This window comes from Streptomyces gelaticus, from assembly GCF_014649535.1.
GTDB lineage: Bacteria > Actinomycetota > Actinomycetes > Streptomycetales > Streptomycetaceae > Streptomyces > Streptomyces gelaticus.
The window spans coordinates 172,592-284,918 of the sequence record NZ_BMTF01000007.1 but is presented as its reverse complement, the minus strand read 5'-3'; the positions used below and the strand labels follow the sequence as shown (position 1 = coordinate 284,918).

General features: G+C 71.7%; 104 protein-coding genes and 4 pseudogenes (2 of these 108 cut by a window edge). 57 read left to right on the top strand and 51 right to left on the bottom strand.

Going from position 1 to position 112,327, the window contains the following annotated elements:
• On the bottom strand, positions 1-2,304 hold the 5' portion of the coding sequence (locus IE107_RS13600; protein ID WP_189543997.1) for a GTPase-associated protein 1-related protein. It extends 138 nt beyond the left edge of the window; 2,304 of the gene's 2,442 nt are visible here — the first part of the coding sequence; its start codon is at positions 2,302-2,304; its stop codon lies beyond the left edge, outside the window.
• Positions 2,305-2,679: 375 nt separating this feature from the next.
• On the opposite strand from IE107_RS13600, the gene IE107_RS13595 reads away from it, so the two are divergent.
• The 5 genes from IE107_RS13595 (at position 2,680) to IE107_RS13575 (ending at position 8,198) form a co-directional block, all read left to right on the top strand.
• Positions 2,680-3,564, top strand: coding sequence for a peptidase S1 (locus tag IE107_RS13595; protein ID WP_189543996.1), 885 nt, complete (start codon positions 2,680-2,682; stop codon positions 3,562-3,564).
• Positions 3,565-3,714: 150 nt separating this feature from the next.
• Entirely contained in the window at positions 3,715-4,338 is a 624-nt protein-coding gene (locus tag IE107_RS13590) for a GNAT family N-acetyltransferase (protein ID WP_189543995.1), read from the top strand.
• Positions 4,339-4,865: 527 nt separating this feature from the next.
• Positions 4,866-5,894, top strand: coding sequence for an L-threonine 3-dehydrogenase (gene tdh, locus IE107_RS13585; protein ID WP_189543994.1), 1,029 nt, complete (start codon positions 4,866-4,868; stop codon positions 5,892-5,894).
• Positions 5,895-5,986: 92 nt separating this feature from the next.
• A complete protein-coding gene (locus IE107_RS13580) occupies positions 5,987-7,180 on the top strand; it encodes a glycine C-acetyltransferase (protein WP_189543993.1) in 1,194 nt (397 codons plus the stop codon).
• A gap of 85 nt (positions 7,181-7,265) precedes the next feature.
• Entirely contained in the window at positions 7,266-8,198 is a 933-nt protein-coding gene (locus IE107_RS13575; RefSeq protein ID WP_189543992.1) for a LysR family transcriptional regulator, read from the top strand.
• Between the two features lie 43 nt (positions 8,199-8,241).
• On the opposite strand, the gene IE107_RS13570 is transcribed toward IE107_RS13575, so the two are convergent.
• Positions 8,242-10,902, bottom strand: coding sequence for an ABC transporter permease (locus tag IE107_RS13570; protein WP_229866896.1), 2,661 nt, complete (start codon positions 10,900-10,902; stop codon positions 8,242-8,244).
• On the bottom strand, positions 10,899-11,615 hold the full coding sequence (locus IE107_RS13565) for an ABC transporter ATP-binding protein (RefSeq protein ID WP_189543991.1): 717 nt from the start codon (positions 11,613-11,615) through the stop codon (positions 10,899-10,901). The genes IE107_RS13570 and IE107_RS13565 overlap by 4 nt, the downstream gene beginning before the upstream one ends.
• A 167-nt stretch (positions 11,616-11,782) precedes the next feature.
• On the opposite strand from IE107_RS13565, the gene IE107_RS13560 reads away from it, so the two are divergent.
• The 3 genes from IE107_RS13560 to IE107_RS13550 all read left to right on the top strand — a co-directional run bounded on the left by IE107_RS13560 (position 11,783) and on the right by IE107_RS13550 (position 15,050).
• Complete coding sequence (locus IE107_RS13560) at positions 11,783-13,090, top strand: sensor histidine kinase (RefSeq protein WP_189543990.1); 1,308 nt, start codon at positions 11,783-11,785, stop codon at positions 13,088-13,090.
• Complete coding sequence (locus tag IE107_RS13555; protein ID WP_189543989.1) at positions 13,078-13,737, top strand: LuxR C-terminal-related transcriptional regulator; 660 nt, start codon at positions 13,078-13,080, stop codon at positions 13,735-13,737. The genes IE107_RS13560 and IE107_RS13555 overlap by 13 nt, the downstream gene beginning before the upstream one ends.
• A 185-nt stretch (positions 13,738-13,922) precedes the next feature.
• Complete coding sequence (locus tag IE107_RS13550) at positions 13,923-15,050, top strand: M24 family metallopeptidase (protein ID WP_189543988.1); 1,128 nt, start codon at positions 13,923-13,925, stop codon at positions 15,048-15,050.
• Between the two features lie 56 nt (positions 15,051-15,106).
• On the opposite strand, the gene treZ is transcribed toward IE107_RS13550, so the two are convergent.
• From treZ to IE107_RS13535, 3 genes are all read right to left on the bottom strand, one after another.
• Positions 15,107-16,894, bottom strand: a complete 1,788-nt coding sequence (gene treZ / locus IE107_RS13545) for a malto-oligosyltrehalose trehalohydrolase (RefSeq protein WP_189543987.1) — start codon at positions 16,892-16,894, stop codon at positions 15,107-15,109.
• Positions 16,895-17,317: 423 nt separating this feature from the next.
• A complete protein-coding gene (locus IE107_RS13540; protein ID WP_189543986.1) occupies positions 17,318-18,229 on the bottom strand; it encodes a GNAT family N-acetyltransferase in 912 nt (303 codons plus the stop codon).
• A gap of 178 nt (positions 18,230-18,407) precedes the next feature.
• Positions 18,408-19,361, bottom strand: coding sequence for a GNAT family N-acetyltransferase (locus tag IE107_RS13535; RefSeq protein ID WP_189543985.1), 954 nt, complete (start codon positions 19,359-19,361; stop codon positions 18,408-18,410).
• Positions 19,362-19,546: 185 nt separating this feature from the next.
• Between IE107_RS13535 and IE107_RS13530 the strand changes: the two genes are divergently transcribed.
• Together IE107_RS13530 and IE107_RS13525 are read left to right on the top strand one after the other, a co-directional pair.
• A complete protein-coding gene (locus tag IE107_RS13530) occupies positions 19,547-20,113 on the top strand; it encodes a DUF1707 and FHA domain-containing protein (protein WP_189543984.1) in 567 nt (188 codons plus the stop codon).
• 137 nt (positions 20,114-20,250) lie between these two features.
• Entirely contained in the window at positions 20,251-21,306 is a 1,056-nt protein-coding gene (locus tag IE107_RS13525; RefSeq protein WP_189543983.1) for a cytochrome P450, read from the top strand.
• On the opposite strand, the gene treY is transcribed toward IE107_RS13525, so the two are convergent.
• Positions 21,266-23,662 carry a malto-oligosyltrehalose synthase gene (gene treY, locus IE107_RS13520; RefSeq protein ID WP_189543982.1) on the bottom strand — a complete coding sequence of 799 codons (2,397 nt, stop codon included), beginning with the start codon at positions 23,660-23,662 and terminating at the stop codon, positions 21,266-21,268. The two genes, IE107_RS13525 and treY, sit on opposite strands and share 41 nt — an antisense overlap.
• A 90-nt stretch (positions 23,663-23,752) precedes the next feature.
• Positions 23,753-25,918: a glycogen debranching protein GlgX gene (glgX, locus tag IE107_RS13515; protein ID WP_189543981.1), complete on the bottom strand. Its 2,166-nt coding sequence runs from the start codon at positions 25,916-25,918 to the stop codon at positions 23,753-23,755.
• Between the two features lie 396 nt (positions 25,919-26,314).
• Between glgX and IE107_RS13510 the strand changes: the two genes are divergently transcribed.
• Together IE107_RS13510 and IE107_RS13505 are read left to right on the top strand one after the other, a co-directional pair.
• On the top strand, positions 26,315-27,547 hold the full coding sequence (locus IE107_RS13510) for a DUF5919 domain-containing protein (RefSeq protein WP_189543980.1): 1,233 nt from the start codon (positions 26,315-26,317) through the stop codon (positions 27,545-27,547).
• A 78-nt stretch (positions 27,548-27,625) separates the two neighbouring features.
• Complete coding sequence (locus tag IE107_RS13505; protein ID WP_189543979.1) at positions 27,626-28,357, top strand: 3'-5' exonuclease; 732 nt, start codon at positions 27,626-27,628, stop codon at positions 28,355-28,357.
• 36 nt (positions 28,358-28,393) lie between these two features.
• Here the strand turns inward: IE107_RS13505 and IE107_RS13500 are convergent, their stop codons facing one another.
• Positions 28,394-29,260, bottom strand: a complete 867-nt coding sequence (locus tag IE107_RS13500; RefSeq protein ID WP_189543978.1) for a phosphotransferase enzyme family protein — start codon at positions 29,258-29,260, stop codon at positions 28,394-28,396.
• A gap of 104 nt (positions 29,261-29,364) precedes the next feature.
• Here IE107_RS13500 and IE107_RS13495 point away from each other — a divergent pair, with 104 nt between their 5' ends.
• The 6 genes from IE107_RS13495 (at position 29,365) to IE107_RS13470 (ending at position 35,251) form a co-directional block, all read left to right on the top strand.
• Positions 29,365-30,336 carry a carbohydrate ABC transporter permease gene (locus IE107_RS13495; protein WP_189543977.1) on the top strand — a complete coding sequence of 324 codons (972 nt, stop codon included), beginning with the start codon at positions 29,365-29,367 and terminating at the stop codon, positions 30,334-30,336.
• Positions 30,333-31,172: a carbohydrate ABC transporter permease gene (locus tag IE107_RS13490; protein ID WP_189543976.1), complete on the top strand. Its 840-nt coding sequence runs from the start codon at positions 30,333-30,335 to the stop codon at positions 31,170-31,172. The genes IE107_RS13495 and IE107_RS13490 overlap by 4 nt, the downstream gene beginning before the upstream one ends.
• The gene (locus IE107_RS13485; protein ID WP_229866895.1) at positions 31,172-32,665 is read left to right on the top strand and encodes an ABC transporter substrate-binding protein; all 1,494 of its coding nucleotides are present in this window, start codon (positions 31,172-31,174) and stop codon (positions 32,663-32,665) included. The genes IE107_RS13490 and IE107_RS13485 overlap by 1 nt, the downstream gene beginning before the upstream one ends.
• Positions 32,666-32,965: 300 nt before the next feature.
• Entirely contained in the window at positions 32,966-34,168 is a 1,203-nt protein-coding gene (locus IE107_RS13480) for a S8 family peptidase (protein ID WP_189543975.1), read from the top strand.
• A gap of 88 nt (positions 34,169-34,256) precedes the next feature.
• Positions 34,257-34,862, top strand: a complete 606-nt coding sequence (locus IE107_RS13475; RefSeq protein WP_229866894.1) for a DUF1697 domain-containing protein — start codon at positions 34,257-34,259, stop codon at positions 34,860-34,862.
• Entirely contained in the window at positions 34,859-35,251 is a 393-nt protein-coding gene (locus IE107_RS13470) for a nuclear transport factor 2 family protein (protein ID WP_189543974.1), read from the top strand. The genes IE107_RS13475 and IE107_RS13470 overlap by 4 nt, the downstream gene beginning before the upstream one ends.
• 7 nt (positions 35,252-35,258) lie before the next feature.
• Here IE107_RS13470 and IE107_RS13465 read toward each other — a convergent pair whose 3' ends face one another.
• The 3 genes from IE107_RS13465 to IE107_RS13455 all read right to left on the bottom strand — a co-directional run bounded on the left by IE107_RS13465 (position 35,259) and on the right by IE107_RS13455 (position 37,540).
• On the bottom strand, positions 35,259-36,104 hold the full coding sequence (locus IE107_RS13465) for an ABC transporter ATP-binding protein (protein ID WP_189544068.1): 846 nt from the start codon (positions 36,102-36,104) through the stop codon (positions 35,259-35,261).
• Positions 36,105-36,133: 29 nt separating this feature from the next.
• Positions 36,134-37,003 carry an aldo/keto reductase gene (locus tag IE107_RS13460; RefSeq protein ID WP_189543973.1) on the bottom strand — a complete coding sequence of 290 codons (870 nt, stop codon included), beginning with the start codon at positions 37,001-37,003 and terminating at the stop codon, positions 36,134-36,136.
• A 309-nt stretch (positions 37,004-37,312) separates the two neighbouring features.
• Entirely contained in the window at positions 37,313-37,540 is a 228-nt protein-coding gene (locus IE107_RS13455) for a hypothetical protein (RefSeq protein WP_229866893.1), read from the bottom strand.
• Between the two features lie 65 nt (positions 37,541-37,605).
• On the opposite strand from IE107_RS13455, the gene IE107_RS13450 reads away from it, so the two are divergent.
• Positions 37,606-37,917 carry a hypothetical protein gene (locus tag IE107_RS13450; protein ID WP_189543972.1) on the top strand — a complete coding sequence of 104 codons (312 nt, stop codon included), beginning with the start codon at positions 37,606-37,608 and terminating at the stop codon, positions 37,915-37,917.
• A gap of 57 nt (positions 37,918-37,974) precedes the next feature.
• On the opposite strand, the gene IE107_RS13445 is transcribed toward IE107_RS13450, so the two are convergent.
• The gene (locus IE107_RS13445; RefSeq protein WP_189543971.1) at positions 37,975-39,153 is read right to left on the bottom strand and encodes a sensor histidine kinase; all 1,179 of its coding nucleotides are present in this window, start codon (positions 39,151-39,153) and stop codon (positions 37,975-37,977) included.
• A 65-nt stretch (positions 39,154-39,218) separates the two neighbouring features.
• Positions 39,219-39,875 carry a response regulator transcription factor gene (locus tag IE107_RS13440; RefSeq protein WP_189543970.1) on the bottom strand — a complete coding sequence of 219 codons (657 nt, stop codon included), beginning with the start codon at positions 39,873-39,875 and terminating at the stop codon, positions 39,219-39,221.
• 194 nt (positions 39,876-40,069) lie between these two features.
• On the opposite strand from IE107_RS13440, the gene IE107_RS13435 reads away from it, so the two are divergent.
• The 7 genes from IE107_RS13435 (at position 40,070) to IE107_RS13405 (ending at position 46,672) form a co-directional block, all read left to right on the top strand.
• Entirely contained in the window at positions 40,070-40,603 is a 534-nt protein-coding gene (locus IE107_RS13435; RefSeq protein WP_189543969.1) for a hypothetical protein, read from the top strand.
• A gap of 2 nt (positions 40,604-40,605) precedes the next feature.
• Positions 40,606-41,736 (top strand): peptidoglycan-binding domain-containing protein, encoded by a 1,131-nt coding sequence (locus tag IE107_RS13430; protein ID WP_189543968.1) that lies wholly within the window; start codon positions 40,606-40,608, stop codon positions 41,734-41,736.
• Positions 41,736-42,461 carry an ABC transporter ATP-binding protein gene (locus IE107_RS13425; protein WP_189543967.1) on the top strand — a complete coding sequence of 242 codons (726 nt, stop codon included), beginning with the start codon at positions 41,736-41,738 and terminating at the stop codon, positions 42,459-42,461. Before IE107_RS13430 ends, IE107_RS13425 begins: the two co-directional genes overlap by 1 nt.
• A complete protein-coding gene (locus IE107_RS13420; protein WP_189543966.1) occupies positions 42,458-43,651 on the top strand; it encodes an ABC transporter permease in 1,194 nt (397 codons plus the stop codon). The genes IE107_RS13425 and IE107_RS13420 overlap by 4 nt, the downstream gene beginning before the upstream one ends.
• Positions 43,652-44,220: 569 nt before the next feature.
• Positions 44,221-45,225 carry a ketopantoate reductase family protein gene (locus IE107_RS13415; protein WP_189543965.1) on the top strand — a complete coding sequence of 335 codons (1,005 nt, stop codon included), beginning with the start codon at positions 44,221-44,223 and terminating at the stop codon, positions 45,223-45,225.
• Positions 45,226-45,323: 98 nt separating this feature from the next.
• Positions 45,324-45,908 carry a TIGR03086 family metal-binding protein gene (locus IE107_RS13410; RefSeq protein WP_189543964.1) on the top strand — a complete coding sequence of 195 codons (585 nt, stop codon included), beginning with the start codon at positions 45,324-45,326 and terminating at the stop codon, positions 45,906-45,908.
• 131 nt (positions 45,909-46,039) lie between these two features.
• A complete protein-coding gene (locus IE107_RS13405; protein ID WP_189543963.1) occupies positions 46,040-46,672 on the top strand; it encodes a DsbA family protein in 633 nt (210 codons plus the stop codon).
• Between the two features lie 12 nt (positions 46,673-46,684).
• On the opposite strand, the gene IE107_RS13400 is transcribed toward IE107_RS13405, so the two are convergent.
• The 14 genes from IE107_RS13400 to IE107_RS13340 form a co-directional block, all read right to left on the bottom strand.
• Positions 46,685-47,449: a sirohydrochlorin chelatase gene (locus tag IE107_RS13400; RefSeq protein ID WP_189543962.1), complete on the bottom strand. Its 765-nt coding sequence runs from the start codon at positions 47,447-47,449 to the stop codon at positions 46,685-46,687.
• A gap of 8 nt (positions 47,450-47,457) precedes the next feature.
• On the bottom strand, positions 47,458-48,348 hold the full coding sequence (locus IE107_RS13395; RefSeq protein WP_189543961.1) for an ABC transporter permease: 891 nt from the start codon (positions 48,346-48,348) through the stop codon (positions 47,458-47,460).
• Positions 48,335-49,126: an ABC transporter ATP-binding protein gene (locus tag IE107_RS13390; RefSeq protein ID WP_189543960.1), complete on the bottom strand. Its 792-nt coding sequence runs from the start codon at positions 49,124-49,126 to the stop codon at positions 48,335-48,337. The genes IE107_RS13395 and IE107_RS13390 overlap by 14 nt, the downstream gene beginning before the upstream one ends.
• Positions 49,127-49,165: 39 nt before the next feature.
• Positions 49,166-50,284 carry an aliphatic sulfonate ABC transporter substrate-binding protein gene (locus IE107_RS13385; protein ID WP_189543959.1) on the bottom strand — a complete coding sequence of 373 codons (1,119 nt, stop codon included), beginning with the start codon at positions 50,282-50,284 and terminating at the stop codon, positions 49,166-49,168.
• Positions 50,285-50,529: 245 nt separating this feature from the next.
• Entirely contained in the window at positions 50,530-51,861 is a 1,332-nt protein-coding gene (locus IE107_RS13380) for a sulfate adenylyltransferase subunit 1 (RefSeq protein ID WP_189543958.1), read from the bottom strand.
• Positions 51,862-52,797 carry a sulfate adenylyltransferase subunit CysD gene (gene cysD / locus IE107_RS13375; RefSeq protein ID WP_189543957.1) on the bottom strand — a complete coding sequence of 312 codons (936 nt, stop codon included), beginning with the start codon at positions 52,795-52,797 and terminating at the stop codon, positions 51,862-51,864.
• Entirely contained in the window at positions 52,794-53,339 is a 546-nt protein-coding gene (gene cysC / locus IE107_RS13370) for an adenylyl-sulfate kinase (RefSeq protein ID WP_229866891.1), read from the bottom strand. The genes cysD and cysC overlap by 4 nt, the downstream gene beginning before the upstream one ends.
• A 23-nt stretch (positions 53,340-53,362) precedes the next feature.
• Positions 53,363-54,064, bottom strand: a complete 702-nt coding sequence (locus tag IE107_RS13365) for a phosphoadenylyl-sulfate reductase (protein ID WP_189543955.1) — start codon at positions 54,062-54,064, stop codon at positions 53,363-53,365.
• On the bottom strand, positions 54,061-54,240 hold the full coding sequence (locus IE107_RS13360) for a hypothetical protein (protein WP_189543954.1): 180 nt from the start codon (positions 54,238-54,240) through the stop codon (positions 54,061-54,063). The genes IE107_RS13365 and IE107_RS13360 overlap by 4 nt, the downstream gene beginning before the upstream one ends.
• Complete coding sequence (locus IE107_RS13355; protein WP_189543953.1) at positions 54,237-55,934, bottom strand: nitrite/sulfite reductase; 1,698 nt, start codon at positions 55,932-55,934, stop codon at positions 54,237-54,239. The genes IE107_RS13360 and IE107_RS13355 overlap by 4 nt, the downstream gene beginning before the upstream one ends.
• Positions 55,935-56,048: 114 nt before the next feature.
• Entirely contained in the window at positions 56,049-56,132 is an 84-nt protein-coding gene (locus tag IE107_RS36105) for a putative leader peptide (protein WP_373302444.1), read from the bottom strand.
• A 206-nt stretch (positions 56,133-56,338) separates the two neighbouring features.
• Complete coding sequence (locus IE107_RS13350) at positions 56,339-56,935, bottom strand: GNAT family N-acetyltransferase (protein ID WP_189543952.1); 597 nt, start codon at positions 56,933-56,935, stop codon at positions 56,339-56,341.
• Between the two features lie 79 nt (positions 56,936-57,014).
• The gene (locus tag IE107_RS13345) at positions 57,015-58,307 is read right to left on the bottom strand and encodes a helix-turn-helix domain-containing protein (RefSeq protein WP_229866890.1); all 1,293 of its coding nucleotides are present in this window, start codon (positions 58,305-58,307) and stop codon (positions 57,015-57,017) included.
• Positions 58,308-58,589: 282 nt separating this feature from the next.
• Positions 58,590-60,227, bottom strand: a complete 1,638-nt coding sequence (locus tag IE107_RS13340; protein ID WP_189543950.1) for an acyl-CoA dehydrogenase family protein — start codon at positions 60,225-60,227, stop codon at positions 58,590-58,592.
• A gap of 17 nt (positions 60,228-60,244) precedes the next feature.
• On the opposite strand from IE107_RS13340, the gene IE107_RS13335 reads away from it, so the two are divergent.
• Entirely contained in the window at positions 60,245-61,408 is a 1,164-nt protein-coding gene (locus IE107_RS13335) for a YihY/virulence factor BrkB family protein (RefSeq protein WP_189543949.1), read from the top strand.
• Between the two features lie 7 nt (positions 61,409-61,415).
• On the opposite strand, the gene IE107_RS13330 is transcribed toward IE107_RS13335, so the two are convergent.
• Complete coding sequence (locus tag IE107_RS13330; RefSeq protein ID WP_189544067.1) at positions 61,416-61,805, bottom strand: CU044_2847 family protein; 390 nt, start codon at positions 61,803-61,805, stop codon at positions 61,416-61,418.
• Between the two features lie 52 nt (positions 61,806-61,857).
• Here IE107_RS13330 and IE107_RS13325 point away from each other — a divergent pair.
• Positions 61,858-62,630, top strand: a pseudogene (locus IE107_RS13325) (DUF6597 domain-containing transcriptional factor).
• Here the strand turns inward: IE107_RS13325 and IE107_RS13320 are convergent.
• The 3 genes and pseudogenes from IE107_RS13320 to IE107_RS13310 all read right to left on the bottom strand — a co-directional run.
• On the bottom strand, positions 62,570-62,962 hold the full coding sequence (locus tag IE107_RS13320) for a VOC family protein (RefSeq protein ID WP_189543947.1): 393 nt from the start codon (positions 62,960-62,962) through the stop codon (positions 62,570-62,572). The pseudogene IE107_RS13325 and the gene IE107_RS13320 overlap by 61 nt on opposite strands.
• Before the next feature lie 109 nt (positions 62,963-63,071).
• Positions 63,072-64,631 (bottom strand): 3-hydroxyacyl-CoA dehydrogenase, encoded by a 1,560-nt coding sequence (locus IE107_RS13315; RefSeq protein ID WP_189543946.1) that lies wholly within the window; start codon positions 64,629-64,631, stop codon positions 63,072-63,074.
• Positions 64,632-64,699: 68 nt separating this feature from the next.
• Positions 64,700-65,069, bottom strand: a pseudogene (locus IE107_RS13310) (3-oxoadipate--succinyl-CoA transferase subunit B); the annotation flags it as partial.
• Between the two features lie 169 nt (positions 65,070-65,238).
• Here IE107_RS13310 and IE107_RS13305 point away from each other — a divergent pair.
• Both IE107_RS13305 and IE107_RS13300 read left to right on the top strand, forming a co-directional pair.
• Positions 65,239-65,448, top strand: a complete 210-nt coding sequence (locus IE107_RS13305; RefSeq protein ID WP_189544078.1) for a hypothetical protein — start codon at positions 65,239-65,241, stop codon at positions 65,446-65,448.
• A gap of 76 nt (positions 65,449-65,524) precedes the next feature.
• Complete coding sequence (locus IE107_RS13300; protein ID WP_189543945.1) at positions 65,525-66,754, top strand: acetyl-CoA C-acetyltransferase; 1,230 nt, start codon at positions 65,525-65,527, stop codon at positions 66,752-66,754.
• A gap of 17 nt (positions 66,755-66,771) precedes the next feature.
• Here IE107_RS13300 and IE107_RS36285 read toward each other — a convergent pair.
• Both IE107_RS36285 and IE107_RS13290 read right to left on the bottom strand, forming a co-directional pair.
• A pseudogene (locus IE107_RS36285) lies at positions 66,772-67,172 on the bottom strand (ROK family protein); the annotation flags it as partial.
• The gene (locus IE107_RS13290) at positions 67,169-68,128 is read right to left on the bottom strand and encodes a dihydrodipicolinate synthase family protein (RefSeq protein ID WP_189543944.1); all 960 of its coding nucleotides are present in this window, start codon (positions 68,126-68,128) and stop codon (positions 67,169-67,171) included. The pseudogene IE107_RS36285 and the gene IE107_RS13290, both read right to left, overlap by 4 nt.
• A gap of 164 nt (positions 68,129-68,292) precedes the next feature.
• Here IE107_RS13290 and IE107_RS13285 point away from each other — a divergent pair, with 164 nt between their 5' ends.
• On the top strand, positions 68,293-68,571 hold the full coding sequence (locus tag IE107_RS13285) for a GntR family transcriptional regulator (protein ID WP_229866889.1): 279 nt from the start codon (positions 68,293-68,295) through the stop codon (positions 68,569-68,571).
• Positions 68,572-68,610: 39 nt separating this feature from the next.
• Here IE107_RS13285 and IE107_RS13280 read toward each other — a convergent pair whose 3' ends face one another.
• On the bottom strand, positions 68,611-69,201 hold the full coding sequence (locus IE107_RS13280; RefSeq protein ID WP_189543943.1) for a TetR/AcrR family transcriptional regulator: 591 nt from the start codon (positions 69,199-69,201) through the stop codon (positions 68,611-68,613).
• A 115-nt stretch (positions 69,202-69,316) separates the two neighbouring features.
• Here IE107_RS13280 and IE107_RS13275 point away from each other — a divergent pair, with 115 nt between their 5' ends.
• On the top strand, positions 69,317-70,441 hold the full coding sequence (locus IE107_RS13275) for an ABC transporter permease (protein WP_189543942.1): 1,125 nt from the start codon (positions 69,317-69,319) through the stop codon (positions 70,439-70,441).
• Positions 70,438-71,130, top strand: coding sequence for an ABC transporter ATP-binding protein (locus tag IE107_RS13270; protein ID WP_189543941.1), 693 nt, complete (start codon positions 70,438-70,440; stop codon positions 71,128-71,130). The genes IE107_RS13275 and IE107_RS13270 overlap by 4 nt, the downstream gene beginning before the upstream one ends.
• Positions 71,131-71,152: 22 nt before the next feature.
• Here the strand turns inward: IE107_RS13270 and IE107_RS13265 are convergent, their stop codons facing one another.
• The 3 genes from IE107_RS13265 to IE107_RS35910 all read right to left on the bottom strand — a co-directional run bounded on the left by IE107_RS13265 (position 71,153) and on the right by IE107_RS35910 (position 74,122).
• Complete coding sequence (locus tag IE107_RS13265) at positions 71,153-71,884, bottom strand: Rossmann-fold NAD(P)-binding domain-containing protein (RefSeq protein WP_229866888.1); 732 nt, start codon at positions 71,882-71,884, stop codon at positions 71,153-71,155.
• Between the two features lie 272 nt (positions 71,885-72,156).
• On the bottom strand, positions 72,157-72,924 hold the full coding sequence (locus IE107_RS13260) for a FadR/GntR family transcriptional regulator (RefSeq protein ID WP_189543940.1): 768 nt from the start codon (positions 72,922-72,924) through the stop codon (positions 72,157-72,159).
• Positions 72,925-73,189: 265 nt separating this feature from the next.
• Positions 73,190-74,122 (bottom strand): chaplin, encoded by a 933-nt coding sequence (locus IE107_RS35910; RefSeq protein WP_444545016.1) that lies wholly within the window; start codon positions 74,120-74,122, stop codon positions 73,190-73,192.
• A 495-nt stretch (positions 74,123-74,617) separates the two neighbouring features.
• Between IE107_RS35910 and IE107_RS13250 the strand changes: the two genes are divergently transcribed.
• The 6 genes from IE107_RS13250 (at position 74,618) to IE107_RS13225 (ending at position 77,678) form a co-directional block, all read left to right on the top strand.
• Positions 74,618-75,019, top strand: a complete 402-nt coding sequence (locus tag IE107_RS13250; RefSeq protein WP_189543939.1) for a rodlin — start codon at positions 74,618-74,620, stop codon at positions 75,017-75,019.
• Positions 75,020-75,327: 308 nt separating this feature from the next.
• On the top strand, positions 75,328-75,561 hold the full coding sequence (locus IE107_RS13245; RefSeq protein WP_189543938.1) for a chaplin: 234 nt from the start codon (positions 75,328-75,330) through the stop codon (positions 75,559-75,561).
• Positions 75,562-75,809: 248 nt separating this feature from the next.
• Positions 75,810-76,100: a hypothetical protein gene (locus IE107_RS13240; RefSeq protein WP_189543937.1), complete on the top strand. Its 291-nt coding sequence runs from the start codon at positions 75,810-75,812 to the stop codon at positions 76,098-76,100.
• 184 nt (positions 76,101-76,284) lie between these two features.
• Entirely contained in the window at positions 76,285-76,695 is a 411-nt protein-coding gene (locus IE107_RS13235; RefSeq protein ID WP_189543936.1) for a rodlin, read from the top strand.
• Between the two features lie 258 nt (positions 76,696-76,953).
• Entirely contained in the window at positions 76,954-77,148 is a 195-nt protein-coding gene (locus tag IE107_RS13230) for a hypothetical protein (RefSeq protein WP_189543935.1), read from the top strand.
• Between the two features lie 119 nt (positions 77,149-77,267).
• Positions 77,268-77,678: a rodlin gene (locus tag IE107_RS13225; protein WP_189543934.1), complete on the top strand. Its 411-nt coding sequence runs from the start codon at positions 77,268-77,270 to the stop codon at positions 77,676-77,678.
• A gap of 135 nt (positions 77,679-77,813) precedes the next feature.
• On the opposite strand, the gene IE107_RS13220 is transcribed toward IE107_RS13225, so the two are convergent.
• Entirely contained in the window at positions 77,814-78,314 is a 501-nt protein-coding gene (locus IE107_RS13220) for a DUF5949 family protein (RefSeq protein WP_189543933.1), read from the bottom strand.
• Positions 78,315-78,688: 374 nt separating this feature from the next.
• Between IE107_RS13220 and rsgA the strand changes: the two genes are divergently transcribed.
• Positions 78,689-79,861 (top strand): ribosome small subunit-dependent GTPase A, encoded by a 1,173-nt coding sequence (rsgA, locus tag IE107_RS13215; protein WP_189543932.1) that lies wholly within the window; start codon positions 78,689-78,691, stop codon positions 79,859-79,861.
• 101 nt (positions 79,862-79,962) lie between these two features.
• Entirely contained in the window at positions 79,963-81,315 is a 1,353-nt protein-coding gene (locus IE107_RS13210; protein ID WP_308434225.1) for a DNA-3-methyladenine glycosylase 2 family protein, read from the top strand.
• A gap of 6 nt (positions 81,316-81,321) precedes the next feature.
• Here IE107_RS13210 and IE107_RS13205 read toward each other — a convergent pair whose 3' ends face one another.
• Genes IE107_RS13205 through IE107_RS13195 form a run of 4 tightly spaced genes read right to left on the bottom strand, consistent with a single transcriptional unit; the run spans position 81,322 to position 83,410 of the window.
• Positions 81,322-81,690: a glycoside hydrolase family 95-like protein gene (locus IE107_RS13205; protein ID WP_373302438.1), complete on the bottom strand. Its 369-nt coding sequence runs from the start codon at positions 81,688-81,690 to the stop codon at positions 81,322-81,324.
• On the bottom strand, positions 81,636-81,848 hold the full coding sequence (locus tag IE107_RS36095) for a hypothetical protein (protein ID WP_373302437.1): 213 nt from the start codon (positions 81,846-81,848) through the stop codon (positions 81,636-81,638). The genes IE107_RS13205 and IE107_RS36095 overlap by 55 nt, the downstream gene beginning before the upstream one ends.
• A gap of 33 nt (positions 81,849-81,881) precedes the next feature.
• A complete protein-coding gene (locus IE107_RS13200; RefSeq protein ID WP_189543930.1) occupies positions 81,882-82,364 on the bottom strand; it encodes a DUF456 domain-containing protein in 483 nt (160 codons plus the stop codon).
• A 56-nt stretch (positions 82,365-82,420) separates the two neighbouring features.
• Positions 82,421-83,410 (bottom strand): TrmB family transcriptional regulator, encoded by a 990-nt coding sequence (locus IE107_RS13195; RefSeq protein ID WP_189543929.1) that lies wholly within the window; start codon positions 83,408-83,410, stop codon positions 82,421-82,423.
• Between the two features lie 209 nt (positions 83,411-83,619).
• On the opposite strand from IE107_RS13195, the gene IE107_RS13190 reads away from it, so the two are divergent.
• The 3 genes from IE107_RS13190 (at position 83,620) to IE107_RS13180 (ending at position 90,675) form a co-directional block, all read left to right on the top strand.
• Complete coding sequence (locus tag IE107_RS13190; RefSeq protein ID WP_189543928.1) at positions 83,620-87,387, top strand: S8 family peptidase; 3,768 nt, start codon at positions 83,620-83,622, stop codon at positions 87,385-87,387.
• A 127-nt stretch (positions 87,388-87,514) separates the two neighbouring features.
• Positions 87,515-88,867 (top strand): protein phosphatase 2C domain-containing protein, encoded by a 1,353-nt coding sequence (locus IE107_RS13185; RefSeq protein ID WP_189543927.1) that lies wholly within the window; start codon positions 87,515-87,517, stop codon positions 88,865-88,867.
• A 65-nt stretch (positions 88,868-88,932) separates the two neighbouring features.
• Positions 88,933-90,675, top strand: coding sequence for a pyruvate dehydrogenase (locus tag IE107_RS13180; protein WP_189543926.1), 1,743 nt, complete (start codon positions 88,933-88,935; stop codon positions 90,673-90,675).
• A gap of 39 nt (positions 90,676-90,714) precedes the next feature.
• Here the strand turns inward: IE107_RS13180 and IE107_RS34865 are convergent.
• A pseudogene (locus IE107_RS34865) lies at positions 90,715-90,957 on the bottom strand (hypothetical protein); the annotation flags it as partial.
• Between the two features lie 184 nt (positions 90,958-91,141).
• On the opposite strand from IE107_RS34865, the gene IE107_RS13175 reads away from it, so the two are divergent.
• The 7 genes from IE107_RS13175 (at position 91,142) to IE107_RS13145 (ending at position 98,099) form a co-directional block, all read left to right on the top strand.
• Positions 91,142-92,308, top strand: a complete 1,167-nt coding sequence (locus IE107_RS13175; protein WP_189543925.1) for an NAD(P)/FAD-dependent oxidoreductase — start codon at positions 91,142-91,144, stop codon at positions 92,306-92,308.
• Positions 92,309-92,348: 40 nt separating this feature from the next.
• Positions 92,349-92,675, top strand: coding sequence for a (2Fe-2S)-binding protein (locus tag IE107_RS13170; RefSeq protein ID WP_229866887.1), 327 nt, complete (start codon positions 92,349-92,351; stop codon positions 92,673-92,675).
• The gene (locus IE107_RS13165) at positions 92,656-94,122 is read left to right on the top strand and encodes an FAD/NAD(P)-dependent oxidoreductase (RefSeq protein WP_189543923.1); all 1,467 of its coding nucleotides are present in this window, start codon (positions 92,656-92,658) and stop codon (positions 94,120-94,122) included. Before IE107_RS13170 ends, IE107_RS13165 begins: the two co-directional genes overlap by 20 nt.
• A 155-nt stretch (positions 94,123-94,277) precedes the next feature.
• Entirely contained in the window at positions 94,278-95,186 is a 909-nt protein-coding gene (locus IE107_RS13160; protein ID WP_189543922.1) for a dihydrodipicolinate synthase family protein, read from the top strand.
• 147 nt (positions 95,187-95,333) lie between these two features.
• The gene (locus tag IE107_RS13155) at positions 95,334-96,335 is read left to right on the top strand and encodes a proline racemase family protein (protein ID WP_189543921.1); all 1,002 of its coding nucleotides are present in this window, start codon (positions 95,334-95,336) and stop codon (positions 96,333-96,335) included.
• Positions 96,332-97,282, top strand: coding sequence for an ornithine cyclodeaminase family protein (locus tag IE107_RS13150; protein ID WP_229866885.1), 951 nt, complete (start codon positions 96,332-96,334; stop codon positions 97,280-97,282). Before IE107_RS13155 ends, IE107_RS13150 begins: the two co-directional genes overlap by 4 nt.
• A gap of 88 nt (positions 97,283-97,370) precedes the next feature.
• A complete protein-coding gene (locus IE107_RS13145) occupies positions 97,371-98,099 on the top strand; it encodes a GntR family transcriptional regulator (RefSeq protein WP_189543920.1) in 729 nt (242 codons plus the stop codon).
• Positions 98,100-98,172: 73 nt separating this feature from the next.
• Here IE107_RS13145 and IE107_RS13140 read toward each other — a convergent pair whose 3' ends face one another.
• Positions 98,173-99,645, bottom strand: a complete 1,473-nt coding sequence (locus IE107_RS13140) for an aminopeptidase P family protein (protein ID WP_229866883.1) — start codon at positions 99,643-99,645, stop codon at positions 98,173-98,175.
• 335 nt (positions 99,646-99,980) lie between these two features.
• Between IE107_RS13140 and IE107_RS13135 the strand changes: the two genes are divergently transcribed.
• Positions 99,981-102,365, top strand: coding sequence for a M9 family metallopeptidase (locus tag IE107_RS13135; protein ID WP_373302436.1), 2,385 nt, complete (start codon positions 99,981-99,983; stop codon positions 102,363-102,365).
• 96 nt (positions 102,366-102,461) lie between these two features.
• Here IE107_RS13135 and IE107_RS13130 read toward each other — a convergent pair whose 3' ends face one another.
• Together IE107_RS13130 and IE107_RS13125 are read right to left on the bottom strand one after the other, a co-directional pair.
• Complete coding sequence (locus IE107_RS13130; protein WP_189543918.1) at positions 102,462-102,851, bottom strand: barstar family protein; 390 nt, start codon at positions 102,849-102,851, stop codon at positions 102,462-102,464.
• A 135-nt stretch (positions 102,852-102,986) separates the two neighbouring features.
• On the bottom strand, positions 102,987-103,412 hold the full coding sequence (locus IE107_RS13125) for a ribonuclease domain-containing protein (protein ID WP_189543917.1): 426 nt from the start codon (positions 103,410-103,412) through the stop codon (positions 102,987-102,989).
• A gap of 375 nt (positions 103,413-103,787) precedes the next feature.
• Between IE107_RS13125 and IE107_RS13120 the strand changes: the two genes are divergently transcribed.
• The gene (locus IE107_RS13120) at positions 103,788-104,150 is read left to right on the top strand and encodes an ATP-binding protein (protein ID WP_308434224.1); all 363 of its coding nucleotides are present in this window, start codon (positions 103,788-103,790) and stop codon (positions 104,148-104,150) included.
• A gap of 48 nt (positions 104,151-104,198) precedes the next feature.
• Here the strand turns inward: IE107_RS13120 and IE107_RS13115 are convergent, their stop codons facing one another.
• On the bottom strand, positions 104,199-105,272 hold the full coding sequence (locus IE107_RS13115; RefSeq protein ID WP_189543915.1) for a DUF2637 domain-containing protein: 1,074 nt from the start codon (positions 105,270-105,272) through the stop codon (positions 104,199-104,201).
• Positions 105,273-105,463: 191 nt separating this feature from the next.
• Positions 105,464-106,312, bottom strand: coding sequence for a (2Fe-2S)-binding protein (locus IE107_RS13110; RefSeq protein ID WP_189543914.1), 849 nt, complete (start codon positions 106,310-106,312; stop codon positions 105,464-105,466).
• A gap of 146 nt (positions 106,313-106,458) precedes the next feature.
• Here IE107_RS13110 and IE107_RS13105 point away from each other — a divergent pair, with 146 nt between their 5' ends.
• Positions 106,459-107,208 carry a GntR family transcriptional regulator gene (locus tag IE107_RS13105; RefSeq protein WP_189543913.1) on the top strand — a complete coding sequence of 250 codons (750 nt, stop codon included), beginning with the start codon at positions 106,459-106,461 and terminating at the stop codon, positions 107,206-107,208.
• Between the two features lie 19 nt (positions 107,209-107,227).
• On the opposite strand, the gene IE107_RS13100 is transcribed toward IE107_RS13105, so the two are convergent.
• Positions 107,228-108,013, bottom strand: coding sequence for a hypothetical protein (locus IE107_RS13100; protein WP_189543912.1), 786 nt, complete (start codon positions 108,011-108,013; stop codon positions 107,228-107,230).
• Positions 108,014-108,175: 162 nt separating this feature from the next.
• Entirely contained in the window at positions 108,176-109,906 is a 1,731-nt protein-coding gene (locus tag IE107_RS13095) for a PucR family transcriptional regulator (RefSeq protein WP_189543911.1), read from the bottom strand.
• A gap of 273 nt (positions 109,907-110,179) precedes the next feature.
• Between IE107_RS13095 and IE107_RS13090 the strand changes: the two genes are divergently transcribed.
• The 3 genes in view from IE107_RS13090 to pucD are tightly spaced (at most 2 nt apart) and all read left to right on the top strand, a layout consistent with a single transcriptional unit that may run on beyond the window.
• Positions 110,180-111,070, top strand: a complete 891-nt coding sequence (locus tag IE107_RS13090) for an FAD binding domain-containing protein (protein ID WP_189543910.1) — start codon at positions 110,180-110,182, stop codon at positions 111,068-111,070.
• Between the two features lie 2 nt (positions 111,071-111,072).
• Positions 111,073-111,666, top strand: coding sequence for a (2Fe-2S)-binding protein (locus IE107_RS13085; RefSeq protein WP_189543909.1), 594 nt, complete (start codon positions 111,073-111,075; stop codon positions 111,664-111,666).
• Between the two features lie 2 nt (positions 111,667-111,668).
• Positions 111,669-112,327, top strand: the start of a protein-coding gene (gene pucD, locus IE107_RS13080; RefSeq protein ID WP_189543908.1) for a xanthine dehydrogenase subunit D. 1,726 nt of this gene lie beyond the right edge of the window; only the first 659 of its 2,385 coding nucleotides appear in the window; its start codon is at positions 111,669-111,671; the stop codon falls past the right edge of the window.

Genomic DNA, 112,327 nt, shown 5'->3' with positions numbered 1-112,327 from the left:
ACCGGCGGACAGGCCGCGCACCACCGGACGCAGCACCTCCTCCAGCAGCGCCGCCCGGGTCTCGCCCCAGGCGCGGCCCGCGTGCGGGTGGGAGCTCCAGACGGTGAAGCAGTCGGCGACATAGGACGGGTCGGAGCGCAGCCGGGCGAGCACCGCGTCCTGCCGGGCGGCGGCGCCGTAGGCCGCGATGAGGTCCGGGTCGTCGCTGTGGACGAACGCGTACAGCTCCGCCTCCGGCCGGTCCGGGTCGAGCAGCCGCCCGGCCAGGGCGCCGAACGCCTGCTCGCGCACGCCCGGTTCCACCGGCTCGGCCCCGGCCCGCAGCTTCCGGGCCTGTTCCGCCCAGCCGGGCTCCGCCGCCCCCGAGCGGACGTCCCGCGCGAACTCCAGGAGGAGCAGCGCGCCGCGCGCCCGCGCGTCGATCTCCTGCGGGAAGCCGCGCAACAGATCATGGGCGAGCTCGGGGGCCTCCGTGTCGTCGGCGGGGGCACCGAGCGCCGCCGCCACGAGCCAGGCCCACGTGCCGGCCGTGCGGTGCGCGTCGGAGGTGCTCCCGGCCAGCAGCAGCCGCGCCTCGCCCGCGGTGGGAGCGGAGTCACCCCAGACGAGACCCACCGCCGTGCGCAGCACCAACGGTTCGGTGAAAGGTGACATTCCACTGGCGCGCAGCACCGTGTTCAGCACCTTCACCCGGTCCTCGCCGCCGCCCGCCCTGGCATCCGGCGCCGCCGCGCACATCCGCAGATGCGGCAGGGCCTGCGCCCCGGTGAACGGCAGCGCGACCTCGGCCAGCAGCCGCTCCGCCGCCGACGGGTCCTGCGGGGCGATCCGGTCGAGCTCACCGAGCAGCGCCGTACGGACATCGAACTGCTCGTCCAGCAGACCGAGCAGCACCGCGCCGCAGTCGGCAGCCCCTTCGTCCAGCAGGGACCGGGCCATCCGGCCCACGACGTCGGGGAGCAGTTCCGCACAGTCCACATCGAGCAGCCGCGCGATCCGCAGCAACTGCACGGCACGCCCCACACTCCGCCCGTCAGCGGCGCCCGTGTGAGGCGTACCGATGGCGAGCTCGGCACGGAGGTCGTCGCCCAGAGCCGTGACGAGTGCGGCGGCGGAACGCTCTCCGGCCGGTCCGGTGAAGACCGAGCGCGCGGGCGGTTCGAGTGCGACATCGCCGCCGTGTACCGCCTCCGTCACCAGCAGGGCGCCCAGCGAGGCGGTCGCGGCACCGGCGGACCGCCCGTCGAGTGCGGTCAGCAGCCTGGCCACGCAGGACAGTTCGGCGCTGGTGCGGTCGAGATCGGGGGCGGTCAGGGCGTCGGTCAGCTGCTGCGTCCGTACCTCGTCCAGCGCGTACGGCCGCTCGGCGGCCCAGTTCGCGGCCGCGGCACGCCCGTCGGGACCGAGGGGCACGCCCGCGCAGAGTGCCGTCACGGCGAGCGGCCCCGCGGCGAAGGGCTCACCGGGCAGCTCCGCCGCCGCGCGGAACAGCTCCGGGGCCCGGTTGCGCCAGATCCGGGCGCAGGTCTCGGCCCAGGCATCGCCCACCGTCGCCCCGGGACGCGCCCCGGTGCAGTCGCGCACCAGGAGTCCGCCGTCCGGGCCGGTCGGTCCGGGGGCGTCCTCGGGCAGCACTCCGACGATCCGGTGCGGGGACTCGGAAGGGCGGCGGGTGTAGGTGGTGAAGGTCAGCCGCTGGGCGGTCTCCGGCGGCAGCACGGCCCCGGCCAGGGCGATCCACCGGGCCACATCGGCACACTGCCGCTCCACCAGAACGAGCCGCGAAGCCGTCGGCTCGTCGCACACCCGGCGCAGATCGGCGAAGACCGCCGCCAGCCAGGGGCTCCGGGAGACCGCGAAGTCGTTGAGCGCCTCGGGGCCGAAGGCGGCGGAGGCGGGCAGGGCGGCCAGGGGGCCGGGGGCGGAGCCGTCCGGCGCGGTGGCCGCCCAGCTCGGCGACCGCCAGGCCGTGATCGGCAGGGCGTCGCCCGGCAGCCGGGTACCGGCCGGAAGGTGCACCGCGTGCGCGTGGAAACCGCCGGCGCCGGGGCCGCCCAGCGCCACCGTGCGGCTCAGCAGATGGCTGCCGTCGGACAGGGCGCTGAAGCTGAACGCCTCGGGAAACGACCGGAGTTCATCGGTGGTGGGGTGGTACGGGGCTCCGGCGGGCGGTTCGTACCCGAGGAGTTGCCCGGCCTCCGCCAGCACCGGCGTGGGTATGCCGGCGCCGACCGCCGTGAACCGTGCGCCACCCCCGTCGTCCCCCGCGGTGGCAGAGGTGTAGTGCAACTGCGCGAGGCTCATGCGTCGGCCCTCTTCGTCCTTGCCGCGAACGTCCCCGTACCGTCAGCACGCTCGCTCCGCGGACCGCCCGTCGAGGGCAGGCCGTCCGGGGCGCAGCGACGACCCCGGCGGGGAGCGGTCCGCAATCGCGGGAGCGACGCTATCAAGGCACACCGCCCCGCACGCACCCCTGCCGGAAGGTCGTCCGGCCTTCGTTCCGGCCATGCCGGGATCGCGGGGACGGCGCGCGGCGGGCCCCGTTCGATGCGCCTTCCTCACCCCAATGGCCCACGCACCCTCCGGCCCTCCGGTCGTTGAGCGTCATCGGATCGCTCAATCCCCCGAGGGCACAGTGCTTTGGGTCCAAGGGTCCCTCTGTGTACAGGAGTTACTCCGTTGAATCTCAAAACTCTCCCCGCGGCAGCCGCCGTTCTGGCAGGGGCCGCTCTGGCCGGTTCGAGCGCGGCCGGCGCGGTGCCCGGCACGGTCTCCGGCGACGGTGGCAACCGCATCGGCACCCTGCGCGTCGACGGCGACGCCTATGTGAAGGAGGGCGGTCTCAGCGCCTCGTGGGTCAAGGAGTCCGGGGACGTCAAGCAGATCGCCCTGTCCGGCAACCGCATCGGTGTCGTCACGGGTGACGGTGTCGCGTGGGTGAAGGAGGGCGGCCTCAGCGCCACGTGGGTGAAGGAGGCCACGGACGTCAAGCAGATCGCCCTGTCCGGAAAGCGCATCGGCGTCCTGAAGGACAACGGTGACGCCTATGTGAAGGAGGGCGGTCTCAGCGCCACGTGGGTCAAGGAGTCCAACAAGGTCAAGGAGATCGAACTCTCGGGCAACCGCATCGGTGTCGTCACGGGTGACGGTGTCGCGTGGGTGAAGGAAGGCGGCCTCAGCGCCTCCTGGATCCGGGAGTCCGACAACGCCATCGGCATCGACCTGGCCGGAAACCGTATCGGCGTCCTCGTCGGCAACGGTGTCGCATGGGTGAAGGAGGGCGACCTCAGCGCCTCCTGGGTCCGCGAGGCCGACGACGTCATCCAGCTCGAACTCTCCGGCAACCGCATCGGTGTCCTCAAGGACGACGGCAAGGCGTATGTGAAGGAGGGCGGCCTCAGCGCGACCTGGGTCCACGAGTACGACCAGGCCATCCAGATCGCTCTCTCCGGCAACCGCATCGGCGTGCTCAAGGGCGACGGCGACGCACACGTCAAGGAGGGCGGCCTGAGCGCGACGTGGGTCCGGGAGGCCGACAACGTCACGGAGCTGGCGCTCTCCTGAACCGCCGTCCGGCGTACACCTCGTGAGGTCCGCCGCGCCGCACACCGGTGCCGACTTCGGTGTGCGGCGCGGTGCCGCTCGGGTGCGTGCGCACCGCCGGGCCGGAAAAAACGCTGGTCAAATCGTGTGGCGCTTCAGTAGAAAGGCGTCATGAGTGCTCTCTCCGCCCCTGCCGCGCGCCCCGTCCCCGCCGACCGCAAGACCTTCATCCGTACCGAGTTCGACCTGGGGGACGCGGTGCTGCGCCCCTGGAGCCTGGCCGACGCCGGTTCGCAGACCCTGCTGGACGCGCTGGTGGCCGCCGCGGCCGATCCGGCGATCGCCCTCTGGAACCCCCTGGCGACGACCGACCGGGACGCCGCCCGCGCCTGGGTGGAGGCGCGTGACGGCGGGTGGGAACGCGGTGCGGTCGCCGCCTTCGCCGTACGGGACGCCGCCGACGACACGGTGCTCGGTGGCGTCTCCCTGCGCTGGGTCGACCGCGAGGACGGGCTGGCGATGGTCGGCTACTGGCTGCTGCCCGCGGCCCGTGGGCGGGGCCTCGTGACCAGGGCGGTCGCGGCGATCACGGACTGGGGCTTCGACACCGCCGACGCCCGTCGCATCGAGATCGCCCACGCCGTCGGCAACCCTGCGTCCTGTGGGGTGGCCGACCGCTGCGGCTACCTCCCCGAGGGCGTCCTGCGTGACTCCCACCGCTTCGGCGACGGCGAGTACCACGACGAGCACCTGCACGCCCGCCTCGCCAACGACCCGAAGCCCGAAGGGCTCTGACGGAACAACAAATCCTGCCGGAACCGGCCGCCCCCTTCCGGCCGGTCCTGCGGACCGAGGACGACGCCGGGGACCGCACCCGTGCCCTGCGCACCACCGACCGGCCGGCCGCCGACGCGAAGGTGCCGGTCGTCGTCGGCCCCACCGAGGACGTCGCCGCCGCATCCGTCGTCGACCGCTACGAGAGGACCGGCCTCGCCCAGGTCCTCGTCGCGGCCCGGTCCACCAGCGCCGCTTCCTGGGGCCCTACGCGAAGGTGTGAGCCGGACGACACGGTGTGGGCCCCACGGGGGAACCGTACGACGGCATGAAGCGGAGCTGAGGGCGTGCTTAAGAAAACCTCGATGGACCTGTGGCGCGGGGTGCGGCAGATTTCTCCGTGACGGCAGAGGATGGTGCGCGGCGGCCGGTCGACGCGCGCTGCCACGTGTCCCGTCCCTCTCGATCCTCCCCGGGCCGCAGGCTTTCCACAGGCATGCCCCCGGCCCGGGGTACTCAACGCCGCACCAGCACAGGGAGCCACCGCCGTGAAGGCACTCGTCAAGCAGAAGGCCGAGCCGGGACTCTGGCTGATGGACGTGCCGGAGCCGGAGATCGGCCCCACGGACGTACTGATCAAGGTCCTCCGTACCGGCATCTGCGGCACCGATCTGCACATCCGCAACTACGACGGCTGGGCTCAGCAGGCCGTACGCACCCCTCTCGTCCTCGGGCACGAGTTCGTCGGCGAGGTCGCGGAGACCGGCGCCGACGTCGTGGACATCAACGTCGGCGACCTGGTCAGCGGCGAGGGCCACCTGGTGTGCGGCAAGTGCCGCAACTGCCTGGCCGGCCGCCGCCACCTGTGCCGCTCCACGCTCGGGCTCGGCGTCGGCCGGGACGGGGCGTTCGCCGAGTACGTCGCCCTGCCCGCGTCCAACGTCTGGGTGCACCGGGTCCCCGTCGACCTCGACGTCGCCGCGATCTTCGACCCGTTCGGCAACGCCGTGCACACCGCGCTGTCGTTCCCGCTGGTCGGTGAGGACGTACTGATCACCGGCGCCGGCCCCATCGGCATCATGGCCGCGGCCGTCGCCAAGCACGCGGGCGCCCGCAACGTCGTCATCACCGATGTCAGCGAGGCCCGCCTCGAACTGGCCCGGAAGGTCGGCGTCAGCCTCGCCCTGAACGTCGGCGAGGAGACCATCAGCGAGGGCCAGAAGCGCCTCGGACTGCGTGAGGGCTTCGATGTCGGCCTGGAGATGTCCGGCCGGCCCGAGGCGATGCGTGACATGATCGCGAACATGACGCACGGCGGCCGGATCGCCATGCTCGGACTGCCGTCCGAGGAGTTCGCCGTCGACTGGGCCCGCATCGTCACCTCGATGATCACCGTCAAGGGCATCTACGGCCGTGAGATGTACGAGACCTGGTACGCCATGTCCGTGCTGCTGGAGGGCGGCCTCGACCTCGCCCCCGTGATCACCGGCCGGTACGGCTACCGCGACTTCGAAGCGGCCTTCGACGACGCGGCGAGCGGCCGCGGCGGCAAGGTCATCCTCGACTGGACCTCCTGACCCGACGCCTCCGCGGACGACGCCTCCGCAGAACGCGTCCGCAGCCGACGCCCGACGACGACGCCACCGTAGACAGCTGGGAGACCCCCCTCATGTTCGACTCCGTACGCGACGACATGCGCACCACCCTCGAAGAGATCGAGGCCGCCGGACTGCACAAGCCCGAGCGCGTGATCGGCACCCCGCAGTCCGCGTCGGTCGCCGTCACCGCGGGCGGCCGCCCCGGTGAGGTGCTCAACTTCTGCGCCAACAACTACCTGGGCCTCGCCGACCACCCCGAGGTGATCGCCGCCGCCCACGAGGCGCTGGACCGCTGGGGCTACGGCATGGCCTCGGTCCGCTTCATCTGCGGCACCCAGGAGGTCCACAAGGAACTGGAGCAGCGGCTCTCCACGTTCCTCGGCCAGGAGGACACGATCCTCTACTCCTCCTGCTTCGACGCCAACGGCGGCGTCTTCGAGACCGTCCTCGGACCCGAGGACGCGGTCATCTCCGACGCCCTCAACCACGCCTCCATCATCGACGGCATCCGCCTCTCCAAGGCCAAGCGGTTCCGCTACGCCAACCGCGACATGGACGACCTGGAGAAGCAGCTCAAGGAGGCGTCCGGCGCCCGGCGCAGGCTCGTCGTCACCGACGGCGTCTTCTCCATGGACGGCTACGTCGCGCCGCTGCGCGAGATCTGCGACCTGGCCGAGCGCTACGACGCCATGGTCATGGTCGACGACTCGCACGCCGTCGGCTTCGTCGGCCCCGGCGGCCGCGGCACGCCGGAGCTGCACGAGGTGATGGACCGGGTCGACATCATCACCGGCACCCTCGGCAAGGCGCTCGGCGGCGCGTCCGGCGGCTATGTCGCGGCCCGCGCCGAGATCGTCGCGCTGCTGCGCCAGCGCTCCCGCCCGTACCTCTTCTCCAACTCCCTCGCCCCGGTCATCGCGGCCGCCTCGCTCAAGGTCCTCGACCTGCTGGAGGCCGCCGGCGACCTGCGCGAGCAGCTCGACGCCAACACCGCGCTCTTCCGTACCAGGATGACCGAGGAGGGCTTCGACATCCTGCCCGGCGACCACGCCATCGCCCCCGTCATGATCGGGGACGCGGCGAAGGCGGGCCGGATGGCGGAGCTCCTCCTGGAGCGCGGTGTGTACGTGATCGGCTTCTCCTACCCGGTCGTCCCCCAGGGCGCGGCCCGGATCCGCGTCCAGCTCTCCGCCGCGCACTCCACGGCGGACGTGAACCGCGCCGTGGACGCGTTCGTGGACGCGCGGGCCGCACTGGGGGAGTAGCGCCCGGCCGCCCCTGCCGAAGGGCTCACCCGGGAGCCCCGCCCGCAAGGCGGGGTTCCCTCCGTGACCTGGGACAATGGGGCACATGATCGATTCACGGCGGCTGCGCATCCTCCGTGCGGTGGCCGACCACCGCACGGTGACCGCCGCAGCCGCCGCGCTGTATCTCACCCCCTCCGCGGTCTCCCAGCAGCTCGCCGCGCTGGAGCAGGAGACCGGGCACCGGCTCGTCGAACGGGGCGCGCGCGGCGCCCGGCTCACCCCCGCCGGGGAGATCCTGCTGACCCACACCAACGCGGTGCTGGCACAGCTGGAACGGGCCGAGGCCGAGCTCGCCGCCTACGGCGCGGGGGACGCGGGTACGGTCACCGTCGCCGCGTTCGCCACCGGCATCGGCCTGGTCCTCGCCCCCGCGATCGCCGAACTGACGCGTACCGCGCCCGGCATCCTGGTCCGGGTCCAGGACGCCGAGGGCGATGCGAGCGTGCCGATGGTGCTCGACCGGCAGGTCGATGTGGCGGTCGCCGTCGAGTACCGGGGCGCCCCGGGCGAGGACGATCTGCGGCTGACCCGGGTGCCGCTGTACTCCGAGCCGTTCGACGCGGTGCTGCCGGTCGGGCACCGGCTGGCCGGCCGGGCACAGGTGGCCATCGCGGACCTGGAGAAGGACGCGTGGATCGGTCCGTACCCCGGCAACCCCTGTCATGACGTGGTGGTCCTGTCCTGCGAGTTCGCGGGCTTCCAGCCGAGGCTGGAGCACTCCTCGGACGACTTCCGCGCGGTGGTCGCGCTGGCCGGGGCGGGCGCCGGGGTGGCGCTGGTGCCGCGGTCGGCGCTGCGCGGGATGGAGCTGGCGGGGGTGGTGGTGCGGCCGGTGGAGGGCAGTGCGCCGTACCGCCGTGTCTTCGCCGCGGTACGGCAGGGGGCGGAGGGGCATCCGCTGATCGCCCCGGTGCTCGACGCGCTGGCCGCGGCGGCGGCCCGGGAGGGGGCGCTGCCCCTGCCCGCGTCACCGTGACACGCCGCCCCGTGGCCGCCGGACGGGGCCGGGGCGAGCGTGCTCACGTCCGGCGCCCGAGGACGGACCGGCCGCCGGACGACCCGGGCCACAGCGACCCCGCACCCGCCGCGACCGTCACGGCCAGGGCGAGCACCCCGTACCGCACCGGCGGCAGATACGGCACCGAACCGGTCGCCGACAGCGCGAACGCCACCAGCGGGACCGCCGCGACCAGCGTGCCGATCCCCAGCCCGGCCACCGCCACCAGCCCCGTCTCCAGCACCAGCATCCGCCGCAGCTGGCGGCGGCCGGCCCCGACCATCCGCAGCAGCCGGAACTCGGCGCGGCGGCCCACCGTGATCAGGGACAGCGTGCTGACCACGGAGAGCAGCGCGAAGCCACCGATCACGCCGACGCCGATGACGACCATCGCGTTGTCCTGGTCCGAGGACGTCGGTGCGATCCGTACGTCGTCGGCCGTCGCGGGCCGGACCCGCACGCCCTCGTACGGGGCGAGCGCACGCCGTACCGAAGCGGCGGCGGTGGCGGCGGCCGTGCCGTCCGACGAGCGGATCAGGATCCGCTGGTCGCGAAGGGCCGGGACGTGCCCCGCCAGCGCCTCGTGCGGCAGCATGAACTCACCGAGCCCCAGCGCGCGTTCGTAGACCGCCACCACCCGGAGCCGTACCTCGGTGCCGTCGCCGAGACGGAGCGCGACCCTGTCGCCGGGGCCGACACCGAGATCGTCGGCCCGGTCCTTGCCGACCGCCACCGTGCGCCGACCGGTGAGGCCGGCCAGATCGCCCGCGGTGACCCGTGGATCGAGCGTGCCGGCCAGCTGGTTTGCCGTCACACCCAGCACCGGGAACCGGTCGAGCTTCGGATCGCCCATCTCCCGGTGGGCGAGGACGACGCCGGAGCGCAGCACACCGGTCGCCGCCGCCACCCCCGGTGCCTCGCGCACGGCCCGAGCCGCACCGGCCGGCAGTCCGGCGGCCGGACCCGTCACCACCAGGTCGGCCCGCAGCGCGGCGGCGGCCTGCCGGCCGGCCGCCCGCTCCAGCGTCGACGCCGCCGCCAGCTGTACGCAGACGAACGCGACGACCAGCACGATCGGTGTGATCGCCGCACCGAGGCGCCGGTTGTGCGCGGCGGCGGACCTGGCGGCCAGGAAGCCGGAGACCCCACCGGCACGCCGCACCGGAGTGCCGAGGACCCGCATCGCCACCCGGGCGATCCACGGACCGAGCAGTGCCACGGCGATGATCAGGGAGGTCGCCGCACCCGAAGCGGCCACCGCGGCGGCCTGCCCGCCCTGCGCCGTCGCCGCACCGGCCGCGCTCACGCCCGCCAGGGCCAGCACCGCCCCGCAGACCGTGCGCACCCGGCCCGGTTCGCCCGGCTCCGGCGCACCGGCTGCGCCCAGAGCGGCGGCGGGCCGCAGCCCGGTGATGGACCTGGCGGCGAGGACCGACACCGGACGGGCGGCGAGCGTGACGAGGGCCGCGGCCGCGGCCGCCGCGGCGAACGGCAGCCACACCGGTACCGGCAGCGGCAGCGGGTCCGTCGTCAGGAGCGACCGCATCAGCAGCCCCAGCGGTACGGCCCCGACCCCGCCCAGCACCGCCGCGGCACCGGCCACCCGGCTCACCTCACGGCCGACGGCCGACCTGAGCTGCCGGGGCGTCGCCCCGACGGCACGCAGCAGCGCCAGTTCACCGGAGCGCTGGTGGACCGCCTGGGAGAGAGTGGTGGCGATCACCAGGAGCGCCACCATGAAGACCGTGCCCGTGATGGAGGCGAGCAGCGGCAGCAGCTCGCCCCGGGCGCCGAGCGCGTCCGGGTACTCGGCCTGCCCGCGCTCCGGGCCGGTGAGCACCCGGATCGCACGGTCGCCACGGGCGCGGTCGGGCATCGCGTCCTCCAGCGACGCCCTCAGCGCACCGACGGAGACGCCCGGCTCGGCGAAGACGCCCACCGCGTCGACCGTGCCGGGGTGCCCGGCCAGGGCGGTGAGGTGCTCCTCGGTGAGGAAGACGGCGGGGGAACCGCTCCGGTGCCCGGTGCCGGCGACCCCGCTGACGGTGTACGGCCGGGGAGTCCCGTCGGCCTGCAAGGTCACATGGTCGCCGGTCCTGCTCCCGGTGGCCGCCGCCAGCGCGCCGTCGATGACCACCTCGGCGGCGGTCCTCGGAGCGCGCCCCTCCGTCAGCCGGTACGGGGTGAGCGCGGCAGCCGCCCAGGAACGGCCGGAGCCCGAAGCCGTGCCGGCCTCACCGCCCACGGTCACCGGCACCGAATCGTCCGCGACGGCCTTCGCGACGCCGTGCGCGGCGGCCGCCCTCGCCACCACGGAGCGGTCGAGCCGCACCCGTTCCGGCAGATACGCCGTCGCGGTCTGCGGCTCGCTGCCCCACGGCTTCGCCGTGTACGTCACCCGCTGATCGGCCGCCACCACCGCACCGGCCTGCGCGTACCGCTCCACCGGCGGCTGCGCCAGCAGCAGCGAGCCCACGACGAGGGCGAAGGCGCCGATCAGCGCGGCTGCTGCCGTCATCGCCACGAACACCGCGCCCCAGGCCCGGCGATGGGCCTTCAGCGACCGCCGGGCGAGGAACGCCGACGCCCGCCGGACGCCGCTCCGCACATCCGGCCCGCTCCGCACATCCGGCCGGGACCGGGCCACCCCGTCGTCGCTCCTGCTTCTGCTCCCCTTGCTCATCGCAGTCGGCCGCCGTCCATCGTCAGTACGGTGTCCGCCCAGCTCGCCGCCACCGGATCATGGGTGACCATGACGACCGTACGGCCGTCGACCCGCACCGCGTCCCGCAGCAGACCGAGCACCAGCGCCGCCGACTCCGGGTCCAGGGAGGCGGTCGGCTCGTCCGCGAAGATCACCTCGGGTTCGGTCACCAGCGCCCTTGCCACCGCGACCCGTTGCTGCTGACCGCCGGAGAGTGTCGCCGGGCCCCGCGCGCCGCGGCCCGCCAGGCCGACCCGGGCCAGCAGGTCCCGCCCCCGGGCCAGCACCCGCTCGTCCGCCGGATCGGCGCCCGCCAGTACCAGCGGCAGCACCACGTTCTCCTCGATGCTCAGCGAAGGCACCAGATTGAGGGCGTGCGACTGGAAGACGAAGCCGATCCGGTCCCGCCGCAGCCGGGTCAGCGCGGCCTCCGAGAGCGCACCGAGATCGGTGTCCCCGATCCGTACCGTGCCCGACGACGGACGGTCCAGACCCGCCGCGCACTGGAGGAATGTGCTCTTCCCCGAGCCCGAAGGACCCACCACCGCGGTGAAGCTCCCGGCCGGGACCACGCAACTGACCGCGTCGAGAGCGGTCGTCTCCCGGCCCCGCCGGCCGTGGCGCCGGCTCACCGACTCCAGCCTCAGCGCGGACGACCGCACCGCTGTGATCGTGTCCACTGTTGCCTCCACCTTGCCCTCCCTGCCTTGCCCGGCCCTTCTGACCTGGGTAAACGCTATGAACCCGAGACTGTCCGCACGAGGGTGCGCGGTCCCGGAACGGGGTGCAGCCGGCTCCACCCCGCCTTGGGGGAGGGCCCCACTCCGACGGCGGGCGGACCCCCGTAACGTGATGCGTCATGAGCACCACTCCCGCCCCGCTGACGACCGCCGTCCGGCGCTCGTGGGACGCCTCGCGCTATCTGGCCGTCGGTATCGGGGTCGCCCTGGTCGCCTATGTGGGTACTTTCCTGGTGGTGGTGGCCCTGCTGTTCGCCGCCGTGATCATCGGGTTGCCCGCGCTGCCGGAGGCCGCCAAGGTGCTGCGCCGGTTCGCGGAGTTCGAGCGACGCAGGACGGCGGCGCGGCTCGGCGTCCCGTTCACGCCGACGCGGTACCCGTCGCTGGAGAGCGAAGAACTCTCCGAGCGGGTCCGGCGGGTGCTCGCCGACCCGACGGTCTGGCGCGACGCGCTCTGGCTGCCCCTCCAGGCGCTCATGGGCAATGTCATCGGCTACCTCGCGATGGTGCTGTGGCCGGTCGGGCTCCTGGTGGACGGGGTCGCACTCCCGGTCGTGCATCTGCTGGACCGGCGCGCCGCCGACGAGTACGGGACCTCGTTGCCCGAGCGGCAGGGGTGGGTGCTGCGCTGGCACGGCGTACTCGCAGACCTGTCGGCCGGCTGGACACGCCTGCTGCTCACCTCTTCGCCGTCGGCCGCGCTCGCCGAACGGATCGCCCAGCTGACCGAGAGCCGGGCCGGTGCGGTCGAGGCGCACGGTGCGGAACTGCGTCGCATCGAACGCGATCTGCACGACGGCGCCCAGGCCAGGATCGTCGCCCTGTCGTTGCGCATCGGTCTCGCCAGACAGCTCCTGGACAGCGACCCGGCCGCCGCGCGCATCCGCCTGGACGAGGCACAGGACGGCGCGGAGGCGGCCCTCGCCGAACTGCGGCACGTGGTGCGCGGCATCCATCCGCCGGTGCTGACGGACCGTGGACTGGCGGGCGCGGTAAGGGCGCTGGCAGCCGATGCGGGTGTCCCCGTCACCGCGGAGCTGGACGGCGTCGAGGACGGCCGGCGGCTTCCGGCCGCGATCGAGACCGCCGCCTACTACGTCATCGCCGAGGCGCTCACCAACATCAGCAAACACAGCGGTGCGACAGCCGCGACCGTGACCGTCGACCGTACCCCCGGCACCCTGCGGGTGACCATCAGCGACAATGGGCGCGGCGGCGCGGGCGAACGGCACGGCATCTCGGAGAAGCCCTCCACCGGCGGCGACCGCCCGAGCACCCGGCCCACGCGGGCCACGGACCGGAGTGGGTCCGGCAGCGGGCTGGTCGGCATCAGGCGGCGGATCGCTGCCCTGGACGGAACCACCCGCATCAGCAGCCCCATCGGGGGGCCGACGGACATCGAAGTGGAGCTGCCGTGCGGATCGTGATCGCCGAGGACAACGCGCTGTTGCGGGAGGGCCTGATCCTGCTGCTCAGCAGCTCGGGACACGAGGTGGTGGCCGACGCGGCGACCGGTCCCGAGGTGCTGCCCGCCCTGCTGGAACACCGCCCGGACGCCGCCGTGCTCGATGTGCGGCTCCCGCCCACCTTCCGCGACGAGGGGCTGCGTGCCGCGCTCGCCGCCCGTGCGGAGCTGCCCGAGCTGCCGATCCTGGTGCTCTCGCAGTACGTGGAGGAGACATACGCCGCCGAGCTGCTCGCCCAGGGGGCGCAGGGCATCGGCTATCTCCTGAAGGACCGGATCGGCCGGGTCGACCAGTTCCTCCAGGCGCTGGACCGGGTGGCGGCCGGCGGCACGGCGCTCGACCCCGAGGTCGTGACCCAGCTGTTGACCCGCAAGTCGTCGGCCGGGCCGCTGCGGAGCCTCACCCCGCGCGAGCGCGAAGTGCTGGAACTGATGGCCCAGGGCAAGGCGAACGGCACCATCGCCGCCGAGCTCGTCGTGACGGAACGGGCCGTGAGCAAACACATCGGCTCGATCTTCGCCAAGCTCGGCCTGGAGCCCGACGACGGCACCGTGCACCGGCGGGTGCTGGCGGTGCTGGCCTATCTGGAGGGAAAGGGGACGCGCTGAAGGACCCCGGGCGGCTGGTCGCGGGTGGCCCGGTCCGACGAGGCCGACGCGTGTCCGGTCGAGCGGGGCGGGGCCGGGGTCGACCTCGTCGTACGGCCGGATCCGCTGACCTGGGCCCCGCTGGCGTCGACCGGCCCGGACGGGCAGGATGCTGTGTGCCGTGTCGCGTCGCCAGGAGGTCCCGCATGTCCAGCCAGAGCCGGCCCCTACCCTTCACCGCCGACGACTACCGGGCCCGTATGAAGCGCGCGGCCGACACCGCCGCCGAGGCCGGGCTCGCGGGCGTCCTGGTCGCGCCCGGACCCGATCTCGTGTACCTCACCGGCTACCAGCCCGTGAACACCGAGCGCCTCACCGTCCTCGTCCTCACCGCCGGTCAGGACCCGGTCCTCGTCGTCCCGACGCTGGAGGCCCCCGACGCCGAGAAGGCCGTCGGCGCCCCGGCACTCACCCTGCGGGACTGGACCGACGGCAAGGACCCCTACGCCGTCACCGCACCGCTGCTCGAAGACGCGGGCCGCTTCGGGATCAGCGACAACGCCTGGGCGATGCATCTGCTCGGGCTCCAGCGCACACTGCCCGGCACCTCGTACGTCTCCCTCACCGAGGCGCTGCCGATGCTGCGCGCGGTGAAGGACGCCCATGAGCTGGAGCGGCTCGCGGCCGCCGGAGCCGCCGCCGACGCCACGTACGAGGAGATCCTCAAGGTGCGCTTCTCCGGCCGCAAGGAGACCGATATCGCCGCCGAACTGGCCGATCTGCTGAGGCGGTTCGGGCATTCCCAGGTCGACTTCACGGTCGTCGGCTCCGGCCCCAACGGCGCCAATCCGCACCACGAGGCCGGTGACCGCACCATCGGGCGGGGCGACATGGTCGTACTCGACTTCGGCGGCCTCAAGCACGGCTACGGCTCGGACACCTCCCGTACGGTCCACGTCGGCGAACCCACCGCCGAGGAGCAGCGGGTCCACGACATCGTGCGGCAGGCGCAGGAGGCGGGCTGCGACGCGGTCCGGCCGGGCGTCGCCTGCCAGGAGATCGACCGTGCGGCCCGCGCCGTCATCACCGAGTTCGGCTACGGCGAACGCTTCATCCACCGCACCGGCCACGGCATCGGCGTCACCACCCACGAACCGCCCTACATGATCGAGGGCGAGGAGCAGCCGCTGGTGCCCGGGATGTGCTTCTCCGTGGAGCCGGGGATCTATCTGCCCGGCCGGTTCGGCGTGCGGATCGAGGACATCGTGACCGTGACCGAGGACGGCGGCCGGCGCCTCAACAGCACCGCGCGCGAGCTGGCGATCGTCGAGTAGCCGGACACGCGGCGGGCGCGGGGCGGGCGCGAGGTGCCTCCCGCCCGCCCGGCTCCTCAGCCGTCGGCCAGCACCACGCAGGACTCCGGCGGCAGGCGCAGCAGCCCGTCGCCGCCCGGGACATCCACCGGCTCCCACGCCGCCACCACCCGGTCCCCGCCGCCCCGGCCCCGGCCGCCGCCCAGCGCGATCGTGGCCGGCTTCTCGCCGAGATTGACCGCGATACGCAGATCACCCCTGCGGTAGGCCAGCCAGCGCGCCTGCTCGTCGTGGGCGGTGCGCACCGACGCCAGGTCCGGGTCGCGCAGGTCGGGCAGTGCGCGGCGCAGTGCGATCAGTTCGCGGTACCAGGCGAGCAGGCGGGCGTGCGGCTGCCGGGAGGGCTCGCTCCAGTCCAGACAGGAGCGGTTCCGGGTGGCCGGGTCCTGCGGGTCGGGAATGTCGTCCGCCACCCAGCCGTGCGCCGCGAACTCCCGCCGCCGGCCGCTGCGCACCGCCTCGGCGAGCTCCGGATCGGTGTGGTCGGTGAAGAACTGCCAGGGGGTGCGCGCGCCCCACTCCTCGCCCATGAACAGCATCGGTGTGAAGGGCCCTGTCAGGACGAGGGCCGCGGCACAGGCCAGCAGGCCGGGGGAGAGCGTGGCGGAGAGCCGGTCGCCCTGGGCCCGGTTGCCGATCTGGTCGTGGGTCTGGGCGTAGCCGACGAACCGGTGGGCGGGCGTGCGGGCGATGTCGACGGGGCGGCCGTGGGTACGGCCCCGGAAGCCGGAGTACGTGCCGTTGTGGAAGAACGCGCTCGTCACGGTCTTGGCGAGGGCGGCCAGCGGCGCCTCGGCGAAGTCCGCGTAGTAGCCCTGGGACTCCCCGGTGAGCGCGGTGTGCAGGGCGTGGTGGAAGTCGTCGTTCCACTGGGCGTGCAGACCGATGCCGCCCGATTCGCGGGGGGCCGTGGTCCGCGGGTCGCAGAGGTCGGACTCGGCGATCAGCGGGAGCGGACGGCCCAGTTCCGCCGCGAGCGCGTCGGCCGCCGTGGACAGCTCCTCCAGGAAGGTCAGCGCCCGCCCGTCGGCCAGGGCGTGGACCGCGTCGAGCCGCAGCCCGTCGAGCCGGTAGTCCCGCAGCCAGGCGAGCGCGCTGCCCAGCAGGAACGCCCGCACCTCGTCCGAACCGGGGGCGTCGAGATTGACCGCCGCGCCCCACGGCGTGTGGTGGGCCTCGGTGAAGTACGGGCCGAAGGCCGGGAGGTGGTTCCCGGACGGGCCGAGGTGGTTGTGGACCACGTCCAGGAGGACCGCGAGCCCGAGTCCGTGCGCCGTGTCGATGAAGCGTTTGAGCCCGTCCGGCCCGCCGTACGGTTCGTGCACGGCCCAGAGCGACACCCCCTCGTACCCCCACCCGTGGGTACCGGGGAACGGGCAGACCGGCATCAGCGACACATGGGTGACCCCGAGTTCGACGAGATGGCCCAGCCGGGCGGCCGCGGCGTCGAAGGTGCCCTCACCGGTGAACGTGCCGATGTGGAGCTCGTACAGGACGGCGCCCGGAAGCGCCCGGCCGGCCCAGTCGCTGCGCCATTCGAACAACGAGTGGTCGACGACGGCGCTCTCGCCGTCCGGCCCGTCCGGCTGGCGGCGCGAACGCGGATCGGGAAGCACCCGCGGGCCGGCACCGTCTCCTTCGCCGCCGCCCCCGTCCAGGACGAAGCCGTAGCGGTCCCCGTCCGACGCCTCCGCCTCGGCCGTCCACCAGCCGTCCCGCCCGGGATCACGCCCCATCGCCCGCAGCTCACCCGACAGCCGCAGCCCGACCGAGTCCGCATCCGGTGCCCATACCTCGAACAGCATGCAACGCTCCTCGTCTCCTCGCCCCGCGCCCCCATCGTCGGCAGCAGCCGCGGACAGCGGCCCATGACACTGGATCGAGCCCGTTACTGGCGATTAAGGTCTGGTTCTGATCATTGCCCCGTCAGGTTCTGCTCAATACGCACTCCCTCTTACGGCCGTGGAGGCCGAGACGACCGTGCCGTCGTTCCCGCCCGGTTTCCTCCGGGGCGCCTGCGCGTCCGCCTTCCGGACCGAAGGGGCCGCCGACACCGGCAACGTCGAATGGATCGAGGGTGCCGGCAAGCGCTTCGGTCCGGTCCGCATCGACGACGGGACACCGCGCCGGAGGCCCAGGCGCTCGACAGGGGCCGCGCGGCGAGGACGCGACGGTCCCCGCCGAGCAGCAACTCCGCCTGGAACGGCCGACGGAGCTCACCCCCGGACTCACACCAGGTGGATGCGTTCCTGGCTGATGCGATGACCGGCCCGCGCGAACGCGGCCGCCATCGGCACGTTGCCCCGGTCGGTGGCGCCCGCGATGAACCGGGCGCCCTCGGCCGCGAGGAAGTGCGTGCACTCGGCGAGCAGGTCGTACCCGTAGCCGTGACCCCGCTGCTCCGGCACGACACCGATGAAGCCGATGCACGGGCCGCCCGGATTGTGGGCGGGCACCTGGATGCCGGCCAGTTCGCCGTCGGGGGTGTACGCCAGCTGCCACCAGGCGCGCGGCGAGGGGCACCAGCGGAAGAAGTCGAGATCCTCCCGCGCCGCCTGCTCCAGACCGCCGGGGCCCTCGATGGCCCGCCGGGCATGCGCGTCCAGCGTGACGGAGTGGACCCGGCGCAGCACGTCGAGGATCACCTCGTCGTCCGGTTCCGGCCGGAACTCCAGCCGCCCCGGCCGCTCGGGCAGGCCGAACTCCGGTGTCCACTCGTAGCGGTACCGCTCGACCAGCGGCTTCATCCCGGCCGAACGGGCGGCGGAGATCCGGCCCTGCGCGGCGGCCCGGACATCGGGCCGCTCCCGCCAGCCGGCCGGCAGGATCAGTTCGTACTCGGCGTACAGCGGTGCGCGGCGCAGCAGTTCGGCGCCCGCCGCCTCCTCGCCGTCCGCGAAGTCGAACCAGTTGAGCAGCATCGGCTCGCTGTCGTGGGGCCCGGCCCACCAGGCGGCACGGGCCACCACGACACCGTCGCGCAGGGCGATCCAGGTCCACTCGGGGCGGTAGTCGCCGCCGTTGTGCACGGTGGCGTAACGGTGCCCGAACGCGGCGCGGCCGACGAGGTCACGCCCTTGCAGGGTGTGGAAAAGGTGTGCGTCGCTCTCGGTGAGCGCGCGAATGACCAGACCGGTCATGGAACTGTCCTCCGGAAGAAGTGGTGCGCTCCCGGTCAGACCGAAACCGAAACCGCCCGGCGAACGGGACGGGAGCGCGGGAATGAAGTGGTATGTGTACGCACTGTTCTCGCCTCCTTCCTCGGTTCTCGGGCGGAGCAGTCACCGTAACCGGTGGGCCGGTGGGCCGTCCACCGATTCAGTCCCAGACCATGTCGAAAGAGCGCTCGAAGTTCACGTACCCGAGGCGTGCGAAGGAGTTGGCCATCGGTACGTTGCCGAGGTCGGTGGCTGCCCGGATGCGTTCCACGCCGTCCTGAGAGGCCAGCACCCTGGTGCCCTCGGCGAGGATGTCGTCGATGTAGCCGTGGCCGCGTGCGCCGGGCAGTACACCGATGTACGCGATGATCGGGTTGTAGTCGTTGCGTGCCGGGATCACGAATCCGGCCGGCTCACCGTCCGGGAGCTCGGCGATCCGCCACCACTCGCGCGGGGTGCGGTACTTCGCAAGCTCCTCGTCGTAGTGCTTCTCGGCGGCCTCGCGGGCGGTGAGCCCGGACGCCAGGTCGGCCTGCCCGTGGGCGTCGAGGGTGCCCTCCATCACCGGTGTCATCAGCGCGAGGAGATCCTCGCGGCTGCCCACCGGACGGAACCGGAGCCGGCCGCTGTCGGCGGGGACCGCCGTGCCGGCGCGCCACTCCAGACGGAGCCGCTCGACCAGCATCCGCGCACCGGAGCGCTCCATGACCCGGATCCGGGCCTCGACGACCTCGCGGACAGCCGGGTCCTCGCGCCAGTCGGCCGGCACGAATCGGCCGTACTCGGGCCGCGCCGCACCGGCCGGCACGACCGCGGCCGTCGCGGTCTCCAGCAGCTTCAGTCCGGCCTCACCGCGCTCGGGCTCGGGCAGCGTGTCGTCCAGGTCGAAGAAGTCGAGGAGCAGCGGTGCCTCCCCGCCCAGGCTCCACCACGCGATCCGGGCCACCAGGCGTTCGCCGCGCATCGCCACCCACATCCACTCGGGGCGGCGGCGTCCGCTCTCCAGGTCGTCGGCGAGTTCGTGATCGAGGGTGTACGACAGCCGGCGGAAGAGCCCGAGCTCCTGGGGACCGATGAGCGGACGGATGGTCAGTTCCTGTGGTGCGCGGGTCACACAAGCTCCTCTGAGCGCGCGAGAATGCCTTCCGGCGGTGCCGGGCGGCCTGCGGCGGGAGACAGTAGCAATGTCCCCACGGCCGTGCGCGGGGATATCCGCGGCCACGCGGGCCGTGCGGGACGCCGGGCGGAACACGGGCCCGTTCTGGACACTCCGGGGCGGTCGGACCGACAATTGGCCGTGTGACGTCCTCCTTCGAGTCCCACACGTACTCCGTGCGGCTGTCCGACGCCCAGCGCGACCGTGTGCTCGGCGTACTCAGAGACGGTGCGGCACAGGGCAGGCTGTCCCACGACACCTTCATGCGGCGCATGGAGCTGGCCCTCACCGCCCGTCGCTCCGAGGAGCTGGACGCACTCACCGCCGACCTGGAGGGCGAGGGCCGCTGGTCGCGGCGAATACTCCGGGTCGTGGGCGGAGTGTCCGGATTCCCCGGCCGGGTGCGCCGGGTCTGGCAGACCGAGCGGCTCCCCAAGCTCCTGCTCCCCACCCCCAGCCCGTACCCCCTGCTGATCGGCCGCGACCCCGGGAACGGGCTGCGGCTCAACCACGAGACCGTCTCCCGGATGCACGCGGAGCTCACCGTGCGGGGCGGCTGCTGGCTGCTGCGCGACCTCGGCTCGACCAACGGCACCTGCGTCAACGGCCAGCGGGTCACCGGCACGGTCCCGGTCCGCGACGGGGACCAGGTGAGCTTCGGACGGATGAGCTTCCGGCTCTCCGCACCCGTCCTCGGGCCCCCCGAATGAGAGCCCCTCGCCCGGGAGCCGGCCGGTCGTTCCGCCGCCACCCGGACGGCCGTACGCCGGATGCGTGATGCCGCCGCCGGTGGTCCGCTGGGGGAAGCCGCGCCGCACACCGGCGCCCTGACGCCCCGGGGGTACCGATGCAGGCCGACGCGCCGGAAGGCATATCCGCACCGCGACGCGGACGCCGGACCGGCAGGACGACGTGCGGCTCCCGCCGGAGCACCGGCCCCAGCCTGCTCGCACCCGGCGCGGCGCACGATCCGTACCGGTTCTACCGGGTCCTGCGCGAGGAGTACCCGCTCAGCTACGACGTGCCCCTGGGCGCCTGGCTGGTCAGCCGGTACGCGGACGTGGCCACGGCACTCACCGACCCCCGGTTCGCCGGACTCCCGCACGACACCGCACCCCGTGGCGGCCCCGCCCCGCTCGGCCTCTGCCACGGCAGCCCCCTCTGCGCCCCCCGTCGGCCGCACGCAGCCGCAGCCGGATCAGTGCCACGTCACATCCCGGACCCCGGCCCGGTACCACCTCACATGGCAGCGCGGATCGAGAGAACCGCGTACGTCCTCGCACGCCGGATCGCGGGACGCCAACAGGCGGACCTCGTCGAGGAGTTCTGTCGCTGGCTGCCAGTCGGCGCCACCCCCGGGGCGAGCCCCCGGCCGCACCGGCTGCCCGGTAGCGGGACAGGCACCGCCGCCACACCCTGCACCCGGCACACCGGCCTGCGCGAGAGGGCGCTCGCCTCCTTCCTCGCCAATGTGCTGGACGCCCCCGACCTCCTCGCCGCGCTGAGTATCGAACCGGCCCTGGCCGACCGGGCCTGGACCGAGTCGCTGCGCCGCGACCCGCCGGTCCAGGTGGTGCTGCGCCGCACCGTCACCGAGGTCGCCCTCAGCGGCGGCACACTGCCCGCCGGGGCGGACGTCGCCTGCCTGATCGGCTCGGCCGGCCGCGACCCGCAACGGTTCGCCGCACCCGACGTCTTCGACCCCTTCCGCCGCGACCAGGGCCGGTCCCTCACCGGTCCCGCGTCGTGCCCGGCCGTCCTGCTCGGCCGGCTGGAGGCCCGTCAGGGGCTGCTCGCGCTGCTCGACGCGATGCCCCGGCTCCGCTGGGCGGACGGATTCCGCCCGGCCGGTTCCGGGCTGCTCACCCGCGGTCCGCGGGCCCTGCTCGTCCGGCCCGGCTGAGCAACGCCACCGGCCGTCCGGCGAAGAGCTCGGCGAGCGCGACCGAGCCCCCGGCGAACTCGCGCCCGGGTGTCAGCAGATCGGTCCACGGCCCGTCGTCCGGAAGCGTCAGTTCCGTGTCGTGCCAGCCGCCCGACTCCGCCAGCCGCAACGACAGCCTGGTCACGGCGGTGACCACCTCGCCCGAGCGGCAGAACGCCAGGCAGTGCGCGGCCGCCGGACCACAGGCGCTCAGCGGGGCGTACGTACCGGACTCGCCGAACACCTCCGGCCGCTCGCGCCGCAGCCGCAGGGCGGCCGCCGTCAGCTCGCGCTTCTCGCCGAGGGCCCCGTCCCCGGGCGGCTCGCGGAACGGCCGCCGGTTGTCCGGGTCGACCAGCGCCACGTACTCCCGTTCCGTGCCCTGGTACAGGTCCGGCACACCCGGCATCGTCAGATGCACCAGCGCCGCCCCCAGCACATTGGCCCGCACATACGGGTCGAGCGTGTTCGCGAACCGCTCCAGGGTCTCGCGCACCGGACCGGAGCCGGCGGCCGGCCCGGCCGCGACAAAGTCCGTCACCGCCCGCTCGTACGCCGGGTCGGCCTCGGTCCAGCTGGTGAAGAGCCCCGCCTCGCGGACCGCCTTCAGCAGCGCCGGCTCCAGCCGCGCCGCCATCTCGCCGTGCGGCAGCTTCGCGCAGCCCACGGCCGTCTGCCAGGCCTGCCAGGCGAGCTGCGCGTCGGGCGCGGTGGCCGGGGTGGTCCGCTCCAGCTCCGTCAGCAGCCCGGACCACGATTCCGGGCACTCCGTCAGCACCGCGATTCTGGCCCGCACATCGGCGCTGCGCTTGGTGTCATGGGTGGTCAGCACCGTGCCGGTGGCCGGCCGGTCGCGGGCCAGCCGGGCACAGAACGCGTGGAACTCCTCCGGCGCCACCGCGGGCTGCCCGGGGTCACCACCCACCTCGTTGGCCGAGACCAACGGCACGTACCGGTAGAACGCCATGTCCTCGACCGACTTGGCGCGCAACGCGGAGGCGGTCTGGGCGAACCGGGCACAGAACGCGGCCTGTTCCGGCCCCTCGCCCAGCCGTCCCAGCGCCAGCTCCCGGACCACGTCGACGGCCGAGGCCTCCTCCGCGACGGCGAACATCGCCTTCGCGTCCCGCACGACCGCATCCGGCAGCGTCTGCTCGGCCGTAGCCGTGCAAGGCCCGCCGGCCGTCGCGTACGGGCGGTAGACCGGTACCCGCACGAGCAGTTCGTGCACCGCCGCGTGCAGCGTCCACGGGGCGTGGTCGCGCAGTGCGGGGTCGTCCGCGCAGATCCGTACGGCGAGCCGGGTCAGCAGTTCGGTCTCGGCGGCCAGTTCGTGCGTCACCACCCGGTACGCTGCGCGGCGCACGGTCGCCGTCCAGTTGCCGCCGCGGTCGCCGGCGGGGCCCGCGTACTCCCGGTAGCGGCCGACCAGCTCCGCTGCGCCCATCGGGTCGACGAACAGGCCGTCGACGCGGTGCAGCACGTCGTAGCCGGTCGTCCCCGCGACGGCCCAGTCCGCGGGCAGTGGTTCGCCGCCGGTGAGGATCTTTTCCACCACCGTCCACCGGCCGCCGGTCGCCGCAGAGAGCCGCTCCAGGTAGGCCGCGGGGTCGGCCAGCCCGTCGGGGTGGTCGATGCGCAACCCGTCGACGACACCGTCCCGGATCAGTTCAAGGATCTTTCCGTGGGTGGCGGCGAAGACCTCGGGGTCCTCCACCCGCACCCCGATGAGCTCCGAGATGGTGAAGAAGCGCCGGTAGTTCAGCTCGGTACGGGCCAGCCGCCACCAGCCGAGCCGGTAGTGCTGGGCGTCCAGCAGCTCGGGCAGCGGCAGGCCGGCGGTGCCGGTCCGCAGCGGGAACTCCTGCTCGCCGTAGCGCAGCACATCGCCGTCCGCCCGGAGCCTGCCGATCTCGTCGCCGATCCGCCCGCCGAGCACCGGCAGCAGCACCTTGCCGCCGCCCGCCGCCCAGTCGATGTCGAACCATCGGGCGTACGGGGAGCCGGGGCCCTCGCGCAGCACCTCCCGCAGCGCGTGGTTGTGGCGGGGGACGGCGGCCATGTGGTTCGGCACGATGTCCACGATCAGCCCGAGACCGTGCCCGCGCGCCGTGCGGGCCAGTTCCCGCAGCCCCTCCTCACCGCCGAGCTCGGCGCGGACCCGGCCGTGGTCGACGACGTCGTAGCCGTGCCGGGAGCCGGGCACGGCTTCGAGGACCGGGGACAGGTGAAGATGGGAGACGCCGAGCGAGGCGAGATACGGCACGGCATGTCCGGCGGCCGAGAACGGGAAGTCGGGCTGGAGCTGGAGCCGGTAGGTGGCGGTGGGCGTCATGCGGACGTTCGTACCCGGCCTGGTGGCTTCTGTGTCACGGAACGCCGCAAAGGGCTCGACCGGCGGTGTCCCCGGCCGCTCGGACACGCCCTACGCGGGCCGCTGCAGCACCGCCATGCTGCGTCCGACCAGCGTCACCCGATCGCCCGCCGCCACCTTCGGGCCCGAGCCGGGCATGACCCCGACCGGGCGGGCCGTGTCGACCACCACCAGCCACTGCCGGCCGTGGTTCACCGGGACGCAGAAGTCCAGCGTCTCGGCGCTCGCGTTGAACATCAGCAGGAACGAGTCGTCGGAGATCCGCTCGCCGCGCGGCCCCGGTTCCGAGATCGCGTGTCCGTTGAGGAAGACCGTCAGCGCCTTGGCGTGCGCGGCCTGCCAGTCCCGCTGTGTCATCTCGCGGCCCTCCGGGGTGAACCACGCGATGTCCGAGAGCTCGTCGTGGGTGCCCTCGACCGGACGGCCGTGGAAGAACCGGCGGCGCCGGAAGACCGGATGGTCGCGGCGGAGCCACACCATCGCGCGGGTGAACTCCAGCAGACTGCTGCCGGGGCCGCTCGCCCCGTCCCGGCCGGCCTCGTCCGCGTCGTCCGCCGCGGCCCCGGCCGGGTCCGGCCAGTGCACCCACGACAACTCGTTGTCCTGGCAGTACGCGTTGTTGTTGCCCCGTTGCGTACGCGCGAACTCGTCGCCGTGGCTCAGCATCGGCACGCCCTGCGACAGCATCAGCGTGGCGACGAAGTTCCGCATCTGCCGCATCCGCAGATCGAGGACCTCCGGCCGGTCGGTGTCCCCCTCCACGCCGCAGTTCCACGACCGGTTGTGGCTCTCGCCGTCCCGGTTGCCCTCGCCGTTGGCCTCGTTGTGCTTGTCATTGTACGAGACCAGGTCGTGCAGCGTGAAGCCGTCGTGACAGGTGGTGAAGTTGATCGAGGCGAGCGGCCGCCTGCCGTCGTCCTGGTACAGGTCCGACGACCCGGTCAGCCGTCCCGCGAACTCGGCGAGGGTCCGGGGCTCGCCCCGCCACAGGTCCCGCACGGTGTCCCGGTACTTGCCGTTCCACTCGGTCCACAGCGGCGGGAAGTTCCCCACCTGATAGCCGCCCTCTCCCACGTCCCACGGCTCGGCGATCAGCTTCACCTGGCTGACCACCGGGTCCTGCTGCACCAGGTCGAAGAACGACGACAGCCGGTCCACCTCGTGGAACTGCCGGGCCAGGGTGGCCGCCAGATCGAAGCGGAAGCCGTCCACATGCATCTCCGTGACCCAGTACCGCAGCGAGTCCATGATCAGCTGGAGCACGTGCGGCGACCGCATCAGCAGGGAGTTCCCGGTCCCCGTGGTGTCCGTGTAGTACCGCTGGTCGTCCGCCAGTCGGTAGTACGAGGCGTTGTCCAGGCCCCGGAAGGAGAGCGTCGGACCGAGGTGGCTGCCCTCCGCCGTGTGGTTGTAGACCACGTCGAGGATCACCTCGATGCCGGCCTGGTGCAGCGCCCGCACGACCTGCTTGAACTCCAGTACCTGCTCGCCGCGGTCGCCCCAGGAGGCGTAGGCGTTGTGCGGGGCGAAGAAACCGATGGTGTTGTAGCCCCAGTAGTTGGCCAGCCCCGCGTCGGCCAGCCGGTGGTCCTGGACGAACTGGTGAACCGGCATCAGTTCGATCGCCGTGACGCCCAGTTCCGTCAGATGGGCGATCACCTCCGGATGGGCCAGCCCCGCGTAGGTTCCGCGCAGCTCCTTCGGCAGCCCCGGGTGGAGCATCGTCAGACCCTTCACATGGGCCTCGTAGATCACCGTGCGGTGGTAGTCCGTACGGGGCCGCCGGTCGTCGCCCCAGTCGAAGTACGGGTTGACCACGACCGAGGTCATGGTGTGCGGCGCCGAGTCGAGGTCGTTGCGCGCGTCGGGCCGGCCGAACGGGTAGCCGTACACCGCCTCGCCCCACCGGATCTGCCCGGCGACGGCACGGGCGTACGGGTCGAGCAGCAGTTTGGCCGAATTGCAGCGGGCGCCGCGCTCCGGTTCGTACGGCCCGTGCACCCTGAATCCGTACCGCTGACCGGGCATCACACCGGGCAGATAGGCATGGCGGACAAAGGCGTCGGTCTCCCTGAGCTCCACCGCCGTCTCGGAACCGTCGTCGTGCAGCAGGCACAACTCGATGCGTCTGGCGGCCTCCGAGAAGACCGCGAAGTTGGTCCCGGCGCCGTCGTACGTGGCACCGAGGGGATACGCCTGTCCCGGCCAGACCTGCATAGGTTCGACTCTTCCACTTCTGATCCCGGTGCCTGGAGCTTGCGGACACGCCCCGGGCCCTGTCCGGCCCCGATCCTCCGGACAGGCCCTTGCGCCAGATCTTCCCCGAAACAGGTGCGCCTACCTAGGACGTCACGCGGTCCGGTCAACATCGGGCCTCTCCGTGTCGCCCGGAACCGGGGTCCGGACCCCCGGCCCCGGCTCCCGCCCGGTACCGGGTTCCGGAAGGGGGTCTCAATCACTATGAATCCCCTCACTACGGCAGATCTCGCCGCTGGGAACATCCCTGCGTCATGGGGGAGTTGACGAAGCAGCATCTGCATCCGGCTGCATCGCCTCCCGCTCCCGGAGTACCCTTCCTTGATCGTTGGTGGGGGAGTGGAAGGCGGTGCGCGGGTGAGCTCGGGAGGCTTCGAGCTGCCCCCAGGTGACCCAGGTCACGAGGGGGAATCCACCGATGTCCCGCCAGGGGCGGTTTCACTTGCGCAGCCCATGGAGATCGGCGCGGAACTGGACTGGGGGGCGGACGTCTGGAGCGAGGTGCGTACGCGCGCGCAGCGGGCCGGGCGGGCCTACATCTGGCTGAATCTCGTGGAGCAGCGGCTGCGTGCCGTGGTCGCCGCGGTGCTCCGGCCCGTCTACGAGCCGGTGCACGGCGAGGACTGGGTGGTCGCCGCCGCCGGCCCCGCCGGGCAGGAGTGGGTGCAGCGCGCCGTCGCGGTGCGCGAGGTCTCGCGCCGCAAGGGCTATCTGCTGGACCCGGCCGACGACAACGTCCTCAGCTTCCTCACGCTGCCTCAGCTGCGTGAGCTGATGGTCCAGCACTGGCCGTGCTTCGAGGCGTACTTCGACGACCGGCGCGAGGTGGAGCTGGCGCTCGACGAGCTGGAGGTCGCCCGCAACGTGGTCTCCCGCAACCGCGCCCTGAACGAGGCGGTCCTCGCCCAGGCCGAGCGCGCCTCCGCCCGGCTCCTGGAGATCCTGGGCAGCGGCGCGGCGGTCCCCTCGGCCGACCGGCTCCCGGTCGACGCCGTCGAGGAGCTGGTCGGCGACCGGTACGCGGACGTGGTCTCCGTCCACTCCGACCGGGTGCGGCTCCAGCGGCAGCTGCCGGCCGAGGATCTCTTCGGCGGCTCGCGCCGGCTCGACGCGATCGGCATAGGACTCAATCTGCTGGTGCAGAACTTCTCCGGCCGCAGGCTCGTCCGGCTCGCCGAGTCGGGCTGCCGGGTGCGGCTGCTCTTCATCAACCCGGCGAGCAGCGCGGTCAAGCGCCGGGAGCGGGAGCTGGGCCTGAAGAAGGGCGAGCTGAGCCGGTCGGTGGAGATGAACATCCTCCATATGCGCCGGGTCCGCTCCAAGCTCCGCGACCCGGGCGCCTTCGAGATCCATGTGTTCGACGAGACCCCGCGCTTCACGGCCTATCTGGTGGACGGCGACGGGACGGACGCGGTGGGGGTCGTCCAGACCTATCTGCGGCGCGCACGCGGGATGGAGGCGCCCGTGCTGGTGCTGCGTGGCGGCGGGCGTGCCGTGGTCCGGGCGGGGCAGGACAACGAGCACGGGCTGTTCGAGACGTACCGCGAGGAATTCGAGTCCGTGTGGGCGGACTCCCGGCCCGTCTCCTGAGGGGCCGCGACCGCGTTGTCAGTGGTGCGTGCGAGGGTGGTCGTCACCTGGGGGAGAGCACCACGAAGGAGGTACGGGATGAGCTGGCACCGGGAGGCGCTGGTCGGCTTCGACCTGGAGACGACCGGTACGGATCCGCTGGAGGCCCGGATCGTGACGGCCGCGGTCGTCGGCGTCGACGGCAGGGACGGGGAGCCGGTGCGGCAGCGCACCTGGCTGGCGGATCCGGGCATCCGGATTCCCGAGCAGGCCTCGGCGATCCACGGCATCAGCAGCGAGCGGGCGGCGGCGGAGGGCCGGCCGGTGCGTGAGGTGGCCGACGAGATCGCCGGGACGCTCACGGAGTACTGGCGGCGGGGCGTGCCGGTCGTCGCGTACAACGCGGCCTTCGATCTGACGCTGCTCACGGCGGAGTTGCAGCGGCACGGGCTGCCGTCGCTGAGCGACCGGCTCGACGGGGCGGGGATCGGGCCGGTCATCGACCCGTACACCATCGACCGGGCCGTGGACCGCTACCGCAAGGGCAAGCGCAACCTGGAGGCGGTCTGCGTCGAGTACGGCGTGGTGCACGGCGGAGCCCATGACGCGGGGGCGGACGCGCTGGCCGCGGTCCGGGTGGCGTACGCCATAGCCGAGCGGCACGGCTCGGTCGCCGGGCTGAACGCCGCCGAGCTGCACGAGCGCCAGGTGGAGTGGTACGCGCAATGGGCGGCGGACTTCCAGCAGTTCCTGCGCCGCAAGGGCACCGCCGACGCGGTGGTCGACGGCCACTGGCCGCTGCGGGAGCCGGCCCCGGTGGCCGCCGGCTGACGGTCCGGCCCCGCGGCCGGGTTCAGGGGGCAGCGCTCAGAACGGATACCACCGCACGGCCGTGTCGCCGTCACGCAGCGAGGCCACCCGGCGGCGGAATTCGGTGAGGGCCTTCGGGTTGACCGGGGCGTGCTGGGACACCCAGGCACAGCTGGCCGTCTCCCGGGCCCCGCGAAGCACCGCGCAGCCCTCCCACTCGCGGACGTCCCAGCCGTACGCGGCGGTGAAGGCGTCGTACGCCTCGGGCGCCAGACCGTAGCGGTCCCGGGACAGTGCGAGCACCACCAGGTCGTGCTCGCGCAGATCCGAGGAGAAGGTCTCCAGATCGACCAGCACCGGCCCGTCCGGACTGACATGGACGTTGCGGGGCAGCGCGTCGCCGTGGATCGGCCCCGGCGGCAGATGCGGGACCAGTGCGGCGGCCGCCGTCGTGAAACCGTCGCGGCGCTCGCGAAGATAGTCGGCGTCGGCCGGGTCGATCGCGTCGCCCGCGAGCCGCAGCCAGCGTTCGACGCCGCCCAGCAGCTCACGGCGCGGCAGACCGAGGCCGTCCGGGGCGGGGAGCGCGTGCACCAGGGTGAGCAGCTGCGCCAGGTCCCGCGGCTCGGCGGGGCGCACGGCGTCGGGCAGCCGGTGCCAGAGGGTCACCGGGTGGCCCTCCACCAGGCGCGCCGTGCTCTCGGCGGCCCGCACGGCGGGTACGCCCGAGTCGGCCAGCCACCGGGCGACGGCCACCTCGCGTTCGGCCCGGTCCCGTAGTTCCGGGTGCCGCACGGCGTCCCGGCCGACCTTGACCACCAGGTCGCCGACGGCGAACACCGCGTTCTCACCCAGCGCGAGCAGCTCCGCACCGCCGGACAGTCCGGCAGCGGTCAGCACCTCACGCGCGCGCATCTCGTTCATGGCTCCGATTTTCGCATCCGTGCAGGTTGCCTTGACGAACCGACGGCCCGTCAGCACGATGACGGAGGCCACCTGAGCGGCCAGAACGGTATGAAACCGATCGAATGACGCAAGGGGGCAGATTCGTGACATTGGCGAGTGCAACCGTACGTACCGAGAGACACGGCCCGCCCGGCTCCCCGCAGGACAAGCGGCCCAGGCCGTCCGGCCGGAGCGCCGGAGCCTGGTTCCTGGTGCTGCCCGCGCTGATCCCGATCCTCATCCTGAGCGTCGGCCCCCTGCTCTACGGCATCGCGCTGGCCTTCACCGACGCCCAGTCCGGCCGCACCCGCTCCACCCAGTGGGTGGGCGGGCTGAACTTCCAGGACCTGCTCCACGACACCCTTTTCTGGGACTCGTTCCGGATCGGCCTGGTGTGGGCGTTCGGCGTCACCGTGCCCCAGTTCGTACTGGCCCTCGGCCTCGCCCTGCTGCTCAACCAGAATCTGCGGATGCGCTGGCTGGCGCGGGCGCTGGCGATCATTCCGTGGGCGATGCCCGAGGTGGTCGTGGGCCTCATGTGGCGGCTCGTCTACCACCCGGACGCGGGCTTCCTCAACGAGACCATCCGCGATCTCGGCCTCGGCGACGGCCGGGACTGGCTCACCGGACTCGCCACCGCCCTGCCCGCCGTGATCGTCGTGGGCGTCTGGGCGGGCATGCCCCAGACCACTGTCGCCCTGCTCGCCGGAGTGCAGAACACCCCGCAGGAGCTCCACGAGGCGGCCGCGCTGGACGGGGCCGGTGCCTGGCGCCGCTTCCGTACCGTCACCTGGCCCGTGCTCAGACCGGTCGCGCTCGCCATCACCGCGCTCAACTTCATCTGGAACTTCAACTCCTTCGCGCTGGTCTACGTACTGACCAACGGCGGGCCCGGCGGGCGCACCCGGCTGCCGATGCTCTTCGCGTACGAGGAGGCCTTCCACTACGGACAGTTCGGATACGCCGCTGCGATGGGCTGTGTGATGGTCGCGGTGATCTCCGTGATCCTCGCGGTGTATCTCGCCGGCCGGCTCGGGGGAGGCGAGGACCGATGAGCATGCGCACCAGCGCAGCCGCACGCGCCGGACAGTACGCCGCGCTGCTCGGCTATCTCGTCTTCCTGGCGTTCCCGTTCCTCTGGCTGGTCTCCACCGCCTTCAAACCGGCGCGTGAACTCGGCTCCCTGCACCCCACCTGGATCCCCGACCAGCCGACGCTCGACAACTTCCGCAAGGCCTTCGACGAGCAGCCGCTGCTCCAGGCCGCCGCCAATTCGCTGGTCGCCGCGGTCTGCGCCGCCCTCATCGCGGTCGTCGTCGCCACGCCCCTGGCGTACGTGATGGCCCGCCGCCGCTCCAGGCTCTCGACGGCGGCCACCGGTTGGGTGGTGATCAGCCAGGCGTTCCCGCTCGTCCTGCTGATCATCCCGCTCTTCCTGATCCTGAAGAACCTCCGTCTGATCAACACCCTGTGGGGGCTGATCATGGTGTACGTCGTCTGGGCGCTGCCCTTCGCGCTCTGGATGCTGGCCGGATACGTGCGGGCCGTGCCCGTCGAGCTGGAGGAGGCCGCCTCGGTCGACGGGGCGGGCCGGGTACGGACCCTCGTCTCCGTCACGGCTCCACTGCTGGCCCCCGGCATCGTCGCCACCGCGCTCTTCGCCTTCATCACCGCGTGGAACGAGCTCTTCTTCGCGCTCGTCCTGCTCAAGACCCCGGAGAAGCAGACCTTGCCGGTCGTACTGACCCACTTCATCGGTGCGGAGGGCGCGGCCGATCTCGGGCCGCTCGCCGCCGCCGCGTTCCTCGCCACCCTCCCCTCGCTGGTGATCTTCGCGGTCATCCAGCGGCGGATCACGGGCGGCATGCTGGCCGGGGCGGTGAAGAGCTGATGCGGGCATCCCTGCGGACGGCGGCCGCCGCCACGGCCACCGTGCTGGCCCTGCTGCTCACCGGCTGCGCCGGGACGGACGACGACCGGGGCGAAAGCGGGCGGATCGAGCTCAGCTTCCAGTCGCTGGCCTGGCAGAAGGAGTCCGTCGAGGCCAACAGACAGCTGGTGAAGGAGTGGAACGAGGCCCATCCGGACATCCATGTCAGCTACGTCCAGGGCAGCTGGGACACCGTCCACGACCAGCTGCTGACCTCCTTCGAGGGCGACGAGGCCCCGGACATCATCCACGACGCATCCGACGACCTGGCCGACTTCGCCCACAGCGGCTACCTCGCGGACCTGCGCGGGCTCCTCCCGGGCCGGCTGACCGCCGACATCCCGCAGCAGAGCTGGTCCACCACCACCTTCGGCGACGGCGTCTACGGTGTGCCGTTCCTCCAGGAACCCCGCGTCCTGATCGCCAGCACCAAGATCCTCACCGAGTCCGGGGTTCGCGTCCCGACCCCCGACGAGCCTTGGAGCTGGGCCGAGTTCCGGCAGATCACCGAGGAGCTGACGGGCAAGGGGCGGTACGGCGTCGCCTGGCCGCTCAAGGAGCCGGTCTCCGTCACCCTCAACCTCGGACTCTCCGGCGGCGGGCAGCTCTTCCACCGTGGCGCCGACGGCAGGGTGACCATCCGCGCGGGGGAGGGCGACCAGGTCGTCCCCGGCACCATCCGCGACCAGGTCAACACCGACCACAGCGCTGCGCGCACCGCACTCGGCATGGGTGGCTCCGACACCCTGCCCGGGTTCTTCGGCGGCAAGTACGCAATGGTGCCGCTGGGCTTCTCGTACCGCCAGCAGGTCGTCGAGCAGGCACCCGAGGGCTTCGAGTGGACGGTCCTGCCGGCCCCCGCGGGCAGTGCGGGCCTCGCCCAGGGCGTGAGCCCGCAGACGCTGTCCGTCTCGGAGGCCAGCCCGCACAAGAGGGAGGCCGCGCAGTTCATCGACTTCCTGCTCCGGCCGGCGAACATGGTGCGCCTGGCCAAGGGCGACTGGATGCTTCCGACCGGCACCGCGGCCCTCGCCGACCCGTCCCTTCACACCGCCGAGAACGGCTGGGCGACCGGTGTCGCCGTCGCGAAGGCGCTGCGGCCGGCGCCCGCCCAGTCGGTGCGCGGCTACCCGGAGTGGAAGGACAAGGTCGCCACGCCCGCCCTCCAGGAGTACTACAGCGGGGCCATCGGGGCACAGGAGCTGAGGAAGCGTCTGGTCGACGACGGGAACCGGGTCCTGGCCCGCTATCAGCGCCGAGGCGCTCTCGCGGACGGTGCGGCGGCGGACGGCTCTTCAACGCTTCCGCCGCCGTGCCGGACAGGTTGGTTCGGAGAGCCGATCGGTGTCCACCGGACCGCCGCGAAGATGCCGCTCGCCGGGCCGATGCGGGTCTGCGAGGTCCGCGTCGTCCGAAGCCGACCTCAACGTGGTCACCACGTGAGAGCTCTGTGAACACGGGAATGGAATCAAGCCGTCGCCCCCGTACGTACAGTCGGGCGCGGTTCGTCTTCCCGCGTGCGAAGTATGCCGGTCGTGCCGCAAGCCCGGTGCGCGCGGCGGATGTTGCGGCGACCGTGCCCGACTTGGGTGCGGCTGGCCGGTTTCTTATTACGTAACTTTGTTGAGTAAGTCACAGCCGCATGAAGGTCTTGATCTGGGCGCGTCAATCGGCGAGGGTTTCGAGCCAGCCCCCGGAGATCTTCCGGCCGGGGGTCAATCCCCCCACAAAGAATGACGAGGAGACCCCTCTTCATGGCAATTCACAAGCGCGCACGCCGGATCAAGCTGACCGCGGCGATAACCGCCGTGGCCGCGGCCGCCGGAGTCACCCTGCTCAACACCTCCCTCGCCGGCGCGGCCCCCGCCCCCGCGATGGGCCTCGTCTACGGCGCGGACGCGGCGAACGCCGTCTCCGGCAGCTACATCGTGATGCTGGACCAGAAGGCCGACAAGGCGAAGCTCGCCAAGGAGTACGGCGGCAAGCTGCAGCGGAACTACAGCTCCGCCATCAACGGCTTCTCCGCCAGCGGCCTTTCGCTCACCGAGGCCAAGCGCCTGGCGGCCGACCCGGCCGTCTCCAAGGTCGTCCAGAACAAGAAGTTCCACATCGACGAGACCCAGGACAACCCGCCGTCCTGGGGGCTGGACCGGATCGACCAGACCGAGACGGCCGGCGACAACGCGTACACCTACCCGGACAGCGCGGGCGAGGGTGTCACCGCGTACGTCATCGACACCGGTGTCCGTACCACGCACAACGAGTTCGAGGGCCGGGCCAGCTCGGGTTACGACGCCGTGGACAACGACGACAGCGCCGACGACGGCAACGGCCACGGCACCCATGTGGCGGGCACCATCGCGGGTGCGACCTACGGCGTCGCCAAGAAGGCCAAGATCGTCGCCGTCCGGGTGCTCGACGACTCCGGCTCGGGCACCACCGAGCAGGTCGTCGCCGGCATCGACTGGGTCACCGAGAACCACGAGGGCCCCTCCGTCGCCAACATGAGCCTCGGCGGCGGCGCGGACGAGGCGCTCGACGCCGCGGTCCAAAAGGCCATCGCCTCCGGTGTCACCTTCGCGGTGGCCGCCGGCAACGAGTCCACCGACGCGAGCGACAGCTCCCCGGCCCGCGTCCCGGAGGCCATCACGGTCGCCTCGTCCACGGTGGACGACGAGCAGTCGTCGTTCTCCAACTACGGCTCGATCGTGGACATCTACGCCCCGGGATCGGACATCACCTCGTCCTGGAACGACAGCGACGACGGCTCCGACACCATCTCCGGCACGTCCATGGCGACCCCCCACGTCGTCGGTGCCGCCGCCGTCTACCTCGCCGGTCACCCGGACGCCACCCCCGAGGAGGTCGCCACGGCGCTGACCGACGGGGCCACCCCCGACGCGATCTCCAACGCGACCGAGGGCACGCCGAACAAGCTGCTGAAGGTCGTCGAGTAACCGTTCCTCAGCCGTGACCGGCCGCCGCGCCCTCCCCCACGGGGCGCGGCGGCCGCATCGTGCGAAGGGATCGTTTTATGGTGTGCCCATGACGATGTACGCGGCGCTGTTGCGCGGGATCAATGTGAGCGGCCACAAGAAGGTCCCGATGGCCGAACTCCGTACGCTGCTCGACGAACTGGGGCACGGAGACGTGCGCACCCACCTGCAGAGCGGCAACGCCGTCTTCAGCAGCGCGTCGGACGACGAGAACGCACTCGCCGCCGAACTGGAGCAGGCCATCGAGAAGCGCTTCGGCTTCCCCGTCCCCTGTCTGGTCCGGGACGGTGCCTACCTGGCGGCAGTTGCGGCGGCCTGCCCGTTCCCGGCCGCCGGACTCGAAGGAAAACAGCTCCACATCACCTACTACGACCAGCCGGTCGACGCCGGCCGCTTCGCCCGGATCGACCCGGCGGCCTTCCTCCCCGAGGCATTCGGCCTCGGTGACCGCGCGCTCTACCTCTACGCCCCCGACGGACTGGGCCGCTCGAAGCTCGCCGAGGCGCTGTCCCGCTCCTCCGTCACCAAGGGCCTCGTCGCCACTTCGCGCAACTGGAACACTGTGGTCAAGCTGGTGGAGATGACGTCATCCACGCAGATCACGGCACCCACGGGGACCACGGCACCCACGCACGACGACGGAGCCTGCACATGACCGAACCGTCGCCCGGCGTGGCCGCCGCGGTCGAGGGCGAGCTGCGCCTCCTGGATCCGGCCGTGCGTGCCTCCGCCGAACTCCTCACCCAGTTGCTGCACCCCGACTACCGCGAGATCGACTACACCGGCCGGGTCTGGGACCGCGACACCATGATCGCCTCGCTCACCGCGGCGGACGCCCCGCGCCCCGGCCCGCTCACCGCGTCCCGGATGAGCGGCGTCCAGCTCGCCGACGACCTCGTCCACCTCACCTACGACACCGAGACGAAGGGGCGCCTCGCCCACCGCAGTTCGGTGTGGCGGCTGACCGACGCGGGCTGGGTGCTCTACTTCAACCAGGCCACACCGTTCGGTGCCACCGACACCGCTCCGGGCGCCGACGGCTGAGCACCGGTCAGCGACGGGCGACGCGCTGCGCCCGAGCCGCCCACCGGCCGTCCGTACGGGAGATCCGCACCGGATGCCCGAAGCAGTCGCTCACCCGGTCCGTGGTCAGTACCTCGTCCGCCGGGCCCGTGGCCACGCACCGGCCGCCCCGCAGCAGCAGCGCGTGCGTGGTGGAGGCGGGCAGCTCCTCCAGGTGATGGGTGACCAGGACGGTTGCCAGCTCGGGGTGTTCCTCCCGCAGCACGTCCAGACTGTCGAGCAGCTGCTCGCGCGCGGCGAGGTCGAGTCCGGTGGCCGGCTCGTCGAGCAGCAGCAGCCGCGGCTGCGGCATCAGGGCGCGGGCGATGAGCGTACGGCCCCGCTCACCCTGCGACAGCGCCGGCCAGCGCGAGCCCGACTTGCCGCCCATGCCGAGCACTTTCAGCAGCCGTTCCGCCCGGTCGAGCTGCTCCTCGCTCACCGACCGGCGCGGCACCGGTTCGACCGAGTTGGTCAGACCGGTCAGCACCACCTCGTGCACCGACAGCGGGGAACGCAGCGGATGACGCGGATCGACATGCCCGAGCAGTGACCGCAGCTCCCGCAGATCGACCCGGCCGAGGGTGCGTCCCAGCACCTCCACCGAACCCCGGGTGGGGTGGTTGACCGCGCCGAGCAGCCCCAGCAGCGTGCTCTTCCCGGCGCCGTTGGCACCGAGCAGCGCCCAGTGCTCGCCGCTGCGTACGGTCAGCGAGACCGAGTCGAGCAGCACATTGCCGTCCCGTACGAGCGAGACGGCGTCGGCCCGGATCACCGGGGCGGCGGCACCCGGCTCGGGAGCGGCGGCCGGGGCGGGGAGGACGGCGGGGGTGATACGGGGGGTGGTCACGGGCGAGTGCTCCTTCACGCGGGTGCGAGCGCCTCCAGGCGGCTCAGGTCCTCGGCGGACAACGGGATCTCCCGGGCCCCCAGGTTCTCCGCCAGATGGGCGGGCGAGCCGGTGCCCGGGGTCGGGCACAGCACGGGGGACCGGTGCAGCAGCCAAGCGAGGGCGATCTGCCCGCGGGTGGCACCGTGCCGGTCGGCGATGCCGGTGAGCGCCGCGGCGGCGTCGCCGGTCAGAGCGCCGTTCGCCAGCGGGAACCAGGGCAGAAAGGCCAGGCCGTGGGCCTCGCACACCTTCAGCACCGCGTCCGACGAACGGTCGAGGAGATTGAAGCGGTTCTGCACCGAGGCGATCCCGGTCAGGGAGAGCGCCTGCTCCAGCTGGTCGGCGGTGAGGGTGTCCAGACCGATGTACCGGATCTTACCTTCCTGCCTCAGCGCATCCAGAGCGCCCAGCTGGTCGGCCATCGGCACCCGGGGGTCCAGCCGGTGCAGCTGGTAGAGGTCGATCCGGTCCGTCCGCAGCCGCCGCAGACTGGCCTCGCACATCGCCCGCAGCTGCTCCGGCCGGCCCGCGATGTGCCAGGCGCTGTCACTGGTGCGCACCACGCCGCCCTTGGTCGCGATCACCAGTTCCTCGCGGTACGGGTGGAGCGCCTCGGCGACCAGCTCCTCGGCCAGCCCCGGACCGTAGTTGTCGGCCGTGTCCACGAGCGTGACGCCCTGCTCGACGGCGGCCCGCAGCACCGCCACGGCGTCCTGCCGTTCACCGCGCGGACCCCAGTAGCCGGGGCCGGTCAGCTGGGCGGTGCCGTAGCCGAGCCGGCGTACGGGCAGTTCGCCGCCGAGCAGGAACACGTCATCGGGAACGGGCGAGAGGGAAGACATGACGAGAACACTAAGTGGTCGGCTCCGGAAGTCCTTCGGGGGTTGACCAGGTTGGCGGCGGGGCGGAGGGTTCTTCTTGTCGGTCGGCGGGCGTGTGTCGGTCGAGCCGGGCCAGCAGATCGTCCAGGCCGGTGGTGGTGAACTTCCACTGGAACGGCTGTGCTTGCGGGCGGTGCAGGCGGGCAAGGCAGCCAACCGATCAGCAGAAGTGGACGGTCGGGCGAGCGCGCGGGAGCCACTCCCTGTGGGTTACGCAGGCGAGGCGACCGCGCTCGGTGGCTTCGGCCTTGCCCGCCTGTGTTCAGCTGATTATTGAGACTCTGAACGTGCCGTGCCTTCGCCTGCCTGCTGGAGTTCAGCGACGATTTCGATGCCGAGCGCGTAGGCCAGCGCGCCCGAGGTGAGCAGTGCGCTCTCGCCGACCCCGACGAGGTCGGCGAGAGCGGCTCCGGCGTGGAGTGCGCCGCAGGCGTGCAGTCGGGCGGGATCTGCCCGGCCGAGAGCCAGCAGTTGCCCGAAGTGGACGAGTTGCTGCACCCGCGCCCGAGCGTCAGGGCGGACAGCGACGCCATCCGCCCGAGGCCGCGCAGCGGATCACGCTGTTGCGCAAGTTTCAGCAGGCCGGCCTGACTTTGACCGAGATCGGCGAGTTCCAGCGGGACCGGCCGCGCAGGCAGGCGGTGATCCGGAGCAAGCTCGGGGAGATCGAGCAACACGTGATCGATCTCGACCATGCCCACCAGCTCATGGCACACGCCCTACTGTGCAGCAAAGCAGACATTCTCCTGCGCGACGTTCCAGCAGCAGATGGCCACCCGGCGTCCGTCCCCATGAGCGGCCGACGGGGCCATGCTGTGACTGCTGGTGGCGAGCAATACTCGATACCGCCGAATACTCTCGAAGCGGAACACTGAGAGTGACTTTTCTGGTCAGCGACTCGGGATACAGCGCGCGCCTTGTACCGGCGGAGATCAGATGTTCCGAAACGTTGGATTCTCAGAGGCCGGACTCTGCGGGACCTGTTCCATTTGTGTGGTGGGCAGTTCGACTCGGACAGTGAGGCCGCCGTCGGGGCGTGGGGTGGCGGTGAGCTCGCCGTGGTGGGTCAGGGTGATCGCCCGGACCACGGCCAGTCCCAGCCCGGTCCCGTCGCTGCGGTGTTCCCGACCGCGCTGGAACGGTTCGAAGAGGGCGGGGATTTCGTCCGGGTCCAATACCGGGCCGGTGTTGCCGACTTCGATGAAGGCAAGGCCGCCGACGGTGCCGGTGATCACCGTCGCCGTGCCGTCGCGGTGGTTGTGCCGCACAGCGTTGGCCAGCAGGTTCAGTGCGATCTGCCGGAGCAGTGAGGGGTCGCCCGTGACCGGGGCGGGCCCCGGGTCGGCGGTGATCCGGATGCCTGCCGTCCGGACCTCGTCGGCCAGGTCCGCCAAGGCGTCCCTGGCGGCATCCTCGAGGTCGACCGGTTGCGGCGTCAGCTGTGCGCTCTCGCCACGTGCCAGTGTCAGCAGTGCCGCGATCAGGTGTTCACTGCGGGCGTTGGCGTCCAGCGCCTGCTGGAAGGCGGGTCTCAGGTCGGCCGGGACCCGGCCTTGCGCGAGTGGGATCTCCAGGGCGGTGCGCTGGAGGGTGAGCGGGGTGCGCAGTTCGTGCGAGGCGTGGGAGGTGAAGCGGCGCTGAGCGGTGAAGCTGCGGTCCAGGCGGTCGAGCATGGTGTCGAAGGTGTCGCCGAGTTCGCGGACCTCGTCGTGCGGGCCGGTCAGGCCGAGCCGTTCGTCCAGGGTGCTGCCGGTACTGATCCGCCGGGCCGCAGCAGTGACCTGGCTGAGGCGGTGCAGTGAGCAGCTGCTGCCCCACCAGGCGAGCAGCCCGGCGAGTGCGGTGAAGACGGCGAGCAACAGCAGGGAGCGCAGCATCAGATCGCTGAGGACGGTGTGCTGAAAGTCTTCGAAGCGCTGAGCGGGACTGGTGAGTGCGGCGGGGATCGAGGGGCCTTGCGGGGTGGCGGTGGGGCTCGGCTCCGTCTGGGCGGGAGCGAGCACACTCGCGGGATCGATGCGGTGGCGATTGTCCTTCAGGAGTTGGCGGGCGCTCAGCCAGTTCAGCAGGAGCAGTCCGCTGCCCAGGACAGCGAAGACCGTCGTGGTCATCAGGGTCAATCGGCTGCGCAGAGGCAGCGCGTGCAGCGAGAGACGGCGACCGGTCCGGGCTCGGCTCACAGCCGGTACCCGTAGCCGGGGTCGTTGGTGATCAGTGGCGGGTCGCCGAGCTTGCGGCGCAGCGAGTGGACGGTGACCCGGACGGCGGTGGTGGCCGGGTCCAGCGCCGCGTCCCACAGGCTGTCCCGCAGCCGCTCGGTGGGGACGGGGGCGCCGTCCGCGGCCAGCAGCAGTTCCAGCACTCCGAGCTCCTTGGGTGTCAGCTTCAGTGGCCGGCCGTCGCGTTCGGCGACCCTGCGCACGGTGTCCAGGTTGACGCCGTGCCTGCTCAGCACGGTGGCGCTGCTGCCGGCAGGGGAGCGGCGGCCCAGCGCGCGCAGCCGGGCGATCAGTTCCAGGTACGAAAAGGGTTTGGCCAGGTAGTCGTCGGCGCCCTGGCCGAGGCCGTCGACCAGGTCGGCGAGGGCACCGGCGGCGGTGAGCATCAGGATTCTGGCCGGGTAGCCGGCTGTGTTCAGGGCCCGGCAGACGGCATCCCCGCTCAGCTTGGGCAGGTGCCGGTCCAGGACCAGGACGTCATACTCGGCGGCGGCCGTCATTTCGAGCGCGCGGGCGCCGTCGTGGGCGACCTCGCAGACCATGCCCTCGGCGCGCAGGCCCTCGGCGAGCATCGCGGCCAGGTCCACCTCGTCCTCGACGATCAGCACTCGCATTCTGTTCCACTCCACTCCACTCGCCGCGCTCTGCGCTGCGCTGTCCTGCCCCGTGCCGGCCTGTCCTGGCCCTCTTGGGCAACGATGCCTCGGCGGGCGTTAGCCGGTGGTTAGGCACGCACTCACCGGTGCGTAACTCGCCGGTCCGTAGAAATGCCGAGGTCGATGTCGAAATCCAGCAGGGAGACCACGAAATGCGTACCAAGGCTGTACGAACCGTACTGGCGGCGACCGCCGTGACCGCGGCGCTCATGATGACCGGCTGCTCCTCCGGCGACGCGGCGCCCAGCGTGGCCGGAGGCGACGGCACGGGAAAGAGCAAGCCGCAGGACGACGACGCGGTCCGGCGGGCCTGGGTGGACTGCATGCACAAGCAGGGGCAGACCAGCGTCGAGCAGGACAAGGACGGCAACATCACCTTCCCGGCCATCGGAACCGGTGTCGAAAGTCCCGGCTCGGCCAATGGCTTCGACGCGTCGAGCAAGGTCTGCGACGCCAAGGTCCCCGGCATCCACCAGGTCCAGCCGAAGGGCAACGAGAAGGTCGTCGAACAGGCGCGCGCCTTTGTCGCGTGTGCGCGGAAGAACGGCTACGCGGACATCCCTGACCCCGACCCCAAGACCGGCATCCTCAAATTCCCGGCGAAATCGCTCAACACCGCCAAATGGGACGCCATCCAGCCAGCCTGCGGCAAGCTCCCGATGCCCGGCTACTCGATCGGTCAGTGATCATGAACCGCACTGTTGAGACCACCGCCCCCGCCTCGCCCGCCCCCGCGCGGAAAAAGCGCCGTAAGGTCGTCGTCGCGCTCGTCCTGGTCGCCGCGCTCGGCGGCTCGGGTGCGCTCGCCGCGATACGTCCCTGGGAGCACCACGGCACCGCCTCCCCGCAGCCGTCCGTCAGCCACGGAACCGTCGCGGTGCAGAAGGGCTCGCTGTCCACCGGCATCCAGGTTGGCGGCGCTCTCAGCTACGACACCCCGACTCCCGTCATCGCCTCCGGCCACGGAACCATCACTGCCCTGCCCGCCGTCGGTGCCGTCGTCAAGGCGGGAGCGAAGTTCTATGAAGTCGACGGACGGCCCGTGGTGCTGCTCACCGGGGACCGGCCGATGTGGCGCGACCTCGGCCCCGAGATCAGTGACGGACCCGACGTCGAACAGCTCAAACGCAACCTGATCAAGCTCGGCTACGCCGACGGACTCGGCCTGGCGGCTGATCAGAAGTTCACCCCTGCCGCCGTCACCGCCGTCAAGCGCTGGCAGAAGGCCCTCGGTGAGAAGCAGACGGGGACGGTCACGCTCGGCAGTGTCGTCATGCTGCCGCAGGCGGCCGTGCGGGTGCAGCAGCTCGGCGCACGGCTCGGCTCGGCCCTCGGGTCCATCGCGGTCATGACTGTGTCCGGCACCGACCTGGTTGCCACCGCGCAGCCCGCCGACAACCAGCTCTCCCAGTTCAAGCCCAACGGCCGGGTGACGGTGAAGCTGGCCGACGGCAGCACCATCAACGGACGTATTCGCTCACTGCTCCGCGGCGGTTCCGGCGACGGCGGGGACAACGGCTCGGACGGCTCCGGTGGCGCGGACAAGACCACCGTCACCATCGCGCTGGACCACCAGCGGCAGGCCAAGCAGGCCGGGCCCTCCTCCGTGACCGTCACTGTCGTCGGCGAGACTGTCAGCGATGCGCTCATCGTCCCCGTCACCGCGCTGCTCGCGCTGGACGGCGGCGGCTACGGAGTCCAGGTCGTCAGCGGCACCACCACCCGGCTTGTCAGGATCCAGCTGGGACTGGTCGCCGACGCCAAGGCGCAGATCACCGGGGACGTCCAAGCCGGCGCCCAGGTGGTGATCCCGAAGTGATGCCCCATCAGCCACCACGCAGGGCACCCGTGCTGGAACTCTCCGGCATCACCAAGGAGTACCCGGGATCACCGCCGCTGCGCATCCTGCACGGCATCGACCTCACCGTCGAAGCCGAAGAACTCCTCGCCGTCGTCGGCCCCTCCGGCTCCGGCAAGTCCACCCTCCTCGCGCTGCTCGGCTCCCTCGACCGGCCCACTGCAGGGAAGCTGCACTTCGAAGGACGCGACCTGTCCGCGCTCTCCGACCCCGAGCTGGCCGCCCTGCGCGCCCACCGGATCGGCTTTGTCTTCCAGCAGTTCTTCCTGCTGTCCGGGCTCACCACGGTCGAGAACGTCGCCACCGGCCTCCTCTACAGCGGCGTCCCCGCCTCACTCCGGCGCGCCAGAGCCGCCGAAGCCCTGCGCGAGGTGGGCCTCGGGCACCGACTCCGCCACCACCCCGACCAGCTCTCCGGTGGCGAGAAGCAGCGCGTCGCCATCGCCCGCGCCCTCGTCGGCCGCCCCGCACTACTGCTCGCCGACGAACCCACCGGGGCCCTGGACAGCGTCTCCGGCGCCGCTGTCGTCGAACTGCTGCGCACCCTGAACGCCAACGGCACCACGGTCGTCGTCATCACCCACGACCGCGAGCTGGCCGCCTCCTTCCCCCGGCGAATCGCCCTCCACGACGGCCGCATCGACTTCGACGAACGCGGCCCGCACCCCGCAGGAGCTGTCCGATGACGCCACCCCTGCGACGCACCCGGCTGCGCCCGACAGACACGCTGCGCCTCGGCATGATCGGACCACGCACCCGCAAGATGCGCTCCGCCCTGTCCGCGCTCGGCATCTCCCTGGGCATCGCCGCCGTCATCGCCGTGACCGGGATCTCCGCCTCCAACCAGGCACACCTGCTGGAGCGCCTGGACCGGCTCGGCTCCAACCTGATCACCGTCGCCCCCGGCAACGGCGCCGACCAGAAGCCGGTGCCGCTGCCGCCCACGGCCGAGAAGATGCTCGCCAACATCGCCCCCGTGCAACAGGTCACCGCGACCGGGGCCACCCAAGCCCAGGTCTACCGCAACGACCTGGTCCCAGCGCAGCAGACCAACAGCCTCACCGTACTGGCCGCCCGGCTCAACCTGCTCGACGTCCTGCACGCCACCCTGCAGAGCGGGCACTGGCTGGACAGGGCTAGCGAGAACCTCCCGGTGACCGTGCTCGGCAACCAGGCCGCACTCCGGCTCGGCGTGACCGCGCCGGGCGAGCGGGTCTGGCTGGGCGGACAGTGGTTCGTCGTCACCGGAATCCTGGCCCCGAACGAGCTCGCACCCGAGCTCGGCACCGCCGCCCTGGTCGGCTGGCCCGAGGCCACCGCCCACCTGGGCGCGGACGGCACCGCCGCCATCGTCTACCTCAGGGCCCACCCCGAATGCGTCCCTGACGTACAGACCGTTGCCGGAGCCACCGCCGACCCCGCCAACCCGAGCACGGTCGCCGTCAGCCGCCCTTCCGACCTGTACACGGCACGGGCCGAGACCAAGAACTCCCTCACCGGACTGGTCCTCGCCCTCGCTGCGGTCGCCCTGCTCGTGGGCGGCGTCGGCATCGCCAACACCATGGTCGTGGGAGTGATGGAACGCCGCGGTGAGGTCGGACTGCGCCGCGCGCTGGGCGCCCGAGGTGGCCAGATCGCCGTTCAGTTCCTCATCGAGGCGGTACTGATGGGCCTCATTGGAGGAGTCGGCGGGCTGTTCGTGGGCGGCCTCGCGGTCTACGGCTACACCCTCGTACAGGGCTGGCCCGCCTCCATCCCGCTCTACACGGTCATCGCCGGCCCCCTGGTGTCGGTACTGGTGGCGGCCGTCGCCGGAATCTACCCGGCACTGCGCGCAGCCGGGGTGTCCCCGACAGACGCCCTGCGCTCGGCCTGACACCCGGAGCCTCCGAGGTTGCAGACTGGCCCCGACACGCGGTCATGGTGTCCGCCGATGCCCATGCGCCGCTTCTCCGGACCCATGTAGACCCGTACGGGCGATTCAAGCTCGACATGAGTTCGCACCCGGAGATCCCATGCCTCGCCGCTCCCAGGCCACGCACCGTGCCCGGGAGCGGCGACGGTCGACGGCCCTCATCTCTCCGCAGTCGACGCACTGGTGCCGCGGACGGCCGCCATGGTTCAGCCGCTGATAGCAGGCACTGCAAACCGGGCGCCCGTCCTCTTCCCGGACGGTGATCCTCCGGGTGATGCCGCAGAGGGAGCACGGTTCCGCGCGAGCCCGGCTGCGGCCGCGTCCGACCGCTTCCCCGCACCCGAAACGGTGATCCAGGACCCACACATGACCTGACCTCACGTCAACCCCCGAGGGATTTCCGGAGCCGACCACCGAGGGCTGTCCCGTAGCCGCAATCGGTGCGGTGGCCACGGACCCTATGCTGAGACCCCGACGCCCCTTCGCGGGGACGGAATTCTGACCTGCGGGGCCGTGGAACGGGAGTCGGGATGCGTTACGTCGTCATCGGGGCCGGTGCCGTCGGCGGTGCCGTCGGGGGACGTCTGGCCGAGGCCGGTCACGAGGTCGTGCTCGTGGCGCGCGGTGCGCAGTACGAGGCACTGCGCACCGGCGGACTGCGGCTCGTCACGCCCGAGGGCGCCCGCACCCACCGGCTCCCCGTCGTCGACCGGCCCGAGGCTCTCGACCTGACTGCGGACGACGTACTCGTACTCGCCGTCAAGACGCAGGACAGCACGGCCGCCCTCGACGCGTGGAGCGTCCGGCCGGTCGCGGGCGGCGCCACGGCCGGTGAACGGCTGCCGCTGATCTGCGCGCAGAACGGGGTGGAGAGCGAACGGCTCGCCCTGCGCCGCTTCCGCCGGGTGTACGGCGTGTGCGTCTGGCTGCCCGCCACCTTCGTCCGGCCCGGCGAGGTCTCCGCCGCCGGTACACCGCTGACCGGCATCCTGCACCTGGGCCGCTATCCGGCCGGGACCGATGAGACGGCCCGGCTGATCGCCGCCGACCTGGAGAGCGCGAAGCTGCTCGCCCCCGTCGTGCCGGACGTGATGCGCTGGAAATACGGCAAGCTGCTCGCCAACCTCGCCAACGCGATCGAGGCCGTCACCGGCCCGGTCACCGGACAGGCCGCCCTCGACCTGTTCGAGCGGGCGTCCGCCGAGGGGACGGCCGTGCTCGCCGCCGCCGGGATCGACCCGGCCGGTCGTGAGGAACAGGCCGCGGCACGCGCCGGAAGGATCCGCTTCGAACCGTTCGACGGCTCCCCGCGCGGCGGCGGTTCGTCCTGGCAGAGCCTCAGCCGGGGCACCGGCACGATCGAGGCCGACTTCCTCAACGGCGAGATCGTGCTGCTCGGCCGCCTCCACGGGATTCCCACGCCGGTCAACGAGGTGCTCCGCCGCACCGCGAACGCCTTCGCGCGCGAGCGCCGGGAGGCCGGCTCGATGTCCGTGGCCGAACTCGTCGCGCTCGTCGACGCCGAGGCGCCCTGAGCCGGCCGCACCGGGCGGCTTCGCGTCCCGCGCACCGCGTTCTCCCGGCGTCGCATTTTTTCAATACCGGCCGTCGGGAAGAGCTCAGACTGGGACGCATGAAGAACGAGCACGCGCACCTGACCGAAGTCGCCGCCGAGGCGGCCCGCATCGCCCGCTCCATCCGCGCCGAGCAGCTCGACGCACCGAACTCGCCCTGCAGTGACTGGGATGTGCGCGGGCTCGTCAACCACTGGGTGCTGTACACCTCCCACGGCCTGGAGCACCGCGCCCTGCGCAAGGACCTCCCGGACGAGCTCACCACCCGCGACTTCACGGCCGACGCCGACTGGGCGCAGCAGTACGCCGCGCAGCTGGACCGCGCGGTCGCCGCCTGGTCGGACCCGGCGGTCTGGGAGGGCGAGGTCGACCTGGGGGGTTCGAACACCCCGGCCGCCGACATCGCCGCGATGCTCATCGCGGAGACGGCCCTGCACGGCTGGGACGTGGCCCGTGCGGTCGGCGAGGAGTACCGGCTCTCCGACGGGGCGGCCACCTACGTCCTCGGTGTCGTCGACAGCATGGCCGCGCTCTACCGGCAGTACGAGGGCTTCGCCGACGAGGTGGCGCTGCCCGCGTCGGCGTCGGTCTTCGAGCAGGCACTGGCCCGCAGTGGACGCGATCCGCAATGGACCGGGGCCTGAGCCGTCGGACAGAACCCGGACGGTTCGCATCCGGGGATGCCGCCGTCCGCCCCTCCCGGGCTGAATTGGCCCAGGCAGAACGGCGGCCAATGGCCCGGGACCACGTGCCAATCGGTGCCTAGGCTCGTCGCATGACCACATCACGCACACCGGAGCGGGCCCGGACCGCCGTCGACTTCTACTTCGACCCGGCCTGCCCGTTCGCCTGGATCACCTCCCGCTGGATGCTGGAGGTGGAGCAGCGGCGCGACATCGATCTCCGCTTCCACGTCATGAGCCTGTATCTGCACAACATCGGCAATGAACTCGCCGACTGGTACCGGGAGCTGGTCGACAGGTCGATCGGCCCGGTGCGGGTCGCGGTCGCGGCGGCCGGTGCACACGGCGACGGGGTGCTCCGCGACCTGTACACCGCGATGGGCGTCCGCATCCACCAGAAGAAGAACGAGGACTTCGACGAGGTGATCGCCGAGTCCCTCGCGGAGCTCGGCCTGCCCGCCGCTCTCGCCGCCGCCGCGCACTCCGAGGCGTACGACGAGGCGCTGCGGCGCAGCCACGACGCCGGAAAGGATCCGGCGGCGGACGCCTACGTCGGTACGCCCACGATCCATGTCGACGGCGCGGTCTGGTTCGGGCCCGTGCTGCGGGCGGCACCGCGTGGCGAGGAGGCCGGACGTGTCTTCGACAGCTTCCGGGTGCTCGCCGGGAACCCGGACCTCTTCGAACTCAAGCGGACCCGCACGGGCAGCCTGGACGTGGGGTGACCGGGAGCCGCGTCACGCGGTGAGCACGGCGGTCCGGGCCGCCGGCACCCGGGCCTCGTCGTACCGGGTCAGCAGCAGCCGTGCCAACTCCGGCGAGGCGCCGAGCACATCGGCCCGTACGTCCGCCCCGGCCGCCCCTGCGGCGATCCGGTCCGGGAGCCGGCCGGGAGCGATGACGTACGGGGCCACCGCCACCCGGCGCACCCCCTCGCCCCGCAGGGTCCGTACCGCGTCCTCGGTACGGGGGAATCCCGCGGGAGATGTGGCGGAGGCGAACGCAGGCCGCACGGAACACCAACCGGTGTGCCGCAGCTCCCGCGCGATTTCAGCGATCACTGCGATCGCCTCCGGGTCCGTGGAGCCCGCCGAGGCCAGGACGAGCCCGGTCGAGCGCCGGTCGCCGGGACGGATCCCGGCTTCGTGCAGCCGTCGTTCCAGCGCCGAGTTCAGCAGCGGCGACGGGCCGAGCACCTCGGCCTGCCGGATCCGCAGCCGGGGCAGCCTGCCCAGGGCCTCGTGCAGCACCGTGGGGATGTCGGACTTGGCGTGGAAGGCCCGGGTGAGGAGCAGCGGGAGCGCGACGACGTCCCGCGCCCCCCGCGCGGCCAGCCGCTCCAGGACCTGCGGCACCGACGGCGCGTCGAAGTCCAGGAAACCCGTCTCCACGCGCAGCCCCGGCCGCAGCGACCGCACCCGCGCGGTGAGCGCGTGCACGGTCGCCGCGTGCCGCGGGTCGCGGCTGCCATGGGCGATCACGAGAAGTACCGGAGCGGTCATGGCCGTACTCAGTTCCTGACGAGGAGGCCGCGGCCGCGCAGCACCCAGCGCTCCAGCGGACTGAAGATCAGCAGGTCGATCGCGATGCCGACGGTGAGGATCAGGATGATGGCGAGGAACACCATCGACATGCTGCTGGTCTCCCGGCCCTGTTCCAGCAACTGGCCCAGGCCCACGCCCAGATCGGGCGAGGAGGCGATGATCTCGGCGGCCATCAGCGAACGCCAGGAGAACGCCCAGCCCTGCTTCAGGCCCGCCAGATAGCCGGGCAGCGCAGCCGGCAGCACGATGTGCCAGGTGCCGCTCAGACCGGTGGCGCCCAGTGTCCTCCCGGCCCGCAGATGCAGCGGCGGGATCTGGTCGACGCCCGCGACCAGGCCGTTGGCGATCGACGGGACCGCGCCCAGCAGGATCACCGCGTACATCATCCGGTCGTCGAGCCCCAGCCAGATCACCGCGGGGGGCACCCAGGCGACCGACGGCAGCGACTGGAGCCCGGAGAGCACCGGCCCGATCGCCGCGCGGACCGGCCTGACGCGCGACACCAGCAGCCCGAGCGGGGTGCCGATGGCCAGTGCCAGCAGGAAGCCGAGCAGGCCGCGCGAGACGCTGGTCCAGATGTAGCCGAGCAGGGTGCCCTGCACCCAGGCGTCGGTCACCTCGTCCCACACCTGTGACGGCGACGGCAGCTTGTAGTCGTCGGTGACCTGCGCCCAGATCAGGATCTGCCAGACGGCGAGCACCAGGACCACCGCCACGACGGGTGGCAGCACCTTGCGCACCAGCACCTCGCGGACCGGGGTGCGGCTCACCCGTACGGCGTCGAGGGCGTCCAGCCCCGCCTCCAGGCCCGCCAGGTCCTGGCCGGTGTCCTTGGCGACGGTCTCAGTGCTGCCCATGTCGGCGGATCTCCCCACGCAGTTGTTCGGTGATCTCTACGGACAGCTCGGCCACCGCGGTGTCCTCGATGCGGCGCGGCTGGTCGATGTCGACCGTCCATTCCCGGGCGATCCGGCCCGGCCGCGACGAGAGCAGGACGACCCGCTGGGCGAGCCGGACCGCCTCGCGCACGTTGTGCGTGACGAACAGGACCGAGACACCGGTCTCGCGCCAGATCCGGGTCAGCTCGTCGTGCAGCACGTCCCGGGTGATGGCGTCGAGTGCGGCGAACGGCTCGTCCATCAGCAGCAGTCGGCTGTCCTGGGCGAGCGCACGGGCCATCGCCACCCGCTGCCGCATACCGCCCGAGAGCTCGTGCACCCGCTTGCCGTACGCCCCGTCGAGCCGGACGAGTCCGAGCAGCCGCTCCGCCTCGGCGCGGCGGCCGGACCTCGGGACGCCGCGCAGCCGCAGCGCGAGCTCGACGTTCTTGCCCGCGGTCAGCCACGGGAACAGGGCGTGCTCCTGGAACATCAGGGCCGGCCGCCCGCCGGGGGTCTCGATGGACCCGGCGGTCGGGCTGTCGAGCCCGGCCACCAGGTTGAGCAGGGTCGACTTGCCGCACCCGGAGGCGCCCAGGAGGGTGACGAACTCGCCGGGAGCGACATCGAGTGTGATGTCGTCCAGGACGAGCTGCCGCCCCTCCGGTCCGCCGAAGGACTTCGAGACGTGGGCGATGCGGGCGGCGTGCCCGACCGCCGTACGGTCCTCGGCCTTGGTGAGCGTGGTGGTCGCCATGGTCGTCACCTCCTGGGAATCCTGTTCGGGTGCCGGACGCTATTGCTCGACGCCGAGCCCGGCGTCGGCGGCCTCGGGCTTGCCCGCGGCCTTGAGGATCTTGTTCAGCGGCTTCAGGTCGTAGATGCCCTTCAGGTCCGGCTGCTCCAGCAGACCGGCCTTCACCGCGTGCTCGGCCTCGGCGTCGAGCGTGGCGGCCAGCGGGTCGTCGATGAACCGGATCGACTTCCACGCCGGGTCGAGGACGTCCGCCGGCAGTTCCTTGCCGGACAGTGCCTTGAGCGCGGCGTTGGCGGAGGCCTTCGCCTTGTCCGGGTTGGCGTTGATCCACGCGTTGGTGTCGACCGTGCCGCGCAGCACCGCCTCGACGACGTCCGGGTGCTCGGCCAGGAACTTCTGCGACACGATGATGTTCGTGATCACGAACTTGTTGTCCGGCCACAGCGTCGACTCGTCGAGGAGCACCTTCGCGCCCTGCGCGACCAGCTTGGAGGCGGTCGGCTCGGGGGCCCAGGCGCCGTCGACGGAACCGGACCTGTAGGCGTCCGGCGTCACCTTGTTGTCCGTGCGGACCACGGAGACGTCGCCCTTGCCGCTGTTGGCGTCGACCTTCCAGCCCTTCTCGGAGATCCAGTTGAGGAAGGCCACGTCCTGGGTGTTGCCGAGCTGCGGGGTGGCGATCTTCTTGCCCTTGAGGTCGTCCAGGGTCTTGATCTTCTTCGGGTCGACGACCAGTTTCACGCCGCCGGAGGCCGAACCGCCGATGATCCGGAGGCTCTTGCCCCCGGACTTGGTGAAGCCGTTGATGGCGGGCGAGGGGCCGATGAAGCCGATGTCGATCGAGCCCGCGTTGAGCGCCTCGATCTCGGAGGGACCGGCGTTGAACGTCGACGGCTCGACCGTCGTGGAGCCGAGATCCTTGGCGATGATGCCTTCCTGGATGCCGACCAGGGCGGTGGCATGGGTGAGGTTCGGGAAGTAGCCGATCTTCACGGTGTCCGCGGAGAGCTTCCTGCCACCGGTGGCGACGTCCGCCTTCCCGGCGTCTTCCTGCTTCGCCGCGGAGCCGTAGCCGCAGGCGGTGAGCGCCAGGGCGAGCAGCGGCAGGGCGGCGACGGCGGCGAGGGCGCGGCGCGGCGTGGTACGAGGGGCAGACACGGAGGGATTCCTCTCGTCGGCCCGGTGCTCGCGTCCCGAGCGGCTGCTACGGGGACGCGGCCGGGAAGTCGGCAGGTCTTCGTCTGAACTGGCTGTGCGGGCGGTGCGGTTGGAGCGAGCGGGCGCGCAGGCGGTGCGCGTACGTCATCGCGCACATCGCGCGACCCCGCCCTGGCCGCTGCCGAGGGCGCCGCTGCCGACGCGGCCGCCCTCCTTCGCGAACGTGGAGTAGATGTCGATGGTCATCAGAAGTCCCATTCGGCGTCGTCCGTGGCGGCCTCGGGCCCGGCCGCGGCGGCGAACGAGGCGCCCGCCATGCCGGCCGTCAGCGTGGTGCCGTCCGCGGGGTCGATCAGCAGGAACGATCCGGTGCGCCGGGAGTCCGCGTACGCGTCGAGCGCGAGCGGCTCCGCGGTGCGGACGACGACCCGGCCGATGTCGTTGGCGACGAGTTGTCCGGGCGCATGGTGCTGGGAGAGGTCGTCCAGCGTGAGGCGCGAGGGGATGTCCTTGACGATTGCCTTGACCGTGCGGGTGGTGTGCTTGAGCAGCACCCGTCGGCCGACGGCGAGCGGCTGGTCGGCGACGTGGCAGACGGTCGCCTCGACGTCCTGGGTGACGGCCGGCGCGTCGTCGGCCGGTGCGATCAGGTCACCGCGCGAGATGTCGATGTCGTCGGCCAGCCGGAGGGTCACCGACTGCGGCGCCCAGGCTATGTCCACACTCTCGCCGAGCGCGTCGATCGCGGTGATCGTCGACATACGGCCGGAGGGCAGGACGGTCACGGTCTCGCCCACCCGGAACGCGCCGGCGGCGATCTGACCGGCGTAGCCCCGGTAGTCGGGGTGCTCGGCGGTCTGCGGCCGGATCACGTACTGGACCGGGAAGCGGGCGTGGCAGGTGGTGAGGTCGTGGCTGACCGGCACCGTCTCCAGGTGTTCCAGGACCGTCGGGCCGCCGTACCAGTCCATGTGCGCGGACGGCTCCACGACATTGTCACCGGCCAGCGCGGAGATCGGGATGGCAGTGATCTCCGGGACGCCGAGCGAGGCGGCGTACGCCGTGAACTCCTCGGCGATGGCGGCGAACACCGGCTCCGCGTAGTCGACCAGATCCATCTTGTTGACGGCCAGCACCACGTGCGGCACCCGCAGCAGCGCGGCGACCGCGGCATGGCGGCGGGTCTGTTCGACGACACCGTTGCGGGCGTCGACCAGGACGACCGCCAGCTCGGCCGTCGAGGCACCGGTCACCATGTTCCGGGTGTACTGCACATGCCCCGGGGTGTCGGCCAGGATGAACCGGCGGCGCGGGGTCGCGAAGTAGCGGTAGGCGACATCGATGGTGATGCCCTGCTCGCGCTCGGCCCGCAGCCCGTCGGTCAGCAGTGCCAGGTCGGGCGCCTGCTGGCCCCGGCTGCGCGAGGCGTGCTCGACCGCCTCCAGCTGGTCGGTGAGGACCGACTTGGAGTCGTGCAGCAGACGTCCCACGAGGGTGGACTTGCCGTCGTCGACGGAGCCCGCGGTGGCGAACCGCAGCAGGGTGGTGGCCGACAACTGCCGGCTGATGGTGGTCATTTAGAAGTACCCCTCGCGCTTGCGGTCTTCCATCGCGGCCTCGGACAGCTTGTCGTCGGCACGCGTCGCGCCCCGCTCGGTGAGCCGGGAGGCGGCGATCTCGTCGATCACGTCGTCCAGCGTCGTCGCGTCCGAGTCGACGGCGCCGGTGCACGACATGTCGCCGACCGTGCGGTAGCGCACCTGTCTGGTCTCGACCCGCTCGCCCTCCTTGGGGCCGCCCCAGTCGCCCGCGGTCAGCCACATGCCGGAGCGGCTGAAGACCTCGCGCTCATGGGCGAAGTAGATCTGCGGGAGCTCGATGCCCTCGCGCGCGATGTACTGCCAGACGTCCAGCTCGGTCCAGTTGGAGATCGGGAAGACCCTGACGTGCTCGCCGGGCGCGTGCCGGCCGTTGTAGAGCTGCCACAGCTCGGGGCGCTGGCGGCGCGGATCCCACTGGGAGAACTCGTCGCGCAGCGAGAAGACCCGCTCCTTGGCGCGCGCCTTCTCCTCGTCCCGGCGCCCGCCGCCGAACACGGCGTCGAATCGGTGCTGCTGGATCGCCTCGGTCAGCGGCACGGTCTGCAGGGGGTTGCGGGTGCCGTCCGGGCGCTCGCGGAGCTTCCCGGCATCGATGTACTCCTGCACGGAGGCGACATGGAGCCGCAGCCCGTGCCGGACCACCGTCCGGTCGCGGTACTCCAGCACCTCGGGGAAGTTGTGCCCGGTGTCCACGTGCAGCAGCGTGAACGGCACCGGCGCGGGCGCGAACGCCTTGAGCGCCAGGTGCAGCATCACGATGGAATCCTTGCCGCCGGAGAACAGGATCACCGGCCGCTCGAACTCGCCCGCCACCTCGCGGAAGATGTGCACGGCCTCGGACTCCAGGGAGTCCAGGTGGCTGAGTGCGTACGGATTGCCGGTGTCTTCATGCACGGTCGCGACGGTCGTCATGCCGCACCCCTCTCGCTCAGCAGCGCGTAGAGCTCCGCCGCGGACTCCTGCACGGTCTGCCGGTGCGACTCGATCCGCAGATCGGGCGACTCGGGCGCCTCGTAAGGGTCGTCGACCCCGGTGAGGCCGCTGATCTCGCCCGCCGCCTGCTTGGCGTAGAGGCCCTTCACATCGCGTGCGGAGCACACCTCGACCGGAGTCGCGACATGCACCTCCAGATAGGCGGTGCCCTCGGTCTGGTGCCGCTTGCGTACCGCGTCCCGGCTGTCCGCGTACGGGGCGATGACCGGGACCAGCACCTTCACGCCGTTGGCCGCCAGCAGCTCGGCGACGAAGCCGATCCGCTGGACGTTGGTGTGACGGTCCTCGCGGGAGAAACCGAGACCCGCGGAGAGGAACTCCCGGATCTCGTCGCCGTCGAGCACCTCCACACGATGGCCCTCACCGCGCAGCCGCCCGGCGAGTTCGTACGCGATGGTGGTCTTGCCCGCGCTCGGCAGACCGGTCAGCCAGATGGTGGCCCCCGTCTCCGTCACGCTCATCGAAGTCTCCTGATCAGTCGTCATCAGTCGTGCAGCCCGCACTCGGTCTTGCCCCGGCCGGCCCAGCGTCCGGCCCTGACATCCTCCCCCTCCAGCACCCGGCGGGTGCAGGGCGCGCAGCCCACGGAGGCGTAGCCGTCCATCAGCAGGGGGTTGGTGAGTACGCCGTGCTCGGCGACGTAGGCGTCGACGTCTTCCTGCGTCCAGCGGGCGATCGGCGAGACCTTCACCTTCCGTCGTTTGCCGTCCCAGCCGACGACGGGGGTGTTCGCCCGGGTGGGGGACTCGTCGCGGCGCAGCCCGGTCGCCCAGGCGGTGTACCCGGTGAGACCTTCCTGGAGCGGCTCGACCTTGCGCAGCGCGCAGCACAGATCGGGGTCGCGGTCGTGCAGCTTCGGCCCGTACTCGGCGTCCTGCTCGGCGACCGTCTGCCGGGGGGTCAGCGTGATGACATTGACGTCCATCACGGCCTCGACCGCGTCACGCGTGCCGATGGTCTCCGGGAAGTGGTAGCCGGTGTCGAGGAAGACCACGTCGACGCCGGGCAGGACGCGCGAGGCGAGGTGCGCGACGACCGCGTCCTCCATGGAAGAGGTGACACAGAACTTCCCGCCGAAGGTGTCGGCGGCCCACTTCAGGATCTCCGGCGCAGAGGCGTCCTCCAGCTCACGGCCGGCCCGCCCGGCCAGGGATTCGAGGTCTCCGGTCCGCAGAGTATCCGTCATGTCCCGTCCCCTTCGGCATCGTTGCGCTGCAGCCCCCGGGCCAGCAGGCCCAGGAACTTGAGCTGGAACGCGCGGTTGCAGGACGCACACTCCCAGGCTCCGTGGCCGCTCTCGTGCGGACGCAGGTCCTCGTCCCCGCAGTACGGGCAGTGGAACGGTGCGGCGCGCTCGCTCATGACAGCGACTCCGCACTGGCCCGGGCCGCCCAGGCCGCGAACCGCTCCCCGTCCTCGCGCTCCTCCTGGAAACGGCCCAGGACCCGCTCGACGTAGTCGGGCAGCTCGGCCGAAGTGACCTTCAGACCGCGGACCTTGCGGCCGAACCCGGCCTCCAGGCCCAGGGCGCCGCCCAGGTGCACCTGATAACCCTCGACCTGGTTGCCGTCCTCGTCGAGCACGAGCTGGCCCTTGAGGCCGATGTCGGCGGTCTGGATGCGGGCGCAGGCGTTGGGGCAGCCGTTGAGGTTGATGGTGAGCGGCTCGTCGAAGTCCGGCAGGCGGCGCTCCAGTTCGTCGATCAGCGCCGCGCCGCGCGCCTTCGTCTCGACGATCGCCAGCTTGCAGAACTCGATGCCGGTGCAGGCCATCGTGCCGCGCCGGAACGGCGAGGGCCGCACCTGGAAGTCGAGCGCCTCCAGCCCGGCGACCAGGGAGTCCACCTGGTCCTGCGCCACATCGAGGATGATCATCTTCTGCTCGACGGTGGTCCGCAGCCGGTCCGAGCCGTGTGCGGCGGCCAGGTCGGCGATCTTGGCCAGCGTGGTCCCGTCCACCCGGCCGACCCGGGGGGCGAAACCGACGTAGAAGCGGCCGTCCTGCTGCTGGTGCACCCCCACGTGGTCGCGCCAGCGGCTGCTGGGCTGCTCGGGTGCGGGGCCGTCGGTCAGCGGACGCTTCAGGTACTCGTCCTCCAGCACCTGGCGGAACTTCGCCGGGCCCCAGTCGGCCATCAGGAACTTCAGCCGGGCGCGGTTGCGCAGTCGGCGGTATCCGTAGTCGCGGAAGATGCCGACGACTCCCGCCCAGACGTCCGGAACCTCGTCGAGCGGCACCCACGCACCGAGCCGCTCGGCGAGCCGCGGGTTGGTGGAGAGCCCGCCACCGACCCAGACGTCGAATCCCGGACCGTGCTCGGGATGGACCACGCCGACGAACGCGACATCGTTGATCTCGTGGACCACGTCCTGCACCGGCGAACCGGAGATCGCGGTCTTGAACTTGCGCGGCAGGTTGGAGAATTCCTTGTTGCCGATGTATCGGTCGTGGATCTCGTCGACGGCGGGCGTGCCGTCGATGATCTCGTCGGCGGCGATGCCGGCCACGGGGGAGCCGATGATCACGCGGGGGCAGTCGCCGCACGCCTCGGTGGTGGAGAGCCCGACGGCCTCCAGCTTCTCCCAGATCGCCGGGACGTCCTCGATGCGGATCCAGTGCAGCTGGATGTTCTGCCGGTCGGTGATGTCCGCGGTGCCGCGCGCGTACTCCTGCGAGATCTCGCCGATCACCCGCAGCTGCGCGGTGGTCAGCCGGCCGCCGTCGATCCGGACCCGCAGCATGAAGTACGTGTCGTCCAGCTCCTCCGGCTCCAGGACCGCGGTCTTGCCGCCGTCGATCCCGGGCTTGCGCTGGGTGTAGAGGCCCCACCAGCGCATGCGGCCACGGAGATCGTTGGGGTCGATCGAGTCGAAGCCGCGCTTGGAGTAGATCGTCTCAATGCGTGTCCGCACATTGAGACCGTCGTCGTCCTTCTTGAACTGCTCATTGCCGTTGAGCGGAGTGTGGTGCCCCGCGGCCCACTGGCCTTCGCCACGGTGGCGGCCGGCCTTGCGGCGGGGCGTGGTGGTCGCAGGCTGTTCCGGGGTGGCGGCCATGACAGTACGTCCTTCGGGACTGCAGGAGGGCGGCTCTGAACTGCACACTCGCGTCAAGGCGCGGCGGTGCGCAGGGATTGCGGAGAAAAAGGGGGCGCGGCGGTGCTGGGACTCTCAGCTCGCCGGACAGATGGCGCTGGACACACGGCCGAGGTCGACGTGGCGTCGACTCACCAAGGTTATTTCGGTTCCAGGCATGACGGAAGCGTGGCACGCGTATCTCGGGCCAGTCCACCACTATCCAGGATATGGACGAGAGTGTCCCGCATCGCGAGATGTCGTGGTGCTCGTCACCCGGAACGCCCGACTCGACCCGCCCGTAATCTCCGCAATCACCCCACTTGTCGCACCTGTCGTCACCGTGCGCGGAGGGCGGCCGTCACCGGAAGCGGCCGCCCGTCCCGCTACCGCCCGGCCCCCGGCCACGGCCCGGGCGTCGCCGTCTCCGGCTCCAGCTCCACCTTCGTGTCGAAGAGCCGGAAGCCGCGCCGCACATAGTTGTCCATGGCGTGCGGGCCGTCCTTGGAACAGGTGTGCAGCCACACCCGCTTCGTCGGCGTCCGATCCGGCCAGCGCTCCGCCAGGTCCCAGGCGCGGGCGACCCCGTACGAGAGCAGATGGCCGCCTATCCGGCGCCCCCGGAAGGCCGGAATCAGCCCGAAGTACATGACCTCGACCGCGCCCTCGTCCTGCGGATCCAGCTCGATGTAGCCCGCCGGGGTGCCGTTCTCGTACGCCACCCAGGTCTCGGCCCCCGGCCGGTCCAGGGCCTCCTGCCACTGCGCGTACGTCATGCCGAGCCGGTCCGTCCACCGGATGTCGCCGCCGACCGCCGTGTAGAGGAACCGGCTGAACTCGGGCAGCGGAATCTGCGACCGCACGATCCGCACATCGCCCTCCGGGACCGCGGCGGGCCGCAGATCGTCGGGGGAGGTCTGTTCCAGGGACCAGATGGTCACCTCGGTGGTGGCGGGCGCGGTGGTATGTACGGAGTTGCTCATGACTGCCAGGGAATCACGCCCCGCCGCCCACGCCAAAGCCGGTCCCGGGGCGCGGACGGCGGACCGGGAGCGTGACCGGCTACGAGCGGTCCTGGCCGCCCGTCCGTGCCCTGACCACCACCGGAGCCGTCGAGTGCGGAAGCAGATCGGCCGGGTCGTCCGGGTGGATCACCTCCACCTCGACGTCCTCGGCGAAGCGGTACGGGCGGTGCGCGAGCACCTGGGCGAGATGGCGGCGCATCCGGGAGATCTCGGCCCGCACCGTCACCGTCCGGGTCGCGTCGCCGAAGATGTCCTCGGCGAGCTCGGACGCCGTACGCCCCTCGCGGTGCAGTGCCAGGGCGTACAGCAGCTCCGCGTGGCGCGGCGAGAGCCGCTGCGTCCAGGTGCTCACCGAGCCCACGACATTGACCGTGAGACCGCGGGGCCGGCTCAGATCCAGCACCACCCGCTGCGGCGCTCCGTCCGAGGGCCCGTCCGCGACCTGCAGGAGCCAGCCGCCGGGCAGCGGCTCGACCCGGCACATGCCGAGCGACGGCAGCCACACCCGGCCGGGCGCCAACGACTTGGGCAGCGGCAGCCGGTCGATCGGCGGCATCCCGGTCACCGCGGCGAGCCAGCCGTGGGTGTCCACCGCCAGGGCCCGGCCGCCCACCCGGCACACCAGCGGTGCCGCCACCGAACGCAGCCGGTCGATCGCCTGCAGATGCCGGTTCCTGATCTCGCTCTCCGCGAGCCTGGCGACCGAACTGACCAGGGCGAGCGTCGTCGGATGGAACGTCGACGCGGGACCGCTCATGTCGACGATCCCCATCACCTTGCCGTCCCGCGGGTCCCGGACCGGGGCCGCCGCGCAGGTCCAGTTGTGCAGGGTGCGGACGAAGTGCTCCGAGGAGTGGACCTGGACCGGGACCCGGGACACCAGCGCCGTACCTATCGCGTTCGTCCCCGTGCTCTCCTCCGCCCAGGCCGCGCCCTCTGCCAGACAGACGTCGTCCGCCCGGCGCAGCACCGCCGCGTTGCCCCGGCGCCACAGCACCCGGCACTCCACGTCGGTGACCACCATGATCTGCTGGGCGGCGTCCGCCAGGGCGACCAGACCGTCGTTCAGCAGCGGCATCACCTCGCCCAGCGTCGAGCTCCGGCGCCGGTGCTCGATCTCGTCCACGCCCAGCAGCTCGCTCATGGTGGACTGGTCCGGATCCATGCCGCTGCGCAGCAACCGGTCCCACGAGGCACCGATCTCGGCCCGCGGAGCGACCTGCGTGCGGTCGCCGGCGAGCCTGGCCTCCCTGACCCGGTGGATCAGGCGGGTGGCCGGGGCGGAATGCCCGGCATCCGGTCGCGTCACCCCGGAGGCGCTTGTCTCCACTCTCGATTCCCCCCACGCCAGGCCGACTCGACGATCCACGGGCCCCATCCTGCCGCTGCGAGAAGCCCGGCACCGCACACTCCGCACAATCGTTGCAACCCTTTGCAACTCTGGCGAAGAGGTGGGGGTCCGTACGAGAGTGGTGCAACACCGCGCGGCGGAGCCAGTGCCCCACTGTCCGGTGTGCAGAGCAAGGAGGGTGGTGCCGTGTCGGCGCAGCACCACCCTCCGTTGCTGTTCCCGCGAGGAGGGGCCCGTCAGGGCCTGTCCGGCGGGCAGGCCCTACTCCGCGACGGGCCGCGCCCGTTCGACGATCGAGGTCAGATCGAGACTGTGCGGCAGCGTTCCGAACGTCGCGCCCCGGTCCCCGCCCAGCCGTGACGCGCAGAACGCGTCGGCCACCTCCGGCGGCGCCCACCGCACCAGCAGCGAACTCTGGAGCACCAGCGCCATCCGCTCGACCAGCCGGCGGGCCCGCGCCTCGATCCCGTCCAGATCGGCGAGCTCCGTCAGCATGTCCTTGATCGCCCCGTCCAGCCGGTGATCGGCCCCGCGTGCCTTGCCGACCTCCTGGAGGAACGCGTTCAGCGCCATCGGCTCACGTCGCAGCGCCCGCAGTACGTCCAGCGCCTGCACATTGCCCGAGCCCTCCCAGATCGAATTGAGCGGGGCCTCGCGCAGCAGCCGGGGCATCCCGGACTCCTCCACATAGCCGTTGCCGCCGAGACACTCCAGCGCCTCGGCCACCAGCGCGGTGCACCGCTTGGCCACCCAGTACTTCGCCGCGGGCACCGCGATCCGCAGGAAGGCCTGCTCGCTCTCCGAGCCGTCGTCGTACGCCGCCGCCAGCCGCATCGCCAGCACCGTCGCGGCCTCCGACTCCAGCGCCAGATCGGCCAGCACATTGCGCATCAGCGGCTTCTCGATCAGCACCCCGCCGAACGCGCTGCGGTACGTGCAGTGGTGGATCGCCTGCGCCACCGCCTGCCGCATCAGCGCCGCCGAGCCCACCACGCAGTCCAGCCGGGTCGCCGCCACCATCCCGATGATGGTGCGCACCCCGCGCCCCTCCTCTCCGACCCGGCGCGCCCACGTGCCGTCGAACTCGACCTCGGCCGAAGCGTTCGACCGGTTTCCCAGCTTGTCCTTGAGCCGCTGGATCGCAAAGGTGTTGCGGGCGCCGTCGGGCAGCACCCGGGGCAGCAGAAAGCACGTCAGGCCGCCCGGCGCCTGCGCCAGCACCAGGAAGCCGTCGGACATCGGCGCCGAGCAGAACCACTTGTGCCCGGTGAGCAGATACTCGCCCTCCGCGGCCAGCGGTTCGGCGCGGGTCGTGTTCGACCGTACGTCCGTGCCGCCCTGCTTCTCCGTCATCCCCATCCCGAAGAGCACCCCGGCCTTCCGCGCGGGGGGCAGCAGCCTGCGCTCGTACACGGTCGAGGTGAGCAGCGGCTCCCACTCGGCGGCCAGCGCCGGATCGGTGCGCAGCGCGGGCACCGCCGCGTGCGTCATCGACAGCGGGCAGCCGTTCCCCGCTTCGGCCTGCGTCCACACCAGGAAGCCGGCCGCCCGCCGCACATGGCCGCCCGACCGGCCCCAGGCGCCGGTCAGGCCCGCGGTGACCGCGTGGCCGAGCAGCCGGTGCCAGGCCGGGTGGAACTCGACCTCGTCGATGCGGTGGCCGTAGCGGTCGTGGGTACGCAGTACCGGCGGGTACCCGTTCGCCTGCGCGCCCCACTCCTGCACCTGCGCGGAGCCGGCGGACCGGCCCAGCTCGCCGAGTTCGCCCCGGACTTCGGCCAGGAGTTCGGGAGACGTGTGACGTTGCACCGCCTCGGTGAGCGCCCGGTCGGTGGCGAAGACGTCGTAGCCGGTCAGCGGCGGTACCTGGTTGGACACAGTGTGGGTGGTGGCTGCCATGCCGATACGGTAAGGACGTGCAGGCAGCAAACGAAACACCCGAGCGGCCGGGTCGGCTCCACCGGGCCCGAGTCCTCTACCGCAACGTATCCAAGCGGCAGATGGCCTGGCAGTTGCTCAAGGACACCGTCAACTCGTGCATGGAGTACCGCATCCTCGGGCTCGCCGCCGAGGCGGCGTTCTTCACCCTGCTGTCCCTGCCGCCCCTGCTCCTCGGTCTGATCGGGCTGCTCGGATACGTCGACGAGTGGACCAGCACCACCACCGTCGCCTCCATCGAGCGCAATATCCTCAGTGCCGCGCAGACCGTGCTCAGCGAGCGGGGTGTCAACGACTTCGCCAAGCCCCTCCTGGCGGACGTCACCACCGGCGCCCGGCCCGATGTCATCTCGATCGGCTTCGCGATCGCGCTCTGGTCCGGCTCCCGCGCGGTCAATGTCTTCATCGACACGATCACCGTGATGTACGGCCTCGACGGCCAGCGCGGGATCGTCAAGACGCGGCTGCTCTCCTTCCTGCTGTACGTCGTCGCGCTGCTGCTCGGTTCCGTGGTGCTGCCGCTGCTCGTCGTCGGCCCGGACCGGGTCGTGGAGTTCGTCCCGTGGGGCACCGAGCTCATAAGCGTCCTGTACTGGCCGCTGGTGATCCTGCTGTCGATCGCGTTCCTGACCACGCTCTACCACGTGTCCGTACCGGTCCGCTCGCCCTGGATCGAGGACATGCCCGGGGCGCTGGTGGCGCTCGCGATGTGGGTGCTCGGCAGCTTCCTGCTGCGGATCTACCTCACCAGTACGGTCGAGGGGCCCACGATCTACGGCTCGTTGGCCGCCCCGATCGCCGTTCTGCTGTGGATCGGCATCTCCGCGTTCGCGGTGCTGGTGGGAGCGGCGGTGAACGCGGCCATCGACCGGGTGTGGCCCTCGCTGGCGACGGCCGCCGCCCGCGCGGCCAACGACCGGGTACGGGCGGCCCAGGCGGCCGAGTTCGTCGCCCGGACACAGGCGGGGAACCACGACGAAGAGGGCGACGACGGCGAGAGCCCCTACATGCCGTCCGAATTCCCCGAGCGCTGGTCGAAGTTCCTGCCGCCGGACGATGTGAAGTCCAGGCTCCAGCCGAGCCGCGACAAGGAGCCGGACAAGCCGAACCCGGACCAGCAGGACGACGAGTCCGGCGACTGAGCGGTGCTCAGGGGGCGGGCGCGGGAGCGGGTGCCGGATCGGTCGGTTCCGCCGCAGCCGCAGGTACCGCCGGAGTCGCGCCGGGGGACCAGGAGAGCTTGACCACCATATGACCCTCGACCGCGCTCTTCGCGATCACGGCCCCGGCCTCCGCAGTGATCTTCACCCCGAATTCGAGCTCCACACCGTCCGGCTTCAGGGCGCCGTCCCGGAACACCGCGAGGGCGGACTCGGCCGCCGACCGGATTCCCGTGAGCGCGCTGCCGAAGGTGCGCCCGGCTCTGGCCAGGGTGTTGTCGTCGCCCAGCGCGACCAGCTGTGCGCCCTGGGTGTGACGGTCGACCTCGACGGTCACGGTCGCGCCGTTGTCGGTGGTGAACTCCATCAGTGCCGTCATGACCGCCCCCGGGAAGCCGATTCCGTTCGCCGACGAGATTAGCGTGTGGGCCATGGGCGACAGGTACGAAGAGCGGACGTCGCGGTTCGACGGTGCGATCGTGTGGACACTGAGCGTGCCGCGGGGTGCGGTCCATCCGGTGCTGCCGGACGGATGCATGGACCTGCTCTGGATCGGCGGCGGGCTGCTCGTCGCGGGCCCCGACACCCGTGCCACGACGCCCTCCGCCCCGCCCGGCGGGCAGTGCGCCGGCATCCGCTTCGCACCCGGCACGGCCCCCGCGCTGCTCGGTGTGCCGGCGCACGAGCTGCGCGACCGGCGCGTCGAGCTCGCGGACCTGTGGCCCGCGGGCCGGGTCCGCCTGCTCACCGAGCGTCTCGCCGAAGCCCCCGACCCGGCCGCCGCGCTGGAGAACGTCGCGCTGCGCCTGGCGGCCGGCTGCGCACCGCCGGACCCGCTGATGCGGTACGTCGCGGAGCGGCTCGGCACCGGGCTGTCCGTCGCGGACACCGCGCACCGGGCCGGCCTCGGCGCCCGCCAGCTGCACCGTCGTTCGCTCGCGGCCTTCGGCTACGGGCCCAAGACGCTCGCCCGGGTCCTGCGGCTCCAGCGCGCGCTCGCCCTCGCCCGGTCCGGGACGCCGTACGCCGAGGCGGCGGCCCGGGCGGGCTGCACCGACCAGGCCCATCTCGCCCGGGAGATGCGCGACCTGGCCGGGACCACCCTGACCGCCTACCTCGGCCGGTAGCCGTGCGCGCCGGACCTCAGCCGTTGGCTGCGAACAGGGACACCGCGCAGCCGTCCGGGTCGAGGACCGTCGCGTAACGCTGCCCCCACACCGCGTCCCACGGCTTCAGATGTCCCCGGTACCCCGCGCCGGTCAGGTCCTCGTACACCGCGTCCACCTCCGCCGGACTGTCGCACAGGAAGGCGAGCGCGAGGCGGTCCCCGCCGGCCGGCGCGGTCCATCCGGGGTCGAAGGAGCGGATGACCTCCTCGGTGTCCCAGAGCAGCCGCTGCCCGCCCGGGAGCGTCACTTCGACATGGGGTGCGGATTCCGCACCGGCGGGGATGTCGAGACCGAGCCGGCGGTAGAAGGTGAGCGATGCGGCCAGATCCGCGGTGACGATGCCGACCGCGTCCATTCGTGGAGTCATGGCTCGACCGTATGCCGGGCCCCGGCCCGGGTCTTGTACGAAACGGACATCCGCCGGGACGGGCGCGGACGGGGGTGCCGCGGCGGCCGGCAGCACCCCCGCCTCGCTGCTACGAGGACACGGCGCCGGCCGCGCAGTCGGCGGGCGACGTGCCCGGGTCCGTCAGCGCGAGAGAGAGCTGGGCGCGCTCGGTGACCCAGCGGCTCGGGCGGTGGCGCGGATCGCCCGTGGTGCGGTGCAGGGCCCGGTGCAGCTCCAGCATCCGGTCCGCACCGATCCGGTCGCCCCAGGCCAGCGGGCCGACGGGGTAGCCGAGCCCGGCGGTGACGGCCAGATCGATATCGGCGGGGGAGGCGATGGAGCGCTCCGCGATCCCCGCCGCGACCGACACGATCGAGGCGAGCAGCCGCTGCGCGACCGAACCCGCGGTGTCCCGCACCACCGAGACCGCCCACGGCTCGTCGCCCTGTGCCGTGCGGGCCAGCACCGCGCGGGCGTCGCGCGCGGCCGCCGGGTCCGCCGCCGGTGTCACGGCCAGCACCCGGCGGCGGCCGGCCGCGGGCAGCGGGTCCACACCGAAGGTGCGCCCCGGGGGCAAGCCGTGCCCGGCGACCGCCTCGGCGACCGCGGTGCCCCAGACCGGAACGAGCACCAAGGCCTCGTCGGACGGGCCGGTGCCGGTCTCGACGACGGCGCCCGCGGCGGTCAGGGCGGCCCGCAGCGCGGCCGCGTCCCGGTCCTGCCCCGGGACGGCGTGGACGAACACCGGACGGTCCGCGTCGCCGGTGACCGGCGGCTCCGGAGCGGGGGCGGGCGCCTCGGGACCGTACGCGTACCAGCCGCGCCCGGTCTTGCGGCCGTGCAGCCCGGCGGCCACCCGGTTCGGGGTGAGAAAGGAGGGGCGGAGCCGGTCCGCGTACCGGAAGCCCTGCCAGATCGAGTCGATCACCGCGGCCGTGACATCCAGCCCGGTGAGGTCCATCAGCTCGAACGGGCCCATCCGCAGGCCCAGTACGTCGCGGGCGATCCGGTCGATGTCCGCCGGGTCGCCGACCGTCTCCTCCAGCAGCGCGAGCGCCTCGGTCACCAGCCCGCGCCCGGCGTGGTTGACCAGGAAGCCGGGGGTGTCGGCGACGGTGACCGCGCGGTGGCCACAGCTCTCGACGAGCGCGGTGAGGGCCGGCGGGATCTCCGGGCGGGTGGCCGCGCCGGGCACGATCTCGACGATCTTCATCAGCGGTACCGGATTGAAGAAGTGCAGCCCGGCCAGACGCGTCGGGTCCTCCAGCGCCGCGGCGATCCGGGTGACCGACAAGGACGAGGTGTTCGTCGCGAAGACGGCCGTGGCGGGCAGTGCCCGCTCCAGCCTGCCGAAGACCTCCGTCTTGGTGCCGAGGTCCTCCCGCACCGCCTCGATGACCAGTTCGACGTGCGGGCCCTCGGCCCACGGGTCGTCGAGCGGGACCAGCCGCTCCAGGGCGGCGGCCCGGTCCCCGTCGGACATCCGGCCCTTCTGGACGGCCCGTTCGAGCATGGACCGTACGAATTCCACGGCGGCCGTCACGGCCTCCGTGCGCACGTCGCCCAGCTCGACGGTGTGTCCGGCGGTGGCCGCCCACTGGGCGATGCCGCGGCCCATGGCCCCGGCGCCGACGATCCTGATACGCATGGCGGTTGCGGTCCTCTCGGGGTGTGACAAGCGATCCGTCCGGGCGGACGGCCGTGACATGATCGGTCTCAGCGAAGATAGACGCGCTGCGGGTCCATGTCCTCACGCAGCAGCCGGAGTTCGGCCCCGGTCGGCGGCGGAACGGTCCCGGCCGTGCCGGCCACCTCCAGGTCCCGGCCGGTGGCCGCCCGTACCTGCTCGACCGTGACACCGGGGTGGACGGCGACCGGTCTCAGCTCCTCGCCGACGCCCCCACGGGCCAGGATGCCCGGCTCGGTGATGACCCGGGTGACGGCCGGCGCCCAGCGGCCGGATGCCCTCGGCCGGCACCCGGTCGGGGCCGGGGGTGGTGCAGAAGTCGAGGGTCCCGGTGAAGGAACGCGGGTTGTGGCGGCGCATCACGACGAAGACCTCACGGGAGTCGGCCATCACTTCGACGACATCGTCCTGTCTTTCCGGTCAGTCGTGGCCACGGTGCTCCTCCGGCTCTGCGGGCGCGTCCTGGATGCGCGTCGCCCCACCGTGTCAGCGGCTATTGATTGCTGTCCAATACCAAATTAAGGTCGGATCAAGACACCTGAGCAATGAATCGGCACAAGGGACGTGCATGGAGCTGCGTCACCTGACCGCGTTCGTCGCCGTGGCCGAGGAGCCGCCGATCCGGCTCCGGGCGGCGCTGGCCTGGCGTGCCGCCTCCGCCGCGTTGCGGGCGGTGCTCGCGGTGGCGGAGGAGGCCCTGCCCACGCCCCCGGGCCCGGCCGGGAGCCGAACCTCCGCGAGCGGGAATCGAGACGCGCCACGTCTTGAACCAGGGTGAACTGGATATTGGACCGGCTCAGTCGCCGGGTGCAAGGGTCGGCGGCACACGCCACTCGTCTCCGAAAGGTCACATCGTGCCCGATCAGCAGCTCGATGTCGTCATCTGTGAACCACTGCGCACTCCCATCGGCCGCTTCGGCGGAGTGTTCGCACAGCAGACGCCGGCCGCGCTCGCCGCACGTGTCATCGCCGAGATCGTGGCCCGTACCGGAATCGACCCCTCCGCCGTCGACGAGGTGATCCTGGGGCACTCCTACCCGTCCGCCGAGGCGCCTGCCATCGGCCGGGTCGCGGCGCTGGACGCCGGACTGCCCGAGACCGTCACCGGCTCCCAGGTCGACCGCCGCTGCGGATCGGGCCTCCAGGCCGTGCTCGACGCGGCGATGCAGATCCGGGCCGGCTTCAGCGAGGTCGTGATCGCGGGCGGCGTCGACGTGATGAGCGGTGCCCCGTACTACACGCACGAGGGCCGCTGGGGCATCAAGGGCCCCGGCCTCCAGCTCCACGACGCGCTGGCCCGCGGCCGGGTCACCGCGGGCGGCGTCAACCACCCCGTGCCGGGCGGCATGATCGAGACCGCCGAGAACCTCCGGCGCGCCTACGGCATCAGCCGCGCCGACCAGGACGCCCTCGCCCTGCGCTCCCAGCAGCGCGCCGGCCGGGCCATGGCGGAGGGCCGGTACGCCGCGGAGACCGTCCCCGTCACCGTACGCACCCGCAAGGGCGAGAACGTCGTCACCGCCGACGAGCACCCCCGCCCCGACACCACCGCCGAACAACTCGCAGCGCTGCGCCCGATCATGGCGAAGTCCGACCCGGAGGCGACCGTCACCGCGGGCAACGCCAGCGGTCAGAACGACGCGGCCGCCGCCTGCCTGGTCACCAGCGCGGTCACCGCCGAACGCCTCGGTCTGACCCCGCTGGTCCGGCTGGTCTCCTTCGCTCGTGCCGGGGTGCCCGCCGCGACGATGGGCATCGGCCCCGTCCCGGCGACCCGGGCCGCCCTCGACCGCGCCGGGCTCACCCTCGCCGACCTCGACCTGATCGAGCTCAATGAGGCCTTCGCCGCCCAGGTGCTCGCCTGCACCCGCGAGTTGGGCCTCGGCGAGAAGGACCACGAGGAGCGCGTCAACGTCAACGGCTCCGGCGTCTCCCTCGGTCACCCGGTCGGCGCCACCGGCGCCCGTATCCTCGCCACGCTGACCCGTGAGCTGCACCGCAGGGAGGCCCGGTACGGACTGGAGACCATGTGCATCGGCGGCGGGCAGGGTCTCGCCGCGGTCTTCGAGCGCATCGCGGACTGACGTCCGGCCGACGGGTGCAGTGAGCCCATCCTTGTACCTGCCGCGGCGAGTTCCGGGCCCGCCGTGGCGCGTACGCCGTTGTCGCAGGCCGCCGGGTAACCGGTGCGGCCGGCGCCCGGGGCGGTGCCGGCCCGGCCGCGGATGGAGTCGGTGGCGCTGGTGACCTACCGGTACGGGGCTCGACGACGCCGGCCACCGCGATGCCGAGCGCCGCGGCCCGTCGCTACGGATCGACGGCCGCGGCCGCTCCGGCGAGGGCGTCCGGCACGGCCGCCGCGCCGCCTCGGGCCGGGGTGGGCCGGGCCAGGAGCGCGCCGTCGGCGCTGGGGAGTGCGGCGGCGCTCTTCGTACCGCCGAGGTCGAACCCGGTCACCGCGGCACCCGTTCCGGCGGCGGACGGCCCGGAGCCCTCGCTCATCGGACCGGCTGCAGACCGGCGGCGCGCAGGCGCCGGGCAACCAGGGCGACGGACTCGGCGCTCAGCTGGATCTGCGGGAAGGCCGTGTCACCGCAGGCGATGACGCCGAGCAGCTGGAGCGCCGCCTTGAAGGAGCCGAGCGCCGAGGAGCTGCGGCCCATGTCGGCCTCCGGACCGGCGTCGACCATGGCGAACAGCTCGACGAGCCGCCCCTGTTCCCGCGCGGCCAGTTCCCAGTTCCCGGCCCGCGCGGCGTCGTAGAGCCGTACGTAACCGGCCGGGTCGACATTGCCGATGCCCGGCACGACACCGTCCGCCCCGGCCAACAGGGCTGCATCCACGGTGAGTTCGGAGCCGGTGAGGATGCTGAAGTGCGGTGCCGGGCCGCTCGCGCGGCCCGCTCGGCCGCCCAGCCCGCCGATCAGGCGCCGCAGCCCGCCCTCGTCGCCGCTGCTGTCCTTGAGACCGGCCAGCGTGCCGTCCTCGGCGAGCTCGTGCACCAGCGCGGGGGAGAGCTTGCTGTGCACGGCGACCGGGATGTCGTACGCGAACAGCGGCAGGTCGACCGCCGTGCGCAGCCGCCGGAAGTGCTGGGCGATCTCCTTGCTGTGGGTGCGGGTGTAGAACGGGGCGGTCGCGACCAGGGCGTCCGCGCCCAGCCCGGCGGCGGAGCGGGCGTGCTCGACGACCCGTGCGGTGGTGGTGTCGATGACACCGGCCAGCACCGGAACCCTGCCGTCGGTCGCGCCGATCACGGTCTCCAGTGCCGTGGCGCGCTGTTCGTCGGTGAGGTACGCGACCTCGCTGGTGGACCCGAGCGCGAACAGCCCGTGCACACCGCCGTCGATGAGGTGCTCGACGAGCCGGGCGAGGGACGCGGTGTCGACCTCCCCCCGGGAGTCGAGCGGGGTGCAGACCGGTGGGACGACGCCGTGCAGCGGTGAGGTCAGGGACATGGTGAGGGCTCCAGCTCGGTCGTTGCGCCGATCCGTGGCCCGAGGCAGCCGAACGGATCGAGACATGAGACGTAAGATGTCCTATGTCCGGCTCACCATAGACGGACGCTCCTGTGACCGGTCAAGGGGCCATCGCACCTCGCCAGGTCATGGCGCGCCCCGCCATGACCCAAGGTGTGGTGCGCCGACTCAAGCAACTGATCCTGGAACGCGGACTCGGCCCCCGTGACGCGCTGCCCGCCGGGGCGGAGCCGATGGAGCTCTTCGGGGCCGGCAGGACGGCGGTGCGCGAAGCTCTCGACGACGGCCATCAGGACCCCCTGGCCGGCTGCGCCCGGCACTACGAGATCGTCGCGACGGCCGCGACGGCCGCGACGGCCGACGGCGAACGCGCGGTGCGTGTCATGTGCACCAATTTCGACGGCATCCGTGCCCGCCTGTAACCGTCACCGGTCCGGTAGCCGGGCGCGGGCCCCGGTCCCTCACCGCCCCGGCGCCGCCCCGGTGATCGCGGTGACGGCCATCCGGACCGCCCGGTCCGTCACCGCCCGGGGATCGTCGCCGTTCTCGATCGCCGTCGTGGCCGCGTTGACGATTCCCTGGAGGAGCAGGGCCGTACGCCGCGGATCCTCCTCGCCCAGCTCGCGCAGCGCGCCGATCAGCGGGGTGAGCAGCTCCCGGTGGGCCTGTGCCGCGCTCTCCCGCACCACCGTCGCGTCCTGTACCCCGGCCAGTGCCTGGGCTATTCGGTGCTCGCCGCCGCGCACCAGCTCCAGCTGGGACGACACATAGGCGGCGATCTTCTCCTCGGGCGTACCGGCTGCCGCCATGCCGGACCGGATGGCGTCGGTCCAGCGGGGCATCGCGTCCTCGACGACCGCGGCGAGCAGTTCGGGGCGGCCGGGGAAGTACTTGTACACGCTGTTGCGGGCGAGGCCGGTGGCCCTGGCGACCGCGGTGAAGGTCACGGCCTCGGCGTCGCCGCCCTCCAGCAGCTCACGGGCGGCCCGCACCAGGGCCAGCCGCTGCTGGGCATGGTGCTCGGCGACCGTGGCGGCTCTGATCCTGGGCACCGGCCCAGTCTAGAAGCCCCGGCGCCCTGTCGACCCCCACTTGGGGACGCCGCGTCCCCATCATCTATGTTGGCGACACACCGTCCCTAACATCGATCCATCGAAGGGAACCGCCGTGTTCCTCGCTCTACTGGAGCTGCGCGCCGCCCGAGGACGCTTTCTGCTCATGGGGTCCGTCGTGGTGCTCGTCGCCGCACTCGTCGGCATCGTCTCCGGCTTCACCACCGGCCTGGGCGACGACACCATCTCCGCGCTGCGCCGTCTTCCGGCCGCGCAGCTGGTCTTCTCCTCGGACGCCCGGTCCGACCAGTTCGCCCGCAGCCTCCTCGACGAGAAGACCGCCGCCGCCTGGCGCGCGGACGCCGGCGTCGAAGCGACCCCACTGGGTGTCTCCATCACCCGCGGCACGACGGACCGCGGCGCCGAGGTCGACCTCGCCGCCTTCGGCGTCGAGCCCGACTCCTTCCTCGACCCCGCGGTCACCGAGGGCGACGGCCTCGCCGACGCGGCGGCGGACAGCATCGTGATGTCCGCCAAGCTCGCCGACGAGGGCGTACGCGTCGGCGACACCCTCGCCATCGACCGGCTCGGCATCGAACTGCGCGTCACCGGGCTGACCGAGCGCTCCAGCTACGGCCATGTGCCTGTCGCCTACGTCCCGCTGAAGACCTGGCAGCGCATCCGCTTCAGCACTCCCGGCGCCCCGGCCTCCGCCGCAGCCGTGATCCCCGACCAGTTCAGTGCCCTGGCCCTGCGCACCCCGCCGGCCGGCACCTCGTCCGCCACCCTCGATGCGCGGCACTCCACCACCACCCTCACCAAGGAGGAGGCGTACGAGGCGGCCCCCGGCTACACCGGCGAGCGCGTCACCATGACCTCGATCCAGGTCTTCCTCTATCTGATCGCGCCGCTCGTGGTCGGCGCCTTCTTCGCCGTGTGGACGGTGCAGCGGCAGCCCGAACTCGCCCTGCTGCGCGCACTGGGTGCCTCCCGCAGCCGGCTCCTCGCCCACACCGTGCTCCAGGCGGCCCTGGTCGTCGTCCTCGGCACCGCGGCGGGCGCCGTGCTCGCCGGAGCGGTCGGGCTGCTGGTCGGCGAACAGGTGCCGTTCAGCCTGCCCGCCATCACCCTCGCCGGCACCATGTGCACCGTCGCGGCCGTCGGCCTCGCGGGCACCGCCCTGACCCTGCGCAGGGTCACCGAAGCCGATCCGCTGACCATGCTGGGAGCAAACCGATGAGCCTCGAACTGACCGGCGTCACTGTCGAGTTCGGCCGCGCCGACGCCCGTGCCACCGTCTTCGAGGGTCTCGAGGCAACCTTCGCACCCGGCCGGATGACGGCCCTCGTCGGCCCGTCGGGCTCCGGCAAGTCCACGCTGCTCGCCGTCGCGGGCGCGCTGCTGCGGCCCACCGCCGGGCAGGTCCTGCTGGATGGCGAGGATCTCGCCGCACTCTCCGACGCCCGGCGCGCCTCGGCGCGCCGGGAACGGATCGGCTACATGTTCCAGAGCGGCAATCTGCTCTCCGGACTGGCCGCCGCCGACCAGCTGCTCGCCGCCGTGTACATAGGTGGCGGGCGCCCTCGCGCGCACCGCTCCCGCGCCGAGGAGGCCCTGACCCGGGTGGGTCTCGGCCATCGCCTGCGCCACCGCCCCGAACAGCTCTCCGGCGGCGAACGCCAGCGCGTCGCCCTGGCCCGTGCGCTCTTCCTCTCCCCGAAACTGCTGCTGATCGACGAACCGACGGCGGCCGTCAACCGTTCGCAAGCCGGCGAACTGGCGGCGCTCCTGGCCGAACGCACCCACCAGGACGACTGCGTCACGGTCGTCGCCACCCACGACCCGGCCGTGGCGGAAGCGGCCGACCGGATCGTGGACATGACCGCGCTGACCGCCGGGGCGGCCCCGTCCGCACGGCCCGGCCGCTGAACCGGTCCCGCGACCCGGCCCGTCACTGTCGCTGGACGCTGCCGTACAGATAGCTGTCGTCGCCGTCCAGCGCGGCCCGGCTCAGCGCCTCCACCTCGGCGGGCCCCAGCGCGGGCCAGTCGGGCGTGTTCTCGACGAAAGCGCGCCCCAGCCTGCGGCCGAGGCCGACCAGGCGGGCCCCCTCGGCGGAACGCTCGCTCAGGGCGGTCGCCGGGATCGTGCCCCGCCAGACCAGGTACCCGGCGGGAACCGGCCGCACCCCGGGGGCGAGCAGTTCGCGGGTGACGGAGCGGTGCCCGTCCGCCCCGACGACGATGTCGTACTCCCGCTCGCCGTCCGCGGTACGGATCAGGGCGCCGCCGGAGGCCGCACGCCCGACGGAGCCGACAGGCCGACCGCGGTGGTAGGTGCCGCCCTGGGCGTTGGCGCGCAACGCCCGCCACAGCAGACCCCAGTTGCACGCCGCCACCGGCGCCTGCTGCCGCGCCAGCTCACGCGCCGTCCGCCGCCCCGGCGCCCGTGCGAGCCAGACCCGGGTGGCGACCGGCGCCGTCGGCATGTCCGCACCCAGGTACCCGCCCGCGACCAGCTCCTGATGGAGAGGCGGAGGGATGACGATGCCGAAACCCCGGTCCTGCAACGTGCCGTCGCTGCGCTCGTGGACGGTGACGTCCGCCCCGGCCCGCGCCCCCGCGATCGCCATGGCGCAGCCGGCGATGCTGCCGCCGACCACCCCGATGCGTAAACGCGTCACTGTCACCGTGCTACCGCCTGTTCCGATGCTCCGGGAGGTGCTGGCCGCCCTCATCGTCGCACCCGTGCGGGCCGGTGCGGAACGGGAACGCGAGGCGCCGGTGACGGCCCCGCTCATCGGGATTGAGCCCGTCACCGCAGTGGCAGCGGGACCTGGCCGCCGTTGCCGTTCGGCCAGTCGTCCCAGTGGTCGATGAACACGGCGTTCTGTGCCGGTTCGATCGGTCGGGCTCCGGACGGCGCACGTACCCTGGGCAGTCCTCCCGGCGGCCGTCAAGGGCCTGACCGGCGGCCCCGATTCGCCGGACGCCGGTCCAGCGCGCTGTCGCGTGCGCGGGCCTCGGAGATCCGGCGGCGGACCGGGGCGTAGTGCTCGCTCAGCGCCTTCATGAAGCCGGTGACGTCCCCGGCCCGCGCGGCGTCCACGATGTTCTGGTGGGCCGCGATCGTGGCCGTCTCATCGGCATGAGTGAATCCGTCGAGATGCGGCGCGACGATCGAGTACACGTCCCAGAAGGCCATCGAGAGCTGGCCGATCAACTGATTGCCGAGCGGCGCCACCAGGAGCGCGTGGAACGCCCGGTCCGCGTCCACGAAGCCGTGCCCGTCCTGGGCGCCGGTCCTGCGCATCGTCGCGACCAGGCCGTCCAGCTCTTCGAGCTGTTCCTCGTTGAGCAGCGAGACGATCCGGTCGGCCGTCCCGCGCTCGAAGAGCTCGCGTACGTCGACGAGGTCGGCCATCACCTGGAAGTCGTCGTCGGGGGAGAGCAGCCCGCGGAAGGCCAGGCTCTCCACCAGGGCCGACAGGCTCAGCCGGCCCACGTAGGTGCCGTGCCCGTGACGCACCTCCACGATGTCCAGCGCGTCGAGGATCTTGACCGCCTCGCGGACGCTGGAGCGGCTGGCGCCGAGTGCCTCGCACAGGGCCGGCTCGGTGGGAAGCGGGTCCCCGGGGCGGAGTCGCTCTTCGAGGATGTAGCGCTTGATGCCCTCGACCACTTCCTGCCGGAGCAGCCGCCGGCCGGGCTTCGCGCCGGGCATATGTGAACTCCCCACCTCTCGACCCCTCTCGGTTGTCCAGCTACGTTCCCACGCTATCAAGGCATCTGACATCTGACGTATGATGTCCTGCCCCGATGCGTTGCCTGGACGCGGTCGAGGCCGCCGAGATCGCGCCTGCCCGGACCGCGCGGGGCTCGCCCGGGTCATGAGCCGGCCCGAGTCGAACGACAGCGGTCCGTTGTCACAGCCCCGACTGTGACAACGGACCGCTTCTTTTCGGTCCGCTAGCTGTCGACCGCGCCGATCAGCTCTTCGAGGCGCGGGTACGGCGGACCAGCATGGTTCCACCCAGCACCAGGGCCGCGGCGGCTCCGCCGGCCAGCCCCAGGTTGGCGTCGGCACCGGTGTGCGCCAGCTGCCCGGTGGTGAACGTGTCCCCGGGGGAGCCCTTGGGCTCGATGCCGGTCCGCGGTTCATCGGTGCGGGGCGTGACCGGGGGCGTCACCACAGGCGGCGTGACCACGGGCGGCGTGACCACGGGCGGCGTGACCACGGGCGGCGTGACCACCGGGGGTGTCACGGGGGGAGTGACCGGCGGCTCGACTACCGGCGGCTCGACCACGGGAGGCTCAATCACGGGAGGTTCGACTACCGGCGGCTCGACCACGGGGGGTTCGACCACCGGCGGCTCGACTACCGGCGGCTCGACCACCGGAGGTTCGACCACGGGGGGTTCGACCACTGGCGGTTCGACCACTGGCGGTTCGACCACGGGGGGCTCGACTACCGGCGGCTCGACCACCGGAGGTTCGACCACCGGCGGCTCGACGCCCGGCCCCTCCTCATTCGTGCACGTGTTCCCAGCAGCCGGGTTCAGCACACCGACGACATCGACGGTGTTGCCGCACACGTTGACCGGAACGTCCACGGGGGCCTGGACGTTGTTGCCGGACAGCACACCGGGGGACTGGCTCGCGCCGCCCGCGGCGCTCGCCCCCTGGCCCCCGCTGCCGGAGCCGCCCTTGTTCTCGCACTTGTTGCCGAACGCAGGGTTCAGCAGGCCGACCACATTTACTGTGTTGCCGCACACATTGACCGGCACATGCACCGGCACCTGCACATTGTTGCCCGAGCCGACGCCGGGCGAACCGACGGCCGCGCCGTCGGCGGAGGCATCCGCGAACGCGTATCCACCGGCTGCGGTCAGGATCCCTGACGTCGCCGCCATAATCAGCACGCTCTTACTCAAGGCTTTTCGCATTGGTTGCCCCTTCTTAGGCCATTCCGTGCGAGCAGAACGCTCGCTGTTCATTCATCAGGCCGGTGCGGAGTCCGCCGGGAGGCCACCCCGGCGGCGCCCGTGCATGACTCGGCAAGCGGCGGACGGGAAGCCGAGCGCCCGAACCTGCACGCTTGTGTCACTCATAACGAGAAGGAATTGTTGAGGAAACTCGAAAGGTCGTGGAAATTGTGTGACCACACGAATGGAGTACGAGCCCAGGTCGACTCGAACCCGTCCGGCGCACAGAGATGCGCAACTCGACGAGCGGACAATGGCTGTGGGGCGGGGAAGTGGCAGGGCGGACCGATTCCGTCCGCGCACTCGCGAGGCGCCGTTTCGTACTGCTGTACGCACCGATGGGCATTCGGGTGAATGGAGAGAACCAAACGCCCGGCGGCGAGTTGGGCAGGGGGCTCCGGTACGGGGCATTCAGTACGAGAAGGGTTAATCGTGATCAAGAAGGTTCTGGCTGCGGGTGCCGTTGCCGCCTCCATCCTCGGTCTGGGCGCGACGCAGGCCATGGCCATCGGCGACGACGGCGGTACGACCTCGGTCAATGGCAACGGAGCCTCGCAGTCGTTCGGCAACGCCGAGACCCACGGTGACGGCAGCCCACAGTTCGGCCTGGTCCAGGGCAGCCTGAACGAGCCCTGCGTCGGCCTGCCGGCCAAGGCCAACGTCGGCTCGCTCGCCGGCCTGGTCCCGGTCGCGGTCCAGGACGTCAACGTGCTGTCCTCGCCACAGAACCAGCAGTGCACCGAGAACTCCACCCAGGCCAAGGGCGACGAGCCGCTGTCGCACGTCCTGGACGACATCCCGGTGCTCTCCGGCAACGGTGCCGGCAACAGCTGATCATCCGTAGTTGATCCAGCCGCAGACGACAGGCCCGGGCCGCAGGCGTTCCTCCTCCGCGCGGCCCGGGCCTGTTGCTGCCGTCCCCCGACACTGGCGCATCGGATTGTCGGAAGACCTCTCCGGTGACATCGGTGATCGACATTGCGCCGTTCGGGCGATCTTTCAGAAATCTTTCGCCAGAAGAGTTTCGAATACCGTCTGAAATCGTTATGAATTACACCGGCGGAGTTACGAGTGATCAGGACGGCGCTCGTGCGGCACGAAAGACGTGGCCGCTCCGGACTCCGTCAAAGAAAGGGAACACAGTGAAGTACACCAAGGTTGCCGCCATCGCCGCCGGAACCCTGATGGCGATGGGCGCCGCCGCGCCGGCGTTCGCCGACTCCGGTGCCGAGGGCGGCACTGCTCTCTCCCCGGGTGTGGTGTCCGGCAACAACGTCCAGGCCCCGATCCACGTCCCGGTCAACGCGTGCGGCAACACCGTCAGCGTGATCGGTCTGATCAACCCCGCATTCGGCAACACCTGCAGCAACGTCTGACCCCTGGTCGGACGGGCCGAACGCTCATGAGCGGAAGCCCCGGATCGCATGCACTGCGATCCGGGGCTTGCCCCTTTCTTCCCCGGCATTCGATCGGGTGGTCCCGCAGGAAAGGCGATCCCGTCCAGTTGCCCTGTCGCAACCGCATCGTTACCCACGGCGGAAGCGGCAGAAGGCACGGCTAAAGAAGGCTCGTGCGGCGCGGGTACGCGACCGAAACAGATGCCGCTGCAGAAGGGAACCCGAAAGTGAAGTACGCGAAGACTGCTGCGCTCGTTGCCGGTTCCGTGGTTGCTCTCGGAACGGCTGCTCCCGCCTTCGCCGTCACCGACGCCACGGCCCCCGACTTCAGCCTCAACGGAGGCGTCAACCAGGTGGTGGAGAGCACTCCGCAGGCTGTCGACCCGATCGGGGACACGGTCGGCGGCGCCGCGGAGTCGGTGCAGAGGAACGGCACCGTCACCAAGCTGGCCGACCAGGCCACCGGTGCGGCCAAGGGGGCGGCCCCGCTCATGGGCGGTCTGCCGCTCGGTGGCTGACCGTCGCGCCACGGCAGTCCCCCGCCGGTCCCGGCCTTTCGCGTTCCTTCAGCGCTGTGCATTCGGCGAACAACTGAACGTAAAAGAACCGTTCGAGTGAATAGGCACAACCATTCCGGTTGTCGTGAGTTGATCAGGGCGCTCCGGACAGGCGGGCAACAGAAAACCCCAGAAGGGCTATTTAATGATCAAGAAGATTATGGCCTCGGCAGCTGTCGCTGCTTCGATCGTCGGCGTCTCCGCCGCGATCGCCCCGCAGGCCATGGCCATCGGCAATGACGGCGGCACGACGTCGGTCAACGGCAACGACGCCGTCCAGTCGTATGGCAACTCCACCACCCACGGCGACATGAGCCCGCAGTTCGCGCTCATCCAGGGTTCGCTCAACAAGCCCTGTGTCGCGCTGCCGGCCAAGGCCAACGTCGGTTCGGTCCTCGGGGTCGTTCCGGTCTCGGTCCAGGACATCAACGTCCTGGCCTCGCCGCAGAACCAGCAGTGCACCGAGAACTCCACCCAGGCCAAGGGTGACGAGGCCCTCTCGCACATCCTGGACGACGTCCCGATCCTGTCCGGCAACGGCGCCGGCAACAACTAGGACCGTACCGCCCCGGGCGCTCCTCGCCGGTCGAACCGGCAGGGAGCGTGCCGTGGGCCGCTTCGAGCCTGTCTGCATGCAGTATCCGAAACACCCGTGGGGTCGGCACATCCGCACGGCAGCCGGTTTCCCGGCCGCCCGGATGCGTCGGCCCCACCGGCGTTCATGGCCCGCCGTGCCCCTCGAAGGAGCGGGTGGACTGGGCCGGTTGCCGTAGTACCGGAAGACGTCGCCCGTCGCACCGGGTAGGGGCCACTCATGGACCACTACGACAGTCACCACCCCTGCGACCGGCAGCGGAACGCACAGGACGGCACACCCATCTACGACCGGCTGCTCGCCGAATGGCGGGCGGCCCACGGCAGCCCGGAGCCGCCCGCACGGCCCGAGCGGCCGTGCGCGGGAAGCCGGGTCCCCGCGGCCCGCACCTCCGGCGAGGCTGTCGAAGGGTGATCGGAAATGGTCGAACTCATGCTGGATCGAACCCTTTTGAGTGGTATTTCGGAACCGATGCTTCCGTAGTGGGTTGATCAGTACGTTCCACAACGGGACGCTTTGAAAGGTGAAGCGTGATGAAGAAGATGATGGCCGGCGCAGCAGTGGCCGTGTCCCTGGTCGGTCTGTCCGCCGCAGCGGCCCCCGCGGCCATGGCGATCGGCAATGACGGGGGCACCACGTCGGTCAACGGAAACGGCGCCGTGGACGAGTTCGGCAACAGCGTGACCCGGGGGGACGGCAGCCCGCAGGTCCAGCTCGTCCAGGGCACGCTGAACAAGGCCTGCGTCGGTCTGCCGCTCAAGGCCAACGCCGGTTCGCTCGTCGGTGTGCTGGTGCCGGTCGCGGTCCAGGACGCCAACGTGCTGGCTTCGCCGCAGAACCAGCAGTGCGCCGAGAACTCCACCCAGGCCAAGGGTGACGAGCCGCTGTCGCACCTCGTCGACGACATCCCGGTGCTCTCGGGCAACGGCGTCGCCAACGGCTGACCTGACGTGCGGGCTGCCCGGGGATCCGCCCGCGGCCGCCCGCACAGCAGGATCCGGGGCACCGCCCCAGGTCTCCACGCATGAGGATGCCCACCGCGCCACGGGGGGCGGTGGGCATTCGGCGTGCCCGGACGGTCAGCCCAGGCTGCGTACCGGAAGGACGCAGTGGGCGGCGGTCGTGATGACCTCCGGGTCGGCCGCGAAGGAACGCAGCAGTTCCTCGCTCACCGGCCCGCCCGGTGCGCCCTGGGGCCACGGACGGGTGGCGAACATCGTGTGCACCTCGCCCCGCTGACCGGCTGCCGCCAGCCACTCCGGCGGCGCAGGGTACTGCGCCGTGAAGTGAGGCATCGTCAGGACCGCCTGGCCGGCCTGGACGAGCAGCTTCACCGGGAGACCCGGGTTCTCGGCCGCGTACACCGGACTGCTGCCGACAGGAAGTCCGCTCCGTTCCAGGGCCGCGCGCATGGCGGCCTCGCCGGCCGCGGGGCCGTCCGTGCCGTCGCCCAGCGAGTAGACGAGAAGGAAGGCGACGTCGTGGCCGTCGGCGGGGTGTTCGCCGCTCCACCCGATCAGTGTGATCGTGCCCAACTGGGCTTGTGCGAACGTGCCGGTGGAGGTCTGGGGTGAGGTCATGCTCGGCACCATAACGGCCCCGGACCGGTCGTTGTGAATGAACATCACCTGATCGAGGGATATAGCCGGATATCTCTGGTGGACACGGCCCGAATCCACTCCGCCCGGCGGCTGCCCGCGGCTTCGTTTTAATGTGTTGAGCCGTCCGGTGCGGACGGACTATGGTGTCCACTGTTCCGGACGGCGGAGATCAACCGCCCCTGTCGGTCCCGTGCTTGAACCAGGAGGTGAGGATCGTGATGACTGTCGCTGCGATGGGCGCTGCCCATAACCCGAAGAGCATCGTTCCCACCCCCGTGGTCGCCGGCTGACCTACTCCGTAACTCCCCGCGCCCGTGTGCGCGTTGCCGGGGCCACCCTTTGAAGGGTTTCCCTTGTCTTTCCCGTCTTTTCCGTCCGCTTTCTCTCTTCAGGGCCCGTCCGCGTCGCACCCGCTGTCCCCGTACGGCTGGGACGACGCGTGGGCGGCCGAGTTCGCACCGTACGCCGAGCAGGGACTGCTGCCCGGACGTGTGGTGCGGGTGGACCGCGGGCAGTGCGATGTCGTCACCCCGCACGGCACGGTCCGCGCCGACACCGCCTTCGTCGTCCCGCGCGATCCGATGCGGATCGTCTGCACGGGCGACTGGGTCGCCGTCGACCCCGACGGTGATCCGCAGTTCGTCCGGACACTGCTGCCGCGGCGTACCGCCTTCGTCCGCTCGACGTCCTCGCAGCGCTCCGAGGGCCAGGTGCTCGCCACCAACGTGGACCACATCGTCATCTGCCTCTCCCTCGCCGTCGAGTTCGACCTCGGGCGGGTGGAGCGCTTCCTCGCGCTCGCCATGTCCAGCTCCAGCGGTGCCGCGCTGCTGCGGGACGGCGGGCCGGCCGGTGACGGTGCCGCCGAGCCGATCGTGGTGCTGACCAAGGCCGACCTGGTACCGGACACCGTCACGCTGTCGTACCTCGTCCAGGACATCGAGGGCGTCGCCCCCGGTGTGCAGGTGCTGACCGTCAGTTCCGCCACGGGGGAGGGGATCGATGTCTTCTCCGCCATCGTCTCGGGCGGTACGAGCGTGCTGCTCGGGGCGTCCGGTGCGGGCAAGTCGACCCTCGCCAACACCCTGCTCGGCCATGACGTGATGGAGGTGCAGGCCGCGCGCGATGTCGACGGCAAGGGCCGGCACACCACCACCACCCGCAATCTGCTGGTCCTGCCCTCCGGGGGCGTGCTGATCGACACCCCCGGACTGCGCGGGGTCGGGCTCTGGGACGCGGAGGCCGGCGTAGGCCAGGTCTTCTCGGAGATCGAGGAACTGGCCGAGCAGTGCCGGTTCCACGACTGCGCCCACGACTCGGAGCCCGGCTGTGCCGTGCTCGCCGCGATCGAGGACGGTTCGCTGCACGCACGGCGCCTCGACAGCTTCCGCAAGCTGCTGCGCGAGAACCAGCGCATCGCCGCCAAGACCGACGCCCGGGTGCGCTCGGAGATCCTGCGCGGCTGGAAGCGCAAGGGTGCCGAGGGCCGGGCCGCCATGGACGCCAAGCGCGGCCGGTTCCGGTAGGCGGGGGTTTCCGGTCCGCGGCTGCCACGGCCGCGGACCGTCGGTCCACGTCCGAAATCCGCCAGTACGGTACTGGCGGGTGCCACACACTGGACGGTGTGATGGACGAACGGACCAGGTACGAGGCGGTGAGCAGCCGCGACGCGCGTTTCGACGGGGTCTTCTTCTTCGCCGTCGAAACGACCGGCATCTACTGCCGGCCGAGCTGCCCCGCCGTCACGCCCAAGCGGCAGAACGTCCGCTTCTATCCGACCGCGGCCGCCGCGCAGGGCAACGGCTTCAGGGCCTGCCGACGCTGCCGCCCCGACGCCGTGCCCGGCTCGGCCGACTGGAATGTCCGGGCCGACGTGGTGGGCCGGGCCATGCGGATGATCGGCGACGGTGTGGTCGACCGGGAGGGCGTGCCCGGTCTCGCCCACCGGCTCGGCTACAGCTCACGCCAGGTGCAGCGGCAGCTCAACGCCGAGCTGGGCGCCGGCCCCGTGGCGCTGGCCCGCGCCCAGCGGGCCCACACCGCACGCGTGCTGCTCCAGACGACCGGGCTGCCCGTGACGGAGATCGCCTTCGCGTCGGGCTTTGCCAGTGTGCGCCAGTTCAACGACACGATCCGGCAGATCTACGCCCGTACGCCGAGTGCGCTGCGGGCCGAGGCAGGGACGGGGCTGGGAGCGGCGGTCCGGGAGGCGCGGACCACCGGGATCCCGCTGCGGCTCGCCCACCGGGGGCCGTACGCGGCCCGCGAGGTGTTCGATCTCCTGGCCGCCGAGACGGTCGCCCGGATCGAGGAGGTCAGCGGTGCGGCCGGTGCCCGTACGTACCGGCGTACCCTGCGCCTTCCGTACGGCACGGGCATCGTGGCCGTCGACGAGCGGTCCGCCGGGTCCTGGCTGGACGCCCGGATCCACCTCACGGACCTGCGGGATCTGACCACGGCCGTCCAGCGGCTGCGGCGGCTCTTCGACCTCGACGCCGATCCGTACGCCGTCGACGAGCGGCTCGGCGCCGACCCCCGACTCGCGTCGGGCGTCGCCGCTCGCCCCGGGCTGCGTTCGCCGGGTGCCGCGGACCCGGAGGAGTTCGCCGTACGGACGCTGGTGGGCCGGGACGCGGCGGAACGGCTGGTGGAGAGGTACGGGAAGGTGCTCGACGTGCCCTGCGGCGGGCTGACGCATGTGTTCCCCGAGCCGGGTGAGCTGGCCGGTGCGGCGGACGGGCCGGAGCTGCGGGCGCTGGCGGGCGCGCTCGCCGACGGGGACATACGGCTCGACGCCGGGGCCGACCGCGACGAGGCCGAACAGGCGCTGCTGCGGCTGCCGGGGATCTCCCCGGCAGCCGCGGCGCTCATCCGGATGCGTGCGCTCGGTGACCCGGACGTGGACCCGGAGGGGCGGCCCGAGGCGGACCGGTGGCGGCCCTGGCGTTCGTACGGGGCGCGCCACCGGGCGCTGCTGTGAGCGGGCTCAGGCGGGCAGTCCCCACCGCGGCGCGGGTTCGTTCGCCGTCACCGGGCGGACGGTCGGGTCCGGGCGGTCGCCCCGCGCCGTGATCAGCGCCGATTCGCCCTTGCCGAGGCGGATGCGTACCGTGCCGTCGGCCGGCTCCTCGTGAGCCAGCGGCCGTCCGTTCCGGTCCCGGATCTCCACCGGCCCGTCGATGCCGTGGCGTACGACGCACGGTGCGCCGGCCTCGCTGGTCAGCCGCACCCAACGGGTCCGGCCCTCCTCGCGTACCGCGCTGAGCAGGAACGCGCCCTGTGTCCGGAAGTCGTGCACGGTCAGCTCGCGCCAGGCGGCGGGCAGCGCCGGGAAGACCCTGATCGTGCCGCCCACGACTGGCAGACCATGTCGTGCAGGGACTGGGCCGCCGAGAGCGGGGTCTCGATGACCGGACCCGACTCCTTGTACATGGTGTTCGCCCGGATGAAGCGGCTCATCAGCTGCCCCAGGTACTTCAGCGCGTCCTCGCCCTTGCCGAGCAGCGCGGACATCGACGCGGCGCCGGTGAACGGGACGCACAGCGGTCAGCCCCAGATCACCGCGCCCAGCCAGGCCCCCGCCACCAGGAGGCACGCGTAGAGCTCGACGAGTACCGAGTAGCCGGTAGCCCGCATCACCGAGCGCACCGAGGTCCAGCCCGCCTCGCGGCTGCCGAGCCGTAGCCGCTCCGCCCCGTAGACGGCCCCCACATACCCCACCACCCCGCCGACCACCGGCACCACGAAGAAGCACACGATCGCGCCGATCCCGCCCAGCGTCAGCGTCTTGCGCGGCGCGCCCGTCTCGCGCGGGCGGCGCGGCGGCAGCAGTGGCTTCAGCGCCTGATTCAGCAGCAGCAGCGCTGTCGCACCCATGAGTACACCCCAGGCGAGCGGCGTCACATCGGTCAGTGCCCACCACAGCACGGCGGCCCAGACGATCGCCTGCCCCGGCACCCCCGGCACCAGCACGCCCAACAGGCCCAGGAGCATGACGAGGCCGACGGCGACGAGTTGCCACACACTCATCTGACCAGCCTGCCGGAGTCCGGCCGGTCCCGCCCGTCAGCGCCGACGGGGCGCGCTCAGAGCCGGGGCGTGCGGGACACCCAGCCCCGTTCGTACGCGTGCCAGCCCAGCTGCATCCGGGTGGAGACGCCGGTCAGCTCCATCAGGCCCTTCACCCTGCGTTGCACGGTCCGCAACCCCAGCTCCAGCTGCTTCGCCACGCTCGCGTCCGTCAGCCCGGCCAGCAGCAGTGAAAGGATCTCCAGGTCCGTCGGATCGGGCCCCGTGTCCTCCTCCTGCGGCCGGCCGCTCTCGCCCAGCCTGAGCGGCATGGCCTCGCGCCACACCGCCTCGAAGAGACCCATCAGCGACTCCAGCAGCCCGGAGGCGTGGACCACAAGGGCGGCCGGCTCGGCGCCGCGGCCGGTCAGCGGCACCATCGCCAGGGCGCGGTCCGCGACGACCAGCTTGGTCGGCACCCGGTCGATGACCCGGCACTGTTCGTCCCGGCTCAGCGCCGCCGACAGCTCCAGAATCCCGAACGGCAGCGAGAGCAGCTCGCGCTCGACCACCACCCGGTACGACACCCCGCGCGTCGCGGCCTGCTCCTCGGCCTCGTTCTCCATCCCGCTGACGGCGATCGGCTTCCCGGTGACCAGGGCGCACACCTCGCTCGTCGCGCCGAGCTGCAACTGGTGGAAGCGGTGCGACACCGCGCTCGCCCCCGTGACCACCTCGACCAGATCGTGCACGGCCGGTTCGGCGGCCTCCGCCCGGTACTCCTCGGCGAGCAGCGCCGCCGCCAGCTCCGCCTGCTCCAGCTCATGGCGCTGCTGGGTCAGCAACGCTCCCAGCGCCACACCCGGCGGCGCCGCCACCCAGCGTCCGGTGCGGGCCGACGCCTGCGCGGCCAGGCCGTGCTGCTCCAGCCTGCGCAGCGCCCGCTCGGTGTCCGGCTCCGGAAGGCCCAGCCGGTGCGCGAGATCGGAGACCTCTGCGGCTCCCACCATCACGAGCGCGCGGTACGCCGACTCCTGTATCTCGTCGAGACCTATGGCTCCCAGCATCCCGGTCCCTTTCTGGACGCACTGATTCCGCACGATCTCGCTGTCGCCGGGCGTCCGGCCATGGCGGAAAGCGGCCACGGCGTAAACCCGCCGTGCACATCATCCCTTTAACGCTCTCCGCTCTGCCAATGTGGCGCCACCGCAGTACCAACAACCTCCGGAAAGCTGCGGTTTGGGCAGGTTGGTTCCGGATTCACTTGGGGAGAGCGATGCGTCCGATATCGCGTACGGCGCTGGGAGCGGCCACCGCCGCGGTCCTGGCCGTCACCGCGATCGCACCGTCCGCGGCAGCGCCGCAGGACGACGCGACAGGGAAGAGAGCACTGACCGGCAGTTCGGCCGCCGATGCCAAGAAGGGCGAACCGGTCACCGTGACACTGGTCACCGGTGACAAGGTCCTGGTGAGCAAGGACGGTTCGGGGGCCGCCTCGGCCACCGCGCTGCCCCGCGAGGACGGCACCGTCCCCCTGGTGCAGACCAGGCAGTCCGGCAAGGACCTCTACGTCTACCCCGAAACCGCCGCCGCCGCGCTCGCCGCGGGCAAGGTCGACGAGGAACTCTTCAACGTCACCGGCCTCATCCGGCAGGGCTACGACGACGCGCACACCAAGTCCCTGCCGCTGATCGCGGTCTACGGCAAGGACCGGGCCCGCTCCGCCTCCGCCACCCCGCGCGGCGCCACGCGCCAACTCGTGCTCGACGCCATCGACGGTCTCGCCCTCAAGGCGGAGAAGACGAAGGCCGCCGACTTCTGGGCGGACGTCACCAATCCCCGCTCCCGCTCGGCCTCCGGCCTGAAGAAGCTCTGGCTCGACCGCAAGGTTCAGGCCACTCTCGACAAGTCGACCAAGCAGATGGGTGCAGACCTCGCGTGGGCCGCCGGATACGACGGCAAGGGCACCAAGGTCGCCGTCCTCGACACCGGTGTCGACGCCGAACACCCCGATCTCAAGGGCCGGGTCGCCGCCTCGGAGAACTTCACCGACTCCGACAGCACCGACGACCGGCAGGGCCACGGCACCCACACCATCTCCACCGTCGGTGGCACCGGCGCGGCCGACGGCGGCAAGAAGAAGGGCGTCGCCCCCGGCGCCGACCTGCTCGCGGGCAAGGTCCTCAACGACAGCGGCTCCGGCGCCGAATCCTGGATCATCGCCGGCATGCAGTGGGCCGTCGACCAGAAGGCCGATGTCGTCTCCATGAGCCTCGGCAGCCCCGAACCGACCGACTGCACCGACCCGATGAGCGTCGCCGCCGAGCAACTCGCGCAGAAGAAAGGCACCTTGTTCGTGGTCGCGGCGGGCAACTCGGGCCCGACGCTGAACACCGTCTCCTCGCCCGGCTGCGCCCCGAGCGTGCTGACCGTCGGCGCCGTCGACCGCGACGACACCACGGCCCGGTTCTCCAGCCGCGGCCCGGTCATCGGATCGCACACCCTCAAGCCCGAGATCGCCGCCCCCGGCGTCGCCATCTCGGCCGCGGCGGCAGGTGGGCGCGGCGTCTACGCGTACCGGACGATGTCCGGTACGTCGATGGCCACCCCGCATGTCGCGGGCGCCGCCGCCATCGTGAAGCAGCGTCACCCGGACTGGACCGCCCAGCAGATCAAGGCGGCGCTCGTCTCGTCCGCGAAGAGCGACATTCCCGGCGACGTGCGCGAGACCGGCGGCGGCCGGCTCGACGTGAAGGCCGCCATCGACACCACGGTCGTCGGCGCCCCCGCCCTCCAGGGCGGCACCTTCGAATGGCCGCAGGACCGGACCGACCGCACCACGGTCGACGTCCCGTACACCAACTCCGGCACCGAGCCGGTGAAGCTGTCGCTGAAGGTCCAGGGCGTCACCGGCAACGACGGCTCGGCCGTCCGTTCCTCCGTCGCGAAGCTCGACGCGAGCACCGTCACCGTCCCGGCCGGAGCGACCGTCAAGGTCCCGCTGGAGATCGACCCGACGGCGAAGCTGAAGGCCGCGCAGTACGGCGACGTCACCGGACGGGTGCTGGCCACCGGCCCCGGCGGCGTCAAGGTCTCCACCCCGTTCTCGCTGTACGTCGGGGCCGAGACCGTCACCCTGCGGGTCAAGCTCGTCGACCGCACCGGCAAGCCCGCCGGCGGCTCCTCCTCGCTGGACGTCATCGGCACCGACACCGCCCGCGGCGAGCGCCGCTTCAACGACGGCGCCACGGAGCAGGTCTACCGGGTGCGCCCCGGGGCGTACTTCGTCTCCAGCTTCGTCATCTCGCCGGACCTGAAGGACGCGACCGGCAACCTGGACGAGTCCCTCGCCTACCTCGCGCGGCCCCAGGTGAACGTCACCAAGGACACGACCCTGGTCCTGGACGCCCGCAAGGCGCACCGGATCCAGGTGAAGACCGAGGACCGCGCTTCCGAGAACCGCTCCACGACGCTCGCCTTCGGCCGCAGCTGGGACGACGTCTGGCTGCACTCGGGCTCCGTCACCGGTGGCTCCACGGTCAAGAACTACCTCGCCGACGTGCGGGGCAGGGCGAGTGACGGCGACTTCGAGTTCGCCAGCTTCTGGCGCGCGTACGCCCCGCAGATCGAGAACCTGTCGGTCGTCGGCGGCATCGAACTGCACCCGAGGGCGGCGAGCACCGGCTCCGCCAATCTCGACGGCACGGGCGAGGCCGCCCTCGTCGACGCCGGTACCGGTACCCCCGACGAGCTGAGGGCCTCGGGCGTCGACGGAAAGATCGCCCTGGTCGAGGTCGGTGACGACGACAACTACGTGTACGCCCAGGCGCGCGACGCCAAGGCCGCGGGCGCGAAGGCCGTCATCGCCCATCGTCCCGCCGCGGGCCCCTGGCAGCCGAGCATGGGCTTCGCCCCGGCGGTGCTGCCCGCGCTCGGCATCGAGGCGGGCGAGGCCGACGCGCTGAAGGCCGCCCTGGCCGACGGCCCGGTCAAGCTGAGCTGGAAGGCCACCGCGGTGAGCCCGTTCGTCTACAACCTGGCCTTCCCCGAGACCGGCCCGGTCACCTCGGACCGCACCTACAAGGTCCGCGACACCAAGCTCGGCCGGGTATCCGCCACCTACGAGGCGATGGGCGTCGCGGCCGACTACGTCGACACGATGATCATCAACCGGCCGTACGGCGGGGTGTTCTCCGCGATCAGCGATGTCGTCGCCGCCCCCGGCAAGCGCACCGAGTACTACTCGGCGGGCGACACCGCCTGGGTGCGGTACCTCTCCTCCAGCTTCCCCTGGGGCGAGCTGATGGCCGACCGGCCGCGCACCTACACGGCCGGGTCGAAGCGCACCGAGAACTGGTACCGGGGCATCCCGGCCCCCTCCGCCCCGCGCGACGCCGCCGGCAAGCTCCAGCTCGCCGCCGAGCGCCAGGACAACCTGATCGGCGTCGCCCCGGGCTTCTGGAGCGACAGCGAGCACGCCGGATTCCAGGGATCCTTCGGTGACATGGGCAATATGCGCCTGAGCAGCGGCGGCAAGGTGATCGGCGAGTCCGGCTGGCCGTCGGGGGTGTTCACCGTCCCGGCCGAGGACGCCGCATACGAACTCACCATGCAGACCGCCAGGTTCGGCCAGCCCGCCGCCGTGTGGAAGCGGTCCACCAGCACCGAGACCACCTGGAAGTTCCGCTCGAAGCGGGACGAGAACGCGTACTCGCAGGGGATTCCGCTGCTGTTCCCGGGCTACGATCTGGACACCGACGGGCTCAAGACCCTCGCCGCGAAGGACGGTCAGACGATCGGCCTGAGCGTCACCGGTCACGCCGGCTACACGCCCGGCAAGCTGACCGCGGCCAAGGTCTCGTACTCCTACGACGGTGGGAAGACCTGGACCGAGGCGACCACCGCACAGCAGAACGGCCGGTGGACCGCGACCGTGAACCACGCGGGCGCGGCCGGCAAGCCGGTCACCCTGAAGACCGAACTGACGGACGCCAACGGCAACTCCGTCATCCAGACCGTGAACGACGCGTACGCCGTGCGCTGATCACGACCTGACCGGTCCGCCGGGCGTCCTTCCCGTGGGGGGTGGGGGCGCCCGGCGGACCCATGTCCGCGGCCACTGTTTCCGGATGACCCGTTTTCGTACGGCCCCCGCGGTCGACAATAAGGGCATGAGTCAGCAGGGGGAGGGGCCCGCCGCCCACGAGGACGACTGGTGGCGCAGGCTGTACGACGAGAACGCCCGGGACACCGACAGGAGCAACGCGGCCGACAGCCTCGACGACCGCTTCGACTCGGCGTCGGACGCGGTGAGTTCCGGCGGGCAAGGGGTGCCGGAGGGCGGGGCGGGGACACCGCCCGCGGGGGAGGAGGTGCCGCCGGAGGGGAGGAGCGGGGACGCGAAGGGGGAGAGCGGGGCCTCTACCGTCTCATCGACCCCCACCGCCCCGCCGGTCCCAGGCACCACGGTTGCCGCACCCTTGTCGGAGGAAGGGAACGAAACCGCGCCGGGGCCCGCGCTCCGCCCGGTGATCGGCCATGTGGGTGACCGGCCGCCCACCTACGACGCCGAACCCACCGCACTGCCCGCCACCGACCCGCAGGAGCCGGCCGGAATCGTCGCCGACACCGCGCTCGACGGCGCCCGCTACGGCACATACACCCTGCGCGCAGCCTCCGTGCGCGGGGACTCCGCACGGTTCCGTGGTGAGCCCCGCCGCGACGCACTGCTTACCGCACGCTTCGGCACCGACGAGCACGCACTGGTCCTGGTCGCCGTCGCCACCGGGGCCCGCGCCACCGAATCGGCGCACCTGGCGGCGGCCGACGCCTGCCGCTGGATCGGCACAGCGGTCGGCCGCAGCCACGCCCGGCTCTCCGAGGACATAAGGGCGGGCCGCCGCGGAGAGCTCAAATCCGGTCTGCACCGCCTCACCGACCGTACGTACGGCAAGCTGCGCGCCCGCGCCGCCGAGCTGGGGAAGGAACCGCAGCAGTACACGGCGGGTCTGCGTTGCCTCCTGCTTCCGGCGGACCCCGACTGCCGGACGAGGATCTTCTTCGGCGTCGGTGCCGGTGGGCTGTTCCGGCTGCGCGAAGGCGTCTGGCAGGACCTCGAACCGGAGGTTCCGGCAGCCGGTGACCTCGGCTCGGACCCCAGGGCGGGATCGGGGGCAGGGGGCGGGGTCGTGTCCGCGCCGCCCGGGAGTGCTCCCGACGGCGGCGGCCTCACCGTGGATCCGGCCGTCACCACGCCCGCGTCCTTCGGCGCCGAGGCCCGGCCCGAGCCGCCCGCAGAACCGTTCCGCTTCCGGGGCTCGGTGGCCCGGCCGGGGGACACCCTGCTGCTGTGCAGCCCCGGGCTGGCCGAACCGCTGCGCGGCGAGCCTGCCCTGGCCCGGGAGCTCGCCGGGCGCTGGGCCCCCGACCCGGCACCCGGGCTCGTGGCATTCCTCGCGGACACCCAGCTCCGGGTGAAGGGTTACTCCGACGACCGTACGGGCGTGGCCGTCTGGGAGGCGTAACCCCGCGTGCCATGGGTTGATGGATGCGGAGTCCGGAAGCCGAAGCGCGGAAAGGGTACGCACCCATGGCCAAGCAGAACGTGTCGGAGCAGTTCGTCGACATCCTCGTCCGGGCGGGCGTCAAGCGTATGTACGGTGTCGTCGGCGACAGCCTCAACCCGGTCGTCGACGCCGTCCGCCGCAACCGGGCCATCGACTGGATCCAGGTCAGGCACGAGGAGACCGCCGCCTTCGCTGCCGGTGCGGAGGCCCAGATCACCGGCTCGCTGGCCGCCTGCGCCGGATCGTGCGGCCCCGGCAATCTGCACCTCATCAACGGTCTCTACGACGCCCACCGCTCGATGGCTCCCGTGCTCGCCCTCGCCTCGCACATCCCGTCGAGCGAGATCGGTCTCGGCTACTTCCAGGAGACCCACCCGGAGCTGCTCTTCCAGGAGTGCAGCCACTACAACGAGATGATCTCCAACCCGAAGCAGATGCCGAGGCTGCTCCAGACGGCCATTCAGCACGCGATCGGTCAGGGCGGGGTCAGCGTCGTCACGATGCCGGGTGACATCGCATCGCAGCCCGCCCCGGAGAAGTCCGTCGAGCACGCGCTGGTCACCTCGCGTCCGACGGTCCGGCCCGGCGACGAGGAGATCGCCAAGCTCTGCCGGATGGTCGACGCGGCGAAACGTGTGACATTGTTCTGCGGCAGCGGTACAGCGGGTGCCCACGCCGAGGTGATGGAGTTCGCCGAACGGGTGAAGGCCCCGGTCGGGCACGCGCTGCGCGGCAAGGAATGGATTCAGTACGACAACCCGTACGACGTCGGGATGAGTGGCCTGCTCGGCTACGGAGCCGCCTACGAGGCGACCAACGAGTGCGATCTCCTCATCCTGCTCGGCACGGACTTCCCGTACAACGCCTTCCTCCCGACCGATGTGAAGATCGTCCAGGTCGATGTGCGCCCCGAGCACCTGGGCCGTCGGTCCAAGCTGGATCTGGCGGTCTGGGGCGATGTCCGCGAGACCCTGCGCTGTCTGACCCCGCAGGTGAAGCCCAAGACCGACCGCAAATTCCTCGACCGGATGCTGAAGAAGCACGCCGACGCGCTGGAGGGCGTGGTCAAGGCGTACACCCGCAAGGTCGAGAAGCACGTCCCGATCCATCCGGAGTACGTCGCCTGGGTGCTGGACGAACTGGCCGACGAGGACGCCGTGTTCACCGTCGACACCGGTATGTGCAATGTGTGGGCCGCGCGGTATCTCTCCCCCAACGGCAAGCGCCGTGTCATCGGCTCGTTCAGCCACGGCTCGATGGCCAACGCGCTTCCCCAGGCCATCGGCGCCCAGTTCACCGACCCGCATCGGCAGGTGGTCTCGATGTCCGGCGACGGCGGGTTCACCATGCTGATGGGCGACTTCCTGACGCTGGTGCAGTACGACCTGCCGGTCAAGGTCGTGCTGTTCAACAACTCCTCGCTCAGCATGGTCGAGCTGGAGATGCTGGTCGCGGGCCTGCCGTCGTTCGGTACGTCGAACAAGAACCCGGACTTCGCCGCGGTCGCCCGCGCCTGCGGAGCGTACGGGGTGCGGGTGGAGAAGCCCAAACAGCTCGAAGGCGCCCTCAAGGACGCCTTCAAGCACAAGGGCCCGGCGCTCGTCGATGTCGTCACCGACCCCAACGCCCTCTCCATTCCGCCGAAGATCAGCGCCGAGATGGTGACCGGCTTCGCGCTCTCCGCGAGCAAGATCGTGCTCGACGGGGGAGTGGGCCGGATGGTCCAGATGGCCCGCTCCAACCTGCGGAACGTGCCCCGCCCCTGAACCCGGCCGGGAGCGGTGCGGGGCGCGGCGGGGCCGGCGCCGGTCCTCGGCGAGCTTCACCGACTCCACCGTGACCGCCGGATGCCCCGTGTCGACCAGCGACGGCAGCACGGGTGCCGAGGCCGCCCGCAGCGGCAGGTTGAGCGCGAGCCCTTCCCGTACCGAGTCCGTGATCCCGCTGCCGGGTGCCAGCGCGTAGCTGAACCGGTGCCGGCCGAGGTCCGCCTCCGGGTCGGGGCTGTGCGGGGCGCGCAGCAGAGTGAGCCGTACGGTCGTGCCGAGCTCGCCGCCCGCCGCCGGGGAAGCCGGCGGCAGATGGCGGAGTCGGCGCCTGCGGGGGTGTTCCTGGCTCCACTTCCCCGGCGGCCGACCCGGCACCCCTGCAATCGCGCGACGGCGTGACGGTTGATCAACTGGCCCCGTACGCACCCTTGGCGACCCTTGAGCAATGTGACATATTACTGACGTGCTCACGAGACACACCTTGGATGTCGTCATCGTCGGGGCCGGAATGGTCGGCGCGGCCTGCGCCTACTACACCTCCCGGTCCGGACTGTCCGTAGCCGTCGTCGACCGCGGGCCGGTGGCCGGCGGCACCACCGGAGCCGGCGAGGGCAACCTCCTGGTCTCCGACAAAGTGCCGGGACCGGAGCTGGAACTGGCCCTGCTCTCCGCCTCCTTGTGGCAAAGGCTGTCCGAGGAGCTGCCCCCGGGCATCGAGTACGAGCTCAAGGGCGGCGTGGTCGTCGCGGCGTCCGAGGGCTCCCTGGCCACCCTGGCGGCGACGGCCGCCGGCCAACGGGAGGCGGGCGTCGAGGCGCACGACGTCACCCCCGACCGGCTGCGCGAGCTCGAACCCCATCTCGCGCCGCACTTGGTCGGAGGCTGCCACTACCCGCAGGACGCACAGGTCCAACCTGCTCTGGCAGCAGCGGAGTTGGTCCATTCGGCTTCGCGCGCCGGTGCGCTTGTGCGCCCGGGGGAGGAGGTGGTGGAGATCCTCAGGGACCGGGCGGGCGCCGTACGCGGAGTACGCACGAACCGGGGTGAACTGAGGGCCCCCGTCGTCGTCAATGCGGCGGGTACCTGGGGCGGCGATCTCGCCGCACTGGCCGGGGTGAACCTGCCGGTCCTGCCGCGCAGGGGGTTCGTGCTCGTCACCGAACCACTGCCCCGCCTGGTCCGGCACAAGGTCTACGCGGCGGAGTACGTGGCCGACGTGTCGAGCGGGTCGGCGGCGCTGCAGACCTCGCCCGTGGTGGAGGGGACACCCTCGGGTCCGGTTCTCATCGGGGCGAGCCGCGAACGGGTCGGCTTCGACCGGACGTTGTCCGTTCCGGTGGTCTCCCGGCTGGCAGCTCGGGCCGCCGCCCTGTTCCCCGTGCTCGCCGACGTACGGGTGCTCCGTGCCTACCACGGGTTCCGTCCCTACCTGCCCGACCATCTGCCTGCGATCGGACCGGACCCCCGGGTGCCGGGACTCTTCCACGCCTGCGGCCACGAGGGCGCCGGAATCGGACTGGCGCCCGCGACCGGGCTGCTGATCGCGGATGCGATCCGGGGAAAGCGGCCCGCACTCGATCTCGCACCCTTCGCCCCCGACCGGTTCGATGCCACATGCCCTGTCACATGACGGTGGAGAGCGGGGCGCCCGTGCCCCAGGAGAGGACCCCGTGAGACGCACCCGCGCACGCACCCCCGCCGAACTCGTCGGGGCGGACCCCGAGCCGGAGTTCCGGCTGACCTTCGACGGCCGCCCGATCCGCGGGCTGCCGGGCCAGACCATCGCCGCCGCACTCTGGTCGGCGGGCATCCTGACCTGGCGCACCACCCGGGTCCACGGCCGGCCGCGCGGCGCCTTCTGCGGCATCGGTGCCTGCTACGACTGCCTGGCCACCGTCAACGGCCGGCCCAACCAGCGTGCCTGTCTGCTGCCCGCCGAGCCGGGCGACATCATCACCACGCAGGAGGGCGACGGGCATGCCGCACTCGAAGGATGACCGCCGGACGCCGGAGACCGGGTGCGCCGCGATCGCCGTGGTGGGAGCGGGTCCGGCGGGCCTGGCCGCAGCCGTCACCGCCGCCGACCATGGGCTCGACGTGGTTCTGCTGGATGCGGCCGCCGCACCCGGCGGGCAGTACTACCGCAGCCCGGCCGTCGGGCTCGGCGCCAACCGGCCCGAGGCCCTTCACCACCACTGGCGCGCCTTCGCGGAGCTCTCCGCGCGACTTGCCGCGCACCGCGACACCGGCGCGATCCGCCATCTCACCGGCCACCAGGTGTGGACGGTCGAACGAACCGGTGGCGGCGACTGGATCCTGCACGCGGTCACCGGTGGCGGCGAGGAGGCCCACACCGCTGTCCGGGCCCGCCGCATGCTCCTGGCGACGGGTGCCCACGAGCGCCAGCTCCCCTTCCCCGGCTGGACACTTCCGGGTGTGGTGAGTGCGGCGGGGGCCCAGGCCATGCTCAAGTCCGGGCTGGTGCTGCCGGGGCGCCGGATCGTGGTCGCGGGCAGCGGTCCGCTCCTCCAGGCCGTCGCGCTCTCACTGACGCGTGCGGGGGCGCGTGTCCCGGCACTCGTCGAGGCCGCCGGCTACGGAGCGTACGCCCGTGCTCCCGGGGTGCTGGCGGCCAACCCCGGCAAGGCGGCTGAGGCGGCGCGGTTCGGGGCCGGCCTGGCCGGTGCCCGGGTCCGGGTGCTGACGCACCGGGCGGTCACCGAGGTGCACGGCGACGAGCGGGTCGAGGCGGTGACCGTCAGCAGGGTGGACCGTCGATGGCGCCCCGTCGCCGGGACCGGCCGCCGGATCGCCTGCGACGCGCTCGCCGTGGGACACGGGCTCGTGCCCCAGCTGGAACTCGCCGTGGCAGCCGGCTGCGGCACGCGTCCGGGCCCCGACGGCACGCATGCCGTCACCCTTGACGAGCAGCTCAGGACCACCGTCCCCGGCGTCTGGGCGGCCGGTGAGACCGGCGGCATCGGAGGCGTCGAACTCGCCCTTTCCGAAGGCGAGTTGGCGGCACTGTCGATCATTCGCGAGGTGCGGGGCGGGGTACGGAGGCAGGAAGCGCGCAGGGCGGTCGCGCTGCGACGTTCCCGGCACCGGCTGCGGGCCTTCGCCACGCTGATGGGGACCGTGCACCGGCCGGGCGCCGGGTGGAGCGAGTGGCTGGGCGGCGATACGGAGGTCTGCCGCTGCGAAGAGGTCACCGCGGGCCGGATCCGTACGGCCTGCGAGGAACTGGGAGCCGGTGACGCCAGGACCGTCAAGCTGCTCACCCGGGCCGGAATGGGTTGGTGTCAGGGCCGGACGTGCGGATTCGCCGTCCGTGAACTCGCCGCCGCGCACGGCACCGGACAGGACCCGGGCGGTCCCGAGCGCCGTCCATTGGCCTGCCCCGTAAAGCTCTCCACGCTCGCCGACCTGGCCGAACCGGGGTAGGCCGGCAACCCGGCCCTCCCCGCCCGCAGACACTTCTCTCCCCGGAGCCCGACGGCCCATCGATGCGGGCTCCCGCACACCGGAACGCCGCGTTCGCCGCGCGCTGTCCATCTGTCCGCCACACCGTGACATGTCACACCTTCCAAGGAGCCACGATGCAGACGAACACCCACCCGCGCACCCGTCCCTGGCACGGGGTCATGGTCGCCACCCCGGTCACCCTGCGCGAGGACTGCACCATCGACTACGACGCCTACGCCACTCACGTGCGCCAGCTCATCGAGGCGGGCTGCGACGGCGTGGTGCCCAACGGCTCACTGGGCGAGTACCAGACCCTGACCGACAGCGAACGCGACCAGATCGTCCGGGTCGCCGTCGAAGCCGCGGGCGACGGAAGCCGCGTCATGCCGGGCGTCTCCGCCTATGGCAGCGCGGAGTCACGGCGCTGGGCGGAACAGGCCGCCGAGGCGGGTGCCGGTTCCGTGCTGCTCCTGCCGCCCAACGGATACCGCTGCGAGGACGAGGCGGTGCGCGCCCACTACGCCGAGGTGGCAGAAGTCGGAGTGCCGGTCGTCGCGTACAACAATCCGTACGACACCAAGGTGGATCTGGCACCGAGCCTGCTCGCCCGCCTCCACCAGGAAGGCAGCATCGTGGCCGTCAAGGAGTTCAGCGGTGACGTCCGCAGAGCGTACGAGATCGCCGAACAGGCGCCCGGCCTCGACGTGCTCGTGGGCGCCGACGACGTACTGCTGGAACTGGCGCTCGCCGGCGCCGTCGGGTGGATCGCGGGTTGCCCGAACATGCTGCCGTCCTCCTGTGTCGATCTGTACCGTGCCGCTGTCACCGGTGACATGGCAACCGCGCTGCCGCTGTACCGGGAGCTGCACGAGCTGCTGAGGTGGGACTCGAAGCCGGAGTTCGTCCAGGCCATCAAGGCCTCCATGGACGTCGCCGGACGCCACGGAGGCCGTACCCGGCCGCCGCGGCTCCCGCTCCCCGCCGACGACGAGGCCGCCGTCCGTGCCGCGACGGAGAAGGCGCTCGCCGGGGGCCTTCACTGAGAGCGGCGCCCGGAAACCGCACGTGCACGGGCGCTCAGGGCGCCCGGCCCGTGCGCCCGGACGGGCTGCACCGGGCCCCGCCCGGTGCAGCCTGTTCCGTCCCGTTCCCGCGTTCTTCGTGTCCGTCGTGACCAATCAGGGGGAGCCTTGCAGACACGTCATATCTTCCATGCCGTCGACTCGCACACCGAGGGCATGCCCACCCGCGTCATCACCGGAGGCATCGGCACCATCCCCGGTGCCACGATGGCCGAACGGCGCAGCTACTTCCAGAAGCACCGGGACGCCGTGCGCACCCTGCTCATGTACGAACCGCGCGGCCACGCCGCCATGAGCGGCGCGATCCTCCAGCCGCCCACCCGGCCGGACGCGGACTACGGCGTCCTCTACATAGAGGTCTCCGGCTTTCTGCCGATGTGCGGGCACGGCACCATCGGGGTGGCGACCGTTCTGGTGGAGACCGGCATGGTGGAGGTCACCGAACCCGTCACCACCGTGCGACTGGACACCCCCGCCGGGCTCGTGAGCGTCGACGTCCAGGTGACGGACGGCTCCGCCACCGCCGTGACCCTCACCAACGTTCCGGCTTTCAGCGTCGCGCTCGACCGGACCGTGGACGTACCCGGCTACGGGAAGCTGCGCTACGACCTCGCCTACGGCGGGAACTTCTACGCGATGGTTCACCTGTCCGACCTCGGGCTGCCCTTCGACCGGGCCTACAAGGACGACATCCTGGCCGCCGGACTCGCCCTGATGGACGCGGTCAACGCCACCGACCGGCCCGTCCACCCCGAGGACCCGGACATCCACGGCCTCAAGCACGTGCAGTGCATCGCACCCGGGTCCGACGCCCGCCACTCCCGGCACGCGATGGCCATCCACCCCGGCTGGTTCGACCGCTCACCCTGTGGGACCGGCACCTCGGCCCGTATGGCGCAGCTGCACGCACGCGGTGAACTCCCCCTGGACACCGACTTCGTGAACGAGTCCTTCATCGGCACCTCGTTCACCGGACGTCTCGTCCAGGAGACCACCGTGGGTGGGCTACCGGCCGTTGTCCCCACCGTCACCGGCCGAGCCTGGATCACCGGTACCGCACAATTCTTCCTGAACCCGTCCGATCCCTTCCCCGAAGGATTTCTGCTGTGAACCTGCCCCTGCTCGGCGCCGACGACATCGAGGCCCTGGGGCCGACCGGAGCCGTGGACGCACTGGATTCGGCGCTGCGCGGGGGACTGGATCCGGAGGCAGCACCCGCCCGGCACCACGTCTCGGTGCCCGGCGGAGAGTTGCTGATCATGCCCGCCACCACCCAGCGGGTGACCGGCGTGAAGATCGCCGGGGTCGCACCGGACAACCCGGCGCGCGGCCTGCCCCGGATCACCGGAAGCTATCTGCTGCTCGACGCCGCCACGCTGCTGCCGCTCGCCGTGCTGGACGGGGCCGCGCTCACCACCCTGCGTACACCGGCCGTTTCCGCACTGGCGATCCGCCACCTCACCGGCCCCGTCGTACGCCACTTGGTGCTCTTCGGCACGGGCCCGCAGGCGTACGGGCACCTGGCCGCGGTGCTCGCGGAACGCCGGGTCGAACGGGTCACCGTGGTCGGTCGCGACCCGCACCGGGCCGGTGCACTGGCCGAGCACGCCCGTCGGCTCGGGGTGGACGCACGCGCGGGGCAGGGGCAGGGGCGTGGTGCCGATGAGGTCGCCACGGCCGATCTGGTGCTCTGCTGCACCACCTCCGCCACCCCGCTGTTCGACGGATCCCTCGTACCGGACGGGGCGACGGTCGTCGCGGTCGGCTCGCACACCCCCGACGCCCGTGAGGTCGACACCGCGCTGGTGGCACGCTCCGCAGTCGTCGTCGAATCGCGGTCGGCGGCGCTGGCAGAGGCGGGCGATCTGCTGATCCCGCTGGCGGAGGGCGCCTTCGGGGCCGAGGACATCGTCGGCAACCTCGCCGAGCTGGTGACCGGTAGCGGCTCCGGTGGAAAGCCGGCGGACTTCGAGGGCCCCCGGTTCTTCAAGAGCGTGGGTATGGGCTGGGAGGACCTCGCCGTGGCGGCGGCAGTGCACCGGAATTCGGAGCCCTGAGCGAACCGTCCACAGCCTCGGAACGACGGGCCCTGGCGGAAACGTGACATTGTATTCTGAGGCCCCGCACGGCGCTGGAGGAACAGATATGGCCCGCCTGACGACGATCAACGTCATCTCCGCGCAGGAGCATTTGCGTGACCGGGTGGCAAACGCCCTCAGGGCGGCCCTGATCGCGGGGGAGCTCCGTCCGGGCGTCATCTACTCGGCTCCCGCCCTCGCCGCCGACTTCGGTGTCTCCGCCACCCCGGTCCGTGAGGCCATGCTCGACCTGGCTCGCGAGGGCCTGGTCGAAGCGGTGCGCAACAAGGGCTTCCGGATAACGGAGTTGACCGACCAGGACCTCGACGACTTCACCGAACTGCGGGTCATGATCGAGGTTCCCACCGTCGGCCGCATCGCCCGTATGGGCAAGACCGAGGAGCTGGAGGCGCTGCGGCCACTCGCCCAGGCGATCGTCGCAGCCGCCGCCGAGCACGACATCCTCGGCTACCTGGAGGCCGACCGCCGCTTCCATCTCGAACTGCTCGGCCTGGCGGGAAACCGCCGTTTGGTGGAGGAGGTCAGCAACCTGCGCAAGCGCTCGCGTCTCTTCGGGTTGAACCGGCTCGACGAAACCGGGCTGCTGGTCCAGTCGGCAGAGGAACACGGCCAGTTGCTCGACCTCTTGATCGCGGGCGAGGCGGAGCGTGCGGAGCAGTGCATGCTGGGTCACATGTCGCATGTCAGGAACCTCTGGGCCGAGGAGGACCCCGATGGCACGGGCGCGGGAGGCAGGCGGATCAGAAGCGTGAGGATGCCGGCCGCAGAGGCCTGATCCACCCTTCCCTCTCCAATCGCCTCACGGCGTCCTTCAACGGCCGCCCGCCGGGCGGCCGTTGAAGCGTCTGTCAGGCCCCGGTCTCCAGCAGCGAGGCCATCCACTCCTCGACGCCGTCGGCGGTGCGCGGCAGCGCGGACGACATGAGGCGAGCGCCGTCGGCCGTGATCACGAGGTCGTCCTCGATCCGCACCCCGATGCCGCGCAGCGACGAGGGCAGCGTCTCGTCGTCGGGCTGGAGGTACAGCCCGGGCTCGACAGTCAGCACCTGACCGGCCTCCAGGCGCCCGTCCAGATACGTGCCGGCACGCGCCTGCGCACAGTCGTGCACGTCCATGCCGAGCATGTGGCCGCTGCTGCAGAGTGTGTACCGGCGGTAGAAGCCGTTGTCCGCGTCGAGCGCCTCGTCCGCCGGCATCCGCAGCACACCCCAGTCGTGCAGCCCTTCGGCGATGACCCGCATGGCCGCCATGTGGAAGTCACGGAACCGCGCCCCCGGGCGCAGGGCCGCGATGCCCGCGTCCTGCGCCGCCAGCACCAGCTCGTAGACCGTTCGCTGCGCGGGTGAGAAGCGGCCGGACAGCGGCAGGGTGCGGGTGATGTCGGCCGTGTAGAGCGAGTCGGTCTCCACGCCGGCGTCCAGGAGCAGCAACTCGTCGCGTTCCAGCGGTCCGTCATTGCGGATCCAGTGCAGGACACAGGCGTGCGCCCCGGCCGCGGCGATCGTGGAGTATCCCGGACCGTTCCCCTCCAGCCGGGCACGCAGATCGAAGACACCCTCGATCCAGCGCTCGCCGCGCGGATGCCCCAGCGCCTTCGGCAGGCTTCGCACCACGTCCTCGAACCCCGCCGTCGTCGCGTCGACGGCCTGCTGCAACTGGCCGGTCTCCCAGGGGTCCTTGACGAGCCGGAGCTCGCTGAGCACCGCTTCGAGCCCGGCCGGTGCCGACCGCCCGACGGGGAACGCGCGGCAGGAGCAAAGGAGTTCGTCGACGGACGGGTCCACGCCGGCCAGCGCCCGCACCGGTGGCTGCGGTCCGGTGAACAGCTTCTCCCAGTCGTCCAGGTGTGCGCAGCGGATGCCGGTCAGCCGGGCGGCCTCGGTCAGGTCGGGCCTGCGGCCGACCCAGAACTCCCCGTACCTGCGGTCACGGTAGAACTCCTGGCCGGTGCGGGGCGAGCGGGGCCGGAGATACAGCACCGCCTCGTGGCGTTCGTCGCCGTCCGGTTCCAGGACGAGGACGTGGCCTGCCTGGTCCTCGCCGGTGAGGCCGGTGAGCCAGGCGTAACCGGTGTGCGGCCGGAAGCGGTGGTCGGTGTCGTTGGAGCGGACGGTGAGGGCGCCGGCCGGGATGACCAGGCGCTCGCCCGGGAAGCGGGCGGCCAGCCGGGCGCGGCGGGCGGGGGTGGCGTCGATGGAGGGGACGCGAAGGTCCGTCGGCAGCGGGGACTTCGCCCACCCGGTGCTCATGAAGGCGTCCAGGGCGGGTGACACCGGCAGATCGTGGCTGCCGGTGTGTGGCGCGGAGAAGGAACGGGACACGGCATTGCTCCTCGGGGCTCTGCGGGGCCGGGATTCCGGCTCTCCGGGGGACGCGGTGGTGCGGTGGCGCGGTGGTCGAAACCGGTGATGGGGGCCGGTGCGTTCGGGCCGCGTGTCATATCCCTTGCTGCGACGAGAAGTTGTCGCGCGGATGAATGTGCGTGAGAGGGGTTCCAAAGAACATGTGACATGTGCCATTGTACAGCGCGCAAGGGAGAGGGGCCGTGCTCATGTCACGACGTGAGTGCAGTTCAGACCCGGTCCGGCGCCGACCCCTTGCATTCCCCCACAGCCGCGCCTTGGTGCGCGGTCACCACTCCGCTGGGAGGCGGCACGTGAAGAACCTGAGGGTTCGACAGAAGATAACCGGATTGTCCACTGCGGTTCTGGCGGCATGCCTGGGCGTGGGCCTGTTCACGGCACCGAGCCAGGCCGTCGAGCAGCGCCCCGTCGCGTCGGCCGCGACCCCCCACACCGCGGACGCCGCCCAGAAGCGGGCGGAACCCCGGACCGAGGACCCCGGCGGCCCCACCGCCGAATCGCTGACGGCACCCGCCGACGATGCCGGTCACGTCCAGCGCAAGAAGCTCGAGGCCGCCGATCAGCCTCCGTTGTCCGCGTCCAAGGACGCGCTCAAGCGGGACTACGACGACCAGAAAACCGCGCTTCCGAGCCACCAGGCGCCTTCCATGAAGGCCGAGAAGCGCCGCGCCAAGAAGCTCGGCACGGCCGCTGCCGAGTGCAACGTCACCGATTTCACCAACAACACCGGAAGCGCCCTGGTCGAGAAGGTCAAGGCGGCCACCACCGACTGCGTCAACTCGCTGTTCCGCATCCAGGGCCAGGACGGCTACAACGCCTTCCGCGAGGACCAGATGGTCACCATCGCCGACGCGATGCGCGACGCGTCGGCCTCCTACCCGGGTGACGCCAGCACCGGCATGCCGCAGCTGATCCTCTTCCTCCGGGCCGGCTACTACGTGCAGTACTACGACCCCGACACCGTCGGGGAGTACGGGCCGCGACTGGTCACGGCCATCCAGGGCGCGCTCGACGGCTTCTTCGGCTCCTCGCACGCCTTCGATGTCACCGACGCCAACGGCGAGAGCCTGTCCGAGGCGATCATCCTGGTCGACAGCGCCGAGCAGAACGCCCGCTACCTGAACATCGTCAAGAAGATGCTGGCGGACTACGACGAGTCGTACAACGACCTGTGGCACATGCGGAACGCCGTGAACAGCGTGTACACGGTGATGTTCCGCGGTCACCAGGTGCCGGAGTTCATCACCGCCATCGAGGCCGACCCGAGCGTCCTGACCTCGCTGCGCGACTTCGCCGCGAACCATATCGACCTGCTGGGCACCGAGAACTCGTTCCTGGCCGCCAACGCGGGACTCGAGCTCGGCCGCTTCCTCAAGGAGGACTCGCTGCGCGACAAGGCGAGCCCGCTCGCGGTCGACCTGATGAGCAAGAGCTCCATCGACGGCCCCACCGCTCCGCTCTGGGTCAACCTGGCGAAGATGGTCGACGCCTACGACAAGGGCAACTGCGAGAAGTACGGCGCCTGCAACCTCGCGGAGCGTCTCGAGAAGGCCGTCCTGCCGGTGAAGCACACCTGTAGCGACAGCATCACCATCCGGGCGCAGGACATGGTCGCGGAGGAGCTGGAGGCCAGCTGCACCAGCCTGCGCAACCAGGACGCCTACTTCCACGAGGTGGCCCGGGACAACGGCGCGGTCGCCGACGACAACAACAAGACCATCGAGGTCGTGGCCTTCGACTCCAGTGCCGACTACCAGACCTACGCCGGTGTGATCTTCGGTATCGACACCAACAATGGCGGCATGTACCTGGAGGGCGACCCCAAGGCCGAGGGCAACCAGCCCCGGTTCATCGCCTACGAGGCCGAGTGGGCCCGTCCCGACTTCCAGATCTGGAACCTCAACCACGAGTACACGCACTACCTCGACGGCCGCTACAACATGTACGGCGACTTCGAGGCCGGGATGACCACGCCGACCGTCTGGTGGGTCGAGGGCTTCGCGGAGTTCGTCTCCTACTCGTACCGCAAGCTCAACTACGACGCCGCCATCGCCCAGGCGGCGAACCGCACCTACCCCCTGAGCACCCTGTTCGACACCACCTACGAGAACGCCGACCAGACCCGCGTCTACAACTGGGGCTACCTGGCCGTTCGTTACATGCTGGAGTCGCACCGCTCGGACGTCGACACCCTGCTCGGCCTCTACCGCAAGGGTGACTGGGACGCCGCCCGTACCCTGCTCACGTCGACCATCGGCAACCGTTACGACGCCGACTGGAACACCTGGCTGGAGGCCTGCGCGGCCGGTGCCTGCGGCGGCGGTTCCACCAACCCGCCCGGTGAGATCACCGAGTGCAAGGACGCCGACGCCCGGATGCTGGGCAAGAACTGCATGCGCAGCAACCTGAAGGCCGTCAAGGGCGACTACGCCTACCTGGCCGTCATCATCCCGGCCGGCGTCAAGCAGCTGAAGATCACCGCCTCCGGCGGCACCGGTGACGCCGACCTCTACTACAGCGACAAGGAGTGGGCGACCACCAAGGTCAACACCGACAAGTCCGTCGGGGCGGGCAACGAGCACACCCTGACCGTCAACAACCCGACGCCCGGCTACCACTTCATCAGCCTCTACGGCAATGAGGCGTTCGACGGCGCCAAGGTCACCACCGAGTTCTGATCCCCGCGACCCCCATGGTGCCGGCCGGCCGAGTGAAGTTCCCGCTCGGCCGGCCGGTTCCGTCCCGGGGCGCGTCCGCCGGACCCGGTCCGGGGCTCACGACAGCCGCAGCGTGCCCGGCGTCGCGCCCTGCGCCAGGATCTCCACGATCAGGTCGAAGAGCGTCGGCCCCCGTCCGGCCAGGGCCTCGTCGAGCCTCTCCTGGATCGCGGGCCGGTTGGTGGGATGCGCCCGCTCCAGGCTCCGCCGCAGCTGACGGGCCGTCTCCTCGTGGCCCAGGGCCCGCGCGGAGAGCGCGTGGTCCCGCCACTCGAAGACGAAGTCGCCGTCGTCCGGGGTGCCCATCCCGCCGCCCAGACAGTCCGCGAGGGCGTCGAGGTTGCGGCCGAAGTATCCGCCGGGACCGTTCACGGCCTCGCCGATCACTTCCCAGAAGCGTTCCAGGCCGGTGACCCGGGAGCCGTCGATCACATAGGTCACGGTCATGAAAGGGAGCGTACAAGCGTGAGCGAGGTGGCGGACGCCGACCGCGGCCCGTGGTCCGGCAGGCCGCGGCCCCGCGTCCTTGATCCGCGCCGCAGGTGGGGGGCTACGGCGCGGACCGGTCAGGAGGGACGGGCTTCAGCAGCCCTGGTCTATCAGGTCGAAGGTGGCGTAGTGGTCGCTGGTGTAGTAGTCCTCCTGCGCCCTCTCGCCGGTGACGATCCGACGCGCGCCGCGGGTCGGGGAGCCGGGCGTGACGACCGTGTACTCGTGGTAGTAGCCGGTGCTCCGGCCGGGCAGGACGCCTTCACGGTTCTGGAAGACGGAGCCGTCCTGCGAGTACGGGAACGGGCCGCCCGCGTCTATGAGATCGAGGGTGTCGTGTGCCTGGGCCGGCAGCGCCGAGTAACAGATGCTGCCGACCGACGTGATGGAGGCAAAGGAGGCGGACGGGGCCGTGGATCCGGTCGTGGCCGTGGCCGCGGTGGCCGGGGCTCCGACGAGGAGGACGGACAGGAGGGCGGCTGCGCCACCGAGCGTGGTGATCCGTGGGGGGATTCGCATAGCCACCATGATGACGCGCGTAGATACAGTCCCGTCAACGCCAACCGATGTGAATTTTTTGGAAGTTGATCGTAAGAAGGAAATGTGTCGCGCAGATGTCCCGCAGCTCCCGGGCCGATTCGGCTCTCCGTTCACTTATTGATGAGTCGACAAGCGTGGCGGCCCGTCTGTGGGGCATGCATCCGGTGAACGTGCTCCGTGGAGGAGTGCGACGAGAAGCAGGCGACCTGGGCGACCGGAACGACGAACAGGGGGCGATCCACTGTGCGGGCGGGGGAGACGATGGAACGTCAGGGAGATGCCGATTCCATGGAAGACGAGGCCGTGCACGATCCGGGGGCAAAGGGACGGCAACCGGTCCGGCTGCATCGCAGACTGGCCCATACCGATCTGGCGGCCGTGAGTGAAGTACGCGGCGCGTTACGGGAGTTCCTGCGCTACCGGTGGCAGGGTGAGCCCGCCGAGGTGGCGGAGCTCCTGCTGAGCGAGCTGGTGACCAACGCACTGATCCATACGAGACATGGCGCGGTCGTCACAGTGAGCCTGGCGACGGCCAGACTTCGGGTGGAGGTGAGGGACTTCATGTCCGGACTGCCCCTGTCGTACGTACCGAACGCCGACGACGGTACGCATGGCCGGGGGCTGCTCCTGGTGCGGAGTCTCGCGGACGCCTGGGGAGTCGGCGCGCATGCGCTGGGCAAGGTCGTCTGGTTCGAGCTGGAGGGCGAAAGGCCCTGACGGGCCGGCAGGGACCGGGCCGTCAGGGCCTTTGGTGGGGGCTGGGGATCAGCCGAACTGCTGCTCCAGATCCTTCAGTTTCCGCTCCAGCGAGTCGAGCCGGGGCAGTGCCTGGGTGTCGTCCTCGGCGGTGAGGTCGACGGTGACCGGGTCAGCCGGGCTCCGATCCGGAGTATCGGCGCTCCGCCCCGTCACGGCTTGCAGGGATGGCCGCGGACGCAACGGCAGTTGTCCCGGCTCGGTTATGGCGGGCTCCACGACGGGCGCGGAGCCCGCCGTGGGGGCGATGGCCTGGACGTCCACCTGGGTGCCGCCGCGGCCGATCCGGCGCCAGGCCCGGTTCTGCCGGTTCAGCGCCTTGATGTGGGCCCGGTCCAGCTTCTCCTGGTCCTTCCTGCGCAGACGGTTCTGCTCCTTCTCCCGCCTGTCCTCACGTACCTCTTCGACGGCCTCGTCCAGCGTGCGTACGCCTTCCAGCAGCATCAACGACCAGGCGTTGAAGGTCTCCCGGGGGGCGCGCAGCCACCGTACGATCCGGATCTGCGGCAGCGGGCGGGGCACCAGGCCCTGCTCGCGCAGCGCTGCCCGGCGGGTCTGCTTCAGGGCCCGGTCGAAGAGCACGGCCGCCGAGAGCGACATCCCCGCGAAGAACTGCGGGGCGCCCGCGTGGCCCATGCCGCGCGGCGCGTGCACCCAGTTGAACCAGGCGGCGGCACCGGCGAACGTCCATACGAGCAGGCGTGAGCCGAGTGCCGCGTCACCGTGGCTGGCCTCGCGCACCGCGAGCACGGAGCAGAACATGGCCGCGCCGTCGAGGCCGAAGGGGACGAGGTACTCCCAGCCCCCGGAGAGGCCGAGATTCTGCTCGCCGAAGCCGACGAGCCCGTGGAAGGAGAGTGCGGCGGCGACCGCCGCACAGCAGAACAGCAGGACGTAGGAGGCGGTGGCGTACAGGGCTTCCTTGCGTCTGCGGCGTTCCTCGCTGCGTTCCCAGCTGTCCTCGGCCGCGGATGCGTCAGCAGCGCGCTTGCCGCGCGCGACCACCGCCACCGCCGCCAGGACTCCCACGAGCAGCACGGCGCCCGGAAGCAGCCAATTCAGCGATATGTCGGTCAGTCTCATGCGCGGTCCCTTGCATCGCGTAGGGCATTTCGGGCGCCATGATTGCCGAAACCCCATCGTGCCCAGGGGGTTTCGGGGCAAGAGAACGCCATTGGGTCGGTACGGCGCACGGATGACCGGGATCGGCTCGAATAACCGCACGCGTCCGATGAGTTGCGTTCGAATTGTACTACCCGCGCGAGTGGTGCTGATCAGTGAGCGGGCGTCAGCTTCCGTACCCGGTCGGCGTCGCAGGTGCGAGGGCAGGTGACGCAGGTGTCCTCGGGGCGCAGGGTGTAGAAGAGACAGCAGCTCGCCCGGTCGCGGGTGGGCAGCGACTCGCCGTCCGGCCCGGTCAGATCGCGGAAGCCCGCGGAGCCGACGTACGGCTTCGTGGTGCCCGGCAGGAGCGCCTCCAGCTCGGCCATCGCCCGTCGCTCCTCACCGAGCAGATGGGCGATGTACCAGAGTCCCTCGACGATCTCGTCCGTCGCCATGCCCCACAGTGCGCGTCTGCCGCGCCGCATCCGGGGTCCGAATCCGTCGAGCACCGGGCCGATGTGGTCGGCCACCGCCGCGAGCACCTCGGCCCGCAGCGCCGCCTCGTCGGGCACCACCCGGGCACCCGGCAGTACGGCCGCCGGGTCGTCCGGCAGGCAGGCGAACTCCCTCACGCGGAGGGTCAGATGGCCCAGCGCCCGCTGGAAGGCCACATCCGCGACGGGAATCCGGGGCACCCGCCGATGGAGGAACCAGGGCACCGTCACCAGCAGACAGGCGGGCCAGGCGTAGCGGTGCAGCCCGAAACTCGCGACCACGTCGGGCCGGGGCTCCTGCCCGTAGTCCCGCACCACCTGGGCGTGGTCCCAGGCGAGGAAGGCGTCGAGTGCGGCGCCGCCCGCCGCGAGCTCGTCCGCACCCACCCAGCCGGCGCCGCCGGGGGCGCTCTCGCCATCGCCCAGCACCCGTGCCCGGAGCCCGGGAAAGACCTCGGCCAGGCGTGCGTAGGCGTCCGTCACTGCGGACGCCGTGGTGCCGGGAAGCAGGGCGGGGAGTGTCATGCAGGGACCACCGAATCGCGACCGTTTGCAGGTTAGCCTTACCTTACCCGACCGGATCGATGTTTGAACTGCGGCCTCCTGCGCCTATCGTGCACAAAGGGCATGGCACGCGCGAGCCGCGCCGGCGGCAGGCCGAGGAGGTCCGAGTGGAGCAGGGCAGAGCGCGTGAGGCGTGCGGGACGGCCGCGCCCGTGACCGCCCCGGCGGTCGTCCGGGTGCCCGAACAGGCGCGCGGCGAGCACACCCACGGCGAGCCCCCCGCCCCACGGCCGGCGGTGCGGCGGCACTCGGTACGCGGCCAGATCCTGGAGGCGCTGCGCGCCGCCCTGGTGGACGGCCGGCTGGTTCCGGGCCAGGTCTATTCGGCGCCGGCCCTCGGTGCCCGGTTCGGGGTCTCCGCCACGCCGGTGCGCGAGGCGATGCAGCAGCTGGCCATCGAGGGCGCCGTCGAGGTCGTACCGAACCGCGGGTTCCGGGTGTCCGAGCGCGGCCCGCGCGAGCTCGCCGAGCTGGCCGAGGTGCGGGCCCTGATCGAGGTGCCCGTGATGCTGCGGCTGGCCCGCACCGTCCCGCCCGGCACCTGGTGCGCCCTGCGTCCACTGGCCGAGGCCACGGTGGCCGCCGCGGCCGTGGGCGACCGGGCGAGCTACGCCGAGTCCGACCGGGCCTTCCACGGCGCGGTCCTCGCGCTCTGCGGGAACGAGCAGCTGGTGCAGGTCGCCGACGACCTGCACCGCCGCTCCCAGTGGCCGCTGGAGAGCAACCCCGCCACCCGCCGCGCCGACCTCCTCGCCGACGCGGCCGAGCACACCGCGCTGCTCGACGCGCTGATCGCCCAGGACCTGGCCGTCGTGCAGTCGCTCGTACGGGAACACTTCACCGGCGCCGGAGGGTGACCGGGAGCGGCGCCCGCCCTCAGTTCGCCTCGGCCGTCTGTGCCGGAGGCGGGTCCAGATGCGGCGCCAGCCATGTCGGCACGCCGCCCAGCAGACGGAACAGCCGGCCTGCCTCGGCGCGCAGCCGGGTCGCCAGCTCGGGCTCCGGTTCGGAGTCCGCGAGGGCGATCAGGGCCGGGGCCGTACCGATCAGATAGCCCAGCTCTTCCCTGATCCGCAAGGACTCCGCGAAGCCGTGCCGGGCCTCCGCCAGCTCGCCCTCGCGCAGGGACAGCAGGGCGAGATGGCGCCAGGTGGAGGAGAGCAGCAGTGCGTCGCCCCGGGCGGTGGCCCCGGCGTGGGCCCTGCGGTACGCGGCACGCGCGGCCTGCGGTGAGTCGGCGATGTTCTGCGCGATCAGGCCCCGCCGGAAGTCCAGCAGCGGGCGGCCCGGGGAGGACGGGGCGAGCAGCGCGGCGGCCCGGCTCAGCGCGACACTGGCCTCGTCGGCCCGGTCGCGCACCCCCAGGAGTGTCGATGCGTACGCCAGGTGGCCGCGCTCGCAGGCGGCCGCGCCGCGTTCGTCGTCGTCGTGGGCCAGCGCCTCCGCGGTGCGCAGCGCGTCCTCGGCGTCGGTCCAGCCCTTTCCGGTGTACAGACACCGTTCGGTCAGCAGGGCGGTCCGCTGGAGCGCCGCGGCCGGATCGGTGCCGGCGCCCGGTTCGAGCAGTGCGGCGGCGTCCGTCCAGCAGGCACGCGACCGCAGCCGCCATACCGCTGTCTGGAGCGGCGGATCGTCATCGGCTGTCGTTCCGGAACCAGACATGGCGGTATGCGCCACATTGCCCTCCCCGAGCGCGCCATTGAGCTGTTGAGTCTGGCGGCATCTCAGCACGGATCGGCGCGCCGGGCCAAGGGTTCGTTCAATCTCAGGTGAAAGATTTCACAAACCGCCTCGGGCGCCAACAGCCGTGCCGGGGCCGGGAAATCAGCTCATACGCAGGGCGAGGAAGAAATCGAGCTTGTCCTCCAGGCGTGAAAGGTCCCGTCCGGTCAACTGCTCGATTCGCCCGACCCGGTAGCGCAACGTGTTGACGTGCAGGTGGAGCCGGGCCGCGCAGCGGGTCCACGAGCCGTCGCAGTCCAGGAACGCCTCCAGCGTCGGGATCAGCTCCGCGCGATGGCGCCGGTCGTAGTCGCGCAGCGGGTCGAGCAGCCGTGCGGTGAACGCGCGGCGCACGTCGTCCGGTACGAACGGCAGCAGCAGCACGTGCGAGGCCAGTTCGTGGTGTCCGGCCGCGCAGACCCGGCCGGGGCGGGCCGCCGCCACCCGGCGGGCGTGCCGGGCCTCCTCCAGGGCGCCGCGCAGCCCCTCGGGCGAATGGACGGCCGCGCTGACACCGAGTGTCAGCCGGCCGTCGTCGGCGAGGCCCGCGGAGAGCGGTTCGCGGACGGCGGCGAGCAGTACATCGGCATGGAGCGTGGGATCCTCGTGCGCTTCGCCGTGCGCGTCGTCCGCACCGGCGCCCCGATCCGCCGCGGGCCCGGTGACGGCGGGCAGCGGAACGAGGGCCACGGCCTCCTCGCCCGAATGGGCGACCGCGATCCGGTCCGCCGTGTCGGGGCCGGTGACCGCGGGGTCGACCAGGATCTCCTCCAGCAGCGCCTGGGCGACCGGGCCGCCCGGGACGGCGGAGGCGGCGGACCTGTCCTCCGCGCCGCCCCACTCGACCCGCGCCACCACGACCTGCCAGTGCGGCGCCGCCCCGAGGCCCGGCAGCAGCACCGGGGCCGCGACGCGCAGTCTGGCGGCGATCTCGGCCGGCTGGGCACCCGTCTGGACCAGTTCCAGGACCTCCTGGGCGAGCCTGCGGCGTACCGTACGGGCCGCGTCGCGCCGGTCCCGTTCGACGGCGATCAGCTGGGTGACGCCCTGGAGCAGGTCCAGCCGGGCCGGCGGCCAGTCGCCCGCGTCCGCCTCGACCGCGAGCAGCCAGTCGGAGAGCACCGACTCACGGACGTCGCCGGAGGCCGGGACGGCGCCGCGGCCGCTGTTCCGGATCGGGAAGAGCGAATACGTGGTGCCTTCGACCGTGGCCCGGTGCGGGGCCCGGCGGCCGGAACGCATGGCGGCCAGATGGTGGCCGGCCAGCGCGGCGCCGACCGGTCCGGGCAGTGACGTTTCACCGGCGCCCGCGATCTGCCGCCCGGTGGGGGAGAGCACCCAGGCATGCAGGTCCAGATCGGATCCGAGGAGATCCAGGACCACCTCGGGCCCGCCGCCCGCCGGGCCCGAGGTCATCAGCCTGCGGTGCCGGTCCACGACCGCGGCCAGATCGCCCGCCCGCTCACCGGACACCTGACGCACCACATGCTCGGTGATCGTCGCGAACGCGACGGTCTCGTGGACGGCGAAGAGCGGCAGCCGGTGCCGGTCACAGGCCTCCACCAGATCGCCGGGGATGTCGCCGAGCTCCGCCTCGCCCGCCGCGAGCCCGGCGACCCCGGCCCCCGCCAGGATCCGTACGAACGGCTCCGAGTCCGCCGCGTCCCGGCGCCAGGCGAGACCGGTGAGGACCAGCTCGCCCCCCGACAGGTAGCGGCTGGGATCCCGCAGGTCGGTGGTCATCACGCCACGGACCGAGCGGTCCAGCTCGTCCTCGCCGCCGAGCAGCCGCAGGCCCAGCGCGTCGGTGTCCAGCAGTGCGCGCAGCCGCATCTCGTCGCCGCCGATCTCTTTCGTTGGTGCGGGTGAAAATTGGGTATTGGGGTGAGGTCACTGATCCCCGCCATTCGTTCGAATCTACAAGACGAGGAGATCGGCCAGCCAACTCCTTCATGGTTTCGGTGACTGCACCGGGTGGAGCACGGCTTGTGTACTTGGGCCCGCATCGCGTCAACAACACATGAACGCAGAGTCGAGGGCCGATCGCACCCGGGGCCCCTCGTCGGTCCCCAGTGGACGACCCGATCGAGAAGAAGAGAGCCACTCATGGACTTCCTTCGCCCCGCCAGCTGGGAGGAGGCGCTCGCCGCCAAGGCCGCGCACCCGACGGCTGTGCCCATCGCGGGTGGCACCGATGTGATGGTCGAGATCAACTTCGACCACCGGCGGCCCGATCACCTCCTGGACCTGAACCGCATCGGAGAGCTGACCGAATGGGAGGTGGGCCGGGAGAACGTACGGCTCGGAGCCTGTGTCCCGTACAGCCGCATCATGGAGCACCTGCGGGCCGAGCTGCCCGGCCTCGCGCTCGCCTCGCACACCGTCGCCTCGCCCCAGATCCGCAACCGCGGCAGCGTCGGCGGCAACCTGGGCACCGCCTCGCCCGCCGGGGACGCCCACCCGGCCCTGCTCGCCGCGGGCGCCGAGGTAGAGGCCGAATCCGTACGCGGAACCAGGATGATTCCGATCGACGCCTTCTACACCGGCGTCAAACGCAACGCCCTCGAACCGGACGAGCTGATCCGGGCCGTGCACATCAAGAAGGCCGACGGGCCCCAGCAGTTCTCCAAGGTCGGCACCCGCAACGCGATGGTCATCGCCGTCTGCGCCTTCGGCCTGGCCCTGCACCCCGGGACCCGCACCGTGCGCACCGGCATCGGTTCGGCCGCCCCCACGCCCGTACGGGCGAAGGAGGCCGAGGAATTCCTGAACGCCGCGCTCGAGGAGGGCGGCTTCTGGGACAGCCGCGCGATCATCACCCCGTCCGTCGCCAAGCAGTTCGCCGCGCTCGCCGCCGGCGCCTGCAACCCGATCGACGATGTGCGCGGCACCGCGAGCTATCGCCGGCACGCGGTCGGGATCATGGCCCGCCGCACCCTCGGCTGGACCTGGGAGTCGTACCGCGGCAACGGCCGCAGCACCGAAGGAGCTGCCTGATCATGCGCGTCAATTTCACGGTCAACGGCCGCAGGTACGAGGCGGACGACGTCTGGGAGGGCGAGTCCCTCCTCTACGTGCTGCGCGAGCGAATGGGCCTGCCCGGCTCGAAGAACGCCTGCGAGCAGGGCGAGTGCGGCTCCTGCACGGTCCGCCTGGACGGTGTGCCGGTCTGCTCCTGCCTGGTCGCGGCGGGACAGGTGGAGGGGCGCGAGGTCGTCACGGTGGAGGGCCTCGCGGACTTCGCCGCCCACCGCGCCGAGCAGCACCCGGGCAGCGGCTGCGCCCCCGGCGCGTGCGGCACGGCGCTCGACCAGGCCCGGCGGTGGCAGGCGGATCCGGCCGGCGAGGAGGCCCGGGAAACGGGTGAACTCTCCCCGATCCAGCAGGCGTTCATCGACGCCGGAGCCGTCCAGTGCGGCTTCTGCACCCCCGGCCTGCTGGTCGCCGCCGACGAGCTGCTGGAGCGCAACCCGGAACCGTCCGACGCGGACATCCGCGAGGCGCTCTCCGGCAACCTCTGCCGCTGCACCGGCTACGAGAAGATCCTCGACGCGGTCCGCCTCGCGGCCGCCCGCGCGGAAGAAACGGTCTGACGATGGGCGTAACCGGCAACCCCACCAGCATCAACCAGGGCACCCGCACCAAGGGCGGCATCGGCGAGTCCACGCTCCGCCCCGACGGCATCCTCAAGGTCACCGGCGAGTTCGCGTACTCCTCCGACATGTGGCACGAGGACATGCTCTGGGGCCACACACTGCGCTCCACGTTCGCGCACGCCGAAATCGTCTCCATCGACACCTCGGAGGCACTCGCCACGTCCGGCGTCTACGCCGTACTCACCTACGACGACCTGCCGAGCACGGTGAAGAACTACGGCCTGGAGATCCAGGACACCCCCGTTCTCGCCCACGGCAAGGTCCGCCACCACGGCGAACCGGTGGCGCTGGTCGCCGCCGACCACCCGGAGACGGCCCGCCGCGCCGCCGCGAAGATCAGGATCGACTACCGCGAGCTGCCCGTCATCACCGACGAGGCCTCCGCCACTGCCCCCGACGCGATCCTCGTCCACGAGGGCCGCAGCGACCACCACGCCGGGCACGTACCGCACCCCAACATCGTCCACCGCCAGCCCATCGTCCGCGGCGACGCGGACGCGGCGGCGGCCCGCGCCGACGTCGTCGTGAGCGGTGAATACGTCTTCGGCATGCAGGACCAGGCCTTCCTCGGCCCCGAGTCCGGTCTGGCCGTGCCCGC

Coding starts and splice junctions, on each gene's coding strand:
- IE107_RS13095 (WP_189543911.1), bottom strand. CDS start 109,906: ATGCGGCTGCGCGCACTGCTGGACACCGACGCGCTGGGCCTGCGGCTG.
- IE107_RS13540 (WP_189543986.1), bottom strand. CDS start 18,229: ATGACCGGTCTGGTCATTCGCGCGCTCACCGAGAGCGACGCACACCTT.
- IE107_RS13165 (WP_189543923.1), top strand. CDS start 92,656: ATGCCGCACTCGAAGGATGACCGCCGGACGCCGGAGACCGGGTGCGCC.
- IE107_RS13575 (WP_189543992.1), top strand. CDS start 7,266: ATGATCGATTCACGGCGGCTGCGCATCCTCCGTGCGGTGGCCGACCAC.
- IE107_RS13320 (WP_189543947.1), bottom strand. CDS start 62,962: ATGACTCCACGAATGGACGCGGTCGGCATCGTCACCGCGGATCTGGCC.
- IE107_RS13400 (WP_189543962.1), bottom strand. CDS start 47,449: ATGACCGCTCCGGTACTTCTCGTGATCGCCCATGGCAGCCGCGACCCG.
- IE107_RS13525 (WP_189543983.1), top strand. CDS start 20,251: ATGCAGGCCGACGCGCCGGAAGGCATATCCGCACCGCGACGCGGACGC.
- IE107_RS13405 (WP_189543963.1), top strand. CDS start 46,040: ATGACCACATCACGCACACCGGAGCGGGCCCGGACCGCCGTCGACTTC.
- IE107_RS13480 (WP_189543975.1), top strand. CDS start 32,966: ATGGCAATTCACAAGCGCGCACGCCGGATCAAGCTGACCGCGGCGATA.
- IE107_RS13495 (WP_189543977.1), top strand. CDS start 29,365: ATGACGCAAGGGGGCAGATTCGTGACATTGGCGAGTGCAACCGTACGT.
- IE107_RS13500 (WP_189543978.1), bottom strand. CDS start 29,260: ATGAACGAGATGCGCGCGCGTGAGGTGCTGACCGCTGCCGGACTGTCC.
- IE107_RS13580 (WP_189543993.1), top strand. CDS start 5,987: ATGTTCGACTCCGTACGCGACGACATGCGCACCACCCTCGAAGAGATC.
- IE107_RS13360 (WP_189543954.1), bottom strand. CDS start 54,240: ATGAGCGAGCGCGCCGCACCGTTCCACTGCCCGTACTGCGGGGACGAG.
- IE107_RS13290 (WP_189543944.1), bottom strand. CDS start 68,128: ATGTCCCTGACCTCACCGCTGCACGGCGTCGTCCCACCGGTCTGCACC.
- IE107_RS13090 (WP_189543910.1), top strand. CDS start 110,180: ATGGACTTCCTTCGCCCCGCCAGCTGGGAGGAGGCGCTCGCCGCCAAG.
- IE107_RS13350 (WP_189543952.1), bottom strand. CDS start 56,935: ATGAGCAACTCCGTACATACCACCGCGCCCGCCACCACCGAGGTGACC.
- IE107_RS13130 (WP_189543918.1), bottom strand. CDS start 102,851: ATGACCGTGACCTATGTGATCGACGGCTCCCGGGTCACCGGCCTGGAA.
- IE107_RS13505 (WP_189543979.1), top strand. CDS start 27,626: ATGAGCTGGCACCGGGAGGCGCTGGTCGGCTTCGACCTGGAGACGACC.
- IE107_RS13560 (WP_189543990.1), top strand. CDS start 11,783: ATGAGCACCACTCCCGCCCCGCTGACGACCGCCGTCCGGCGCTCGTGG.
- IE107_RS13260 (WP_189543940.1), bottom strand. CDS start 72,924: ATGCCCGGCGCGAAGCCCGGCCGGCGGCTGCTCCGGCAGGAAGTGGTC.
- IE107_RS13430 (WP_189543968.1), top strand. CDS start 40,606: ATGAACCGCACTGTTGAGACCACCGCCCCCGCCTCGCCCGCCCCCGCG.
- IE107_RS13110 (WP_189543914.1), bottom strand. CDS start 106,312: ATGACACTCCCCGCCCTGCTTCCCGGCACCACGGCGTCCGCAGTGACG.
- IE107_RS13570 (WP_229866896.1), bottom strand. CDS start 10,902: ATGAGCAAGGGGAGCAGAAGCAGGAGCGACGACGGGGTGGCCCGGTCC.
- IE107_RS13180 (WP_189543926.1), top strand. CDS start 88,933: ATGGCCAAGCAGAACGTGTCGGAGCAGTTCGTCGACATCCTCGTCCGG.
- IE107_RS36105 (WP_373302444.1), bottom strand. CDS start 56,132: ATGCCTGGAACCGAAATAACCTTGGTGAGTCGACGCCACGTCGACCTC.
- treY (WP_189543982.1), bottom strand. CDS start 23,662: ATGACGCCCACCGCCACCTACCGGCTCCAGCTCCAGCCCGACTTCCCG.
- IE107_RS13425 (WP_189543967.1), top strand. CDS start 41,736: ATGCCCCATCAGCCACCACGCAGGGCACCCGTGCTGGAACTCTCCGGC.
- IE107_RS13305 (WP_189544078.1), top strand. CDS start 65,239: ATGGAGCTGCGTCACCTGACCGCGTTCGTCGCCGTGGCCGAGGAGCCG.
- IE107_RS13225 (WP_189543934.1), top strand. CDS start 77,268: ATGAAGAAGATGATGGCCGGCGCAGCAGTGGCCGTGTCCCTGGTCGGT.
- IE107_RS13190 (WP_189543928.1), top strand. CDS start 83,620: ATGCGTCCGATATCGCGTACGGCGCTGGGAGCGGCCACCGCCGCGGTC.
- IE107_RS13420 (WP_189543966.1), top strand. CDS start 42,458: ATGACGCCACCCCTGCGACGCACCCGGCTGCGCCCGACAGACACGCTG.
- IE107_RS13315 (WP_189543946.1), bottom strand. CDS start 64,631: ATGCGTATCAGGATCGTCGGCGCCGGGGCCATGGGCCGCGGCATCGCC.
- IE107_RS13160 (WP_189543922.1), top strand. CDS start 94,278: ATGCAGACGAACACCCACCCGCGCACCCGTCCCTGGCACGGGGTCATG.
- IE107_RS13550 (WP_189543988.1), top strand. CDS start 13,923: ATGTCCAGCCAGAGCCGGCCCCTACCCTTCACCGCCGACGACTACCGG.
- IE107_RS13470 (WP_189543974.1), top strand. CDS start 34,859: ATGACCGAACCGTCGCCCGGCGTGGCCGCCGCGGTCGAGGGCGAGCTG.
- IE107_RS13200 (WP_189543930.1), bottom strand. CDS start 82,364: ATGAGTGTGTGGCAACTCGTCGCCGTCGGCCTCGTCATGCTCCTGGGC.
- IE107_RS13115 (WP_189543915.1), bottom strand. CDS start 105,272: ATGAGACTGACCGACATATCGCTGAATTGGCTGCTTCCGGGCGCCGTG.
- IE107_RS13415 (WP_189543965.1), top strand. CDS start 44,221: ATGCGTTACGTCGTCATCGGGGCCGGTGCCGTCGGCGGTGCCGTCGGG.
- glgX (WP_189543981.1), bottom strand. CDS start 25,918: ATGCAGGTCTGGCCGGGACAGGCGTATCCCCTCGGTGCCACGTACGAC.
- IE107_RS13235 (WP_189543936.1), top strand. CDS start 76,285: ATGATCAAGAAGATTATGGCCTCGGCAGCTGTCGCTGCTTCGATCGTC.
- IE107_RS13490 (WP_189543976.1), top strand. CDS start 30,333: ATGAGCATGCGCACCAGCGCAGCCGCACGCGCCGGACAGTACGCCGCG.
- cysD (WP_189543957.1), bottom strand. CDS start 52,797: ATGACGACCGTCGCGACCGTGCATGAAGACACCGGCAATCCGTACGCA.
- IE107_RS13440 (WP_189543970.1), bottom strand. CDS start 39,875: ATGCGAGTGCTGATCGTCGAGGACGAGGTGGACCTGGCCGCGATGCTC.
- IE107_RS13285 (WP_229866889.1), top strand. CDS start 68,293: ATGACCCAAGGTGTGGTGCGCCGACTCAAGCAACTGATCCTGGAACGC.
- IE107_RS13185 (WP_189543927.1), top strand. CDS start 87,515: ATGAGTCAGCAGGGGGAGGGGCCCGCCGCCCACGAGGACGACTGGTGG.
- IE107_RS13485 (WP_229866895.1), top strand. CDS start 31,172: ATGCGGGCATCCCTGCGGACGGCGGCCGCCGCCACGGCCACCGTGCTG.
- IE107_RS13460 (WP_189543973.1), bottom strand. CDS start 37,003: ATGTCTTCCCTCTCGCCCGTTCCCGATGACGTGTTCCTGCTCGGCGGC.
- IE107_RS13365 (WP_189543955.1), bottom strand. CDS start 54,064: ATGACGGATACTCTGCGGACCGGAGACCTCGAATCCCTGGCCGGGCGG.
- IE107_RS13145 (WP_189543920.1), top strand. CDS start 97,371: ATGGCCCGCCTGACGACGATCAACGTCATCTCCGCGCAGGAGCATTTG.
- IE107_RS13395 (WP_189543961.1), bottom strand. CDS start 48,348: ATGGGCAGCACTGAGACCGTCGCCAAGGACACCGGCCAGGACCTGGCG.
- IE107_RS13230 (WP_189543935.1), top strand. CDS start 76,954: ATGGACCACTACGACAGTCACCACCCCTGCGACCGGCAGCGGAACGCA.
- IE107_RS13435 (WP_189543969.1), top strand. CDS start 40,070: ATGCGTACCAAGGCTGTACGAACCGTACTGGCGGCGACCGCCGTGACC.
- IE107_RS13085 (WP_189543909.1), top strand. CDS start 111,073: ATGCGCGTCAATTTCACGGTCAACGGCCGCAGGTACGAGGCGGACGAC.
- IE107_RS13125 (WP_189543917.1), bottom strand. CDS start 103,412: ATGCGAATCCCCCCACGGATCACCACGCTCGGTGGCGCAGCCGCCCTC.
- IE107_RS13270 (WP_189543941.1), top strand. CDS start 70,438: ATGAGCCTCGAACTGACCGGCGTCACTGTCGAGTTCGGCCGCGCCGAC.
- IE107_RS13195 (WP_189543929.1), bottom strand. CDS start 83,410: ATGCTGGGAGCCATAGGTCTCGACGAGATACAGGAGTCGGCGTACCGC.
- IE107_RS13100 (WP_189543912.1), bottom strand. CDS start 108,013: ATGTCTGGTTCCGGAACGACAGCCGATGACGATCCGCCGCTCCAGACA.
- IE107_RS13410 (WP_189543964.1), top strand. CDS start 45,324: ATGAAGAACGAGCACGCGCACCTGACCGAAGTCGCCGCCGAGGCGGCC.
- IE107_RS13390 (WP_189543960.1), bottom strand. CDS start 49,126: ATGGCGACCACCACGCTCACCAAGGCCGAGGACCGTACGGCGGTCGGG.
- IE107_RS13590 (WP_189543995.1), top strand. CDS start 3,715: ATGAGTGCTCTCTCCGCCCCTGCCGCGCGCCCCGTCCCCGCCGACCGC.
- IE107_RS36095 (WP_373302437.1), bottom strand. CDS start 81,848: ATGTCCGCGCTGCTCGGCAAGGGCGAGGACGCGCTGAAGTACCTGGGG.
- IE107_RS13380 (WP_189543958.1), bottom strand. CDS start 51,861: ATGACCACCATCAGCCGGCAGTTGTCGGCCACCACCCTGCTGCGGTTC.
- IE107_RS13340 (WP_189543950.1), bottom strand. CDS start 60,227: ATGGCAGCCACCACCCACACTGTGTCCAACCAGGTACCGCCGCTGACC.
- treZ (WP_189543987.1), bottom strand. CDS start 16,894: ATGCTGTTCGAGGTATGGGCACCGGATGCGGACTCGGTCGGGCTGCGG.
- IE107_RS13475 (WP_229866894.1), top strand. CDS start 34,257: ATGACGATGTACGCGGCGCTGTTGCGCGGGATCAATGTGAGCGGCCAC.
- IE107_RS13220 (WP_189543933.1), bottom strand. CDS start 78,314: ATGACCTCACCCCAGACCTCCACCGGCACGTTCGCACAAGCCCAGTTG.
- IE107_RS13355 (WP_189543953.1), bottom strand. CDS start 55,934: ATGGCCGCCACCCCGGAACAGCCTGCGACCACCACGCCCCGCCGCAAG.
- IE107_RS13210 (WP_308434225.1), top strand. CDS start 79,963: ATGGACGAACGGACCAGGTACGAGGCGGTGAGCAGCCGCGACGCGCGT.
- IE107_RS13330 (WP_189544067.1), bottom strand. CDS start 61,805: ATGACGGCACTGATGGAGTTCACCACCGACAACGGCGCGACCGTGACC.
- IE107_RS13445 (WP_189543971.1), bottom strand. CDS start 39,153: ATGACCACGACGGTCTTCGCTGTCCTGGGCAGCGGACTGCTCCTGCTG.
- cysC (WP_229866891.1), bottom strand. CDS start 53,339: ATGAGCGTGACGGAGACGGGGGCCACCATCTGGCTGACCGGTCTGCCG.